Origin of the sequence: Vibrio sp. 779(2023) (assembly GCF_033344285.1) — a bacterium.
Lineage (GTDB): Bacteria > Pseudomonadota > Gammaproteobacteria > Enterobacterales > Vibrionaceae > Vibrio > Vibrio alginolyticus.
On the sequence record NZ_JAWPOM010000001.1, the window covers coordinates 173,014 to 288,356 of the forward strand.

113 protein-coding genes (1 of these 113 running past the window's edge) are annotated in these 115,343 nt (G+C 44.8%); 60 read left to right on the top strand and 53 right to left on the bottom strand.

Annotated features, from left to right (window positions below):
• Positions 1-44 precede the first annotated feature (44 nt).
• Positions 45-809, top strand: a complete 765-nt coding sequence (locus R8O70_RS00720; protein WP_005374935.1) for a ferredoxin--NADP reductase — start codon at positions 45-47, stop codon at positions 807-809.
• 180 nt (positions 810-989) lie between these two features.
• Complete coding sequence (locus R8O70_RS00725) at positions 990-1,436, top strand: RDD family protein (protein ID WP_005374936.1); 447 nt, start codon at positions 990-992, stop codon at positions 1,434-1,436.
• A 59-nt stretch (positions 1,437-1,495) separates the two neighbouring features.
• Here the strand turns inward: R8O70_RS00725 and R8O70_RS00730 are convergent, their stop codons facing one another.
• The 10 genes from R8O70_RS00730 to R8O70_RS00775 form a co-directional block, all read right to left on the bottom strand.
• Complete coding sequence (locus tag R8O70_RS00730; RefSeq protein WP_017634411.1) at positions 1,496-2,167, bottom strand: DUF2057 domain-containing protein; 672 nt, start codon at positions 2,165-2,167, stop codon at positions 1,496-1,498.
• Between the two features lie 216 nt (positions 2,168-2,383).
• On the bottom strand, positions 2,384-3,532 hold the full coding sequence (locus R8O70_RS00735; protein ID WP_005374940.1) for an AI-2E family transporter: 1,149 nt from the start codon (positions 3,530-3,532) through the stop codon (positions 2,384-2,386).
• Positions 3,525-4,211 (bottom strand): potassium channel family protein, encoded by a 687-nt coding sequence (locus R8O70_RS00740; protein ID WP_047102392.1) that lies wholly within the window; start codon positions 4,209-4,211, stop codon positions 3,525-3,527. Before R8O70_RS00740 ends, R8O70_RS00735 begins: the two co-directional genes overlap by 8 nt.
• Before the next feature lie 16 nt (positions 4,212-4,227).
• Positions 4,228-5,118 carry an HlyD family secretion protein gene (locus R8O70_RS00745; RefSeq protein ID WP_258625405.1) on the bottom strand — a complete coding sequence of 297 codons (891 nt, stop codon included), beginning with the start codon at positions 5,116-5,118 and terminating at the stop codon, positions 4,228-4,230.
• 12 nt (positions 5,119-5,130) lie between these two features.
• Positions 5,131-5,334 carry a DUF1656 domain-containing protein gene (locus R8O70_RS00750; RefSeq protein WP_005374946.1) on the bottom strand — a complete coding sequence of 68 codons (204 nt, stop codon included), beginning with the start codon at positions 5,332-5,334 and terminating at the stop codon, positions 5,131-5,133.
• Positions 5,334-6,977, bottom strand: coding sequence for a TolC family protein (locus R8O70_RS00755; RefSeq protein WP_031778877.1), 1,644 nt, complete (start codon positions 6,975-6,977; stop codon positions 5,334-5,336). The genes R8O70_RS00750 and R8O70_RS00755 overlap by 1 nt, the downstream gene beginning before the upstream one ends.
• Positions 6,978-6,987: 10 nt before the next feature.
• On the bottom strand, positions 6,988-9,165 hold the full coding sequence (locus tag R8O70_RS00760) for an FUSC family protein (RefSeq protein WP_005374950.1): 2,178 nt from the start codon (positions 9,163-9,165) through the stop codon (positions 6,988-6,990).
• 388 nt (positions 9,166-9,553) lie between these two features.
• The gene (locus R8O70_RS00765; RefSeq protein ID WP_005374954.1) at positions 9,554-10,423 is read right to left on the bottom strand and encodes a DMT family transporter; all 870 of its coding nucleotides are present in this window, start codon (positions 10,421-10,423) and stop codon (positions 9,554-9,556) included.
• A gap of 141 nt (positions 10,424-10,564) precedes the next feature.
• A complete protein-coding gene (yidZ, locus tag R8O70_RS00770) occupies positions 10,565-11,503 on the bottom strand; it encodes an HTH-type transcriptional regulator YidZ (protein ID WP_318183989.1) in 939 nt (312 codons plus the stop codon).
• Complete coding sequence (locus R8O70_RS00775; RefSeq protein WP_005374959.1) at positions 11,478-12,668, bottom strand: MFS transporter; 1,191 nt, start codon at positions 12,666-12,668, stop codon at positions 11,478-11,480. The genes yidZ and R8O70_RS00775 overlap by 26 nt, the downstream gene beginning before the upstream one ends.
• A gap of 132 nt (positions 12,669-12,800) precedes the next feature.
• On the opposite strand from R8O70_RS00775, the gene R8O70_RS00780 reads away from it, so the two are divergent.
• Positions 12,801-13,271 carry a GNAT family N-acetyltransferase gene (locus tag R8O70_RS00780; protein ID WP_005374960.1) on the top strand — a complete coding sequence of 157 codons (471 nt, stop codon included), beginning with the start codon at positions 12,801-12,803 and terminating at the stop codon, positions 13,269-13,271.
• Between the two features lie 24 nt (positions 13,272-13,295).
• The gene (locus R8O70_RS00785) at positions 13,296-13,754 is read left to right on the top strand and encodes a GNAT family N-acetyltransferase (protein WP_005374968.1); all 459 of its coding nucleotides are present in this window, start codon (positions 13,296-13,298) and stop codon (positions 13,752-13,754) included.
• Positions 13,755-13,788: 34 nt separating this feature from the next.
• Here the strand turns inward: R8O70_RS00785 and R8O70_RS00790 are convergent, their stop codons facing one another.
• Positions 13,789-14,301: a DUF2799 domain-containing protein gene (locus tag R8O70_RS00790; protein ID WP_005374970.1), complete on the bottom strand. Its 513-nt coding sequence runs from the start codon at positions 14,299-14,301 to the stop codon at positions 13,789-13,791.
• A 259-nt stretch (positions 14,302-14,560) separates the two neighbouring features.
• Between R8O70_RS00790 and R8O70_RS00795 the strand changes: the two genes are divergently transcribed.
• The 4 genes from R8O70_RS00795 (at position 14,561) to R8O70_RS00810 (ending at position 18,544) form a co-directional block, all read left to right on the top strand.
• A complete protein-coding gene (locus R8O70_RS00795) occupies positions 14,561-15,271 on the top strand; it encodes a response regulator (RefSeq protein WP_258625408.1) in 711 nt (236 codons plus the stop codon).
• The gene (creC, locus tag R8O70_RS00800) at positions 15,271-16,713 is read left to right on the top strand and encodes a two-component system sensor histidine kinase CreC (protein ID WP_005374977.1); all 1,443 of its coding nucleotides are present in this window, start codon (positions 15,271-15,273) and stop codon (positions 16,711-16,713) included. Before R8O70_RS00795 ends, creC begins: the two co-directional genes overlap by 1 nt.
• Before the next feature lie 75 nt (positions 16,714-16,788).
• On the top strand, positions 16,789-18,129 hold the full coding sequence (gene creD / locus R8O70_RS00805; protein ID WP_258625410.1) for a cell envelope integrity protein CreD: 1,341 nt from the start codon (positions 16,789-16,791) through the stop codon (positions 18,127-18,129).
• A complete protein-coding gene (locus R8O70_RS00810) occupies positions 18,116-18,544 on the top strand; it encodes a DUF2809 domain-containing protein (RefSeq protein ID WP_258625412.1) in 429 nt (142 codons plus the stop codon). Before creD ends, R8O70_RS00810 begins: the two co-directional genes overlap by 14 nt.
• Positions 18,545-19,051: 507 nt before the next feature.
• On the opposite strand, the gene R8O70_RS00815 is transcribed toward R8O70_RS00810, so the two are convergent.
• Positions 19,052-19,726, bottom strand: coding sequence for a fructose-6-phosphate aldolase (locus R8O70_RS00815; RefSeq protein WP_258625414.1), 675 nt, complete (start codon positions 19,724-19,726; stop codon positions 19,052-19,054).
• Between the two features lie 254 nt (positions 19,727-19,980).
• Here R8O70_RS00815 and R8O70_RS00820 point away from each other — a divergent pair, with 254 nt between their 5' ends.
• The gene (locus tag R8O70_RS00820; protein WP_031778879.1) at positions 19,981-20,922 is read left to right on the top strand and encodes a glycyl-radical enzyme activating protein; all 942 of its coding nucleotides are present in this window, start codon (positions 19,981-19,983) and stop codon (positions 20,920-20,922) included.
• Between the two features lie 2 nt (positions 20,923-20,924).
• Positions 20,925-23,363, top strand: a complete 2,439-nt coding sequence (locus R8O70_RS00825) for a formate C-acetyltransferase/glycerol dehydratase family glycyl radical enzyme (RefSeq protein ID WP_318183990.1) — start codon at positions 20,925-20,927, stop codon at positions 23,361-23,363.
• An 84-nt stretch (positions 23,364-23,447) separates the two neighbouring features.
• On the opposite strand, the gene R8O70_RS00830 is transcribed toward R8O70_RS00825, so the two are convergent.
• Positions 23,448-23,993, bottom strand: a complete 546-nt coding sequence (locus tag R8O70_RS00830) for a TetR/AcrR family transcriptional regulator (protein WP_005374997.1) — start codon at positions 23,991-23,993, stop codon at positions 23,448-23,450.
• A 98-nt stretch (positions 23,994-24,091) separates the two neighbouring features.
• Here R8O70_RS00830 and R8O70_RS00835 point away from each other — a divergent pair, with 98 nt between their 5' ends.
• The 4 genes from R8O70_RS00835 to R8O70_RS00850 all read left to right on the top strand — a co-directional run bounded on the left by R8O70_RS00835 (position 24,092) and on the right by R8O70_RS00850 (position 25,638).
• Positions 24,092-24,565: an HPP family protein gene (locus R8O70_RS00835; protein ID WP_005374998.1), complete on the top strand. Its 474-nt coding sequence runs from the start codon at positions 24,092-24,094 to the stop codon at positions 24,563-24,565.
• 138 nt (positions 24,566-24,703) lie between these two features.
• Positions 24,704-24,919, top strand: coding sequence for a TIGR02450 family Trp-rich protein (locus tag R8O70_RS00840; RefSeq protein WP_005374999.1), 216 nt, complete (start codon positions 24,704-24,706; stop codon positions 24,917-24,919).
• Positions 24,920-25,031: 112 nt separating this feature from the next.
• Positions 25,032-25,409, top strand: coding sequence for a PH domain-containing protein (locus R8O70_RS00845; protein ID WP_005375000.1), 378 nt, complete (start codon positions 25,032-25,034; stop codon positions 25,407-25,409).
• Positions 25,410-25,419: 10 nt separating this feature from the next.
• On the top strand, positions 25,420-25,638 hold the full coding sequence (locus R8O70_RS00850; RefSeq protein WP_005375001.1) for a DUF6500 family protein: 219 nt from the start codon (positions 25,420-25,422) through the stop codon (positions 25,636-25,638).
• Here the strand turns inward: R8O70_RS00850 and R8O70_RS00855 are convergent.
• The 9 genes from R8O70_RS00855 to fliD all read right to left on the bottom strand — a co-directional run bounded on the left by R8O70_RS00855 (position 25,635) and on the right by fliD (position 32,266).
• Entirely contained in the window at positions 25,635-25,922 is a 288-nt protein-coding gene (locus R8O70_RS00855; RefSeq protein ID WP_005375002.1) for a hypothetical protein, read from the bottom strand. The genes R8O70_RS00850 and R8O70_RS00855 overlap by 4 nt on opposite strands.
• Positions 25,923-25,999: 77 nt before the next feature.
• Positions 26,000-26,995 carry a flagellar motor protein MotB gene (locus R8O70_RS00860; RefSeq protein WP_005375003.1) on the bottom strand — a complete coding sequence of 332 codons (996 nt, stop codon included), beginning with the start codon at positions 26,993-26,995 and terminating at the stop codon, positions 26,000-26,002.
• The gene (motA, locus tag R8O70_RS00865; protein WP_005375006.1) at positions 26,995-27,852 is read right to left on the bottom strand and encodes a flagellar motor stator protein MotA; all 858 of its coding nucleotides are present in this window, start codon (positions 27,850-27,852) and stop codon (positions 26,995-26,997) included. The genes R8O70_RS00860 and motA overlap by 1 nt, the downstream gene beginning before the upstream one ends.
• Positions 27,853-27,862: 10 nt before the next feature.
• Positions 27,863-28,591 carry a FliA/WhiG family RNA polymerase sigma factor gene (locus R8O70_RS00870; RefSeq protein WP_005375008.1) on the bottom strand — a complete coding sequence of 243 codons (729 nt, stop codon included), beginning with the start codon at positions 28,589-28,591 and terminating at the stop codon, positions 27,863-27,865.
• A 12-nt stretch (positions 28,592-28,603) separates the two neighbouring features.
• Positions 28,604-29,104 carry a flagellar basal body-associated protein FliL gene (gene fliL, locus R8O70_RS00875; protein WP_005375011.1) on the bottom strand — a complete coding sequence of 167 codons (501 nt, stop codon included), beginning with the start codon at positions 29,102-29,104 and terminating at the stop codon, positions 28,604-28,606.
• 22 nt (positions 29,105-29,126) lie between these two features.
• Positions 29,127-30,200 (bottom strand): flagellar hook-length control protein FliK, encoded by a 1,074-nt coding sequence (locus R8O70_RS00880; RefSeq protein WP_005375012.1) that lies wholly within the window; start codon positions 30,198-30,200, stop codon positions 29,127-29,129.
• The gene (locus R8O70_RS00885) at positions 30,197-30,517 is read right to left on the bottom strand and encodes a hypothetical protein (RefSeq protein ID WP_005375013.1); all 321 of its coding nucleotides are present in this window, start codon (positions 30,515-30,517) and stop codon (positions 30,197-30,199) included. Before R8O70_RS00885 ends, R8O70_RS00880 begins: the two co-directional genes overlap by 4 nt.
• Positions 30,501-30,887: a flagellar export chaperone FliS gene (gene fliS / locus R8O70_RS00890; RefSeq protein WP_005375014.1), complete on the bottom strand. Its 387-nt coding sequence runs from the start codon at positions 30,885-30,887 to the stop codon at positions 30,501-30,503. Before fliS ends, R8O70_RS00885 begins: the two co-directional genes overlap by 17 nt.
• A gap of 32 nt (positions 30,888-30,919) precedes the next feature.
• Positions 30,920-32,266 carry a flagellar filament capping protein FliD gene (gene fliD, locus R8O70_RS00895; RefSeq protein ID WP_258625419.1) on the bottom strand — a complete coding sequence of 449 codons (1,347 nt, stop codon included), beginning with the start codon at positions 32,264-32,266 and terminating at the stop codon, positions 30,920-30,922.
• Between the two features lie 416 nt (positions 32,267-32,682).
• Between fliD and R8O70_RS00900 the strand changes: the two genes are divergently transcribed.
• Positions 32,683-32,970, top strand: a complete 288-nt coding sequence (locus R8O70_RS00900) for a hypothetical protein (RefSeq protein WP_005375016.1) — start codon at positions 32,683-32,685, stop codon at positions 32,968-32,970.
• A 70-nt stretch (positions 32,971-33,040) separates the two neighbouring features.
• Here R8O70_RS00900 and lafA read toward each other — a convergent pair whose 3' ends face one another.
• The 9 genes from lafA to R8O70_RS00945 form a co-directional block, all read right to left on the bottom strand.
• Positions 33,041-33,892 (bottom strand): lateral flagellin LafA, encoded by an 852-nt coding sequence (gene lafA, locus R8O70_RS00905; protein WP_005375019.1) that lies wholly within the window; start codon positions 33,890-33,892, stop codon positions 33,041-33,043.
• A gap of 301 nt (positions 33,893-34,193) precedes the next feature.
• Positions 34,194-34,964 carry an EAL domain-containing protein gene (locus tag R8O70_RS00910; RefSeq protein ID WP_005375023.1) on the bottom strand — a complete coding sequence of 257 codons (771 nt, stop codon included), beginning with the start codon at positions 34,962-34,964 and terminating at the stop codon, positions 34,194-34,196.
• Between the two features lie 19 nt (positions 34,965-34,983).
• The gene (gene flhA, locus R8O70_RS00915) at positions 34,984-37,074 is read right to left on the bottom strand and encodes a flagellar biosynthesis protein FlhA (protein ID WP_005386867.1); all 2,091 of its coding nucleotides are present in this window, start codon (positions 37,072-37,074) and stop codon (positions 34,984-34,986) included.
• A 31-nt stretch (positions 37,075-37,105) separates the two neighbouring features.
• Positions 37,106-38,233, bottom strand: a complete 1,128-nt coding sequence (gene flhB, locus R8O70_RS00920; protein ID WP_005375025.1) for a flagellar biosynthesis protein FlhB — start codon at positions 38,231-38,233, stop codon at positions 37,106-37,108.
• Complete coding sequence (fliR, locus tag R8O70_RS00925) at positions 38,230-39,006, bottom strand: flagellar biosynthetic protein FliR (RefSeq protein WP_005375027.1); 777 nt, start codon at positions 39,004-39,006, stop codon at positions 38,230-38,232. Before fliR ends, flhB begins: the two co-directional genes overlap by 4 nt.
• A complete protein-coding gene (gene fliQ, locus R8O70_RS00930) occupies positions 39,006-39,275 on the bottom strand; it encodes a flagellar biosynthesis protein FliQ (protein WP_005375036.1) in 270 nt (89 codons plus the stop codon). The genes fliR and fliQ overlap by 1 nt, the downstream gene beginning before the upstream one ends.
• 12 nt (positions 39,276-39,287) lie before the next feature.
• Positions 39,288-40,046 carry a flagellar type III secretion system pore protein FliP gene (fliP, locus tag R8O70_RS00935; RefSeq protein ID WP_005375037.1) on the bottom strand — a complete coding sequence of 253 codons (759 nt, stop codon included), beginning with the start codon at positions 40,044-40,046 and terminating at the stop codon, positions 39,288-39,290.
• Between the two features lie 18 nt (positions 40,047-40,064).
• Positions 40,065-40,436 carry a flagellar motor switch protein FliN gene (fliN, locus tag R8O70_RS00940; protein ID WP_005375038.1) on the bottom strand — a complete coding sequence of 124 codons (372 nt, stop codon included), beginning with the start codon at positions 40,434-40,436 and terminating at the stop codon, positions 40,065-40,067.
• Entirely contained in the window at positions 40,433-41,251 is an 819-nt protein-coding gene (locus R8O70_RS00945; RefSeq protein ID WP_005375039.1) for a FliM/FliN family flagellar motor switch protein, read from the bottom strand. The genes fliN and R8O70_RS00945 overlap by 4 nt, the downstream gene beginning before the upstream one ends.
• A gap of 379 nt (positions 41,252-41,630) precedes the next feature.
• Here R8O70_RS00945 and R8O70_RS00950 point away from each other — a divergent pair, with 379 nt between their 5' ends.
• The 8 genes from R8O70_RS00950 to fliJ are packed head-to-tail and all read left to right on the top strand — an operon-like array spanning position 41,631 to position 49,654.
• A complete protein-coding gene (locus tag R8O70_RS00950; RefSeq protein WP_021707593.1) occupies positions 41,631-42,650 on the top strand; it encodes an OmpA family protein in 1,020 nt (339 codons plus the stop codon).
• On the top strand, positions 42,650-43,981 hold the full coding sequence (locus tag R8O70_RS00955) for a sigma-54 interaction domain-containing protein (protein WP_017820535.1): 1,332 nt from the start codon (positions 42,650-42,652) through the stop codon (positions 43,979-43,981). The genes R8O70_RS00950 and R8O70_RS00955 overlap by 1 nt, the downstream gene beginning before the upstream one ends.
• A 15-nt stretch (positions 43,982-43,996) precedes the next feature.
• Positions 43,997-44,353 carry a flagellar hook-basal body complex protein FliE gene (gene fliE / locus R8O70_RS00960; RefSeq protein ID WP_005375045.1) on the top strand — a complete coding sequence of 119 codons (357 nt, stop codon included), beginning with the start codon at positions 43,997-43,999 and terminating at the stop codon, positions 44,351-44,353.
• 3 nt (positions 44,354-44,356) lie between these two features.
• Positions 44,357-46,108, top strand: coding sequence for a flagellar basal-body MS-ring/collar protein FliF (gene fliF / locus R8O70_RS00965; RefSeq protein WP_005384024.1), 1,752 nt, complete (start codon positions 44,357-44,359; stop codon positions 46,106-46,108).
• Positions 46,077-47,090 (top strand): flagellar motor switch protein FliG, encoded by a 1,014-nt coding sequence (locus R8O70_RS00970; RefSeq protein ID WP_005375048.1) that lies wholly within the window; start codon positions 46,077-46,079, stop codon positions 47,088-47,090. The genes fliF and R8O70_RS00970 overlap by 32 nt, the downstream gene beginning before the upstream one ends.
• Positions 47,091-47,094: 4 nt before the next feature.
• Positions 47,095-47,850, top strand: coding sequence for a flagellar assembly protein FliH (fliH, locus tag R8O70_RS00975; protein WP_258644607.1), 756 nt, complete (start codon positions 47,095-47,097; stop codon positions 47,848-47,850).
• Positions 47,843-49,189, top strand: coding sequence for a flagellar protein export ATPase FliI (gene fliI, locus R8O70_RS00980; RefSeq protein ID WP_053350026.1), 1,347 nt, complete (start codon positions 47,843-47,845; stop codon positions 49,187-49,189). Before fliH ends, fliI begins: the two co-directional genes overlap by 8 nt.
• Positions 49,190-49,213: 24 nt before the next feature.
• Positions 49,214-49,654, top strand: coding sequence for a flagellar export protein FliJ (fliJ, locus tag R8O70_RS00985; RefSeq protein ID WP_017820533.1), 441 nt, complete (start codon positions 49,214-49,216; stop codon positions 49,652-49,654).
• A 16-nt stretch (positions 49,655-49,670) separates the two neighbouring features.
• On the opposite strand, the gene R8O70_RS00990 is transcribed toward fliJ, so the two are convergent.
• Together R8O70_RS00990 and R8O70_RS00995 are read right to left on the bottom strand one after the other, a co-directional pair.
• A complete protein-coding gene (locus R8O70_RS00990; RefSeq protein WP_258644605.1) occupies positions 49,671-50,729 on the bottom strand; it encodes a S1 family peptidase in 1,059 nt (352 codons plus the stop codon).
• A 73-nt stretch (positions 50,730-50,802) separates the two neighbouring features.
• Complete coding sequence (locus R8O70_RS00995; RefSeq protein ID WP_033906699.1) at positions 50,803-51,696, bottom strand: LysR substrate-binding domain-containing protein; 894 nt, start codon at positions 51,694-51,696, stop codon at positions 50,803-50,805.
• A 128-nt stretch (positions 51,697-51,824) separates the two neighbouring features.
• Between R8O70_RS00995 and R8O70_RS01000 the strand changes: the two genes are divergently transcribed.
• The 6 genes from R8O70_RS01000 (at position 51,825) to R8O70_RS01025 (ending at position 56,845) form a co-directional block, all read left to right on the top strand.
• Positions 51,825-52,748 carry a DMT family transporter gene (locus R8O70_RS01000; RefSeq protein WP_258644603.1) on the top strand — a complete coding sequence of 308 codons (924 nt, stop codon included), beginning with the start codon at positions 51,825-51,827 and terminating at the stop codon, positions 52,746-52,748.
• 99 nt (positions 52,749-52,847) lie between these two features.
• Positions 52,848-53,294: an SRPBCC family protein gene (locus tag R8O70_RS01005; RefSeq protein ID WP_213973106.1), complete on the top strand. Its 447-nt coding sequence runs from the start codon at positions 52,848-52,850 to the stop codon at positions 53,292-53,294.
• Positions 53,295-53,377: 83 nt separating this feature from the next.
• Positions 53,378-54,130, top strand: coding sequence for a phosphatase (locus R8O70_RS01010; protein ID WP_033906857.1), 753 nt, complete (start codon positions 53,378-53,380; stop codon positions 54,128-54,130).
• A gap of 156 nt (positions 54,131-54,286) precedes the next feature.
• Complete coding sequence (locus R8O70_RS01015; RefSeq protein WP_021035869.1) at positions 54,287-54,676, top strand: cytochrome b562; 390 nt, start codon at positions 54,287-54,289, stop codon at positions 54,674-54,676.
• Between the two features lie 218 nt (positions 54,677-54,894).
• Positions 54,895-55,254, top strand: coding sequence for a hypothetical protein (locus tag R8O70_RS01020; protein ID WP_250155488.1), 360 nt, complete (start codon positions 54,895-54,897; stop codon positions 55,252-55,254).
• A gap of 151 nt (positions 55,255-55,405) precedes the next feature.
• Positions 55,406-56,845, top strand: a complete 1,440-nt coding sequence (locus R8O70_RS01025) for a PepSY domain-containing protein (protein WP_318183991.1) — start codon at positions 55,406-55,408, stop codon at positions 56,843-56,845.
• A gap of 51 nt (positions 56,846-56,896) precedes the next feature.
• Here the strand turns inward: R8O70_RS01025 and R8O70_RS01030 are convergent, their stop codons facing one another.
• The 3 genes from R8O70_RS01030 to R8O70_RS01040 all read right to left on the bottom strand — a co-directional run bounded on the left by R8O70_RS01030 (position 56,897) and on the right by R8O70_RS01040 (position 58,753).
• Positions 56,897-57,280: a VOC family protein gene (locus tag R8O70_RS01030; protein WP_318183992.1), complete on the bottom strand. Its 384-nt coding sequence runs from the start codon at positions 57,278-57,280 to the stop codon at positions 56,897-56,899.
• The gene (locus tag R8O70_RS01035) at positions 57,273-58,202 is read right to left on the bottom strand and encodes a LysR family transcriptional regulator (RefSeq protein ID WP_124008081.1); all 930 of its coding nucleotides are present in this window, start codon (positions 58,200-58,202) and stop codon (positions 57,273-57,275) included. Before R8O70_RS01035 ends, R8O70_RS01030 begins: the two co-directional genes overlap by 8 nt.
• A 77-nt stretch (positions 58,203-58,279) precedes the next feature.
• On the bottom strand, positions 58,280-58,753 hold the full coding sequence (locus tag R8O70_RS01040) for a hypothetical protein (protein WP_318183993.1): 474 nt from the start codon (positions 58,751-58,753) through the stop codon (positions 58,280-58,282).
• A 288-nt stretch (positions 58,754-59,041) separates the two neighbouring features.
• On the opposite strand from R8O70_RS01040, the gene R8O70_RS01045 reads away from it, so the two are divergent.
• From R8O70_RS01045 to R8O70_RS01060, 4 genes are all read left to right on the top strand, one after another.
• Positions 59,042-59,725: a spondin domain-containing protein gene (locus tag R8O70_RS01045; RefSeq protein WP_005384002.1), complete on the top strand. Its 684-nt coding sequence runs from the start codon at positions 59,042-59,044 to the stop codon at positions 59,723-59,725.
• 9 nt (positions 59,726-59,734) lie between these two features.
• Positions 59,735-60,430: a spondin domain-containing protein gene (locus R8O70_RS01050; protein ID WP_005383999.1), complete on the top strand. Its 696-nt coding sequence runs from the start codon at positions 59,735-59,737 to the stop codon at positions 60,428-60,430.
• A gap of 146 nt (positions 60,431-60,576) precedes the next feature.
• Complete coding sequence (locus R8O70_RS01055) at positions 60,577-61,308, top strand: response regulator transcription factor (RefSeq protein WP_318183994.1); 732 nt, start codon at positions 60,577-60,579, stop codon at positions 61,306-61,308.
• Between the two features lie 116 nt (positions 61,309-61,424).
• The gene (locus R8O70_RS01060) at positions 61,425-62,798 is read left to right on the top strand and encodes a HAMP domain-containing sensor histidine kinase (RefSeq protein ID WP_318183995.1); all 1,374 of its coding nucleotides are present in this window, start codon (positions 61,425-61,427) and stop codon (positions 62,796-62,798) included.
• 27 nt (positions 62,799-62,825) lie between these two features.
• On the opposite strand, the gene sodC is transcribed toward R8O70_RS01060, so the two are convergent.
• Positions 62,826-63,341 (bottom strand): superoxide dismutase family protein, encoded by a 516-nt coding sequence (sodC, locus tag R8O70_RS01065; RefSeq protein ID WP_206953169.1) that lies wholly within the window; start codon positions 63,339-63,341, stop codon positions 62,826-62,828.
• Between the two features lie 541 nt (positions 63,342-63,882).
• Between sodC and R8O70_RS01070 the strand changes: the two genes are divergently transcribed.
• The 11 genes from R8O70_RS01070 (at position 63,883) to R8O70_RS01120 (ending at position 77,596) form a co-directional block, all read left to right on the top strand.
• Positions 63,883-65,292 carry an aminotransferase class V-fold PLP-dependent enzyme gene (locus tag R8O70_RS01070; protein ID WP_318183996.1) on the top strand — a complete coding sequence of 470 codons (1,410 nt, stop codon included), beginning with the start codon at positions 63,883-63,885 and terminating at the stop codon, positions 65,290-65,292.
• A gap of 62 nt (positions 65,293-65,354) precedes the next feature.
• Positions 65,355-66,287 carry a transporter substrate-binding domain-containing protein gene (locus R8O70_RS01075; protein ID WP_005375093.1) on the top strand — a complete coding sequence of 311 codons (933 nt, stop codon included), beginning with the start codon at positions 65,355-65,357 and terminating at the stop codon, positions 66,285-66,287.
• Positions 66,284-68,614, top strand: a complete 2,331-nt coding sequence (locus tag R8O70_RS01080) for a putative bifunctional diguanylate cyclase/phosphodiesterase (RefSeq protein WP_005375094.1) — start codon at positions 66,284-66,286, stop codon at positions 68,612-68,614. Before R8O70_RS01075 ends, R8O70_RS01080 begins: the two co-directional genes overlap by 4 nt.
• Positions 68,615-68,826: 212 nt before the next feature.
• Positions 68,827-70,020 carry a glycine C-acetyltransferase gene (locus tag R8O70_RS01085; RefSeq protein ID WP_005375095.1) on the top strand — a complete coding sequence of 398 codons (1,194 nt, stop codon included), beginning with the start codon at positions 68,827-68,829 and terminating at the stop codon, positions 70,018-70,020.
• Positions 70,021-70,064: 44 nt separating this feature from the next.
• Positions 70,065-71,096: an L-threonine 3-dehydrogenase gene (gene tdh / locus R8O70_RS01090; RefSeq protein ID WP_005383983.1), complete on the top strand. Its 1,032-nt coding sequence runs from the start codon at positions 70,065-70,067 to the stop codon at positions 71,094-71,096.
• Positions 71,097-71,485: 389 nt separating this feature from the next.
• On the top strand, positions 71,486-72,031 hold the full coding sequence (locus tag R8O70_RS01095) for a spore coat U domain-containing protein (RefSeq protein WP_021035866.1): 546 nt from the start codon (positions 71,486-71,488) through the stop codon (positions 72,029-72,031).
• A gap of 39 nt (positions 72,032-72,070) precedes the next feature.
• Entirely contained in the window at positions 72,071-72,568 is a 498-nt protein-coding gene (locus R8O70_RS01100; protein WP_309475453.1) for a spore coat U domain-containing protein, read from the top strand.
• A gap of 20 nt (positions 72,569-72,588) precedes the next feature.
• Positions 72,589-73,344, top strand: a complete 756-nt coding sequence (locus tag R8O70_RS01105) for a molecular chaperone (protein WP_025768578.1) — start codon at positions 72,589-72,591, stop codon at positions 73,342-73,344.
• On the top strand, positions 73,344-75,770 hold the full coding sequence (locus tag R8O70_RS01110; RefSeq protein WP_374041080.1) for a fimbria/pilus outer membrane usher protein: 2,427 nt from the start codon (positions 73,344-73,346) through the stop codon (positions 75,768-75,770). Before R8O70_RS01105 ends, R8O70_RS01110 begins: the two co-directional genes overlap by 1 nt.
• On the top strand, positions 75,767-76,735 hold the full coding sequence (locus R8O70_RS01115) for a spore coat U domain-containing protein (RefSeq protein ID WP_047102359.1): 969 nt from the start codon (positions 75,767-75,769) through the stop codon (positions 76,733-76,735). The genes R8O70_RS01110 and R8O70_RS01115 overlap by 4 nt, the downstream gene beginning before the upstream one ends.
• 141 nt (positions 76,736-76,876) lie before the next feature.
• Positions 76,877-77,596, top strand: coding sequence for a carbonic anhydrase (locus R8O70_RS01120; RefSeq protein ID WP_158156056.1), 720 nt, complete (start codon positions 76,877-76,879; stop codon positions 77,594-77,596).
• A 72-nt stretch (positions 77,597-77,668) separates the two neighbouring features.
• On the opposite strand, the gene R8O70_RS01125 is transcribed toward R8O70_RS01120, so the two are convergent.
• Complete coding sequence (locus R8O70_RS01125) at positions 77,669-78,772, bottom strand: mechanosensitive ion channel family protein (protein WP_005375107.1); 1,104 nt, start codon at positions 78,770-78,772, stop codon at positions 77,669-77,671.
• Positions 78,773-79,073: 301 nt separating this feature from the next.
• Between R8O70_RS01125 and R8O70_RS01130 the strand changes: the two genes are divergently transcribed.
• Positions 79,074-79,421 carry a helix-turn-helix domain-containing protein gene (locus tag R8O70_RS01130; protein ID WP_005375109.1) on the top strand — a complete coding sequence of 116 codons (348 nt, stop codon included), beginning with the start codon at positions 79,074-79,076 and terminating at the stop codon, positions 79,419-79,421.
• Positions 79,422-79,511: 90 nt separating this feature from the next.
• Here R8O70_RS01130 and lldD read toward each other — a convergent pair whose 3' ends face one another.
• Positions 79,512-80,651 carry an FMN-dependent L-lactate dehydrogenase LldD gene (gene lldD / locus R8O70_RS01135; protein WP_005383962.1) on the bottom strand — a complete coding sequence of 380 codons (1,140 nt, stop codon included), beginning with the start codon at positions 80,649-80,651 and terminating at the stop codon, positions 79,512-79,514.
• A 315-nt stretch (positions 80,652-80,966) separates the two neighbouring features.
• A complete protein-coding gene (locus R8O70_RS01140) occupies positions 80,967-82,658 on the bottom strand; it encodes an L-lactate permease (RefSeq protein ID WP_258477709.1) in 1,692 nt (563 codons plus the stop codon).
• Between the two features lie 162 nt (positions 82,659-82,820).
• Here R8O70_RS01140 and R8O70_RS01145 point away from each other — a divergent pair, with 162 nt between their 5' ends.
• Both R8O70_RS01145 and R8O70_RS01150 read left to right on the top strand, forming a co-directional pair.
• On the top strand, positions 82,821-83,720 hold the full coding sequence (locus R8O70_RS01145; protein WP_005375112.1) for a LysR family transcriptional regulator: 900 nt from the start codon (positions 82,821-82,823) through the stop codon (positions 83,718-83,720).
• Positions 83,721-83,840: 120 nt separating this feature from the next.
• Positions 83,841-85,874 carry a prolyl oligopeptidase family serine peptidase gene (locus R8O70_RS01150; RefSeq protein WP_258623834.1) on the top strand — a complete coding sequence of 678 codons (2,034 nt, stop codon included), beginning with the start codon at positions 83,841-83,843 and terminating at the stop codon, positions 85,872-85,874.
• Between the two features lie 242 nt (positions 85,875-86,116).
• Here R8O70_RS01150 and R8O70_RS01155 read toward each other — a convergent pair whose 3' ends face one another.
• Complete coding sequence (locus R8O70_RS01155; RefSeq protein WP_017820516.1) at positions 86,117-87,748, bottom strand: ABC transporter ATP-binding protein; 1,632 nt, start codon at positions 87,746-87,748, stop codon at positions 86,117-86,119.
• Between the two features lie 85 nt (positions 87,749-87,833).
• Entirely contained in the window at positions 87,834-88,331 is a 498-nt protein-coding gene (locus tag R8O70_RS01160) for a hypothetical protein (protein WP_017820515.1), read from the bottom strand.
• 187 nt (positions 88,332-88,518) lie between these two features.
• Between R8O70_RS01160 and R8O70_RS01165 the strand changes: the two genes are divergently transcribed.
• From R8O70_RS01165 to R8O70_RS01175, 3 genes are all read left to right on the top strand, one after another.
• Positions 88,519-90,879, top strand: coding sequence for a Lon protease family protein (locus R8O70_RS01165; RefSeq protein ID WP_005375118.1), 2,361 nt, complete (start codon positions 88,519-88,521; stop codon positions 90,877-90,879).
• 293 nt (positions 90,880-91,172) lie between these two features.
• A complete protein-coding gene (locus R8O70_RS01170) occupies positions 91,173-92,801 on the top strand; it encodes a methyl-accepting chemotaxis protein (RefSeq protein WP_005375120.1) in 1,629 nt (542 codons plus the stop codon).
• Between the two features lie 395 nt (positions 92,802-93,196).
• Positions 93,197-94,156: a porin gene (locus R8O70_RS01175; RefSeq protein ID WP_064354918.1), complete on the top strand. Its 960-nt coding sequence runs from the start codon at positions 93,197-93,199 to the stop codon at positions 94,154-94,156.
• A gap of 123 nt (positions 94,157-94,279) precedes the next feature.
• Here R8O70_RS01175 and R8O70_RS01180 read toward each other — a convergent pair whose 3' ends face one another.
• On the bottom strand, positions 94,280-95,026 hold the full coding sequence (locus R8O70_RS01180; protein WP_042521645.1) for a flagellar brake protein: 747 nt from the start codon (positions 95,024-95,026) through the stop codon (positions 94,280-94,282).
• Positions 95,027-95,153: 127 nt separating this feature from the next.
• Here R8O70_RS01180 and R8O70_RS01185 point away from each other — a divergent pair, with 127 nt between their 5' ends.
• The gene (locus R8O70_RS01185; RefSeq protein ID WP_064369632.1) at positions 95,154-95,429 is read left to right on the top strand and encodes a GNAT family N-acetyltransferase; all 276 of its coding nucleotides are present in this window, start codon (positions 95,154-95,156) and stop codon (positions 95,427-95,429) included.
• Positions 95,426-96,403 (top strand): ecdysteroid 22-kinase family protein, encoded by a 978-nt coding sequence (locus R8O70_RS01190; RefSeq protein ID WP_258623853.1) that lies wholly within the window; start codon positions 95,426-95,428, stop codon positions 96,401-96,403. The genes R8O70_RS01185 and R8O70_RS01190 overlap by 4 nt, the downstream gene beginning before the upstream one ends.
• A gap of 46 nt (positions 96,404-96,449) precedes the next feature.
• On the opposite strand, the gene R8O70_RS01195 is transcribed toward R8O70_RS01190, so the two are convergent.
• Positions 96,450-96,950 carry a GNAT family N-acetyltransferase gene (locus tag R8O70_RS01195; protein WP_017820512.1) on the bottom strand — a complete coding sequence of 167 codons (501 nt, stop codon included), beginning with the start codon at positions 96,948-96,950 and terminating at the stop codon, positions 96,450-96,452.
• A gap of 395 nt (positions 96,951-97,345) precedes the next feature.
• Between R8O70_RS01195 and napG the strand changes: the two genes are divergently transcribed.
• From napG to R8O70_RS01215, 4 genes are all read left to right on the top strand, one after another.
• Positions 97,346-98,116: a ferredoxin-type protein NapG gene (gene napG / locus R8O70_RS01200; protein WP_064376387.1), complete on the top strand. Its 771-nt coding sequence runs from the start codon at positions 97,346-97,348 to the stop codon at positions 98,114-98,116.
• The gene (napH, locus tag R8O70_RS01205; protein WP_258623827.1) at positions 98,116-98,970 is read left to right on the top strand and encodes a quinol dehydrogenase ferredoxin subunit NapH; all 855 of its coding nucleotides are present in this window, start codon (positions 98,116-98,118) and stop codon (positions 98,968-98,970) included. Before napG ends, napH begins: the two co-directional genes overlap by 1 nt.
• Positions 98,971-99,168: 198 nt before the next feature.
• Complete coding sequence (locus tag R8O70_RS01210; protein ID WP_005375129.1) at positions 99,169-100,350, top strand: MFS transporter; 1,182 nt, start codon at positions 99,169-99,171, stop codon at positions 100,348-100,350.
• A gap of 206 nt (positions 100,351-100,556) precedes the next feature.
• Positions 100,557-100,838, top strand: coding sequence for a YrhK family protein (locus tag R8O70_RS01215; RefSeq protein ID WP_025768568.1), 282 nt, complete (start codon positions 100,557-100,559; stop codon positions 100,836-100,838).
• 122 nt (positions 100,839-100,960) lie between these two features.
• On the opposite strand, the gene R8O70_RS01220 is transcribed toward R8O70_RS01215, so the two are convergent.
• The 9 genes from R8O70_RS01220 to deoD all read right to left on the bottom strand — a co-directional run bounded on the left by R8O70_RS01220 (position 100,961) and on the right by deoD (position 111,650).
• Positions 100,961-101,800 carry an energy-coupling factor transporter transmembrane component T family protein gene (locus R8O70_RS01220; RefSeq protein ID WP_005383942.1) on the bottom strand — a complete coding sequence of 280 codons (840 nt, stop codon included), beginning with the start codon at positions 101,798-101,800 and terminating at the stop codon, positions 100,961-100,963.
• Entirely contained in the window at positions 101,797-103,536 is a 1,740-nt protein-coding gene (locus R8O70_RS01225) for an ABC transporter ATP-binding protein (protein ID WP_186585108.1), read from the bottom strand. The genes R8O70_RS01220 and R8O70_RS01225 overlap by 4 nt, the downstream gene beginning before the upstream one ends.
• A 6-nt stretch (positions 103,537-103,542) precedes the next feature.
• On the bottom strand, positions 103,543-104,091 hold the full coding sequence (locus tag R8O70_RS01230; protein ID WP_005375133.1) for an ECF-type riboflavin transporter substrate-binding protein: 549 nt from the start codon (positions 104,089-104,091) through the stop codon (positions 103,543-103,545).
• Positions 104,092-104,426: 335 nt separating this feature from the next.
• Positions 104,427-105,557 carry an HlyD family secretion protein gene (locus R8O70_RS01235; protein ID WP_005375134.1) on the bottom strand — a complete coding sequence of 377 codons (1,131 nt, stop codon included), beginning with the start codon at positions 105,555-105,557 and terminating at the stop codon, positions 104,427-104,429.
• Complete coding sequence (locus R8O70_RS01240; protein ID WP_064376388.1) at positions 105,557-105,937, bottom strand: DUF3302 domain-containing protein; 381 nt, start codon at positions 105,935-105,937, stop codon at positions 105,557-105,559. Before R8O70_RS01240 ends, R8O70_RS01235 begins: the two co-directional genes overlap by 1 nt.
• 244 nt (positions 105,938-106,181) lie before the next feature.
• Positions 106,182-107,765, bottom strand: coding sequence for a GGDEF domain-containing protein (locus tag R8O70_RS01245; protein ID WP_017820511.1), 1,584 nt, complete (start codon positions 107,763-107,765; stop codon positions 106,182-106,184).
• On the bottom strand, positions 107,749-109,233 hold the full coding sequence (locus R8O70_RS01250; RefSeq protein WP_005375137.1) for a hypothetical protein: 1,485 nt from the start codon (positions 109,231-109,233) through the stop codon (positions 107,749-107,751). The genes R8O70_RS01245 and R8O70_RS01250 overlap by 17 nt, the downstream gene beginning before the upstream one ends.
• A 166-nt stretch (positions 109,234-109,399) precedes the next feature.
• The gene (locus tag R8O70_RS01255) at positions 109,400-110,869 is read right to left on the bottom strand and encodes a lactate dehydrogenase (RefSeq protein WP_017635476.1); all 1,470 of its coding nucleotides are present in this window, start codon (positions 110,867-110,869) and stop codon (positions 109,400-109,402) included.
• A gap of 70 nt (positions 110,870-110,939) precedes the next feature.
• Positions 110,940-111,650: a purine-nucleoside phosphorylase gene (deoD, locus tag R8O70_RS01260; protein WP_005375140.1), complete on the bottom strand. Its 711-nt coding sequence runs from the start codon at positions 111,648-111,650 to the stop codon at positions 110,940-110,942.
• A 398-nt stretch (positions 111,651-112,048) separates the two neighbouring features.
• On the opposite strand from deoD, the gene R8O70_RS01265 reads away from it, so the two are divergent.
• The 4 genes in view from R8O70_RS01265 to R8O70_RS01280 are tightly spaced (at most 22 nt apart) and all read left to right on the top strand, a layout consistent with a single transcriptional unit that may run on beyond the window.
• Complete coding sequence (locus R8O70_RS01265) at positions 112,049-112,999, top strand: YbgA family protein (protein WP_017635475.1); 951 nt, start codon at positions 112,049-112,051, stop codon at positions 112,997-112,999.
• Positions 112,989-113,789, top strand: coding sequence for a MerR family transcriptional regulator (locus R8O70_RS01270; protein WP_033906723.1), 801 nt, complete (start codon positions 112,989-112,991; stop codon positions 113,787-113,789). Before R8O70_RS01265 ends, R8O70_RS01270 begins: the two co-directional genes overlap by 11 nt.
• A gap of 22 nt (positions 113,790-113,811) precedes the next feature.
• Positions 113,812-115,227 (top strand): deoxyribodipyrimidine photo-lyase, encoded by a 1,416-nt coding sequence (phrB, locus tag R8O70_RS01275; protein ID WP_318184001.1) that lies wholly within the window; start codon positions 113,812-113,814, stop codon positions 115,225-115,227.
• A gap of 6 nt (positions 115,228-115,233) precedes the next feature.
• A protein-coding gene (locus R8O70_RS01280; RefSeq protein WP_017820509.1) for a L,D-transpeptidase family protein crosses the window boundary here: on the top strand, positions 115,234-115,343 show its beginning. Its footprint extends 817 nt past the window's final position; the window shows 110 of its 927 coding nt (coding positions 1-110); the start codon lies at positions 115,234-115,236; the stop codon falls past the right edge of the window.

Below are 115,343 nucleotides of genomic sequence, written 5' to 3' on the forward strand. Positions count from 1 at the left end.
GAAGGCGTAAGTTTAACTAAGAGTAACCAGATAGGAGGTGTCTCATGATTGAACTCAAAGGTTTCAACCTCGCAAGAGTTGAGAAACGCATTGATTGGACAGGTGAGCTGTTCAGTTTGAGAATATCTGGCGCGCCTCTTTCATTTAAAGCTGGCCAATTCACCAAGCTTGCTTTGCTTGATGATGAAGGTAAGCCGATCAGCCGTGCTTACTCTGTGGTTAATGCGCCAAGCGAGCAATTCGATTGGTTGGAATTTCTAATAGTAGCCGACCCTCAAGGACAACTTTCTCCACGGCTCCAAAAGCTTAAATCTGGTGATAGCATTTATGTCGGTGCCACCGCACATGGCGATTTAATCCATGATTCTATTCCTAAACAGGCTCATGACCTGTGGCTGCTATCTACAGGTACGGGGATTGGACCGTTTTTATCGCTGCTGGATGATATAAACTTACCGCCTCACAATGAGCGCATTGTGCTGGTTCATGCCGTTCGTTTCGAAAAAGATCTGGTTTATAAATACCTAATTGAACAGCTTCAGCAACGATATGAAGGCAGATTAAAGTATATACCGATAGTCAGCAGGGAAGTGGTTGATGGTAAATTACAAGGCCGAATTCCTGAACTCATCGAATCGGGTTTACTGTCCAACGCCGCTGATGCGCCATTCTCAGCTCAGCGTAGCTTTGTCATGATGTGTGGGAATCCACAAATGATCAAAGATACCGTGCCCGTCTTACAAGAGCTAGGCTTGGAAAAGTATCGCCATCAAACCGGGGGAAATATCATTTACGAACGTTACTGGTAGCGTTTTGTTAAATTGATACGGTTATGCTCAAGATGTAATGATTACTTTTGAGATACGACCGCGATTTAGTATGTTCTTAGTTGAATATTATGTTGGCAATACCTAAACTGCGCTCACCATTGCGCGTCTGTACACTCAGTCATTCTCGCTTAACCAATTACATTGAGGTGACTGAAGTCCATGTATGCTTTTATCGCGAGCAAGCAACAGAGAATCATTGCTGGTTTTATCGACCTGCTCTTTGCGATGGTGGTCGTGTTAATCATCGCATTGAGTATTAACTCTTTTCTTAACGACTTTCAGCTCTCTTTAGCAGATAACCTCACGCTTGTTCGTGAAACTCAGGCGTTTTACTTGCTTTCTTTACCAACGGTTTTAATGATCAACTGGAATGCATTGAGTCATGGGCAAACCATTGGTATGCGCATGATTGGTATTAAAGTTGTAATGAAAAATGATAGTAAGGCAACGAAAGTTACAGCAGGGTTAAGGCTTGTTATTAGCTACTTGCTGGAGATGCTCATTCCGGGGATCCCGTTGGTAAATTTGGCATTGTTGTTCTTTCATCCGGAGCGACGATTGTTGCATGACTTGATCGCCAATACTAAAGTTGTCCAAGCTTCCTAATTTTTGATCAAAAAAGCCACGTGAAGTGGCTTTTTTAATATCGATAAAGTTAACCAGATTTACTGTTGATTAACATATTTCTTAAAGCGAGCTTTGGTTTCTGCGTCTGCTTTTTGGTACCAGAAGTGCAGCATCTCTTCAGCTGTCGAATCCGCTTTAACCGCAGTTGCTCTCACTTGCTTCATATCCGCAGGAACCTTTGCAGGAAGCGTGACTGGCTGCATGGTTGCTGCGCCAGCAAAAGCCACGGCTGCTGCACCGCCAGCTTGGTTATAATCTTCGATTTCACGCACGTAATCACGACCGATTTGCATACCCGGTTTGAGCAACTTGTCCTGGTCAACCGCGATTGCGTTGCCAGAATCATCAACCAGTTTCCAATCTAAGTCTTTGATCTTCTCTTCCGCATCACGTAGGTTGCGGTATTCTGGCATTTGTAGAGTGAGTTCGGCATTGGTCGCGTCAAATCGTGTAACGATAACATCGCTTTCAACACTTAAACGGTCATTACCTTGGTTGAAGTAAGGGGCGAAACGAAATACGACTTGGTTAAGGCCATCAGGTAACGTCAGTGTTCTTTCAGAGGCGAAAAAACCACCCGAAAGATCTGCTTTTTCACCGTTAGCCGCTAATACTGAAACGTTGTCAGGAACACTCACGGTTACATCTGCGAATGCCATGCCACTCATTGCGAGAGCAAGCGCACAAGTTAAAGGCTTGATCAATTTCATTGTTTTTATCCTAAGCAAATTAGTGGTCATCGAGAGTGCATCGTTCATTGCCCGATTGCAACTCCCAAGTGTAATAAGTATGAAAATTTAACAAGAACGTCATTTTTATCGCATTTATTACGACGAAACTGTGATCCAAATAGAATCAAACCGCTGAAATGCAGCGGTTTGATATCATAAGTTATAGATTAAATTTCTTTCTAACTTATTGATTTATTAAATACCAGCACCGTGTCCAGGTTCTGATTGGTCATCAGAAGCGTCTTGTTGTTCTGCCATTTCTTCTTGCTGTTGTGCTTTCTCAATGCTCAACCACCAAACAAATAACTCATACCAAATTGCTAGGATAACGGCACCTAAGAACAGACCAACGATGCCGTAGAAAAGCATACCACCGATGGCACCGAGCAGAATCACAGGCATTGGCACGTCGACGCCACGTCCCATTAACATTGGTTTGAACAGGTTTTCAGAAAGAGCCGCAACTACGACCCAAACAGTAAACATGGTTGCTGTTGAGGTGTCTTGGGTCATGTACATGAAGCCAATCACAGGTAGCACTGCGAGCAACGCCGGGAGCTGAGCGATACATAAAATCATTAGAAGCAGTGTGAGTAAACCTGCTGCCGGAACGCCAAATACGAAGAAACCAGCACCGATCAACAGTGCTTGAATCGCCGCTACACCGACTACGCCAAGCAGTACGCTTTTAATTGTCGCAGCGATAAGCGTGGTCCAGCTTTTTGCGTTTTCACCAGCGGTTCGAATCGCGATGGTTCTTAAGCCTGATGCTGCAGATTCAGAGTACGTCATGAAACCTGCTGCAATCGCAAGTGACAAGATTGAAAGCAGTAAACTTCCCAATACGCCCCCCAGTGTACCCAGTAAAGATGTGAGTCCTGCCTTTATTTGTGGCATAAAGGTTTGAATAGCTTGTTCAAGATTAGTAGCGAATAGGGTCCACACTTCGTAGAGCTTATCACCCACGATAGGCCAATCCGCTACGGAAGGTTTTGGCCCTGGTATTTTCACTTGTCCATTTTGTAGTACTTCAAGCGCGTGCGTTGCACCATCCACAATGGAGCCTGATACCATAACAAGTGGCGTGACAAGGAGGACAATACCAAGTAAAGCAATGGTTGTGGCTGCCAAGCCTCTACGACCACCATATACACGCTGCAATTTTTGGGTAAGCGGCATTAAAGCGACGGCTATAATAGCGCCCCAAATAACCGGAAGGATGAAGGGTTTGATGATGTCGTACGTAAACATCAGCAAGACAAAGATCAAGCCAATGCGTATTGCCGATTCCACCATATTACTGATGAAAAGCTTACTGTCGATTTTTACCGATTGTTTATCCATTTTTGTTTACCTGATGATCAATGTTAGAACTGACGAGACTTGAAACAACAATCGCCATATAAAAAACACCTGTGATGGCCTCTAAATACACCACGACTTGAGCCAGTGGTGTTAGAGGACTAATGTCGCCATAACCGAGCGTGGTTAAGGTAACGAAACTGAAATACGCTGCATTGGAGAAGTTCTGCCCCCAAGAAATCGCTTCCATACCGGTAAAGGCTTCAGGCGAAAACTCAAGCAGAATGAGGTAGGCAATCGCCCACATCAGACCAAGTAGCAAGAAAAGCGCTACCGAGCCAATGACTTTGTTGCTGTTGACATGGCCGGTGAAAAGAATCTGTCTTGCGATGGATTTAAAAGTGCCGAAAAAGAACGCAAAGGTGAGGGCAAGCATCACCACATTCATCTCTCTGATGTTGAAAACGGTCTTGATCACAATCACAAGAACCCAAACACCAAACAGGCTATAGAGGAAACGAGACCAGGTTTTGTCAAAGCGAAGGCTCGCAAAACAGACGATAAACGTCAGAACCGTGAAAGCCTGAAGTATGTGTTCAATCGTCCCTTCACCTACGACTTGTGCCATCGCACTCCCTAGCAACAAAATCACTAGCGCTAAGGTTAGATAGAAGAAGTTGTTTTCTTCATTAATGTTTTTGAGGTTTTTACCAATGACCATGGCTCTTCTCACTTAGTTATTGTTCACTTTCTGCGGATGACTCTTTCATCACCATGATGGACGCAGAAAGCCCGAATCGAAGATCAACATCTTCAGGAAGTTCTTGTAGGGAGATTCGCACCGGAATACGTTGTGCTAAGCGAATCCACTGAAAAACAGGGTTTACGTTTGGAAGAAGGTTGTAGCCGACCGTGCCGTCTTTGGGCGCAATACCCCAACCAATCGAGTCAACCGTCGCGTCAATTGGCGTGTCTGGGTGTGACATCAAAGTGACACGCGCTTGGCTGCCAGGTTCGATTTGCGCAAGTTGATTTTCACGGAAGAAACCAAATACCCAAAAGCTGTTTTTGTCGATCAGTGCGAGCAGTGGTTGGTTTGCGACCGCTTGCGTACCGTTTCTAATATCGAGGTTAGATACAAAACCATCGACGGTCGCATAAACTTTGGTAAAGCTGAGATTAAGGCGTGCTGATCTTAGTTGCTCTTCTGCAGATTTGATTTGCAGTAGCGATTCTTCGTAAGCGATTTCACGACGAATCAGATCCTTGTGAGAAACCGCGCCACGGTCTTTGGCACGAATGTCTTTTAAGCGGTCATATTCGATTTTTTTACCGCGAGAGCTAACAATGGAGCGCTCCAGTGCTACTTCGGCTTGAGATAACGCAACCTGGTAAGTCGCAGGGTCGATTTCAAACAGTAAATCCCCCGTTTTTACTTCTTGGTTGTCTTGCACCGCGACATTTACAATTGGGCCTGATACGCGAGGAGCCACTTTGATGACGTTAGCACGCACTTGCCCATCTCGTGTCCATGGGTTATTAAAGTATTCCTCAAACTTTTGATAGCCGAGCCAAGCTGCGCCACCAAGAATGACAAGATTGAGTGCGATTACTAATAGTTTTTTCATCTTGTTTGGCACCTAAAATTGAATATAAAAGCTGTCGATGGCCACCACATAACCGACCATGATGGCAATAAACGTCAGAGACGGAAAAGCGATGAAGCGAGACAAACGTGTCTTGTTCAATATCATCACCGTTATCCACGTGGCCGTGACGGCGAGAAAGAGCACGAGTAGCGTAGGAGAAAAGTAAACGTCTCCCCAAGAGAGTTCATGAGGCATTACCGATCCTCCGTTTTGTTTTCATCACTGGTCTCAGCCGGAGTTTCGAGTCGCAAAGGCGGCAATACGCGGTTTTCTTCATTTAAATAACCATCCCAGTCAGTTCGTTCTGTCATTTGCTTGGCAATAGATTCACTGATGAAAGGCTTGCCTGTTTGGGTTTGCCAGCCTCCACCGAGGGCTTTGTAGAGCGCGACAACTTGGTTCGCAACATTACCTTTGATCGTTGCGTAGCTGTCTTCTGCGCGGGTCATTTTTTCTACCGAGTTAAGCAGACGTTCGAATGAAATTTGTCCGTTTTCGTACTGTGTCATGGATATGTTGAACGCACGAATGGAAGAGTTGACCGATTGCAAGCGTAAATCTTTTTGCTGCAAATACAGGTCATATGCTTCGATTGCATTGGTGACTTCATTAACGGCTTGCAGTACCTTTTTGTTGTAGTTCGTCAGCGTTTCTTGGAAGCGAGCATCTTCGAAACGAATGTTATTTTTCACGCGTCCGTATTGGAAAATGTTCCAACTGAACGTTGGGCCAACCACCATGGTGAGCGAATCGCTAAAACTGAAACTGCTGCCATCGGGAACCGTACTGTCGATACCGATGGAACCGAACAACGAAAAGCTTGGGTACAGAGCGGTTTCTGCCACGCCAATCTGCGCACTTTGCGCGCGAGCTTGCATCTCAGAGACTTGCAAATCCGGACGTCGCATCACTAAGTTAGCATCCACTTGCGTATCCAAAAGCGGTGGACGTGGCACAATGGAGCGCTCGTCGGTGCCCGATAGCGCCGATTTTCTGCCCGTTGATTTGAACTGGGCTTCGTACTCAGCGATTTGCTTGTGCATCCCATCCGACTGTAGCAGTCCATCTACTTCTTCTGGTAACAGACCCAGTAGCAAAGCCAACACAGTACGTGATTGCTTCATTGCCACTTCGAGGCTCGGTAGCGCTGCTTTGGTGGTGTAGAGTTGGTTTTTAGCTTGTTGAACGTCCAATTCTGTAACGTTGCCAGAGTCGAACTGCACCTGTGTAATGCGGACGACACGCTCTTGAATCTCGATATTGCGGCGAGACAGCAAAATACGTTCTTGGAATGTGCGATAGTTGATGTAATTGCGTGCCACTTCGGCGGTTATGGTGACCATGATGTCGTGATACGATGCGATGGATGCGTAGTAACCCGCTTCTGCCGACTCAATACCGCGAGCATACTTGCCCCAAACATCCATTTCCCAAGCAGCATCAAACGACAAAGTGGCGTTATTCACGCCCTGATCATTTACGTAGGCACGCGCTAGGTTTCCTGACACGGTTTGAACTTGTGGGTATTGCAAGCCAGTCGAAATACCAAGCAATGAACGTGCTTGGACAATTCGTAGCCCTGCGGCTTCTAAATCGAGGTTTTGTTTGCTCGCCAACTCAACCAGCTGATTAAGAGTCGAGTCATTAAATTGCTGCCACCATTGTTGTAGCTGTTGCTCTGATTGCTGCGTATCTTTGGCTGCTTTTTGCACCGACCAGTCACTTGGCAGTGGCGCCTGCTTTGGATGAACATAATCTGGTCCTACCGTGGTACACGCACTGAGTCCGAGCAAAGAAAGTATGGCGAGGCTTGGTTTGGTTAGTTTTGGAAGCATCATATCCCCACCTTTAAAAACGCTTCTGTTGTAAGTTCACCCAATCGATATCCTCGTAGGTTTGCTTGCAATGCTTGATTGCTTCGAACACGTTCCGTTTTAAATTCAGCAAGATATAAAAACCGGCTATCTCTGAATAAGCGTAGTCAGATAAATCCAACTCACTAAAAAAATCTTCCAGTTTATCTTCGAATGTTTGGTAATCTTGACTGTATTGGTCGAATACGGAGTCGAGTTCTTGTGTTGCTTGATGGCTGGCTAAAGCGCCCGCCATCAAAGGAATGATGGAATCGCGGTGCTGTTGGCGAAGCTGAGTAATTAGTGGATTGGTCATCAACTTTTTCTCGGCGGCCATTAAGATGTTGATGTGATTACTGAGTACATCACACGCTTTGCTAAACGCGCCAATCGCTTCTGGCGTGGTTTTATCAAAGTGTTTGTGGTTGATTTTCGAACCCCAGACTTTGAGCTTTTTCGATGAGACATTGAGCGTCACCAAGTGTAAGGCCCGTTTGAGCGGCGTAATAACCGAGCTAGACTGCTGTTGATAGGTAGTGAACAGCTCTCGGGTATGTCGGAAGTAGCGTTCTTTTATGGTCAAAAAGAGGTGTTCTGGTCGTGAGCTAAACGGGAAGTAGTGCGCGAAAATAATCATGAACACCACCATGTAGAACAACAGCATGATCGTCATGAGGATCCCGAAGTGATAAAACATGTTGTTGTCTAAACCGAGAACAAACAAGCCAATCATATAGAAAATCGTCACTGGCCCGTTAAACAGATAAAAACCGATAAAGGTGTAGATAAAGATAAACAGGCCAAGTTCTAATCCGAGATCCAATTGCGGAAGGATGAAGACGTAAGAAGGTACCGCGAACAAGAAGCCGAAAGTGAACAGCACAAGCAACAAAATTGGGTGCACAGGCACGAACGACAGCAAAGACATAAACATGGTCGAGAAGACCACGAACGAGTAGCCGCCTGGTGGATTGAAATAAATCCAAATCAGTCCTGCAACCCAATAGGTAACAAAGGTTTTGACCGCAGTTTTAAAGTTTTCTGCGTCCCACCATAGAAACTTGCCTTTCGGTTTCGGCAGTGGCACGTCAAAGGAGACATTGTTCGTCACAGAGTCAATGCAGCTAATGCTCTCCGCTAAACGCGACAAGTTTTGATGCATCAGTTCCAATAGGTGACCAAGCGTAAGCGCAGAGCCTTTCTCTAGGTGAGCTGCATCTTCAAGCAACGCTTGGTTGTATTCGACTTTGAACTCCTGAGCACGATAAGCGGGCTCTTTTTCGTCCCAGACTTGTTGGCAGGTATCAAATAGCGCGTCAATTTCCGCCACGGCTTGATCAAAGTTGCTGATGCTTTCACGGTCTTGCTGGTGGCTAAAGTGGCTGTGCGCCGCGACGGTCAATTGTTGCGTTACTTGCTTGTTCAAATGAACCGCCAAGCGCCACTCTTTCATGTAGGCCGACACGTCACTGCATTCCACACTGACCGTGGCAAAACGCTGTTCGAGCGCATTTTGAGCGGCAAACATCTGTTCGATGAGAGTGTCCACGCTAGGAGGTTGTGGCTCTTCCGCTTCTGGATTTTCTTCTCCGCCTTCTTGAGGAGAGATTTGCCCTGCCGATTTTTGCTCGAAATTTTGCAAGATAGCGGTGAACAACGCGCGTTGTGCTTGGTTGAGTTGTTCGATGAGCTGTCTTAGGTTTTGTTCTGTTTTGGTCGGGAATAAGAAAGTCCCCACGAGTGTGTAAACCACCACCCCAAACACCGTCATATAGGCGCGGTCAACGCCATAAAGAAACGCACCTTCTGCGTCACCGCCATTGGACATCATCAACGTCATCACGCCGGTCAGCATGAGTAGCGTTGGATCTTTTTGATAGGCATTACGGAAGTAAAAAATGAATGAGACCACAACCGACACGCTCAACATGTACAGCAAGCGGTCTTGAGCAAACAATCCCACCAGTAACAAGCCAACGACGGCGCCAACCAACGTACCGAACACGCGTAAGGTACCTTTGGCGAGGGATTCACGACGACTGCCTGTGGATGCAATCAGCATCACTGTGGTTGCGGCCGTCGATGCTTGCGGCCAACCCATGGCAAACGGGATCAGATAAGCCAGAGTCAGGCTAAGCGATACTTTAATAGCGAATTTTATTTTGTCGTTCATAGTGTCAAAGTTTGCTCAGGCTTATCGTTATAAGTTGATGAATTTCTTATATGAATAATCAGAATCTTGTTCTGAATAAATTCGGGGGGCGGAATATAGCGGGTGAAAAAGTGTGCTTTGTAAACCCTTTGTCAAAACAAAAAGTGCGTATTTGGCTTGATCTCGTGTTAGCCCTTGGCGTTATTGGTGAAACGCCTAAAACGAGCAAATTCGCGATCTGTGATGATTCTCACTTTTGAAACAAAATCGCTGCATTGTGTGAGCCAATTCTCACCTTATATTCTTCGCCTGGTACCAAAGCAGACCACTTGTACCATCTGCAATGAGCTTTACTGCTTTAAAAAGCATAGATGATGAATGGGTACTTGAGAGGGAAAGTTATTACTTTTTATCGGCTTGCCGATTGTTCGTTTGTTTTTTTGGATCGAGATAAAAAAACCAAAGCGATGCCACCAAGAATGATGCCGCTGGTTAAAAGAATATGCAGTGAAAGAGGCTCGTGGAGTACGACGGTGCCGAGTAGCAAAGCAATGGCTGGCACGGAAAGTTGGCTGACGGCGGCTTGAAGCAAAGAGAGCTTACGCATTACTTGATACCAAAGCGTATAACCAAGGCCAGAGGCAATGGCACCAGATGCGATAGCGAGCAACACTCCGCTCCAAGAAAGGTGGATTGAGGACAAGATTAATGGCGAAAGGAGCACGCCAATTATTGATGCAGCGATGAATCCCCACGTGATGCCACTACTTGGAGAAGGCGCTTGTTTACCGAGCGCAGTAAACGCAGCCCAACAAACGCCAGAAATCAACATAAGAAGTGCAGAGCTAATATCAGGGCGAGTGGCAGATGGCAACATCAACCAAACAAATCCAACAATTGAAACACCGATACCGATGATTTCGAGAAACTGAAAGCGCTCACCTTGCAACCAATAGATCGCCAGTAATGTAAGTTGCACGGCACCAAACAAAAGCAAAGCACCGGTTCCTGTCGCCAGTTGTAAGTACGCGAAAGAGAAAAGGGCAGCGTAACCAAATAACGCCACGCCAGCAAAAAAGCGAAAGCGAGAAGTTGGCCGATCGGTTTTCCACTGACCTCTCACGACAAGCATTGCGATTAAGATAACAGCGCCGGATATCAATCGAACGAGCGTGAAGCTTCCTGCATCAATTAACCCTTCTGCCAAGGCAATTCGACACACTAATGAATTGGCAGCGAACGCCAGCATTGCAATAGCAGTGAGTAAAAAGGTCGACATCCTTGATCCTTAGCGTGTAAATGAACAGCTAGTGTAGATCCAAAAGAACATTTTTATTAGTTGATAAAGTGATTAGTTATAGCTATCAGAGCAAGAAAGTCATTAAAAATAACCAGATAAAACCTGACCTTAGCCTGAGTCTTACTGTGGTTGGGAAGGTTGTTTGTACAATGACTTAATGGTGTTTTTCAACCATAGCAATTTGGGATTGTACGCATTGCGTTTATGCCAAATCATGGTAAATGGAATCAGTAACTTGTCTTGTTGAGCTTGGTCTAATGGAATTGGCAAGCACACCAAATCGAGATGCAGCTTTTCTGTATAACTTTTGCAATAGTGCGGCGCGGTGGTGATCATGTCATGCGTCGGCTGCGCTGCCATAAAAAGGGATTGCTCAAAGTTGGACATCGTCAGCCCGATAGAGCGCTGTAGCCCTAGTTCCGTTAATACTTCATCCAACGCCCAAGTTTCACTTTTTTCCCAAACAATATTGATGTGTTGGTAGCTCAGAAAGGTCTCGAGATTCCACTCTTGCTGTAATGCCGGATGATCTTTATGCAAATACACCATCGGCAGGTCATAAAATAGAATCTCAAAATCCAAGAAATACGGCAGAAGATCCAACGACTCTTTCGATCTCGGGTGACTTTCTCGGCCGGTAAAACCGATATCCGCCTCGCCTCGAATGATGGCGTCGAGTGAATCGTAATCCCAGTTACTGGTTTTTACTTTCGCTTCAGGGTATCGCTGGTGGATAGCGACGATGAGTCTGTCCAACACCGTGAGCACTAATGGCGACTCAATCGTGATATCAAAACGCACTCCTTTAGGCGTAATATCGCTGCGTTTTTCTGCAAGATCTTGCTCCATGCTTTGCGCCAAAGGCGTTGGCGCAAGACCTTTAGGTGTTTTGACAAACAAAGGATCATCGAACCAATGACGAAGTTTGTTGAGCGACTTACTTACGGTAGAGGGCGTAACGTTCAGCTTTTTTGAGGCTTTCGAGACGCTTTGTTCTTGCAGCAATAATTGCAGAGTGAACAGTAAGTTTAAGTCAAGTCGCGCTAGGGATTTCTTCATAATGGGTATCGTGAACAGGCTTTGGAATCAATAGTATTAGAGCAAGGCTGATTACGCTACCTAACACTAAGATAAACACCAACATATTCAGAGCACTAACGCCGATGAAACCCATAAACCAAATATAGAACGCTGAACTACAAACTTGAGCAATGCCCAGTAACGAGCTCGCCACGCCAGCTTGTTGAGAGAATGGGCTGAGCGCTTGGCTCATGGCCACGCCAAAGCCACAAGCGAAGCCAGCGCAAATCAGCCCAAGTCCGAATACATAGTAAAGAGATTGTCCATCATGGAAATGGGCAGCACTGAGCACGATGGCTGCGCAAGCGAGCAATACTTGAGAGGTGATCATTAAGGTTCGCTGCTTAAAAATCCCCAATGCCAATGGCGCCGAGAACGAAATCAACATACTGATCGTCGCAGTCCCTGCCATGATGGAAGAATAGCCGCCGCGATCAAAACCAAGCATGCTCATCACGACAATTGGTGAAGCGTTAACAAAGGTCAGAATGGTGGTCACTCCAAGCGCAGTAATGATCAGCCTACTGATAAAAAATCGCTCGAAGAAAGTCTCTTGATGGCTCTCTGGCGCTGTCTGTTCTTCACGTTGTTGGCTGGGTAGTGATTCCTTGAGAACAAAAATGGCCAATACACTGACGAGAATGCCCATTCCTGCCATCGTGGTAAACAAACTCGGCCAAGGAAATTTCAGCATAATCAAGTGACCAATCACGGGGGCGATCACTGGAATGATACAGGTGATGCCATTGAGCATCGACAATACTTTCGCGCGGCGTTCATCGTCTAACGTGTCGCGTAAAATCGCGAATGCGACGACATAGCAAGATCCAGCCCCGATGCCTTGGCAAAAGCGAGCAATCAAAAAAGTGTTTGGGTGCTCAGCCATCCCGCCGAGAAAGGATGCGAGCACGAAGATCATCGCGCCGACGACGGCAACAGGTTTTCGTCCCACAGAGTCTGCAATTTTCCCCGCGAATAACATGGTGGTAGCCATGCCAGCTAAATAGATCGAAAACGCAATATGCAACTGAGATTCACTGGCATTGAGATCTGACGCAATTTGAGGCAAACCAACAAGATACAAATCAATGGCAGTAGGGTAGAGTAAAACGAGTGCAAAACTACAAAGTAAAAAACGGGACATGGAAACCTCTCTATCGAATGGTGAGGATAATAGAGTGCTAAACGTTTGCCTGCGAGTGGGAAATACGACACTAGGTATTTCTATTTACGACATACCCTGTATGAATTGAGTATAAAAACAACAAGGAAGATTATGATTACTATTGAAAAGTATTCGCCTGAGCGACATAAACAAACTTGCGAACTTAGCGTGCTAGAAGAGCAATCGCAGTTTACGGTCGCGGATGTGGGTGAAATGCTTACATGTCTTGAACCTACAGAACTTCCGCATCTGATTTTGGCAGACGATGACGTGGTTGGCTTTTTTCTATTTGATGCAGCTTACAGCGAGAAATACGATTTTTGCCCGAAAAACAGTTTAGGCGTGCGTGCTTTGCTGGTGGATCACCGTCATCAAGGCAAAGGCATCGCCAAGCAAGCCATTCAACAGTTTGCCGATTTCGCCAAACGCCATTATCCCGAGTTTGATGCGCTTTATCTCACCGTGAATTGCCGCAACATACCCGCTTATCAGTGCTATTTAAAATCAGGGTTTGAAGATACCAATGAGCTTTACCACGGCGGCCCCGTTGGACCGCAGCACATTATGAGACAGCCGCTTTAGCTAGGAAAAACCAAGGATGGAAAGATGAGGATTGAAATCGACAATTTAGAACGGCCGCAAGTGATAGCGCTGTTGGAAGGACATTTACAAGACATGTACGCCACGTCGCCACCAGAGAGCGTGCATGCGTTAGATTTAGATAAGCTCAAAGCACCGGAAGTGACATTTTGGACCGGATGGAAGGGTGAACAACTGCTTGGGTGTGCTGCGATTAAAGAGTTGGATGGCCAACACGCGGAGCTGAAATCCATGCGCACCACGCCAGCGGCAAGAAACCAAGGTGTGGCATCTCAATTATTGATTCATGTGATTGAGCAAGCGAAGCAAAAAGGTTTGCAGCGCTTGAGTTTAGAAACGGGCTCGATGGAGTTTTTTAAACCAGCGCGCCTGTTGTATGAAAAGCATGGCTTTGTGTACTGCGAGCCGTTCGGGGATTACGAACTCGATCCGAACAGTCAATTCATGACCCTAGAACTGAGCTAGGGCCATGAATTTTTAGAAGCTAAATCCAATCGATTTAGAAATTCAGATTCAAGTTGATGGTTGGCGACAAGAGGCTTGAACGCTCGTCAGCCAATCGCTTTCTCTTCTCTTTCAGTCTCTTGGCATTATCTTTGTCTGGATTGCCATCAAGCTGATTATCGATGACCGAGATTTCAGTATCGATTTGTTGGATGCGTTGCTGGCGTTGATATTCTTGATGACCTAACTGGTAGTTCTCAATAAACTCTTTGCTGCTGCATACACCGTAATATTCTTTGCCTTCGATACCGACAGTGTACCCATTGTCTGGTGAGCAATATTGGATAGTGCCTTTATCAAAGCCTTCTTTCCATTTCGCTCGGTCGGGTGTCACACCCGCTTCACCACAGTCTTCGGTATAGCTATTGATAATGTTTGGATCGTTGCCATCTCGGCCATCTTGATAACCTACGTTGTACCAGTTTGCCGTTTTGCACTCATCCGGAGACATGCTGGCGCAACCTGAGAGCAAAGTCAGTAAAGCCAGGGGGATTAGCGCTCTTTTCATCAGTGACTGTCCTTTAAATAAAATCGAATTGATAACTTGAGTTTAAAATGAACACTGTTCATATCAATGGTTGAAATCATTGTATTCACAATTGTGGTGACTCATTAATCTAAGTGATAAATTTATTATGCTGAATAGAAGTGTGTTTGATTAGTATTATCCACGAACTGCGCCTTTGCTGCATCAATCCACTAGCCTTGGCCCCAAATTAAGTGATAATACCAACATAAAGATAAACACCGTCAATGAGGCTAAGACATTGAGCGAACAACCCACCGTCCTTATTATCGAGGATGAATCTGCTATCGCAGAGAACCTGATTCATGTATTAGAGATGGATGGCTACCACGCAGAGTGGTTTGCAACAGCAGGAGAGGGCTTAGCTTTTTTGCAGTACAACTCCGCAGCGTTACTTGTCTTAGACGTAGGCTTACCGGATGGCAATGGTTTTGAATTATGCAAAACCATCCGTGAGTTTTCTGATATTCCCATAATCTTTCTCACCGCAAGAAGCGATGAAATTGACCGCGTAGTCGGTTTGGAAATTGGCGCGGATGATTACGTGACTAAGCCATTTAGCCCGCGCGAAATGTTGGCTCGCATTAAACTTCGAATCAAAGCTAAAGCGCCAATGATGGAGCACAAACCAGAGCCTGTAGCTGTTCCAGAACAACCTCAATTTAGTCAAGATTTGGTTGCGCAGAACTTCGACTACGGTGTCGGTGGACAAATGCTTGGGTTAACTGCGGTGGAATTTAAGATCCTCGATAGGCTGATTTCCGTCTCTTCCAATGTATTGAGCCGAGAGCAGCTCATGGTCGCGGCAGACATGGCGCCAGAGGCTGCATACGAGCGCAATATCGATACCCACATCAAAGCCATTCGCCATAAGTTGAAGCCGTTTGAGATGTCTGAACGCATCTGTACCAAACGTGGCTTTGGTTACTTTTACTGCACTAAAGGTGAATGATGAATCGCTGGCCGAAGATCCCGCTTGGACTCAGACTGTTTTTTCTCTACTTCATCTTAGTCGGAATGACGGCTTACATGGTGAGCAAAACCGTTGTCCAAGAACTGAAGCCAACCGTGCGTCAAACCACCGAAGAGACGCTGGTGGATATGGCGAACTTGCTTGCGGTATTGGCGGAAGAAGACGTTGCAAACGGAAAGTTGTCTGAGAGTCGCTTCTCCAAACTACTAGCGGCTTATGGGCAGCGAGAACCCCAAGCGCGCATTTGGGAAATTGGCAAAAAAGCGATTAACCATCGAATTTACATCACCGATAAACAAGGCATTGTGATTGCGGATTCTTGGCAGCAAGACGTAGGCAAAGACTACTCGCAATGGAACGATGTGTATCTCACGTTGCGTGGTCAATACGGCGCGCGCAGTACCATCGAAGACCCGAAAGATCCACTCTCAACCGTTATGCACGTTGCTGCGCCCGTTTACCACAAAGGCGAAATCATTGGTAGCGTGACGGTGGCAAAATCCAATCGCTCAGTACAACCCTTCATCGATCTTTCTAAACGCAATGTGCTGTTTTGGATGGTGTGGATGAGTGGTTTAGTGCTATTGGCAGGGGCATTGTTTGCTTGGCGAATTCACTCGGCACTGAACAAGCTGGAAGATTACGCAACCAAAATGGGTGAAGGTGAAAAGGTCTCTAAGCCGACATTTCGTATCTTTTATGAGTACGGCACGCTAAGTGATGCATTAGAGAAAATGCGCAATCAGCTCGATGGTAAACAGTATGTGGAAGAGTACGTACAGACGCTGACTCATGAGCTGAAAAGTCCGTTATCAGCAATTAAAGGTGCGAGTGAAATATTGCAAATGCCATTGCCTGAAGAAAAGGTCACGCGCTTTGCTGGCAACATTGAGCGAGAAAGCGATCGCATGCAGTCATTGATTGATAAGTTGCTAGAACTTGCTCGTCTTGAAAAGCGCCCTGAACTAGAACAAGTCGAAGCTATCTCGCTAAAACAAATGGTCAATGAAGTGGTTGAATCGGCGGATGCGCGTTTGAGTGCAAAGTCGGTGATTGCCAACATCCAAATTGATGACCACCAAGCCGTGCTTGGTGATGCCTTCTTACTGAAACAAGCCGTTTTTAACCTGATGGACAATGCGCTGGATTTTGTTCATTCAGAGGGACGCATTGAGTGGAAAACTGAGGTCACGAAAGAAAAGGTGTGCCTGTCGATTTTCAATTCAGGTCCTCATATTCCCGACTATGCAATGCCTCGTTTAACCGAGCGCTTCTACTCCCTCGCTCGGAAAAATGGTGTTAAGAGCACTGGGCTCGGGCTGAATTTTGTTGAGCAAGTGATCAAACTGCACAAGGGTAAGTTGCAAGTCGAAAACGTCGATTCTGGCGTGAAAGTGACGCTGGTTTTACCAACTCCATAGAAACTCCACATTAGCTCCATTCGTTCTCCAAATTGCTGATTTAGATTACTCCCATCAGCAAATGGAGAATGAAACATGAAAAAGATCCTCAATAACCAACTCGGCACGAAGTTCGCCTTCGTGCTGTTTTTGTTTGTCTTACTGCAAATCCCGCTTTCAATGGTCACTGGGCTGATCTCAGAACGCTCATATCGCCAAGATGAAGTCAGAAACGACATCGCACGCAGTAGCAGCGGCGAACAGCGCATCATTGGTCCATTCATCATGGTTAACTACACCGAAACCAGTTACCGAGATGACAAAGTACAGATTAAAGAGCGTCGTAAATTTCTTTTACCTAGCACTTTTGATATGAGCGCGAATCTGGACAGTTTTGAAAAGTACCGAGGTATTTACCGTGCGCGTTTATACAAGGCACAAGTGGCACTGAAAGGCACTTTTGATGCAGACGATCTCGCGGCGTTGCAGGGGCTTGATATTGACAACATGAGCCTAGTGGTTGGCATTGAAGACAGCCGCGGATTAATTCGTTTGGATGACATGACCATAGCGAGTGCTGACATCGAAGTCGCACCGGGAACAGGGCTAGACCAGTTACCACAAGGCTTCCACAGTGCTCTGACACTCGCAGACCTAAACCCAGAACAACCTTTGGCATTCGATCTTAACTTCTTGTTGCAAGGGATGGGGCAGCTTCAAGTCACACCAATCGGCAGTCAAACAACGGTTGAACTTTCTTCAACTTGGGCACATCCAAGCTTTATCGGTGATTACTTACCGGTGTCATCAGAAGTCTCTGAAGATGGATTTAATGCACAATGGGCGAGCAACAACTTCTCAACCAATATCGCGCAGCTGTTCCAAAGTTGTTTGTCATCGAATCACGCTTGTCACGAGCTTGAACAGCGACAAATGGGCGTAGATTTGATTGATCCCGTGGACCATTATTTGAAATCCCACCGAGCTGTGAACTATTCACTGTTGGTTATCACATTAGTATTTGCGAGTTTCTTCTTGCTGGAGCTGTTCCAAGCGCGTCCGGTTCACCCAGTGCAATACGGCTTTATTGGTCTGGCTTTAGCGCTTTTTTATCTATTGCTGATTTCGATGAGTGAACATCTGGGCTTTAACTGGGCGTATGTGGTGTCAGCAGTCGCATCGACGGGGCTTTTAAGTGTGTACGTGAGCGGTATGTTGAGCAACACCAAACACGGCGCGATCTTCGGAGCGTGTTTGCTCACTCTCTACGGATTACTGTTTGGCTTGCTACAAGCAGAAAGCTACGCATTGGTTATGGGGACATTACTGTGTTTTGCGATTTTGAGTTTCACTATGGTTATTACACGCAACATCGACTGGTACGCACGAAATAAGAAAGCAGAAGAAAGTGCAAAGGCGAATCATGAAGACGTTTAAGCGAGCAACTCTCACTGGTCAACCAAGTGATATGGTGGAAGAGACGTCCGCTATCCACCTGCGATTTTCTGCAAAAAATGGACTGAAAAGCTTGGCGTGTTTTATCGCATTGGTCGTTATTGCGCTCTATGTTAGAGACAGCTTTATTCGTCCGACATTTGGCGATGTTCTGGTTGTGGTTTGGCTCTACTACTTTCTTGCAAGCTTGTTCTCCATGCCCGTTAACTGGCTGGTTTCATTGGTGGTGTTGATTGCGTTCGCTGTTGAGTTAGGGCAATTGCTTCAGGTCGCAGCTTGGCTTGGTATCGAATCTTCATCGCCTCTGGCTGTAATTTTGGGCGCCACATTTGATTGGAAAGATCTGCAGGCTTACTGCATCGGAGGTCTACTGTGTTGGTGGATGGAAAAGAAATGAAAACCGAAGTGAAAGCCATTGCTTTACCAAACCGACTCCGCCATTCCAAACGAGGTATTCGTAAGAGGCTCAAAATCAGTTTACTCAAGCGAGTGTACCTTTGGTCACTGACTAATAGAGAACTGCTGTAAACCTCACCTCTTTATATGAGATACAAAAGGGAATCTTAAACTCACCGGCGCACAGGGTGAGTTAAGACTCCCTTTATTAATAGGGTCTATTGAGCTTTCAAGCTGATTTTTGCAGCTATTTGTGGGTAATTTATATGAGGCAGAGACATTTGAAATGTAGTTGGTGTAACTGATAAGCCGGTAATGAAGTAGAAATGAACCACAAACGCTGCCCGAAGGGTTCGGCTAAAAGCGTTTTACTCTTTGTTGAGAGGTAATTGCTTAGAATGACTAGGCGGCAAACCTCTCGCCGCGATTAAAACGCTTTTATCTCGAACAAAATCTCACCATGAAAGTTCAATAGACCCTAACTAAGACATCTAGCTGCTACTTTTAATTAGCTTTCAAATGAAAGTTTATCGCCGAACGTCTCTTTCCAGTCTTTATCGAACTGCTCAACCGCCGGTTTTACTGCTGGGTGAGTGAACATTTGTGCTGCCACATCGGTCGGTAATGTGATGGCTTCTATACCCAGTTTCATCACTTCCATCGCTTGTTGAGTGTTCTTGAAACTGGCTGCCAAAATCTTCGCTGGTAGTTGGTTTTGATCGAGCAACAATTGAAGATCCGCGACCACTTCAACACCGTTGCCGTTCATCGCATCAATGCGGTTTACGTAAGGTGCTAGGTAGTCTGCACCGCACAGTGCCGTAAGGAAACCCTGTTGAGCTGAATAGATAGCGGTAGCAAGAACCTGAATTCCCTCTTTTTTCATTAGCTTAATTGCCGCTAAGCCGGTTTCTGTTGCTGGCACTTTTACCACCATATCGTAAGGCAATTCATTCAATTGGCGTGCTTCTGCCACCATGCCTTCGACGGTTGAACTCACGACTTGAGCGTGAAAGCGAGGTGTACCGCCAAGTGCTTCTTGCATGCCTGCTAGGGTTTCATTCAGTCCCTGTTTTGACTTCGCCAAAATGCTTGGGTTTGTCGTCACGCCTTTTAGCGGTAGGCACTGGTTAAAGCGTTTTACTTCTGCCACATCAGCAGTATCTAAATAAAGTTCGATCATGGTTTCTACCTTAAACAAAATCTTCGTTTTGATGATGGGATCACTATAGATCTGACAATCGAACGAGATCTTGATTCTGATCAATTGAAATTTCATTTGAAACTATAATAATTTCATTAAATGAAAGTTAAGTGAAACTTGTAAACGCTCAAATGAAGCTTTCAGTTCGAACAAAGAAAAGCTGTTCATAAGACTTAACCAGCAAGAAACGAATTAGGTACACAGCGGTAGCACAGACCAAGAGGCAAGCAGAGATGTATTTCAATATTCAACGATTCTCTACCCATGATGGTGATGGCATTCGTTCCATTCTTTTTCTTAAAGGATGCAGCTTGTCTTGCCCTTGGTGTCAAAACCCAGAAAGTCGCAGCGAAAAGCATTCACTCTTATTTGATCAGCGAAGCTGCATGGAAGATTGCCAACTGTGCGTTTCTGCTTATCAAGCCACAACTCAATCCACAACGGGTAGTGAAAAGGTAAGTAATGGTATTCAACGCATCGACAACCAGATCATCATCAATCGCAAAGCCATCAAAGAAGACCAACTTATCGCGCTTCGAAACGTCTGTCCTACGCAAGCACTGACTGTCTGCGGTGAAGAGGCAAAATCAGACATGCTGTTCGATACCTTGATGAAAGACAAACCTTTCTATGACCAAAGCCAAGGTGGCGTGACCTTCTCCGGTGGTGAGCCACTCATGCAAGCCGATTTAGTGGCGGAACTCGCGCAGCGTCTGCATGACAACCAAGTCTCGACTGCGATTGAATCGTGCATGCATGTGCCGTGGAAGAACGTCGAAAAAGCCGCGCCGCATATTGATTGCTGGTTGGCGGATTTAAAACACACCGATGAAGAAAAGTTTCTTAGGTGGGCGAAAGGTTCACTAAAACGCATCAAAGACAATTTCCGAAAACTGGCACCTATCGCGAAACGCATTGTGATTCGCGTTCCAGTGGTGCCGGGATTCAATGACACCATCGAAGAGTTGAAAGACATCATCGATTTTGCGGCTTCACTAGAAAGCTGCCAAGAACTTCACTTGCTGCCGTACCACACGCTCGGCATCAATAAATACCGTTTGCTCGATATGCCTTACGAGTGTTCTGACAAGCCATTAAACAAACCAGAACTGCTAGAAAGCGCCATGCAATACGCAAGCGAAAACACCCAACTTAACGTGATTGTAAGAGGTTAACTATGGACCTGAATTACCTTCCTGAGCGTATCAAAGCGCACAAATCGGCACTGGTAAATATCGTAACGCCACCTGTCTGTACCGAGCGTGCAGAGGCATACACTCGTGCTTATCAAGCAAACGAAGACAAACCTGTGATTGTCCAACGTGCGTTAGCACTGCAAGAGCACTTACGCACTCGTACGATTTGGATTAAACACGATGAGCTAATCGTCGGTAACCAAGCGAGCAAAGTACGTGCTGCGCCTATTTTCCCAGAATACACTGTACGTTGGATTGAAGCGGAAATTGATGAGCTAGCCGACCGCCCTGGTGCAGGCTTTGCGGTCACTGAAGAAGATAAGCAAAGCATTCACAGCATCACACCGTACTGGCGCGGTAAAACTGTTCAAGACCGTTGTTATGGCTTGTTTACTGATGAGCAGCAAGAAATCTTAGCCAGCACCATCATTAAAGCCGAAGGCAACATGACTTCGGGTGACGCACACCTAGCGGTGGATAACGAGAAAATCCTTAAGCTAGGCATGAACGGTTTGCTAGAGGATGTTCGTCAGCACCGTGCTAACAATGATGTTTCGACCTTTGAAGGCTTGAAGAAAGAGCAGTTCTACAAATCGGTCGAAATTGTACTGCTTGCCATTCAAGACCACATGGTGAGCTATGCTGAATTGGCGGCAAAAATGGCGCTAGAAGAGACGCGTCCGCTGCGCAAAGCTGAGTTAGAAAGCATTGCGGCAAACTGTCGTCATGTAGCAAACCACGCACCAGAAAACTTCTGGCAAGCACTGCAATTGAGCTACTTCGTTCAGTTGATGTTACAAATCGAATCGAACGGTCACTCGGTTTCTTTTGGTCGTATGGACCAGTTCCTAAACGAATTTTATGTTCGCGATATCGAAAACGGCGCGATCGAAAAAGACTTTGCACTAGAGCTTTTACAAAGCTGCTGGTTGAAGCTGCTTGAAGTAAACAAGATTCGCTCTGGCGCGCACTCGAAAGCATCCGCAGGTTCTCCGCTGTACCAAAACGTGTGTATTGGCGGTCAGAAGTTGAATGAAAAGGGTGAGCCAGAAGACGCAGTGAATCCACTTTCTTGGGCGATTCTGGAATCTTGTGGCCAGTTACGTTCGACGCAACCTAACTTAAGTGTGCGTTACCACGAAGGTTTGAACCAAGAGTTCTTAATGGGTTGTATCGAAGTGATTAAGTGCGGCTTCGGTATGCCTGCGTTCAACAACGATGAGATTGTCATTCCTGAATTCATCAAGCTTGGCGTAGAGAAAGAAGACGCTTACAACTACGCATCTATCGGCTGTATCGAGACGGCGGTTCCGGGCAAATGGGGGTACCGTTGTACGGGCATGAGCTTCATTAACTTCGCTCGTATCTTGCTTGCTTCATTGAACGAAGGTGTGGATGCAACAACGGGTAAAGCTTTCTTGCCGCACGATAAGTCATTAGCAAAAGGCAACTTTGAGAACTTTGAGCAAGTGACAGCTTCTTGGGCAGAGCAAATCCGCTATTACACCCGTAAATCGATTGAGATTGATACAGTCGTCGACAGCGTGCTTGAACAGCAAGCGCAAGACATATTCTGTTCAACGCTGGTGGATGACTGTTTAGCTCGCGGTAAAACCGTGAAAGAAGGTGGCGCGAAATACGATTGGGTATCTGGCTTGCAAGTCGGTATCGCAAACTTGGGTAACAGCCTAGCCGCCATCAAGCACCTTGTTTTCGATGATGCGCAAATCACCCAACCCCTTATCTCACAACAACAGCTAGCAAAAGCATTGGCTGAAGATTTCGACGGCATGGAGAACGAGCAGCTTCGCCAACGTCTTATCAACTTTGCACCAAAATACGGTAACGATGATGACGCAGTAGACCAACTACTGGCAGACGCGTACCAAGTGTACATTGATGAGCTAGAGCAGTTCGTTAATACACGTCATGGGCGTGGTCCAATTGGCGGCGGTTACTACGCAGGTACATCAAGTATCTCGGCAAACGTCCCATTCGGTGCTTCAACCATGGCAACGCCAGACGGTCGTAAAGCGAAAACGCCATTGGCAGAAGGTGCAAGCCCGTCATCTGGCTCAGACCGTTTAGGTCCAACGGCAGTGTACAACTCGGTTGGTAAGATTCAAGCGAATAAGATCCTTGGTGGCGTGCTGCTTAACCAGAAGTTAAGCCCTGCAGCGGTTGAGTCTGAAGGGGATAAGCTCAAGCTTTCTATGTTGATTCGTACCTTCTTCAACCACCACAAAGGTTGGCACGTGCAGTACAACATCGTCTCTCGTGAGACCTTGCTAGCTGCGAAGAAGAACCCTGAACAATATCGTGATCTTGTTGTGCGAGTTGCAGGCTACTCAGCGTTTTTCACCGCGCTATCACCAGACGCGCAAGACGACATCATCGCACGCACCGAGCACGAGCTGTAAGTAGACTCACTAAGTAAAACAAAAGGCACCGATTGGTGCCTTTGGTTTGAATACTTAATCCGCAAATGACTATACCTGAATGCATTACAGCTTGTGCAAAATGGTCACGCATTTTTTCGTGACGTTGTCGTACTCTTTCGTCATGTAAGCGGTAGTGATCGCGCCCTCTTTCATGATGCAAATGGCATCGAGTAATGCAGCGTTGTCTGATTTGAGATAGCGTTGAATTAGCTCTCTGACTTGCTGCTTATGGTAGCGGCAATACGTTGCGATCTCGCCACTGTCGTCACTGAATTCCGCGGACGTATTGATGAAAAAGCAACCGCGAAACTCGCCCAACTTTTCTTCAGAGCCATGAAACCAGCCGTTGAGTGCTGTAAATAACTGATCGATCACCTCCGCGCTCGTTTGTGCTGAAGAAAGCTTTTCCTCCAACCATTCCATAAATATTTGGTGGCGTTGTTCTAATGCGGCGATGATAAGCGCTTCTTTGCTCTCAAAATGGTTATATAGCGTGCGTTTAGCCACGCCGGAAACATTGAGAACTTCATTGATGCCAATAGAGTTTATGCCTTGTTTGTAAAACAGTGACAAAGCTGTGTCGATCAATAACTGTTTCTTTTTGTTCATAACTATGTCCTCAAAAAGTTCCATAAACACATATTGACAAAGGTAGACAGATTTGTCTATTTTATTTTGTAGACAATTCGGTCTACTTTGAGGTGTTTATGAATAATTTAATTTTATCGTTGGTTGCCGGGCTTGGCGCTACGTTGGCTATTGGCGTATTGTCCTACGCTGAGGTATCACTGACGGAGGTTGTACTCCTGATGGCACCATTTGGTGCTACCGCAGTACTGGTGTTTGGGGTGCCTAGCAGCCCTCTCGCTCAACCAAAAAACGTGATCATTGGTCACTTCATCACGGCATCTATCGGTATTGCGTTTAGCCAGTATGTTGACGTCACGCCGGTCACGCTCGCGATTGCGACGGGGCTAGGTGTTTCTGCGATGCTGATTACGAAGACCACTCATCCACCTGCGGGTGCAAATCCAATTTTGATCATGGCGTCTGGGCAGGGATGGAGTTTTCTCTTCACGCCTGTCCTGATTGGCGCGGTAGTGATTGTTCTGGTCGGTAAAGGGCTACAGTTGCTCCAAAGTCAGTACTTAAACCCTCGATTGAATGGTCAGAAGACCTAGTCGGGTTGTAGTTAGGGCCGCGAAAGGGAGTGATCTCTTTTGCGGTTTTATCTTTTGTAGGTTTGCAAAAACAAAATCTGATTCTCTCTTGGTATTCAGTCGTATACATCAACATGGTAGTTAAATTGGTACAATGCGATGAACAGAATCCACCCTAAGAAACTATTGCACAGTAAATGGACGGCAATTTCACCTAAAAACAAAGAGAAGCATTTTGTTGTGACGGAAATGGAACTAGATGAAGATGGTAACGTTGTGAGATGTGTCATCGAGGCAGTCATGAGTAAACGCGACCGAGAGATGAACTGGCAAGACCTAAAAGACTCTGAGCAATGGATGCAAGGGTGGAAGTGAGTGACGCTTCGTTGTTGGGCGAATCAAGCAGAAACGTGCGTTGCGAGTAGGCAAAAGTGGTGCTATCTGATACGTTGATAATTCGTTCTAACGCCCACTCAAAGGATTAATTATGATTGATTTCGACAATTCCTCTGTATTTAAGCTTAAGCCGATTGACGTTTCTAATGCCAGAGAAGACTTCCTTAAGTTCTTGATTGATGGTGAGACTATTTTCGCTGTTTTTAAAACAGTTCGTGACCAAGTGGTGTTTACGAACAAGCGAGTGATAGCGGCAAATGTGCAAGGGATTACCGGCTCAAAAGTGGATTACACTTCTTTGCCTTACAGTAAGATCAATGCATTTTCTATCGAGACCTCTGGTACTTTTGATTTGGATTGTGAAATCGAGTTCTTCATGAGTGAGGTGGGAAGAGTGCGTTTTGAAATTAAAGGCTCGTTTGATTTGATTTCTTTCAACCGTATGGTTAGTGAGTATGTACTAGGTTAAGGGATTAGAAATGAGAGCTTCGCTGAGAGACAAAATTATAGAGGTCTGTGACAAAAAGATCGCGAGTAAAGGTGAATTGGTTGGTCTCTCATTTTATGCGTTTTTCGCTAATAAAAATGACGACCCAGAGCTGTTGATGGAAGCGGCTACGTGGTGGATTCAGACTCATCAGCTCGACCACTTCGAAAAAGCAGTAAAAGTAAAATCAATGGTCGAGTCGGGGAGCTAAATTAAAAAAAAGAAGTAAAGAAAGCAGACAAATGCTAATAACGTTGCGGACAAAACAGGGTAGATAATGTAAGAGTCCTGCTTGTTGGTTCGTTGAAAACATAGCGAAACAAGTAAGACGTTATAAACTACAAGTAACAAGCTGATCATGGTTCCGCTGTTTAATGTCATACTTGATAGCTGAGTTAAGAAAAACGCCAATAAAAGGTAATCGAAGACAATGAGCCATAAAAAGGCTTTCTTCAGTAAGTCGCTTTTTCTTTTTTCGGATGATGTTATGTGCATATAGAACTCAACTAAAAAGTCACAGTAACAGAGGCTTTGGTTAGAGAGGTCACCATCAGAGTGGTGACCTTTTAAGATTATAATTCTTGAATTTTTACTTCGCTGGTGGCGGTATCGCCGGAGTAATTGATGACTTCTTGACGAATGACTGGTTGGTTGAATTCAGCCTTATCTTTCGCTTTTTGCAGTTCGCTTTCTTGGTGGTTGCCAAAAAGGGTCTCAAGCACTTTAGCGGCAGGAGTCGTTAAAACAAACAGCTCAATACGACGGTTTTCGCTAGAATCTGGCTCATCAGGATTAAGCAGCGCTCTATCTGACATACCCGTTACCTGCATTACTCTATCATCCGGCATACCGCCTTCAACTAACGTATTTCTTGCTACGTCTGCTCGAGAGGCTGATAACGCCCAGTTAGATTGACGACCAAAACGCTTTTTAAATGGAATTGCATCTGTGTGTCCGCTGATGATCAGAGGGTTGTTAACACGATGAAATACAGGTGCTAGTGCGAGCAGTAAATCTTCAAAAAAAGGAGTAAGTTCTGCACCACCACGGCTGAACATATGCTGTTTGTAATCATCTTGAAGGACGATACGCAAACCTTGTGGTGTCACCGTGACGTTTACATTTCCCTGCGCATTAATTTGGGCAGTCATTTGCTCAATTACTTTCGCTAGTGCGGCAAGTTGCTCTTGAGTATCGAAGTTACCAGGAATCAAAGAATCAATTTCTGGTCCATCCCCATCACCTTTAAAGTAAGAGCTTACTACATGGTTGGAGTTGTGTTTACTTGGCACAGAAGAGTCCTGTGCCAAGTCGATAGGAGAAATACTTTGTGACGTATCAAATGGGTTGCCGTAACTCTTGTCGAATACGCTTGAACTATGCAAGTGGGCAACAATCGCTTTACGCTCTTCTTTGTCTACCACCTGCATAACCCAAAGTACAAGAAACAGCGCCATTAGGGCGATCATGAAGTCAGCAAACGCGACTTTCCACGCGCCGCCATGAGACGACTCATCATGGCTGTATACTTTGGCACGTTTGAACACTACATGCTCTTGTTTTTGCATTATCCCTCCTGTTCAGCTAACCACTTCTCCATTTGGTTGAATGTTGGTTTGATGTCTAGCTGAATATGTTTACGACCAGCGTCAATGGCGAGCAATGTCGGCTTTTTCGCTACGTAGGCAACCAAGGTTGCACGAACGCACTCAAAAGCAGTCATATTACGTTTTACTCGCTGAGCCATGGCGTTACTTAGTGGATCTAAGCCACAGTAACAACCGAAAATACCAATGAATGTACCAACGAGAGCTGCCGCAACGTGATACCCAATCATAGCGATTGAGCCATCAATAGCTTGCATGGTGATAATGATGCCACCAACTGCTGCAAGAATACCGAAGCCAGGTAGTGCTTCTGCTGTACGCTGTAGTGAGCGTGAAGGTAAAAGCATTTCGTTCTGTATTGCTTCGATTTCTTGCTCTAGCAGTCCCTCTAATTCATGAGGCGACATCTGTCCCATTGCCATTAAACGTAAATTGTCAGTAATGAAAGAAATTAGGCGATGATCTTCTGCGATCGTCGGGTAAGCGAGGAACATAGAGCTTTGCTCCGGAGCCTCAATATGAGAATCCAGAAACTTGTATCCGCGGTTTCTCGCTGTCTCTAGCAAGTTGTTGAGTAGTGCCATTAATTCCATGTAGTACTCATGCTCTTCTGTTGGACCTTTAATGGTCGCTGGCACTTGGCGACGCATTTCTTTCAGTACATGAGGCGGATTACCGATGATCAAAGAACCAGCAGCGGCGCCAATAATGATAAGGAATTCGGCTGGCTGCCAGATAGCACCTAAGCTACCACCGGCCCACATATATCCACCGAAGACGCACACCAGGATAGTGAGCACTCCAAAAAACTTTTGCATCTTGTGACTCCTAAGAGGACATTAATTGGTTGAGTTGTTTCAGCGCTTGTTTGTGAAGCTGACATATACGAGGTGGTGTCAGATCCAATACCAGAGCTATTTCGTGTAAGTTGAGTTCATGTTGATAGAACAGAGTCAGGAGCAGTTGATCGCGCTTAGGTAATTTACCCAAAGCACTGTCTAAACTACGACGAATATGTTCATGTTCCATGCCATCGTATTGCCCGCCAATGTAGCTATCACCGCTGCTCTCCATCAGTTGGTCAAGGCTTTGCATCTCGCCTGCGAGAGCGGCATTTTGGCGGTTGTAATAATCTTGCTCATTCGTCCCTAAAGCCTGGATGATTTCGGCATCCGTTGGCATTCGACCTAACGTTCGAGTGAGATCTCGAGTCACGTCGTTGAGCTCGTGGGCTTGTTGACGAGTCTTACGTGAACGCCAATCTAGTCGGCGTAATTCGTCTAAAATAGCTCCCCGAACTCGACAAACGGCGAAAGCAGGAAAGTGAGGATCGTCAACATCGCCATATCGGCGTCCAGCCTCGACTAGAGCGATAAGGCCTATCTGCTGCATATCTTCAATACTACAGTGAGAAGTGGCATGAACGCGCAGCTGGTTAACTACGCGTTTTACCATGACCTGATGACGTTGTAGCAATGCGTTTTCATCAATTGGTCGTGACGGTGTTGTCACTTCCTCTTCTGTGGTGTAAGTGTCTTGTACATTCATGTCTAACATGGTTGTGCTCCGTTATTGCACAACATATTTAGTCAACAAAACATCGTCGATTTCTCGGACGATGTCTGTTTTAGCAAAAGCGAGTAGAAGCGTTTGCTTCACTTCGTCTTGCAGAATATCGATGGCACCCGCTTGCTGTAACTGATCAAACGTTTTGTCGCTAAACAGTTTTAATAGAGAGTTTTGTACCATAGGCATGTATTCATCGATCTCTTTGATACGCTCTGGACGGCGTGTCTCAATTGCCAGTTCTAGCATCACAAAGTGAGTCTGTTTCTTGCCTTTAACGGTCAAAACGACTTTGTCCAAAGGATGGAAGCTAGGACCTTTACTTGTCGGTTGTTCTGTGACCAAAAAAGACAGTGGAGAGTCTTCGATCAGTGAACCAGAGTCAGGTGACTCTTGAGCGTGTTTGTTTAAGTACCAGATTCCGCCCATAATTGTGACGGCCGAAACGAGGGCACTGGTGATGATCATGGCGATAAACAGGGCGATCATTTGTTGTTTGGTCATAACCTTTTTCCTCGAAGATTCACTAAGCTTGAGTGCTTAGCCAGTGTTCTGAATAGTTAGTTGTTGTCGTGGTTTGGAATGCACCAGATTCTCGTGCGGCGAAAATATTGGCGTCTTCTTCGTTTGCATGTGGGTCATTTCGACCTTGGTTTTGATCAGAGCCAACATTGACATCGACATGAACGAAGTTTTGCTCTTGTAACTCAGTACGCAATCGTTCCGAAACTTGCATTAAAGCTTCTCGTGTTGCTGCGGCATTGGCGTTGATGTGGACACTCAATCGGTCACCTTCAACACGTACAAGTAAATCCAATTTCCCTAAGTCTGGTGGGTCTAGGCGGATTTTTGCTTCTTGTACATTTTGTTGAGCTTGGAGCGTCACGCGATCATGTAATACTTGCATCATTTGCTCCCCCCACTTTCCGGCAGTGGTATCAACACGCACCGCTGCCCACTCAGAGCCTTGAGCTTGAACATGACTCGTCGCAACCGGTGAATGTGCAGGTTGTGTTGTAGGAGCTTGTGCTTGAAGTAGAGAGGCGGTTGGTTGCCCTTGAACAGGTTGATTCAAAAGAGTTTGAAACTCAGCACCGGAGATAGGCAAACGCGAACTCGATGAAGTCGGCAGACTTTGCTTCACATCTTGTTTTGATGATGTGTTTAACATAGCGTTAGACGAATCTTGAGTAACAGACTTAACTTCGCTCGCAGTCATTAAAGATGACGCTTTTCCTAGTTTCTCAGCCTGCTTCTCTGCCATGGTAATCATACCCTGGGTTAAAGCTTGAGCTTGCGCTGCAAGATCAGTCGATTCTGTTAACCCTAGTGTACTGGTCAAGTTGGCATCCGGATCTGAAGCTGAGCGGTCATCAGTATCAAAACCATGACTTTGTACTTTGTTTGCGCTGTTCAAAGTAGAGGCCGTAAGGTGAAAACTCGGTACCGCTGACGCAGAGTTAAAGTCTTGCTCACCATTCTGCTTGTTCCCTGATTTAAAACCATGAGAAAAGCCGTGTACCGAGTTCGCTTGCTTGATGTGACCCTCATTGTTAGCTGGCGAATTACCCGAGTGCTGAGTTGAAGAAGGTATGATCATTGAGTTAGCTCCATGGTCATTGCTAATTGATAGGCCATAGCGCGTTCTTGATGGTCATTGACCATGTTCATCTCTTTTTTCAACTCGTTGGTCGACTTCTCTAATACTGCGAAGGCATTAGCGTGCACTGTTTTCGCTCGCTGGATTTCAGGTGCAAGCTTAGGATCTTTCAAAAAAGGCTTGTGACTGATCAAAAGCTCTCGCAACTGCAAGTCGTACCGCTTGAGCGCATGCCAATCGGCCGTTTTTGCGGCGAACTGGATGAGCTGAGATAAATGACGGAATCGCTCTGGCGATACTTTATGCTTGTTGTCCAAAATTCATCCAACCTTCACGAATGTTACCCATTACACGCTCAACGTTAACCAAGCGATTTGCATCGTTTTGCACGCTAGCGTAATAAAGTTCGACTTGGCAGAAGTCATACAGCTGGCGTAGGTTTTCCGCAATTTCACCGCCGTTTTCATCATCTAAAGCACTTGTTAGTCCAATCAAGATGTTCATGCATTTGTTGATTCCATTCCCTTTCTCGGCCAAACGATTTGCGGCTAGGTGGCCGCGAATACGTTCAACTTCATCGAGTAGGCCATCGATTAACATGATGACCAATTGGTGTGGATTTGCTGCTGCCGCTTGAGCGTCGAGATCGACTTGTTGGTACGAATCGTAACCAGAATCCATAAGCATGAATATTTCTCCTAAATTTGGAACCAAATGTCTTATTTTTGAGCATTAAACATGGACATGGTTTGGTTCATTTGGGTCATAATTGAATTCATTTGAGTGAATTGTTTGAGATAGCGGTTGTACGACATTTCGTACTTACGCTCTAAATTGGTTTGTTTATCTTTGATTCGGTCTAAGCTTGACTGTATTGCGTCTTTACGCGTGCTGAAGGTACCTGATGAGAACTTCAAGAAAGGCTCTACCATCGCGTCAAGAGAATCTAGCAAAGCGTCATCCCCATTAAACAACGCCTCTAAGCCTGCGCTGTTTGTTTGTTGAGCTTCTTTGAACTTTTCTTGATCAACTTTCATTTTACCGTTGCGGTCTAGGCTCACGCCGATTTCGCTTAGGCGCATACCATTGTGTTCACCTCGGATTAACCCCGTTAACTGACTCTCAATAGAACGCAATGTCGAGTCGCTAGCGAGCACGCCGCGTTTCTGATCTTCACCGCCAATTTGGGTGTACTGATCGATAGTCGAAACAAGGGCATTGTAGGTTTCCACAAACTTATCTAGTTGTTCTTTAGTGCCTTCGCTATCAGCTCCAATTTTTAAACCGATTGGCGAATCTCCCGCGGCTTGCGGTTTAGATACGGTAATGTCAACACCGTCGATGACACCTTCAAAAGTATTACTTGCGTTGGTTAGTTTCAGGCCTGAGTCTTTTGCACCTAGCCACATAACCGCATCTTGCGGAGCGTTGATTTGCTTGAGGTTGGTGAAGGCGTCTTCAAACCACGCTTGGCCAGTACCCGATGCAGATACGTTGATCTTATTTTCGACACCAGTCTCAGTGCTCGATAGCATAAAGTGTGTTTGACCATTCGAGCGAACTAGAGTGGCGTTAACGCCAGGGTTATCCGTGTGATTGTTAATCGCACTGGCTAAATCGCTGATCGTTGCAGTGCCGTCACCATTAACATCAACGGAGGACAAGTCTAGACTCATTGTTTCACCGTTGATGGTGAATTCTAAAGATCCAGTTGTTGGTACTTCTGTCGTTGCCTCAAGGTCTGCAGGCATACCTGTAGATACTTGATGCGCCGTTGCCACTTTTTCTACAAAAATCTGATAGTTACCCGTTAGCGCTTTAGCATCCGCGTTTGCAGTAAAGTTACCTTCTTGAGAGAGTGTCGCACTGTTTTTGATGATGCTGTTTGTGCTGTTATTCATCTCTTTCATTGCAGTACGAAAATCACGTAGTGCGCTTTCAACTTTATTAAAAGCTGACAGTTGTGACTGGTACACATTAGCTTGCGCTTGGTAACGGTTTTTGAATGGGTTTGTGTCCAATTGTGCGAATTGGGTTGCCATTTTTACTGGGTCTAAAGAACTCATGAGGTGTGCTCCTCTCATCTCTTATTGGCTTGAATACTTTGAATGCTACGCCTTAGTTTAATTATCAGTGGCAAGATGCGTGCCGTATATTAAGTTCAATTAAAACAAAGGTTTAAAGCTATTTTGTTTTCTTGGGAGGAAGTGGTGTTTCCACCTTGTTTGTTCCGCCTTCCTCCATGGAAAAAGTAATTTCCTTATAAGAAAAGGCGACCTAAACAAAGAAAATATTTAATTGTATTGACGGTTCTAATTAGGAGAGATGTTTTAATTAGACGTTATATTCAGCCCTTACTTCAGCTTGATTCAGATAATTCTTACAGAGTACATTAATTACGTTCTGATATTATTTTTGATAGTGTGACGTGCAAGTGTTCTCACTAAAAATTAAATTTTTTACGTTTCAAAGAATGTCAGTTATGAATGAATTTGCGTTACGATTGATGAAGTGTGCTCGTGCATATGAAGAGTTCATTAACAAAAAACTATTAAGTAAACAGAGCATCAATTCTGATGAGATAGCTAGTATCTTAAAGGAAGCTAAGTTCAATTTTCCTGAACTTAGAGATAGTAAAATAGGAAGCAAATTAGAGACGATAGAATTAGAACTGTTTAATAAGGTTTTATTTAATATTATGTTGAAATTCGGATTCAGAGTGCCTGAATCTCACAAAGATAATACGAGCTCTATTTATATTCGTAGATAAAAATAAAGCCTTCCATAGGAAGGCTTTATAATTAAGACGATTTAAATTAAGCGCACTATTAACTAAGTAATTAGCGTAGTAGTGACATTGCCATGCTTGGAAGCTGGTTAGTTTGAGACAGAACAGTTGTACCTGCTTGCATCAACATTTGGTTCTTAGTCATGTTTGAAGACTCTACTGCAAAGTCTGTATCCATGATACGACCTTTAGATGCTGTAACGTTTTCTACCATGTTACCAAGGTTAGCCATAGTGTGCTCAAGACGGTTGATGTTCGCACCGAAGTCTGCACGAGAGCTACCAATTTTTTCTACTAGACCGTCAGCGCCGCTGATTTTGTCTAGTGCTGCTTTTGCTTTAGTCGCGTCATCGATACCATCTGTAATTGCTGCATCAGCAAGAATAGTAGTGATTTCACCGATACCTGCGCTTGCGCTTACAGTCAATGTTTCAGCAGAAGATGCACCGATTTGGAATGTTACGTCACCTGCACCGAAGCCGCCGCCTTTAAGAAGGTTTTGACCACCGAACTTAGTGTTGTCTACGATGTTGTTTAGTTCTGCAGTAAGCTGTGTGAACTCTTTGTTAAGAGACGCACGGTCTGTTGCACTGTTTGAACCGTTCAACGATTGTGTAGCAAGGTCGTTCATACGGTAAACGATGTTTGTCATTTCATCCATCGCACCTTCAGCAGTTTGCATCATAGAGATGCCGTCTTGTGCGTTACGCATTGCTACTGACATGCCGCGTGTTTGCGCTTCTAGACGGTTAGCAATTTGAAGACCAGCAGCGTCATCAGCAGCTGAGTTCACACGGTAGCCTGTGCTTAGACGTTCCATTGCTGTGTTTAGAAGTCCGCTTGTTGTGTTCATTGTGTTTTGAGTTACAAGCGAAGCGTAGTTAGTGTGCATTGATAAAGCCATCTTAGTCTCCTTAGTTAGTCACTATATCTTTCAGGCCTCGGGATATTCCCTTGTCACTAACTAGAGGCGGTCGGTCGGCTTTAATGATTAATTTGAAAATTAAAAAATTTCTAAAAAAGATAAAAATTGATGATTTTTAGTGATTTGTATTCCATGAAAACCGGGAAAATCATCATATAAGCCTAAATTTTTTAGTTAAGTTAAAGAAACTATTGCCCAATGATCTTGTGGTTATCCGTTATAAATAAAAAAACAGCACGAATAAATCGTGCTGTTTTAAATATAAATGGTTGAGTTTCAACTATTCCTCATCAAAAGACTGAAAGGAGAGAGAGGTTGGGATATCGCTGAAATAACCAAAATAATAACTGGCACCCAATAAACGATAGCGGTTAAGTTCCGTTTGACTCGCTACACGTCCGGCAACCCAAGTATATTTATGCTTTCTTAAGAACTTAGCAATAGGTAGGAAAGCGTGTCTTTCTTCTTTATCTTCTAGTGTGACTGACAATTTGATCATATCGGGACTAAAGTCTGCGACGCGCTCGAAGTTCACTTGCGATGTCGCGACTTCAAACCAAAGTGAATATGCATTCTCTTTTAACTTTTTGGTGAGTGTGGCGACTTTATCACGATCACATAACGTTTCATCAGCTTGAAGAGAAGGAATCACATGTTGAAAAGCAGAAGAGTGGAATTGAATCGTCTGTTCGAGAAAATAAACCCCAGGCTCCCACAGTAATGCATCCACGCGAATCGGCACGACAACATTACTAATCAAGTCGTGATGAAAGGCTTCTAACTGAAATTGTGTTTGTCTTAGTGCAAGGTAAAGACTGAACAAATCCAGGCAGTACTGCATTTGTTCAGAGAGTTTGAATTGATAGACACTTTGTTCTCCACGCATACCAAATCTCAACGTCAGGTGTTGGAATTCTACTTCTCCTGATTGAGCTTCCCTAATTGCTTGGCATGCGTGTTGGACATCATTGTGTTTTAAAGCATCAAAGACTAATTGATCGTCATCCGTGACGATATGTTGTACTGCGAGACCAACCAAATGTTCGTACATCGCATGTGTTGAAATAAGATTAACCAAGGTTTCCTACCACATTGATTTGTTTGTTTTCTGGGATTTCGTTGTAAGACAATACTGCCAGCCCTTGTGTAAATGTGCGAGCGTAACGCGCTAGAAGAGGGCGCAGCTGTGGCATAACGAGAAGGATCGGAGGTAGCCCCTGTTGTTTAAGCTGTTGTCTAATCAATGGCAAGTTTTGTTGGAACTGACCAAGAATGTTTGGCTCAATTGGGAAGCTATCTAGTGTTACCGTACCAGAAGATTGTGCTTGTTGCAGTGAAGTTAGTAGCATTTGTTCTAACTCATCAGACAGTGCGTAGACATTTAATTCGTTCTTTTGTCCTGCAATTAAGTTAACAAGCGTACGCTTTAGTGCACAGCGTACATCAGATGCAAGTAGGATCGGGTCCTTTGTATTTTCCGCGGATTCCAACATTGTGTTGGCAATCGTGCGAATATCTTTTAGTGGCACTTGGTCCAATAAAAGCTGGCGATATACTTTCAGCTGCTGTGCTGGATTAAGTGCTGCTGCTAATGCTTCTGCTAGTTTCGGGGCTTGTTGTGTCAAACGCTGGGTTATTGCTTCCACATCGTCGTGCGTAAACAATTCTGCAAGGTTTGTCTTCATGATTTTACTAATATGAGTGGCAATAACAGTGCCATCATCGACAACTTGGTAACCCATATTAAGTGCTTTTGCTTTATCTTGATGCTCAATCCACACAGCTGGCAACTGATAAGCAGGATCGCTACCCAAAATGCCATCTACCTCACCGTAAGTTTCGCCAACCGCTATCGCCATTAAACGCTCTGGTTCAATAAAACCTTGCTCAATGACTTCGCCATTTAGAGAAATTGTGTATTGGTTTGGCTTGAGGCTCAGATTGTCACGAATACGAACTTCAGGTAATAAAAAGCCAACTTGTTCAGAAAGGTTTCGACGCACACCGCGAATTCGTTGTGATAAAGGTGCCCCTTGTTCTTTGTTGACTAGATGGACGAGTCGGTAACCAAGCGCAAGTGATAATGTTTGGACGTGAGGAATATCATCCCATGTCAGCGGTGTATCATCGTCTTGCATCGCTTGTGAAAGTGCTTCGACCTCTTCAATCTGGGAGTCTTGCACTGGCTTCTTGGTTTGACGCCACCCTGCGAACGCTAATGCGCCAGAAAACGCAAAAAAGGCTAGGTGTGGCATACCCGGTACCATACCGATTACCGCCATAATACCTGCGACAGTAAATAGCGTTGCAGGAGTTGCCAGTAATTGCTTTTGCATGGTTTCCGACATGCCATTATCGCTATCATTAATTCGCGTAACGATAATCGCGGCAGCCGTTGCCAATAGTAGTGAAGGAATTTGAGCAACTAGACCATCACCGATTGTGAGTAGGGCATAAGTTTTAAAGGCGTCAGACGCAGCGAGTCCATGCTCGAAGACACCAATACTAATACCACCAATGATATTGATAAACAGAATCAACAGACCTGCGATGGCATCGCCACGCACAAACTTTGATGCACCATCCATCGAACCATGAAAATCGGCTTCGTTGGCGACTTCTTTACGGCGTAAGCGAGCCGTTTCCTGATCGATAAGGCCAGCGTTTAAGTCGGCATCAATTGCCATTTGTTTGCCTGGTAAAGCATCCAACGTAAAGCGGGCTGAAACCTCAGAAATACGTTCACCACCTTTGGTGATTACGACGAAGTTGATGATCATCAAGATGACGAACACCACCATACCAACGACGTAGTTACCGCCAATGACGACTTCACCGAATGCTTGAATGACCTTACCCGCTGCGTCACCACCATTATGTCCTTCTAGGAGTACAATTCGCGTAGAAGCCACGTTCAATGTGAGACGTAATAATGTTGCGACCAGCAAAATAGTTGGAAAAACAGAGAAATCTAATGGTCGCTTTGCGGTTGTGCTGACCAGCAATACTAGGATTGCTAAGACGATATTAAAGGTAAACAGCGCATCCAGTAGCAGAGGAGGCAAAGGAAGAATCACCATTGCTAATATCATTAGCAAGACGATTGGAATGCCAACGTAGCCTTTGGTTGATGTTTGAAGTTGTTTTAACCGGTTAAGCATACTTTCGTGTCCTTGGATAAACGCGGGTTAATCAGTGCTGCAAATGTTTTGGAATCGAAAAATGAGGTAAAGGAATTGGCTCTTTTCCCTCACCTTTACGAAAGGCTTTCAATTGCAAAACGTAAGTAAGAATATGTGCCACTGCGATGTACAGTTGGCTTGGGATTGCTTGTTCAATCGCCGTCGTGTGATAAATCGAACGGGTAAGTGGCGGGGAGTTAATGATTTCCACTTTGTTTTCTCGGGCGATACGTTGAATGTGCATAGCGGTTTCGTCTACACCTTTTGCGACGACAAAGGGCGCGTCAGAAAGTGAAGGCTCGTATTTCAGTGCGACTGCATAGTGCGTTGGGTTAGTGATGATCACGTCAGCCGTCGGCACCATTTTATCGATCTTACGGCGCGCAAACTGTTGCTGTATTTGACGAATACGTTGCTTTACTTCCGGACGACCTTCATTATTTTTAAATTCCTCTTTCAATTCTTGTTTCGTCATGCGGAGTTCTTTTAGGTGTTCCCAACGCTGATAAGGAATGTCGATAACCCCAAATAACAACAAGGCGAAGCCCATTAAGAGTAAGCCTTCAAACAGAATTGACATTACTAGAGAAAAACCTTGGCTGAGCGGGAGATTTTGCATGCCAAGTAATGGCTGTAAGTGGTTGTCTAAATAGCCATATAAGATGCCGAATATCACGGCTACTTTGAACGTTGACTTTAAGAGCTCAACCACTGAGCGGGTCGAAAAAATGCGCTTTATCCCGCTCAAAGGATTAATTTTGCTGAGCTTTGGCATTACGTTCGCGGGACGGAACATCCAGCCGCCTAGCACAAGGCTACTACCACAGGTCACGATAATAATGACGGTAAACAATGGTAATAGCATGTCTATGATGACCGCTAAACTTTGTCCCAATTGCTCGACAAGTTGTTTAGGATTTTCTAGGTCGGCTCGCGTCAGCATCATGTTGTAGCGAAAGATACCCGACATGCTTTCCCAAATACTATTAAGCTGAGAGTAAAAGTAGAGCGCCACCGCTAGAAATATCACCGCAGTAGTAAACTCTTTCGCGCGAGGAATTTGTCCTTCCTGGCGGGCTTTCTTTACCTTCTGCGGTGAGGCTTTTTCAGTTTTGTCTTGAGAAGATTGATCGCTCATGCTCCCCCCAACATAAAGTTACTCAAGTGTCTAATGGTGTCGTGAACGAGCGCCGTGTAGCGACCAGGAACACCAGAAACTGAGATTAATACGCTGAATAGACCCAGCAGCATCGTCATAGGAAAACCTAACGCATAGACATTAAGTGATGGTGCGGCTCGGTTCATTACACCAAAACTGATGTTGGCTAGAAGCATGGAAACAATAGCGGGCAAAGCCAAAGCTAGTGAAGAGGCAAACATCCAACCGAAAATATTGACAACACCTTGCAGAGAAAGCGATGTGATACCAGATCCGACTGGCCAAACAACAAAGCTTTGAATCACGATATCTATGACGAGTAAGTGTCCTTCTAGCGCGAGGAACAACAAGGTTGAGAAAATCAGAAATATGCGTCCCAAAATGGCGACAGAAAGCCCGTTAATAGGATCATTCATCATCGCCATACCTAAGCCCATTTGCAGAGAAATCACCTGGCCAAGCATGGTGAAAACGTTAAAGAGCATGTGCAAAATTAACCCAAACATTACTCCCCAAATAGCTTGCTCAAAAGCAAGGAACAGGGAAGTCATAGAGAATAACTCGACTTGTGGCATGGGTGGCATTAACGGTCCAGTAATGACAACGATCGAGAGGGCCAGTAAAGTACGAACCCAAACAGGAATAATCGCATCACCAAAGAAAGGCATTGAAATAAATACGGCTCCCACACGAAAAAACGGCCACCAGAGTTGACCGAGTATCGCCGAGAGCTCTGCAAATGTGATGGCCATTAGCCAATCATCCCTGGTATGTTGTGGAACAAGAAATCAAACAGTTCCATGATCTTACGTAGCATCCAGTGACCTGCAAAAATCACCATTAATAAGGTAACGAGCAAACGTGGCAAAAAGCTGAGTGTTTGCTCGTTGATTTGTGTGGCAGCCTGAAATACGGCGATACACAAACCGACAATTAAGCCTGGAACAACCAATACGGCAACCATCAAAATGATCAGCCATACTGCATCGGAAAATAACGTTACGGTTAGTTCTGGGGTCATAACTGCTCCTAGTTAACCGAAGCTGGCAGATAAGGTGCCAACTGTCATTGCCCAACCATCCACGAGTACAAATACCACCAACTTAAAGGGAAGTGAGACAATCAAAGGTGATAGCATCATCATACCCATTGCCATCAGGACACTGGCGACAACCAAGTCGATGACCAAAAACGGGATGAAAAGCATAAAACCAATTTGGAAGGCGGTTTTCAGTTCACTAATGACAAATGCAGGCAAGACAACGGCAAATGAAATATCCTCAACGTTTTGGTCGAGAGGCTCATTGGCAATACGTAACATTTGTTCAAGAGAGCTTTGGTGCGTCTGTGCCAACATGAACTCTCTCACTGGTTTCTCTGCAACAGAAAAAGCCTGTATTAGCGTGATTTCGCCGTTGTCGTATGGCTGAAACGCATTTTCATAAATATCGCTCCAGACAGGGCGCATAATCAGTAACGTCAATGCGAGAGCGATCCCGACCAACACTCTGTTAGGTGGGCTTTGTTGAAGACCAAGAGCTTGGCGCAAAATCGCAAGGACAACGACAATTCGAGTAAAGCTCGTCGCCATCAAAATAAATGCTGGAAGAAAACTGAGCGCCGTCATCAACAACAGAATTTGCAGTTTAACGCTGTATTCTTGTTGTGTGTCGCCATCAGAAACGGACAAGATAGTTAAGCCGTTGTCAGCCGCCATTGTTGGGAAAGCAAACAAAAGTGACACCAATACCAAAAGAGGTAACCAACGGTGCCAAGCGCTCAGATTTTTCATTGTGATGCCTACCTAAGATTATTGACCAACGCCACTCAATGCAGAGTCATGTACATCGATCAGACGAAGTCCATACTTATCATTGACAACGACAACTTCAGCGTGGCCCATAAGAGAACCGTTTACTTTCACGTCTAAAGGCTCGCCATTGAGCTTTTCCAACTCGATAACCGTGCCTTCACCCGCTTTCATTAAGTCCCCAAGTGGGATCTCCTTACTCGCAACTTCCAGCGTGACTGTGACAGGAATGCTTTTGAAAAAGCTAAGGTCACGTTCCGCAGTGGCTGGTTCTTGTTGGAGCGTATCTTCGGCTTCAAAGTCTTCTAATTGAAAATCATCAAAGTTCAGTTCTTCTGCGTCGAATGCATTAGTTTCTAGCGCTTCGCTCATCGCTGCGGTTCCTTATCAGGGTTAAAGATCAAAACAAGTTGGCCGTCTTGCTCGGCAATACGACCTGTAAATAGAGATTGGTTGCCAATGCTTACTGGAACCGTGTTAAGAAGCTCAATAGGTAAAATATCGTTGGGTTGTAAGCCAACCACATCACTTAAAGGCATCTTCTTTTTACTTAGAACAACGTTCAGTCGAACGGGGGTCGTCTCTAAAGAACGACAGAAAGGTTGAAACAAATCGGTATCAGGCTGCAGTTCAAGCTGCTCGATTAGCGTTTGAATAAGATGACCATCTAGCTTGAGATGAATTGAGCCTTGATGATCGTCAAACGCAATGTTTAATTGAACGTTAATGCCAATACCTCTAGGGGTCTCATACTCACCCGTGTCCCACATTTCACCAGGAGCAAGCCAACCGATGATGATTCGACTGATGCGCTCTTGTAAACGTAAGTCACTGGCCGTCAGAGTAGCGGCTGAGCGCTCTGCACTTGCACCATAAAATCTATCAGCCAACTTTATTAGCGTGTGGGGGTTACCATGGATGAATACCATGCCGCCTTCCTGATGTTGATAGGTCGACGTTTGCTCTTTGTCCATCTCAACCGATGTAAAGCGGTGCAAGTCTACTGAGGTTAAGCTAGCTTCCACTTTTCCTGTGCTGAGCCAATTTTGTAATTCAGTCGTAAGATTTGAGCAAGATTCTGAAATTAAATTATCGAGCTTCTCACGAATGATATGAATAGGTTTGCCTAATAATTCTACATCAAGTAGTTGACTATCAGAAATAGGCTCGCTAACTCTATTTTCCATTTATATTTTACCGTGCGTTAACAATCGAAAGTGTTTTAACTTAATGGCGTGTAGTCTACACAGAAATTTTAATGATCTTTTAGCTCCAAACTCTAAGATTGTGACTTTAGTTCACATGTTGCTTTGTTCATATAGTCATAATCTTTTAATGAAATTTAAAAAGAGTTAGTTTTCTTTATAAATCGCTTAATAAATAAAATAACAATGTTGAGCGTTTTAGTTGTTATAGATTTTTTAAATTGCCTTTATGGCGTAACAACAACTTCAAATAAATAAATTATAAGATACTGTTTTTTATGCTTAAAGCTTCCGTTGGAGGCTAAGCGTGCTCTCTTGAGCGTTTTGTAACCAATTTTAATATTCAGAATAGGTAATTAAAATGATTAGCTATGCCAGTTCTCTCGGCTTGGTGGCATATTTAATTAAACGGTTTAAGTCATGGGAATGTAAGATATACATGAATCATGTCCGTTTGATAATTTGTAACACAATTATTGTTATCAGTTTTATTTTTTCAAAAGTGTCATATTCAGAAGAAGTCTTAACAATCCCTATGGACCTCTCTAAATGGACATATGAGGGAAATAAATTCAAATGCAACTTGTTGCAATCAAATAAAGACTATGGGAAGTTTTATTTCCTAGCGGAACCTAATAATAAATTCTATTTTATTTCCGATATAGAATATGAAAACAATAAATGGAAAACGATTGCTTTAACAACTCAAAATGCTCCTTGGGGTGATGAGCTTTATAGAAAAGAATTTGGTTCCCTTGAATTTACTAAGCCGTCTCAGCGTTTCATCTTTAATAAAGGCGCTGAAGAATTCATGGATTCAATTGCTTCGGGTAGTTGGGTGACGCTGTCACTTAAAGGAAGTAATGCTTCCTCTGTTTCAGAGATTGTGATTCCTACTCTTCAAATTCAAAACGCATTGAAATCATTTAATGCGTGTCGCGCGCGATTGCCTAAATTGTCTTTTTCAGAGGCAAGGGATATGGCGCTCTCATTTGAGTTTGGTCAGAAGACGTTAAGTCGTGGACAGAAAGCAACACTAGAAGCGCTGTATAGCTATGTATCTGTGGATGATCGAGTGACCAAAATCCTCATCGACGGTCACACCGATAACGTTGGTTCAAGTTTAACGAACCTTTCTGTGTCACGTACTCGAGCAGAGCAAGTCACCAATGCTTTGATTGAGCTTGGGGTCGACGAGTCGATGATCGAAACACGAGCTCATGGTTCACGTTACCCAATTGCCAGCAATAACTCGGTTAATGGCCAAGCAAAAAACCGACGTGTCACCCTGCGTTTAGTGAGGGACAACGAGTATACGGCTACGAAACACCACCCAGATCTACAATCACAAAATCAACAAACGAAAGTTAAGGTTCAATGATGACGAAAACGAAAATTTTGTTGGTTGAGCCAAATGAAGCTCTTGCTCAACCAGTATTGGATGTGTTGCAAAATGCAGGTTACACCGCGAAACACACTCGTACTGGTCGAGGCGCTTTGCTTGAAGAGCGAGCAGAAATCACTTTAGTGAGCTCTACGCTGCCGGATATGTGTGTTCGTGAGTTTGTCGCGTGTCACCAAAAGCAGCGAAATTCGGGTGTTGTTATTGCGATTGTCGACCAAGAACAAGGCATCTTGGCTGCTGAGACGATGAAAGCGGGCGCTACTGATTATCTATTACGCCCGTTTGAATCTAATCAGTTGGTTAATCTGCTTAAACGTGTTGAAGCGTTAGGTAAGCCAATGGCCAACATTGTTGCGGAGTCTTGGAGAAGCAAACAAGTTCTGCAATTGGCGCATCGTGCAGCATGTACTAACGCGAGTGTGCTTATTACAGGTGAATCGGGAACGGGTAAAGAAGTGCTGGCGCGATATGTGCATGAGCACTCTCCGCGTATCAATGGTCCATTTGTGGCGGTTAACTGTGCCGCCATTCCAGAGTCAATGTTAGAGGCTGTGCTATTCGGTCATGTAAAAGGCGCGTTCACCGGAGCGACAAATTCTCAAAGCGGTAAGTTTGAAGAAGCAAATGGCGGGACGATTCTGCTTGACGAGATTGGTGAAATGTCACCTGCGGTTCAAGCGAAATTGTTACGCGTCCTTCAAGAGCGTGAAGTAGAACGTGTTGGTAGCCATAAAGCCGTTCAGCTCGATATTCGTGTTATTGCGGCAACCAACAAAGACTTACGTGAGGAAGTTCAAAAAGGCACGTTCCGTGAAGATCTTTATTATCGATTAGATGTGCTGCCTCTGCACTGGCCGCCTTTGCGTGAAAGAAAAGAGGACATTCTACCAATTAGCCAATTCTTTATTGAAAAGTATCAAGATAGCAGCCGCTGTCACCTATCCCAAGATGCGATTAGTGCGCTGAGTCAGTATCACTGGCCGGGCAATATTCGTGAGTTGGAAAATGTCATTCAACGCGCTTTGGTCATGCGTCATGGTGATTACATTACAGCCCATGACCTGATGCTGCCTATTGAGCTTGTCGCGTCAGTTCCTACAGCAGAGCCAACTGCAAGTTTTGGTCATGTAGAAGCGAAGAAGCAAGCTGAATATCAGTTTATTTTGGAAAAGTTACGTCAGTTTGGTGGAAACCGAACGAAAACCGCAAACGCGCTTGGAGTCTCTACTCGAGCGCTACGCTACAAGCTCGCAGCAATGCGAGAACATGGTATTGATTTACAGTCGGCACTAGGCTCGGCTGCCTAATAGGAGAAAAAATAGATGGCAAGTCAACCTACTCATGCGGTCTCGGCAGAGCAACTTATGTTGTCAAAAATGCAGGCGATGCAGGCACAAGTGCAGCCGCCAGAGTTTATCGTGAGTGCAAATCCTTTAGATCAACAATCACTAAACGCACCTTTATCGTTCTCACAAGCGATGACAAATGTGTTGGATACAGTGAATCAACATCAATCAGTGGCTAGTCAAAAAATGACGGCCGTAGAAACAGGAAAAAGTGATGACCTAGTTGGTGCAATGGTCGCGAGCCAAAAAGCCAGCTTGTCCTTTAATGCTTTGATGCAAGTGCGCAACAAAGTCGTGACCTCATTTGAAGATATTATGAAGATGCCGGTGTAATTCATGTCAGAACTAACCCCCCAAGTCGCCGGAAACACAGCTATGGCTACCGGCACAGCACAGACATTTTCTACTGCCAACGGCATGGACGATGTGACAACGAAGCTGAAGCAAATCTGGTCTAGCAGTCAGAGAAACTTAGTGCTATCTGCGGTGTTAGCTGCGATTGTTGCAGCGATTATTGTGGTTGCACTATGGAGTTCCTCGCAGAGCTTTCGTCCGCTATATAGTCAACAAGAGCGTTTTGATATCGGCGAAATTGTGTCGGTATTAGAAAGCGAAGGCGTAAGCTACCGCATGCAAGAGCAAAATGGACAAGTTCTTGTACCAGAAGGTGAGGTTGCGAAGGTACGCATGTTGCTTGCATCAAAAGGTGTTAAAGCTAAGCTGCCGACAGGTTTGGATTCGCTCAAGGAAGATAGCTCTCTTGGTACGAGCCAATTTATGGAAACAGCGCGTTATCGTCATGGTTTAGAAGGTGAGTTAGTACGTACTATCATGTCTTTGAACTCAGTAGCGAACGCGCGTGTTCATTTAGCAATACCTCGTCAAACTCTATTCGTCCGCCAAAACAGTGAGAATCCTTCAGCATCTGTCATGCTTGAGCTCAAACCTGGTGAAGACTTAAAGCCTGAACAAGTTGAAGCGATCATTAACCTAGTGGTCGGCAGTGTCACGGCAATGAAGCCAGAATTTGTTTCTGTCATTGACCAGTATGGCCGTCTTCTTAGTGCGGATGTCGCTTCTGCGGAAGCCGGTAAAGTAAACGCGAAATATCTTGAATACCAGAAGAGTGTTGAAAAACAGATCATCCAACGCGCAGCAGATATGCTTACGCCGATTGTGGGGCCGAGTAACTTCCGAGTACAAGTCGCTGCCGATCTGGACTTTAGCCAAGTTGAAGAAACACAAGAAATTTTGGATAACGCACCGGTTGTGCGTAATGAGCACACCATTCATAACAACTCGGTTGATCAAATTGCGTTGGGTGTTCCTGGTTCTCTAAGTAACCAACCGCCAGTGACAGGATCTGGTGAAGTGGAAACGAACGATAGCCAAAACACGAATGCGCGATCTGAAGTGAATCGTCAATATGCTGTAGGGAGCAGTGTTCGTCGTACTCAATACCAACAAGGCCAAATAGAAAAGCTTAGTGTCTCGGTTCTGTTGAACTCCAAAGCTTCGCCAGATGGTGTGGCGTGGAGTGAAGCCGATAAAGAGCAAATCTCAAACATGATCATGGATGCTGTTGGTATCTCTGCCACACGAGGTGACAGCTTAAGTTTAATGAGTTTCAACTTCACCCCAATCGAAATTGATGCTCCTCCTGCACTGCCGTGGTGGCAAGACCCTACAGTACAGCAGCCAATACGCTACGTTATTGGTGGCTTGTTAGGCTTGGCGATGATCTTCTTCGTACTGCGTCCATTAATCATGCACCTAACTGGCGTTGATAAACCTGTGCCTGAGCTAAATTTTGCTGAGCCTCAGGAAGAACCTGACTACGAAAACTTGCAAACGCGTGAAGAACGCGAGCATGAAGAAGTACTTGATCGCCGCCTATCTGAAAAAGGCATCTCAGCCTCTTCAGGTTTAGATGTAAACAGCGACATGCTACCACCAGCAGGTTCGCCATTAGAAATTCAATTGAAACACCTACAGCTTATTGCTAATGAAGAGCCAGAGCGCGTAGCCGAAATACTGAAACAATGGGTAAACATCAATGAACACAGTTCTATCAAAGCAGACGCTTAGTTATGTTGAACAAACCGCGCTCGTGCTATTAGGCATGGGCGAGGATGCCGCAGCGAAGGTTTTGCAACACTTTAGCCGTGATGAAACCCAGCGTGTGACTCGTGCAATGGCGAAGTTAAATGGCATTAAGAGCGATTCTGCTCGTGGTGTTATTCAAACTTTCTTTGAAGATTTTCGTGAGCACAGCGGTATTCGAGGAGCCTCTAAGGAATACCTATCTAATACATTGCGTAAAGCATTGGGTAACGATTTGGCAAAAGGGTTATTGAATACCTTATATGGCGATGAAATTCGCAACAATATGCAGCGCTTACAGTGGGTGGAAGCAGAAACTCTCGCTCGTTTCATTGTGAACGAGCACCCACAAATGCAAGCAATTTTTCTAGCGTATTTGCCAGCAGACAGCTCTTCAGCGGTATTGAAGCACTTGCCACAAGATTACCATGACGAAATCTTGTTCCGTATTGCTCAATTGCAAGATATCGATCATCAAGTTGCTGTTGATTTGCATGAACTCGTTGAGCGTTGCATCGAAAAAGTATCCGCAAGTCAAAGCACGCCGTTATCAGGTGTTAAGCAAGCTGCAGATATCATTAACCGCTTTGAAGGTGACCGTGGTTCATTGATGGAAATGCTGAAGTTGCATGATGAAGATGTTGTTAATGCAATCGAAGAAAACATGTTCGACTTTATGGTTCTTGGCCGACAACGCGAAGAAACCATGGACATGTTGGTGCAGCAAATCCCGCTAGAGTTGTGGGCAGTCGCGCTAAAAGGTTCCGATATTACCTTACAGCAAGCTATTAAGCGTTCAATGCCGCAACGTATGGTGAAAGCGCTAGAAGATGACATGGACGCACGCGGCGCTGTTGCGTTAAGTCGAGTTCAAAAAGCACGTCAAGACATCATGCAAATGGTACGTGAGCTAGATGAATCTGGTGAAGTTCAGCTGCTTCTCTATGAAGAGCCAACGGTGGAGTAAGGTCATGCTAGAGACAAAATCAAGTACTATGCGATTGCCTCCGAGCGGGTATCGTTTACACCGTTTTCCTCCTTTAGCGCAACCTAAGACTATCGAAGACGAATTCGGGCTAGATAACCAAGGCTGGCAAGAACCTCAAATAGATATCCAACAGCAACTTGAAGAAGGTTTTCAACAAGGTTTGCAACAAGGACATGAGGAAGGCTTACGCCAAGGTATCGAACAGGGCAAGCAACAAGGTCTGTTGGAAGGCCAAAAAGAAGGTTTCCAAAAAGGCTTTGTTTCCGGTGAGCAGTCTGGAAAGCAAGGCTTTTTGGAGGCGGCGAAGCCTGTCAATGAACTTTTTTACGCCCTTTCTCGTTGGCAAGATGAAAAAGAACAGCAACAACGCCATATGATTTGTGAACTGGTACAAAAGGTAGCTCAGCAAGTGATTCGTGCCGAGCTCACTTTAATGCCTCAGCAGATCCTAGCTTTGGTGGACGAGACATTGTCTGCCATGCCTGGTAAAGCGGAAACAGTAACTGTGCATTTAAATCCGCAAGATTTAGAGCGCATTACTCACATCAATGCTGATTTGCCGCAATCTTGGAAACTGGTCCCTAATACGGAGCTTCCTATTGGTGGCTGTCAGTTAGTGACTGATGACGCAGAAGCGGATGCGAGCTGCGACTCTCGTTTGGAAGCCTGTATGGACAATGTAAAGCAACACCTTTTGGATGAAGTCAGTATTCCACAGGTAGAGTCTGAGCATGAGTAATACCCTAAGCCATGAACTATTAAGTGAGCGTTTGAGCGAAGCCTTGGCTTCGCTTGATTCAATCCCTGTTGCTCGCGTAACAGGGCGATTGATAAAAGTAAACGGTTTAATGTTACAAGCCGTAGGGTGTCGGTTTAAGCTTGAGCAGCGTTGTCTCGTAGAAACCGCGGAAGGCGATATGATCGAAGCGCAAGTTGTGGGCTTTGAACACACTATTGCTTACCTCATGCCTATCCGCCGTTTAGGCGGTCTGTTTGCAGGTGCAAAAGTCATCCCTCTTGATGGTGACAGTACCGTGCAGCTAAGCTCTCAGTGGTTAGGACGCGTACTGAATGGTTTAGGTGAGCCGTTAGATGACGGGGCACCGCTTAAGGGGGGAGAGCGAGTTTCACTTGAACCAAAACCGATTAACCCACTGAAGCGACGCCCAGTTGATACACCACTCAACGTAGGCGTGCGTGCGATTAATGGACTATTAACGGTAGGCAAAGGCCAACGTATTGGTTTGATGGCTGGCAGTGGCGTCGGTAAAAGTGTGTTAATGGGGATGATCACCAAAAACACGGAGGCCGATGTAATTGTGGTCGGGCTTATCGGTGAGCGAGGCAGAGAAGTACGTGAGTTTATCGAGAGAAACTTAACCCCAGAAGCGCGCAAGAAAGCGATCATTATCGCGGCTCCTGCTGATGAATCCCCGCTAATGAGGTTAAGAGCGACACTACTTTGTCATCGCGTTTCAGAGTATTTCCGAGACCAAGGCAAAGACGTTCTACTTCTGATGGACTCTCTAACCCGATACGCCATGGCACAGCGCGAAATCGCTCTTTCGCTCGGAGAGCCTCCAGCTTCTCGTGGTTATCCGCCCTCAGTCTTCAGCGTGTTACCTCAACTCCTAGAGCGAGCGGGTAACAGTGAAAATCAACATGGTAGCTTAACGGCAATTTATACCGTATTGGCAGAAGGGGACGACCAACAAGATCCTGTCGTGGATTCCGCGCGCGCCATCTTAGATGGGCATGTCGTTTTATCGCGTCAACTGGCTGAGCAAGGGCATTATCCCGCGATAGATATCAACGCGTCTATTAGCCGTTGTATGAATACTTGTACGCAGGACGCACACAGCACGATTGCGAATAACTTCCGTCAAATGTACTCCAACTACCTTCAGGTTAAAGAGTTACTGCCATTAGGGGGTTATCAACCAGGACAAGATCCTGAGTTAGATCAATCTGTTGCTATGTATCCAAATTTGCGTGCATATCTACAACAAGCTGCCAACGAGTCTGTAGATTACCCAACCAGTTTGACCGAGCTCGCGCAGCTTTTTCAAAGTGCTTAATCAAATGGGAGTGACAAGGCTGAAATGAAATCCAAGTTAAAAGCCGTAGGCAAGTTACAGCAAATGGAAGAAAAACAGCGTGACCGTGTGGGTCAACAACTTGATGCCATGCGTCAGCGTCACTCCCATCTTTCAATGCAATTGGAACAGTTGTCGGCGTTGAAAGGCCACGCTGGACAATCAACCCGAACCGGCCCGACGCTGACGAGCGCGGCTTTGATGAACTTTAATCGTGTTGACCAAATGCTACAAAGAATGCTTCGTCACCACGAGCAAGAGCAAGCCGTTATGCAAGCGGAATGTGCATCTGTACAGAAAACGCTAGAACACAAGCACGCACGCGTTCAAGGGTTAGAAAAAGTGCTTGATCGTTGGCGTACTAAGCAGAACTATGAAAAAGCGAAAAAAGAGCAAAAGATGATTGAAGACATCATTAACTCTCGCGTTAAGCGTAAGATATTATGATGTCTTGTTGACGCTACTAGGAGCGCGAATAATTTCTGCGGTGTCTTAGCCAACCAAACCAGCCTCCAAGCATGATCAACCCTGCTCCGAGAGCACCGCCGCCACTGCTGCCGTTGTTACCAAAGCCAGATGTGTTGGTATCGACAGGCTCAAAGCCAGAGTCCCCTTCGCTATGATAATCTTCCGAACTTGCTAAGAGGGCGTTATAACTGGTTTTTACACCTGAGCTGGTTTGGGTCTCAATCCATGTTGCATAGTTCAAAATCTCGGTAAACACACTTGGAATCGCAGCGGATTCGCAAACTGAAGAACCGTAGCTCACAATGCCAATTTGCTGATACATGCCATTATTGTCTTGATAGGTGAGAGGACCGCCTGAGTCACCACGACAGATACCAGTGTAGCTTCGTTCAGGAAATCCATTCGCACATAAACTTTCCTGAGCGTTAAACCCTGTTACCAACGAAGCGCATTGGGTGTCGGTAAGGGGTTTTACTTCTGCCCAGCGTAAATAGTTAGGGGGGCTTTCATCATTGGTTGAGGTCTGACCTAAACCGAATATCTGATAAACTGACTTGCTGCTGTAGTCTCCAAAGTCTTGCGGTAAAGTGATGGATTGGACGTTATCGGTGATAGGTCTAGTCAATTCAAGGACAGCGATGTCATTAATCCATAAATCGCTAGGCACATAATCAGGATGAATCGTGATAGAGCGAACATCTTTGAATTCTTCAACAAACACGTCATTCATCGTAGGGTTTTTGACTAACACTCGTAGGTCGTTGATTGTCCAGCCGTCAGTAAAAACGCTTGGTTCTACGCAGTGAGCCGCAGTTAAAATGAAGCGGTCGTTTACAATGGTTCCCCCACAAATATTGGCAAACTGATTAGCGCCAGTTTTATGTAGAATAAGACGTGCAAAAAAAGGAAGTTGGTTTTGGGTAGCCTGCTGACCCCCAATAATTGCCGTGGAGATCCCTTGTTCTGAAAGGCGGTTATCATTTTCTACTTCAGCGGTCGTACTCAAAGATACTGCAAAACAGAGTGCGCTTAGCCATATTTGATACTGCTTCATAAACCATCCTTGGATGAAAAGTGCTCTTCTAACTTTATACTAGTTTTTCAGTGAATGTGCTTAACAAAAGTTTCTAATAGTTGAATGATTGTTGTAGCCAAGATCGCAACAGATGAAACGATTCAAGCTTTAGCTTGTGTGGCGGGCATACAAAGTAAAGCTGTTGATGAGGATTAATGACGGGTTCACCCAGCTCGATTAGCTGACCATATTTGATGTCATCCTTCACAAACAAGCGATGAGTGACCAATAACCCCAAACGACGAGTTGTGGCCTGGACGGCTTGTATCGACATGTTAAAAGTGATTGGTTTTTTATTTTTAGGTCGCTGGATACCCGTCGCGTCCAGCCACACGTTCCAGTCATTTTTTCTTCGTTCGTTAGTAACTTCAATGATGGGATACTGCTTTAAGAGTTGAGTGATGTTTGAGTCCTTTGTCTTCGCTATCAATTCAGGACTGCACACCAAAACCAGTTCATCTTCACTGAGCTTTTCGCAGTAGTAATCCTGCCATTCTTCGGGATTTCCATGCACCAAAGCCGCGTCGATACCTTCTTGTTCTAAATTGAATCTGCCAGACAGGTTTGATAAACGAACGTCTAATTGAGGAGCAAACCCTTGTAAATCTGACATTCGAGGAATCCACCAGTGAAGAGCCAATGAATTCACCATATTGAGCGTAACACGTTGCAAATTCTGATCTTGGATGAGTGCTTCCGTTGCATCGACAATTTGCTCTAAAGCGGGTGCCACCTTTCTGTAATACTTTTTACCGTCCGCATTGAGTTGAACTTGTCTGCCTATGCGATCAAACAGAGGCTTGTTGACTTGACTCTCCAGCGATTTAATTGCCTGACTTACGGCTGAGTGGCTCACACTTAATATCTGTGCTGCTTCTGTCATGCTGCCAGACTCAGCTACTGCAACAAATGCGTAGATGGACTTTAAGGGGACTAGTTTCCGCATAATTTAAAAACCGTAGCTGGTGATAGATAAGTTAAACTGTAAGTTTTTCTTACATCAATGGTTAATATTACTCGCTATTTACGATAAGTGATGTCTTTTAAAATGCTCCATATATTAAGGAGTATTGAATGAATGCTGTAAATAAATCTATCCTTTTCATGTTGATGTCTACGTTAAGCTTATCTGTTACTGGACTGTTAGCAAAGCAGTTGTCAGGCGAACTTTCCGTCACACTATTTAGCTTCTTACGTTTTTTGGTGCCTGCGTTTATCTTGCTTATCTTACTTCGTGTGAAAAACCTTACCTTTCCTAAAGCGGGCACGCTAAAGCCTATTTTATTGCGTGCTCTTTGTATCGGTTTGTCACAACTTTGCTTTATCGCGTCATTACAAACGTTAACGCTCGTTGAGGGGGTCGTTTTGTTTGCTACTGGCCCATTATTTATTCCCTTGGTCGAAAAGCTGTTCATGAGGGGGCGCATTCGTGTTTCAACATTGGCGGCTTTAGCAATGGCGTTCACTGGTGTGGTTATGTTGGCGGGCGGTGGAAGTGGGATTACATGGCGAGCGGATTTATTGCTCGGCTTGGCTGGTGGACTCTTCAATTCTGGTTCTCAGCTTACGTTATATAAAGTGAGTAAAACAAATATGTCGCCGCTAGAAATCAACTTTTGGGCGTTTGGTTTTGCTGCCGTATTTCTGTTGCCGCTAACTTTGTTTAATGACTTCGACGCGTTACTTAATATGAGTGTTATGGCGCCTGAGATTTCTTCAAATACGCTGTGGATCGGTATGATGTCTCTGATGATCATTAACACCCAAGTTTTTCGCTCCAAAGCATATAAACTGGCAAGCAGTGGCTCTCAACTTGCGCCACTCATTTTTACTAACTTATTGTTCACTGCGGTTTGGCAGAGCCTGTTTTTTGAAGACCGAATGAGTCAAAGTCAAATTGTTGGGATGAGTTTAATAGTGCTCGCAATCATACTGAACACATGTTGGGTTCGCTTTACGGCGCATCGCAGTGGCGGTTTACAAGCGAGAACTTCTTAGTCTGTCGGAAAATGAAGGGGGCAGGTAGATAAATTGGTCGTGTGGTTTGATTTTTCTTGAGTATGGGCTAGCGTCAAGAAAGGTTCAGGGAGAGAAATCATGCTTACGCTAAATTATTACGTCGAAATTTCGGCGACACCGCAACGAGTGTGGGAAGTGCTAACCGATGTTGAGTTGTATAAACGTTGGGCACAAGTCTTTTCACCGCAGTCTCAATTTGAAGGAGCTTGGGAAGAAGGAGGTGGCATCACTTTTTTTGATCCAGATATGGGCGGGACAAGGGCAATCATAGATACGGTGCTACCCCTTCAAAAACTTGAATTTCATCATGTTGCCATTTTTAATCCGGATAATCGTCAACAACTAGATGCTGACCTAGCATCTAGGTGGATCGGATCGCGAGAGATCTACCAGATCGATACCAACAACGATCGTTTACTACTCAATGTTACCATTCATACTCACAATGACTTTGTTTCCATGTTTAATCACGGATGGGAAAAAGCCTTACCCTTGATAAAAGCCATTAGTGAAGAGCAAGCTTAGGGTTCTTGCTTATCTTGGGCTGACGATGCGTTGCCGGAAGGTATACAATAGCACGCAAGATAGCGCACCTAAGAGAGTGGATGATGGAATTTAAAGTTGATACCCATACACATACGTACGCCAGTGGTCACGCGTACAGTACCTTGATTGAAAATGCAAAGTTGGCAAAAGAGAACGGGCTGGATATGTTCTGCACGACCGATCACGCAGAATCAATGCCGGGTGCGCCTCATTACTGGTTCTTCTCTAACCAGAAAATTCTGCCTCGCTTTCTTGAAGGCGTTGCGATTATTCGCGGCGTTGAATCTAACATTATGAATACCGAAGGCGACATTGATATTCCACTGAGTGTGGACCGCAACTTAGATTGGGTGATCGCGAGTTTTCATGAACCCGTTTTTCGTCCAGCAAACAAGCAAACTCACACGGAAGCACTTGTTAATGTCATTCAGAGTGGCCGTATTGATGCGCTTGGTCATCTTGGTAATCCAAATTTCGACTTTGATTTTCAGACCGTTTTAGCGTGCGCGAAAGAGCACAATGTCGCGATTGAAATTAATAACACCACGCTGAAAGGCAACAGCCGAGTAGGCAGCGTAGACCGTTGCCACGAGATTGCACAAATCGGGAAAGATCTCGGTGTTTTCTTCACCACGGGCAGTGACGCGCATTTCTGTCACGATGTTGGTAATCTGGAGTTGGTTGGAGAGTTAATGGACAAAGTGGGTATTGATAGCAAGAAAGTGATTACTCACACCGCTCAGCAGTTTTTGTCTTTCTTAGCTTTGAGAGGCCGTAAACCAATTGCAGAATATGACAGCATTCTCAACGCATAAACTTGATTACATTTAAGGTATGCACCCGACGCCAGATTGCTTTACACTGCGACCCGGAAATACTCAACTAAGCTAGTTTTTCGCCTTTTATGGCGTAGGTTATTTGGGTGAATAAAGCCGACACAGAATTCGGCACTATAAATGGAGAAGTGAAAAATGTTACGTCCTTTAGTCCTAGGGTGTGCGATTGCGTTTGGCTCAACATACGCAATGGCAGAAGCGGTTGATTTAAAACAAAACATGAAACAGATGAAGATGGAATTCAAACAGGCGGCAGAAGCATCTGATGTCGAAACCATGAAATCTGCGATTGATAGCTTGCAAGCGATTGTTGAACAATCTAAGCGTGGTAATTACCCACCAGAGAAGTTTGATACTTACTTAGAAGGCTTTAACAAGCTGACGGTAACGCTAGATAAGATTGAAGCGGATCTTGATGCGGGCAAGCTACAAGAAGCAAAAGCTCAACTGCGTGAAATCGATAGTCTTCGTGAAGAGTACCACGACAAGCGCAATCCAAGCATTTGGAGCAAGTTGTTCGGCTAATTATCTACTGAGCGGAGCATTTGCTCGTGGCAGTGGGTTACGCGTTATCTCTAAGTAATGAATGAACACATTATCAGCCTGCCATTTCGGCGGGCTTTTTGGGGCCTGTCAATCGAGGTATTCAAGAAAACCTGTGAGGTAGCAGCCACTTATTGATCCTGTTTTTGAGCTACCACTCAGAATTGGTTACGCTGTGTGAAATTTGTTAAGTCACCGTTATGCGTAGATTAATTCCTTTTTACCGCTCAATGTTATTTGCTAGTGCTCTCAGTTGGGTGCTAGTGACGCTGATGCCTGTTATCAATGCTCATGGTAACAGCATGGGCGTGTGGGCGACGTTATGTACGCTTAACGGTTTTGAGTTGGTTCAAATAGAAGAGGGCGACAATTCTGTCAGCCACAAAGGTAAGCCTTGTCCTTTTAGCCACTTCTCGACTTTTCATCACGATACACTTCCAACGACACCAATACTCTCAAGACTGAGCTTGGTGATTTCTGACAGCTATGCTTATTTGGCTCTAAGTGTGCGATTTGAAACACCAGTTCCTCGAGCGCCGCCAGTTTCCTTTTTCTCATAACAAAAACAATAACAAGTAAAGTCACATAGCACTGCCACTTCGAGCAGTGGTACTCCCAAATCTAAGTCAAATAGCGCCGCATACGAATGCGTATGTGCAGGATGTGTTTGGCTGAATTTGGGTGTTCAACAATGAAAAAAGGAAAATACACATGTTGAGAAACTCGGCAAAGCCTCAACTCAAGGAAGCCTCACGCGCAAAATCCATCTACTTTATGACGTGGCGATGGCACTTCTACGCAGGTTTGTTCGTCATTCCATTTATGCTGATGCTTTCCCTCACGGGATTGGTGATGTTGTTTGATGACGAAATCGAACTGGCTCGATACGAAGCGACATTACAAGTTTCACCACAAGAGCAAATGGTTCCTGTCTCTGCACAATTAGAAACCGTAAAGCAGGCGTATCCCGATTTTAATGTCACTCAATTTGTACCTGCTAAAACGGCAGATATTGCCAACCGATTCTCGATTCAAAACCAAGAAGGCAGCTCGCTGATTGTTGCAGTAAATCCTTACACAGGAGACGTACAAGGCACCATTAATCGTGGTGATAGCATCTATGAACTGATGAACAGTATTCACGGTACGCTGCTCATTGGCGACTTAGGCGACCGTTTAATTGAAATCGCCGCAAGTCTGGGGATTTTGCTGTTGGTGTCTGGTTTGTACCTTTGGTTACCGAGAGACAACGCCAGCCGCGCCGGCTTTTTGAAAATTCGCCTTAACAATGGCCCTCGAATTTTGATGCGTGACCTGCATGCGAATTTAGGTGGCGTGCTGTCGATTGTATTGTTGTTCTTTTTGATTTCAGGTTTGTCGTGGGCAGGGATCTGGGGGGCGAAAATGGTACAAGCTTGGAATACCTTCCCAACCTATTACACATGGGGTGAGAAACCGGAATCTACACTGACACACAAAGATCTTAACCATGGCGCTTCAGAAGAGATGCCATGGAACTTAGAGCTTGCTGCTGTGCCAGAGTCGAAAGACAAACCCGCTCATGATCATGCCAATATGAAGGAAGAGATGGCATACGCAGGCAATAATGATGTGCTCTCTATTGATGATATCATCCTCAAGGCTGAAATGATGGGCTTCACTGGTTATAAGCTGTTTTTGCCGCGCTCTGAGACGGGCGTTTACACCGTTGCAGCTAACTCTATGGGTGGCGATATTTCCGACCCAAGACAAGATCGCACCAGCCACTTTGACCAATATTCCGGTCGCTTGTTGGTGGATGTCACATGGCAAGATTACAGTTTGTTTGCCAAGTTCATGGCGGCAGGTGTGTCATTGCATCAAGGTGATGTCAGTGTGCTTAACAAAGTGCTCAACGTAGTGTTCTGTTTGGCGTTCATCTTAATCTCAATCACAGGTGTGGTGATGTGGTGGATTCGTAGACCAAGTCGCAGTGCCGCATTGGGCGCACCACCTAAGTTTCAGCAAGACGGTATTTGGAAGCTTGGTTTAGTAACGTTGGTAGTATTGTGTCTGGCGTTCCCGATGGGCGGTTTGGCGATTGTTACGGTTCTCGCACTGGATTGGTTGTTGTTTAACCGCGTCGAGAAGCTGAAAACGGCGTTGAATTAGTAACAGACAAAGAATGGAATAGTTAAAGAGCCAGCGACGTGCTGGCTCTTTTTATTTCTGGTAAATCTCCAGTGGCAAGCCATCTGGGTCTTGGAAGAAGGTAAAGGCTTTGCCTGTGAATTCATCAATACGAATTGGCTCAACTTCAACGTCATTCGATTCTAGGTAGGCTTTCACCTGTTCAACATCATCGACCAAAAAAGCGAGATGCCGTAGCCCTTGCGCTTCAGGAAAGCTCGGTCTCTCTGGTGCGCCCGGAAAGCTAAACAGTTCAACTTGACTGCCGTCAGGTAAAGCGAGGTCAAGCTTGTATGAGTCTCTGGCTTCGCGATAGTTCTCAGCAATGACTTTCAATCCCAACACTTCAGTGTAAAAGCGTTTTGACCTTGAGTAATCGTTGCAAATGATCGCGACGTGATGAATGGCATTAAACATGGTTAGTGTCCTCGGAGACTAAATGTTCCTTAACGAAGTCGATAAATACGCGCAGGCGAGCAGGCATGTATTTGGTTTGCGCATACTGCATCGCGATAGCGCCGTGGTAGTTACTCTTGATCATCCAATCCGGCAGAACCTCCACCACTTCCCCTTGCTCTAACGCGTCTTTGATCACGAAATCATGGAAGATCCCAATTCCCAAGCCAGACTTAACCCCGTTCAAGCGCATTTGAGAATGGTTGACGGCGTAGCGCCCACTCACGGCAATCGAATGAAAGGCTTCCTCTTTAAAGAATGACCAGATGTTGTCTTTGTCGTTCTCGGCAAGGTAAATGCAGTCGTGTTGCTCAAGCTCGGTTGGGTGCTCAGGCATACCGTGTTTGGTGAGGTAATCTGGAGAGGCACATAAAACGAGATTGGTCTTGCTGATCTCTTTAAGTACCAGATTCTCATCGGGTTTGTCGGTGAGCTTAAACGCGACATCAATACCTTGGCGGAAAAGATCGATCTCACCATCTGCTGCACGCAGCTTAAGCTGAATATTTGGATAACGTTCTAGGAATGGCAACACAAACGGTTGAAGCACCGAATTAAGAAATGCTTCAGGGGCTGCTACTGTGAGTGCGCCTGTTGGCTCGGCATGATCTTCCGCAGATAGCTCAACGGCTTGCTGCGCGGCATTCACCATTGCGATGCTTTGGTCGTAAACCTTTTGCCCAGCTTGAGTGATGATCAACTTACGAGTCGTGCGCTCAAACAGTTTGACCGAGAGGGCTTGTTCCAACCGTGTGATCAACTTACTTAAAGCCGATGGCGTTACGCCGAGTTGTTTAGCAGCAGCGGTAAAACTGCCTTCGTTTACCACCAAGATAAACGAAGCAAGATCAGGAAGTAGGGCAATGAGTTTTGGATTAACCATAATTGTTCAGTTCTGCGCAGCGGAATAACGATATTGTCTGGTACGGTTTCACGAGGTTCAAGTGTCACCGTCTCGCTTTAACGATATTTTGCCAAAAATGCATTGAGTGCAGGCAAGCCAGATTCACCTGTATGGTATTGCTGCCAACAGTGATAAATGGCCGTTTCGTGGTCTGCAATTAACTCGATAGCTTCTCGCTCAGCGATTGAATACTGCTGTAAAGCTTTTACTTCTTCATGCCACTCTCGATACTTGATTTCATAAGGCTCCACCCATTTTAGAAGAGTCGCCACCAACTCTTGCCATGGTAAACCAATCCACTTAGTTGCATCTGCCAAGCCTTTATCCAGCATCTCTTGGTGTCGACTTTCGATATCCATGCCATTTGTTAGCAGTACAGGTTTGAGCTTTTCTGCGGTTAGCTCTTCCACTTCAATCAAGGTTTGCCACAGCGTTTGTTGCTCACTTTGGGCGTAATGGCTCAAGTAGTGGTTGAAAAAAGCGATGCCGTAGATTTCGCCATAGTAGGCAGACAGAACGTTATGAATCATGGTGAGAATCGTGATTTAAACAGAGAATACCGCATTGTAGGAGGGGAAAGCGTGAAGTGTAAACACCTGATTAAGAGTAAAAAAGTGCTGCTGACAGAATTCGAACAGAACTTGTGAGAATTTTATGAGAATTCGATGAAGTTGCTGATAGATTTGCTCGTCATTCTTAGAGGCAAGAACGCAAAACGTTCGAAACGTAATGCTTAACCTACTCAAGTCACGAACAAAGAAGTAAAGCCGTACACATGGGCTTGGGTAGTTCAACCCTCATTAAAGGATGGAATCACAATGAAAAAACGTACCCAACTCGGACTCGTCATGACTTCAGTCGCTATGGCACTAGGCTCTGCATCAGTGAATGCAGCGGAATTGGAAATCACCGTGACAAACGCAACCAAAGGCATCTACTTTACGCCACTTATTGTTGCGGCGCATGGCTCTGATCTTCAAATGTTTAGAACGGGTCAAGCAGCGACGCCAGAACTAGAAGCAATGGCAGAAGGTGGTGATATCTCTGGGCTTGCTAGTGTGATTGGTAACGCTGGTGGTGCGGTGGTTGAGAACCCTGCCGGTGGTATTTTGAATCCGGGTGTTGCAACCACCTTCACCTTGGACAGTGGCGACCACGGATATCTTTCTCTGAGTGCGATGTTGCTGCCAACCAATGACGGTTTCGTCGGTCTGGATAGTTGGAAGATCCCAACGGAAGCGGGTACATACCGAGCAACGCTAAGAAGTTACGATGCCGGTACAGAAGCGAACGATGAACTTGCGTCTAGCATGCCAAACCCACCTTTCATTACCTTTGGCACTGGCGGCACAGGCGTTGAAGCAACGGTAACTAACGACAAAGTTCACGTGCATCCGGGTAACCTTGGTGATAGCGACCCAACTGGCGGCATCAGTGACCTAGACAGCAGCAGCCATCGTTGGTTAAACCCAGTTGCAACCATCACAATCGTTGTGAAGTAAGGGGGATGTATGAAATACAGAATCTTACTAGTAGCAGCTTCAGTCGGCTTGCTCGCCGGTTGCCCAAGCGATGATGATAATGACGTAGTGAAATCGTACCGCTACACCGTCAACGTGGCGAACTTGACTGCGAATCAACCTATGTCTCCGCTCGCGGTACTCACTCACAATGGTGACTACCAACTGTTTGAAATTGGACAAGCGGCATCTGTTGAACTTGAGCACCTTGCCGAAGGCGGCAGTAACGCTGAGCTGATTGAGTTGATGAACAGCAATGACAGTGTTTACCAAGGTATTTCGGGCAATGGATTGGTGTTGCCGGGTGCATCGGACGAAGTCACCATCACGGTTGACCCTAGTCGTTACGGTTACTTGTCTGTGGCGTCTATGTTTGTGAATACCAATGATGCCTTTGTTGGCGAAACGGGGCTATCGCTCAAATCGCTCGCAGTAGGTGAAAGCTACGAAATGAGCATGAACGTTTGGGATTCCGGTACAGAGCTAAACGATGAGCTTGCCGCAACCATCCCAGGCCCAGCAGGTGGCGGTGAGGGTTTCAATGCCGCTCGTAATGACAGCAATGACGTTGTTGCTTTTCATGCGGGAGTAGTTAGCCAAGATGATGGATTAGCAAACTCAGCACTTTCTGCGAACCATCGTTTCCTGAACCCAGGTGCGAAAGTCACCATCACTCGAGTCGAGTAACACAGGCTCCGATGACGTCTCCTTTCCAAAGCGCTTGTAGTCGAGCGCTTTATCCCTCATGGCGTCATCGGAACCTTTTTTGAAAGAATTTCTAATTTGTTCCGGTCATGTGCAAAGTGAGGATACTCGAAGGCAAGGAAAGGACCATGGAACAACAGGCAATCAATTTAGTCGCGAACATCTTGTTGGTGGAAGATGACGATGATTTGGCAGAACTGGTTCAGATGCATCTCAAGTTTCAAGGACACCAAGTATCGCGGGCCACAAATGTCGCCGATGCTAAAGCGCAATATCAGCAACAACCCTTTGATTTATTGATCCTTGACCGAGGTTTACCAGATGGTGATGGTCTAGACATCTGCCATTATTTGCGTCAGCAACAAGATTGGAGCCCAGTGCTCATGTTGACTGCCAGAGACGGTGAAATGGACAAGGTTGACGGTTTAGAAGCGGGTGTTGATGACTACATCACTAAGCCATTTAGCGTATTAGAATTCCAAGCACGAGTGCGAAACGTGTTACGCAGAGTCAGCCAAACCGCAGAAGCCAAATTAGTAGATGAAGTCCTCGAAGATGCGATGGATTTTGGTCCGCTGAGAATTATTCCGGAGTTGCACCAAGTATCCCTAAACGACAAAGATGTCACTCTTACCGCGACAGAGTTTACTTTGCTGCAGTTTCTCGCGACTCGTCCGGGCAGAGTCTACAGTAAAGATGAATTGCTCGATCACGTTTGGAATACCAGTCATTCTGGTTATCACCATACGGTGTGTAGCACCATTAACCGTTTACGCAGCAAGTTGTCGTTGTCTGATTCTGATCATCACTTCATTCAAACCGTGTGGGGTGTTGGATATAAGTTTCAGCCAAGACACTAATGCAAGAAAGTAAGTCAAAACATCAAGCCAAGACAGTAAGTCGGCAGTTGTTTTCACCGTCACTTTTCAATCATCACGGGTGTTTCTAAAACATCGCTGTTTAAGGAGGCGATAGGATGAGCTTCAAATCTCGCTTAGTGGTATTTACAAGCTTGTGGTTTTGCCTCGCGGCGGTGGTGATTGCACTGACTTACAATTGGCAAAAAGAAACCATTGAGTTGCGCACTAAGCAAAGCCTGCATAAAGAGCTAGCCAGCCACATGCGTGATGATAATCCGCTGATGATCGGGACGGATTACAATCCGAAAGCGCTCAAGTCGATTTTTCACACGCTCATGCTGATCGGCCCTGATTTTGAAATCTACTTCCTCGATAGCCAAGGCAATATCACCACGCATGCAGCACCGGAAGGTGCGGAGATCATGGGAGCGGTGGATCTCAATCCCATTAAGCAATTCTTAAATGACCAACCCTTTCCTATTTTGGGGGAAGACCCACGTAATCGTGGTGAGCACAAAGTCTTTTCTGTTGCGGCGATAGAGGAATTAGGCTCTACGGTCGGTTATCTCTACGTGGTGATTGGCAGTACCCGACATGACGCCATTGCCAATGCTCAAGTCGATACTCCTTATATCGCGCTGGCAGGATTGGTCTTAGTCTCCATCTTAGGCTTTGCTCTTGGGGCTTATGTGCTGGTGAAACGTAGCCTATTGAACCCGATTGAGCGTGTGACCAAGCAACTTCAACAGCAAGCCGAACATGATTTCCGCCTGCAACCTGATTTTACTCACCAAGTGCCGGAGCTCGTGCCGATTGCGCACTCTTATCAGATGATGGCGAAGCACATTCAGCAGCAGTTTTTACAGTTGGAGTATCAATCGTCTCATCGTCGTCAAAGCTTGTTGCAGCTTAGTCATGATTTAAAAACGCCGTTATCGAGTGTGCTTGGCTATTTGGAAACGTGGCGTTTGCAACATCCGGAATCCGATCCTTTGATTGACGTTGCTTTCCGAAATTGTGAGAAGCTCTCAACTCAACTGCATTCTTTATTAGACGCCGCACGCAAAGAAGCTCCAATGCCAAATTACGAGTACCGCCCCGTAGATCTGGGCGCTTTGATGGCAGAATGTGCTGAAACGATGCAGAGCCAGTTTTCTCGTAAAGAAGTGGTATTGAAAGTGGATATCGATAGCGAAATCCAAACCGTGGGTGACAAGGGGCTATTGGAGCGATTGGTATTGAACCTGCTTGAAAATGCATTGCGCCACAGCCCAATCGGTTCAGAAGTGCATTGCCAAGCGCATTTGAGTGAGGATAAGTCGCGTATCCACTTTACCTTCGTCAATCACATCGAGAAAGAAGCGGAGGGCGGTTCTTTGGGGATCGGGACGAAGATTGTCCAATCGATCTTAATGCTTCACCACAGCTACCTTGAGACCAATGCAACCTCCTCTCAGTATCAACAGAAGTTCACACTTCTCGCAATCTAAAGAGAAGTGTGAGACATAAGTTAATGTTTATTCAATAACACCACATACGACGCGAGCGCCGCCACCACCTAGCTTACTTGGGTGATCGGAGTGATTGTCACCACCTGCATGGATCATTAACGCTCGACCTTTTAAATCCGATAATTTTAGGCGAGGAGCGACAACGGGCTGATTGGCATTGCCGTCCATGTCCACATAGAGTGGAGGCAAGTCGCCTAAATGATTGTCATCGGTCCAAGGATAGCCATGCTTCCCTGTGTTGTTAGGATCATAATGGCCACCTGCTGCGCCGCCTAATACGGTTTTGTCATCCTTTTCTATGCTATCGCAAGATGGATTAGTGTGAATATGGAAACCGTGCACACCTGCTGACAAACCTGATAATTGAGGCGTAAAAACAACGCCATAATCACTTTGTGAAATCTCAATGGTACCCGCACTCTCATTGGTGTTGAGAGCAGTCATTTCTACCGTTTTTGCTAGCGCGTTAGGGGCGGCGACAAGAGCGGATGCAACTGAAATGCATAGCAATCCTTTTAACATGGGACCTCCTTCTTTTAGGGTGTACGCTCAAGCACATATTGGTGAAAACCTGTTTTACTTATGTCTGTTGAGCGGTGAGTTTATGTCATAGAGTGATGTGTATCACTTTATGGTCTTAAACTGATATCTCGATCCGAAATCAGCTTTCTTTTATTTAGTCTTAACATGTTGAGATCGTTAAGATATAAAAAGAATAGACGCCAATCTTGAAATAGCCTGAATATTTTTAAATTAACGCAAAGTTAAATTTTTAATGACTTTATAACAAAGCTCATAATTGTTTTATAAAGAATTTGGTGGAATTGTCCGCAATAAAGAATAGTCAAATTAACGAATATATTAATGTGAACATTGTTGTTTATAGATTTGTGGTCAAACTGTTGCTTATATCATCAAATAAGATAAAAAATTGGAACTAAAGTCACTTAATGGCAGAGGAAAAAATTAAACTCTGATTGTAATGGGTAATAATGTTTTAGTAACAGATAGTTACGCACTTAAAATTAATAATATGGCTAATTTCCGACAAGGATTGAAAAAGATGAAAGACAAGGAATCTATTCAGACTAATAGCAGCCGCCGTAATTTTCTGAAAGGCGCAACAGGAGCTGTTGTTGCTGGTGTGAGTGCTTCCGCTTTCTCAGGCGTAGCTCAAGCACGAGAACAGAAAATTGATTGGAGCAGCCGCGGGCTAGGTAGAAAACACGATAAGCGCTTCTGGCGTAAAGTGCGAAGACAGTTCGTTTTGGACAAACGAACCACTTACATGAACATTGGTACAACAGGTTCAATGCCAAAACACGTTCTTGAAGATTACGAGCATAACAACAAGCTAGTGGCTAAATATCCTTGGGATATGAAAGGCAAATTTGGCTCTTGGCCGTATGTTTCTGAGATGGTTAAAGACGTCGCACCAGGTTTTGGTGCTAACCCAGAAGAGATCATTCTCAGCCGCAACACTACTGATGGCTTATGCTCGATCATTAATGGCTTACACTTTGAACCAGGTGATGTGATTCTAACGACACACCATGAACATATTGCTGCAACATCACCTATGAACGTAGCGAAACATCGTTTTGGTGTGGATGTGGTAGAAATTCAACTACCAGTATTTACTGGTACTGAAAACGTTTCTGAGCAAGATTACATTCAAGCGTTCCGAGACGCGCTTGATACGAATCAAAACGTTCGCCTAATTGTTTTCTCTCATATCACATATAAAACAGGAACCGCGCTACCAGCAAAAGCCATTTGTGCTTTAGCAAAAGAGTATGGTGTGCCTACTCTTGTTGATGGCGCGCATACGGTCGGTATGTTTGACCTTGATTTCCACGATATGGATTGTGATTTCTATGCAGGATCTGGTCATAAGTGGCAGTGTGGTCCGGGCGCGACAGGTATTCTGTATGTTCGTGATAACGGTAACCGTTTGAATGATTATTGGAGCGACCGAGAGAACCCGTTATGGTTGATCAACTCCTCACTTTCTCATGCTGATTACCTGGGTAAACAGCTGCAAATGCAATACATTGGTAACGATAACTATCCTGCGAAACAAGCACTAGTTGATAGTTGCAAAATGTGGGATGAGATTGGTCGAGACCGTATCGAAGAGCGAGTTGTAAGCCTTGGTAGTTTATGTAAAACCTTGCTTCAAGAGTACTTACCACAAGCCAAAATGTATTCACCAAACGTGGAAGGCTTAACCAGTGGCTTAACGACGGTTAACCCGTTCTCCGATGTAACTAATGAAGAGATATTGACGGAATTCCGAGATCGTTTACGTGAAGAGTATGGTTACATCATCCGTACGACTAGCTTTAAGCTGCATAAGGATGATGACTTTGATACTTACGCGCTGCGTATCTCTACGCATTTGTTCCATGACGAACAAGATGTGGAAGGGCTCGTAGTGGCGATGACGAATTTGTATTACTCGTCGTTCTAACATCGTTGTTTATCACTCAAGCGCCCATTATTGGGCGCTTTGTGAAAGGTAAGGATATTATTATGTCAGTCATAACATTCAAAAGAACTTTAGCGACGGTGGCGCTCATGGTTACCTCTGTTGCGTCGTCTGCCGCTTGGTCAGACGATTTACAACAAATCCGTGAACGTGGTGTACTGCGTCACATTGGTGTCCCGTACGCTAACTTTGTCTCCTATATTGAACAAGGTGAAGTGGAAACTTTGACTGGCTTGGATGTAGAGATAATAAAAGGTTTTGCCAAGTCGTTAGGTGTTCAGTACCAGTATGTTCCAGCACAGTGGAGCGACGTGGTTGGTAAGTTGACAGGGCAAAATGTGCAATATCACAACAAGCAGGCTGTTGTCGGAGAAAGTGTTCCAATTGAAGGCGATTTGATCGCAAATGGCGTTACTATTCTTGATTGGCGTTCTGAGGTTGTCGATTTTTCACAAGATTATTTTCCTTCAGGTGTATGGTTGGTTTCCAGATCCGACTCTAGTCTGAGCCCGATTAAACCAAGTGGGTCGGTCGATGAAGATGTTAAAAACGTCAAGCAGCTGATCGATGGTCGCGAAGTGTTAGCTTTAGAACATTCTTGCTTGGATCCTAACCTTTATGACTTATATGACACAGGTGCAAAAGTTATATTACCTGATGGGGCGCGTCTCCTTAATGAGATGGTTCCAGCGATAATGAAAAATGATGCGGAAAGCACATTATTAGATGTTGCGGATACGCTAATTGCCCTCGAAAAATGGCCGGGTGAAATAAAAGTCATTGGCCCTATATCTGAAAATCAAAAAATGGCTGTTGCATTCCGTAAAAATTCCCCTGAATTACGCAAAGCATTTGATCGTTATTTAGACTCGATAAAAAAAGACGGTTCATACGAAAAACTAGTAAAAAAATACTATCCATCTATTTACTACTTTTATAACGATTACTTTATAGAAGATAAAAAGAAAGTCCGATGAATAAGGCCGTTAAAAAATTTTCCAGTAAAAGATTTATTACAATAAGCGCAATATTAGTTTCAATTTACTTAGCTATGCTTATTACTGTGACTAGCGTAGGTCAAAATAAATTAAAAGAATCTCAATACAGAGAACTAGATTTAAAAGTAAAAAGTTATGCAAGCACACTCGATAATTTATTTACCATAGCGAGTGAAGATGTTGATAATCTAGCTACAGATAAAACAATACAAACATTCTTTGGTAATTTAGCTTCTGGAATGTCAATGGAGTATGGGTTAGGTGCCAGTTTAATTAATTTAAAGCGTCGCTTCGATGAGAAGATAGACAGTAAGCTAATTAATAGCAGCCAAATCTATAAAAAGCTCACGCTGGTCGGCAGTGATGGAGTCACCATTGTCACCACAGGCTCCGAAAACCTTGCCGAGCATAAGATGGACATACAAACCTTAATGACTCAACACGGGCATCCCGAAGAGGTTTGTGCGACGCGATACAATGATGACGTTCGCATTCAAGTCATTAAGCAAGTTAAGTTCTCCGGAAAGCCTGTTGCCTTTTTAATTGCCGATCTTAATAAGAATATTGTTATTGACCAACTTACTAACCAAGAACACGAAGATAGTTATAGCCGAATGGTGCTAAAAATAAAAGACGTGGAAATGGTTGTATGGGATACCATAAATAAAACACCTTCTCACAATAAGGATGAGAACTATTTCGTTTCTGAGGCTGTAGACGGAAAAATTTACTTTGAAGTTCCTGTGGATAAACATCACTTCAAATTGATGGCGTGGTTCGAGCCTTTGAGTGAACGAGATATATTTACATCACGGCTCTTTATTATTGGTTTGAGTATTCTGGCCGTTATGATCGTCATTGCTTTATGTTATGCATTCATCACGAACAATAATAGGATTGAATTGAAAATTAAGCTTGAGGAAGAAAAAAAGCGTAAAGATATTCTTTCTCAACAGAATAAAAAATTAACGAACGAAATTGAACGTCGAAAAGCGTCTGAAAAAGAACTCGCCTTCCAAGCTAAATATGACACATTAACCAATTTACCTAATCGTAGTTATGGTTCCGAGCGATTGGCTTTGGAGTTAATTAGGGCATCGCGTAGTGGGTCTAAAGTGTTGGTGATGTTCATCGACTTAGACCACTTTAAGCAGATTAACGATTCAATGGGACACTTTGTTGGGGATGAAATCCTTAAACTCAGTGCTCAGCGACTGTATCAAGTCGCAAGAAAAACAGACTTATTGGCGAGAATTGGTGGGGATGAGTTTTTACTCGTCATCCCTGATTTGCCTGATAATGATACTGCAAAGCGAGTTGCTTCAAGTGTACTTTCGGCGTTTAACGATCCGTTTGTTTGGAACAACCATGAATTCTTCTTGAGTAGCAGCGTCGGAATGTCTGTGTTCCCGGATGACGGAGACAACGCTGAGCAGCTCCTTGCATGTGCTGATATGGCAATGTATCGGGCGAAACAAGATGGGCGTGATGGCTTTTGTTTTTATAACCATAATATGAACCAAGACTTGCAACGCTACTTAGATCTGGAAAATCGTCTGAGAAGTGCGATCTCCAATCAGTTGTTAGAGCTGTATTATCAGCCAATTATTGAGCTGAGTAGTGGTAAAATCGTAGGGGCAGAAGCGCTAATGCGTTGGAATGATGACAAGTACGGATTCGTAAACCCTGAAGAGTTTATCTCTATTGCAGAGAAAAATGGTTTAATTCATCAAATTGGTGAGTTTGCTATTCAACAAGCGTGTCGACAAGCGGCACAATGGCAGAGTCTGACTCCGTTGTTTGTTTCTGTAAACTTTTCTAGTGTTCAATTTAGGTACTGCGAGCGCTTACTTACGTTTATTAAACACAGCCTTGAGGAGTCTGGTCTTCCGTCAGATAAGTTCGATATTGAAGTGACAGAAAGTCTCCTCTTCAATCACGATTCTGAGCTATTAGACATGCTTAATAACTTACGAGCGTTAGGCACCAAACTTACTATTGATGATTTTGGTACTGGTTATTCTGCGCTGAGTTACTTGCAGAAGTTTCCGTTCGACCGCTTAAAGATTGATCGTAGCTTTATGCAAAATATGTTCGAGAACGACTCAGACCGCGAGCTTGTGAACGTAATCATAGCAATGGCGAAAGCGCTGGATCTTAAGATCGTCGCAGAAGGCATCGAAGAACAGCGTCATGTGGATTACCTGAAAAACCTAAACTGTGAGTTCGGACAAGGTTTCCACTATAGCCGACCATTACCTGCTAAGGACTTTGAAGCACTTTTGGCTAAGCCTACCTGGCTATAATTCCTTTTATAACAACCTCATAGAAAAGCATTAATTGAATTTATGCCTAGGATTCATTAATGCTTTTCCACCTTAAGGTATAATCCTTCCTCCTTCCTTGAATTACACTACAATTAATTGATGAGTGATAGCCCGTGACGCCCGTCACATAAAGGCTAAGCCTAATTCTAAACGAGTAAATACTCGCCAAAATAACTAGGAAGGAATTTCAAATGTCTTCTGCATTCTACCAACAGATTCAGCAGCAAATCGAAGAAGTAAAGGCGGAAGGCCTTTACAAATCAGAGCGTGTCATTACGTCTCAACAGCAAGCGGCTGTTAAAATCTCTACTGGTGAAGAAGTACTAAACTTCTGTGCGAACAACTACCTTGGTCTTGCTAACCACCCGGCACTTATCGAAGCGGGTAAAGCAGGCATGGACGAGCACGGCTTTGGTATGGCTTCAGTACGTTTTATCTGTGGTACGCAAGACATCCACAAAGAGCTTGAGCAGAAGCTTTCTAAGTTCCTAGGTAAAGAAGATACGATTCTTTACACATCATGTTTCGACGCAAACGCGGGCCTATTTGAAACTATTCTAGGCAAAGAAGACGCAATCATCTCTGACGCTTTAAACCACGCGTCAATCATCGATGGTGTTCGTCTATGTAAAGCGATGCGTTTCCGCTACTCAAACAACAACATGGAAGAGCTAGAGCAACAACTGATCGCTGCGAAAGAAGCAGGTGCTCGCCACATTCTTATCGTAACGGACGGTGTGTTCTCAATGGACGGCGTAGTAGCAAACCTTCCGGCTATCTGTGACCTAGCAGAGAAGTACGGCGCATTGACTATGGTTGATGACTCTCACGCTGTTGGCTTCATGGGCAAAACAGGTGCAGGTACGCACGAGCACCACAACGTGGTTGACCGTATCGACATCATCACTGGTACGCTAGGCAAAGCAATGGGCGGCGCTTCAGGCGGTTACACATCTGGTAAAGCGGAAGTGATTGACTGGCTACGTCAGCGTTCTCGTCCATACCTATTCTCTAACTCTGTTGCACCAGCAATCGTAAGCGCTTCTATCCGCGTTCTAGATCTACTAGAAGAGAGCGGTGACCTACGTGATCGTCTATGGGAAAACGCAGCACACTTCCGTACTCGTATGGAGGACGCTGGTTTCACAATGGGTGGTGCTGACCACGCAATCATCCCAATCATGCTTGGCGACGCAAAAGTAGCAGCAGAATTTGCAGAGCGTGCGCTGGAGAAAGGCATCTACGTAATCGGCTTCTCATTCCCTGTAGTACCAAAAGGTCAAGCACGTATCCGTACTCAAATGTCTGCGGCGCACTCTCGCGAGCAACTAGACCGTGCAATCGACGCGTTCATCCAAGTTGGTAAGGACATGGGTCTTATTTAAGATTCTAGGCCTTAGACAATAGGGCCTTTAATTAAGGTTACATTATGAAAATTAAAGCATTATCAAAGCTAAAGCCTGAAGAAGGCATCTGGATGACTGAGGTTGATAAACCTGAAGTTGGCCATAACGACATTCTGATCAAAATTAAGAAAACCGCTATCTGTGGTACAGACGTACACATCTACAACTGGGACGAATGGTCACAAAAGACAATTCCAGTGCCTATGGTTGTTGGTCACGAATACGTGGGTGAAGTGGTTGCGATTGGTCAGGAAGTTCGTGGCTTTGAAATCGGTGACCGCGTATCTGGCGAAGGTCACATCACGTGTGGTCATTGTCGTAACTGTCGTGGCGGCCGTACTCACCTATGCCGTAACACGATTGGTGTGGGCGTTAACCGCGAAGGTGCATTCGCAGAATACCTAGTTATCCCAGCGTTCAACGCGTTCAAGATCCCTGAAGGCATCTCTGACGATCTAGCGTCTATCTTTGACCCGTTTGGTAACGCAGTACACACAGCACTTTCTTTCGACCTAGTAGGTGAAGACGTGCTTATCACAGGTGCTGGCCCAATCGGTATCATGGCAGCTGCGGTTGCTAAACACGTTGGTGCTCGCCACGTAGTGATCACAGACGTGAACGAATACCGTCTAGAACTTGCTCGTAAGATGGGTGTAACACGCGCAGTAAACGTGGCTGAAGAGAAGCTAGAAGACGTAATGGCTGAGCTAGGCATGACAGAAGGCTTCGACGTTGGTCTAGAAATGTCTGGTAACCCAGCAGCATTCAACTCAATGCTAACCACAATGAACCACGGTGGTCGCATTGCACTACTAGGTATTCCACCGTCAGACATGGGTATCGACTGGAACCAAGTTATCTTCAAAGGCTTGGTGATCAAAGGTATCTACGGTCGCGAAATGTTCGAAACTTGGTACAAGATGGCTTCACTGATCCAATCTGGTCTGGATCTATCGCCAATCATCACGCACCACTACAAGATTGATGACTTCCAAGAAGGCTTCGATGTAATGCGCAGCGGTATGTCAGGCAAAGTTATTCTTGATTGGGAATAACTTATTCAAGTAAGAAATGCGCTCCTTTTTGGGGCGCATTTTTGTTTCATGAAGATTTTTGTTTCGGGAAGAAATGGTCGCCAATCTTTTCTAAACTTCTCGTATCGTTCTGCTACTTTTTTTAGATTTTTTCCACTCAACTTCACCCTACCTTCTAACTAATTGTCAATTCTGTATTTGGAATAAGATAATAACCATTTGTTTTTAGTGGTTATTTTTTAGCATTACATGCTTAAAAATCGTCATTTTTAAGTTTAATGTTTTTATTTTCCGTTCGTCTTTATCCTTATCCTGCTTCTTTTTATTGTTTTACATTTTATATGCATTTGGTTTGTCATAATTGAGCTATAACTAATAAAAAGGTTACCGATATACAGTGGAATGTAAAAATGGAGCTTTATATGAAAAGATTTTATCTGATGATGCCTCTGCTCTTAACCTCATTTAGTTGGCAAGCGAATGGAGCGTCAGTGAGCGGTACGATTGATGTTTCAATTAACCTTGTACAAGGTTGTGTGATTAATGGAAATAATGCGGTAGATGCAGCTTCTGGCGTTGGCTTTGGCTCACTCGCCTTTGGAGACGTGCCTGCAATCTTCAGTGAACAAGATGGTGTGGTAAATGGTGGTAGTGCGACGGGTATTGAAGTGCTTTGTAGTAATGGTGTGACACCGACGTTTACATTGGGCACCGGATTGTATGATGCAAGTGCGACCGTTGGTACCTACGCGATGTCAAATGGCGCGCAATTTATTGATTATACGTTGTTTACCGACTCAGACCGAAGCACACAAATTATACAAGGTGGGACGGTAGCTCTGTCTGAATTTACTAGTGCAACATCGCAAACTATTGAGCTTTTTGCGAAAGCTTACGGTACGAGCAGCATTGCCGGTACATACTCCGATACCATCAGTGTGACGCTAAGCTGGTAAAACGTGACGCTGGTTGTTAGGGGCTTTTCACTTGTCGCGATGAGTTTGTGTTCTTTAACTGTGCTGGCTGATGCGACACAAACTTTTCAGGTGTCTGCCACCGTAGATACAGGTTGTTTGATTAACGGCGCAGTACAAGAAGAAAGCGCAACCCAAGCCGGGCAAATAGGCACGTTAGATTTTGGTGAGCATTCTTCAGTTTACGTGACGGAAGTACAAGGCAGCATCACTTACAGTTCATCACTCACATTAAGTTGTACTCCGGGTATTACGATGAATGTTTCCGTAAATGGCGGGATGAATGCATCGGATGGTGTACGTAAGCTAAAGCACAGTGAAGAAGCGACAACGGTAGATTACTTTTTGTTCCAGGATCTAAATTACACGCAGGTGCTTGATATTGACACGCAATATTCCGTCGATACTGAGCAAGACCCAGATAATATTCAGTTTCCTATCTGGGCAAAGGCGACAATAAATGGGAATGAAATGGCTGGAATTTATATGGATACGCTTACGCTGACATTAGAGTGGTAAGTGAACTTTGGAGGGGTGAAATGGAATTCATACTCAAAAAACTATTATTAATAACCTTCCTTTTTGTTTTTTTCTCAAATGCCAACGCTAACTCATTATTAATTTGGCCGATTTACCCCAAAATATCAGAGGAGAGTAATGCAACATCACTTTGGATGGTAAATAAAGGCAGTGTTGATTCTTATTTACAGGTGAGAATTTTTAAGTGGGAACAAAACGAAGGAGAAGATAGTTATTCAAGTCAAAGCCAGTTAATTGCAACTCCTCCGTTTGTCAAAATTGAACCAGGTGAAAAGCAGTTAATCCGCATCATCAACCAAGATGAGGCCTCTGCGGGTAAGGAGTATGCATACCGAGTGATCATAGATGAATTACCGCCAACTCAAAACCCTCAAACAGAATTGACGGAAAATGAACTCGCTGTCAAAGTCCGAATGCGTTACTCGATACCTTTGTTTATTTACGGGAAAGGGCTGACTGATACTCAAAAACCAAACCGTGACAGTGAATTATGGGGTGATTTACAGGCACAGTTTATTAAGAAAAATAATCAGCGTTTTGTTCACATTAAAAATTCAGGAAAACACCATGTTCGCTTAGTGAATTTACAGTTGAATCTACCAAATAAAGATCCTGTCGTTATTTCCGATGGACTAGCTGGCTATATTCTTCCTGAACAGTATAAGGTTTGGTCTATTCCCCATAGTAATGTCAGACCCTTGAGTTTGAGCGCGAATATTGGAGGTAAACGTTACCAAATACCATTGAAGCAATAATGAATAGATTTAATACAATGAATGCTTTCTTTTGGTTGGTATTACTTAGCGTAACGTGGAGCAGTATTGGTCTTTGTGCAAATTCAGCAAACCACTTCTCTGAGCTACCGAGTCCTGAAAATTTCTCTTTAGAAAAGTTTGAGAATATCAGCCTCAATCTGGAGTTGGTGATCAATCAAAGAGCAACAGGGCTTGTTGCGAAAGTTGAGCGAGTTGGCGATCAGTTCTTTTTGCTCCGGGAGGACCTCATTTCAGTTGGGGTTACCGCCAAGTCGTTGCCTGGAACCGAAGAGAGACTTGAGGTTACGTCTATCCCAGGTGTTAACGTGCGTTACTTGCAATCGTCATTGCAACTTGCAATTGACGTACCGCCTAATTGGTTACCGATGCAGAACTTATCAGCGCAGGATATGGGGCGATTTTCCCCGGCTCAGTTTGGGCGTGGTGGCCTGCTTAACTACAACGTATTTGGTGTGTACGAGAACGAAAGCCGACAAAAGGAGGTTTCTATCAATCATGAAGTCAGAGCCTTTTCTGAGTTTGGCGTTTTTTCTACTACCGGGATATTTAAATCTAACTTTCATCGCGATGTTCAGTCCCAGCAAAGCAGCCAGTACACTCGTTTTGATACGAGTTACGAGTACGTCAATCAAGAGAAGCGAATTCGTATGGAGGTAGGGGACTATATTGTTCGCCCTTTATCTTGGAGCCAACCAGTAAGACTGGCGGGTATTCAGTTGTCGCATGATTTCTCTATGCGTCCGGATGTCGTGACGACGCCGTTACCTGCATTTTACGGTGAGGTCACAGCGCCCACTACGTTAGATTTGTTTATCAATGGCTTTAAAACTGACTCAATGAATGTTGGGCCCGGTCCTTTCATTATTAACGATATTCCAATGCTCTCTGGTGCTGGGGAAGCAACGGTAATTGCAACGGATGCTCAAGGTAAGCAAACGGTCATGACCAGCCCATTTTTTCTCTCTTCCGATCTACTCAAGACCGGATTTACATCTTACAGTGCGAGTATTGGTGCGATCAGAGAAAATTTCGGTAATGCATCTAACGACTATGGAGACGGTGGCGTGGTTACCGCTCTGCGTCATGGCATGACTGATTGGTTAACACTAGAAGCTCAAGCTGAAGCAAAAGACGACCTGATCGTTGCGGGGCTGGGCTTTGTCACCAATGCTTTCAACTTGGGTACGGTGGATGCCTCGTTTCGTGTGAGTAATTTTCAGGATCAATCTACCTCATATGCGCTAGGTTATAGTTATCAGTCTCGGCTGTTTAGCTTCGCTGCTCGAACTCAAGTAGAACAAGTCGACTTTTATACCTTATCTCATTTACCAAATTACGAAATGCTCGATGAAGGCAAGGACGCTTCACTCGCGTCGCGTCATCTATCACAAATCAATATGGGAGTCCGTTTGGGAGATTGGGGCTCACTTTCTGGTGGATACTTTGATATTCAACAATCCGACTCAGATTCACGTACCCTAAACCTTACTTATAGCTACGCTCTGCCTTTTAATATCAATATGTCCCTTTCTTACAACCATAGTATTGGTGGTCAGAGTGTTACGTTGGCGCAATTCTCTCTACCTTTCAGTTCTTTGGGGGGAAGTTCGGGGCTAACGCTGAAAAGAGAGGACGATGGCGATGTTAGAGGGCGAGTGGGTTACAGCCGCCTTGCGCCAATACGAGGTGGGTGGGGCGTCAATTTAGCGCATGATATTAACGAAGACCCAGAAAACCGTAAACAGGCCGATTTGACCTACCGTGCGTCATGGGCGCAGTTCAGAGCGGGGTTAAATGGCACCAGTGGCGACTATGATTATTTTGCGGAAATGGCAGGTTCGGTCTCTACGTTGGATGGAGAAATATTCCCGGCGAATGAAGTGTATGACAGCTTCGCTGTGGTGAGCACCAGTGGTTTTGAAGGTATTCCGGTTAAATATGAAAATCAAATTGTCGGAGTGACAGACGATGAAGGTTACTTACTTGTTCCTTGGGCTACGGCGTATTACACCGCCAAATATGAAATCGATCCACTTAATTTACCTGCCAATGCTGCGTTTTCTGCAACAGAGCAGTTTGCTTCGATACATTCGGGCTACGGCTACCTGTTAGAGTTCCCAATAGAGCTACAAATTGCACTGAGCATGACGGTGGTAGACGAAAATCATTTGTTCCTTCCGATTGGTACATATGGCCGCTCAGAAACGGGCTTAACAAGCCAAATTGGTTGGGATGGTTTTACGTACTTTGAAGGCGTTGACCCAGGCCGCTATATTCAGTTTTATCCTCAAGGACAGTCGCCATGTAAAGTGTTTATTGAGGGGTTGTATCAGCGTGAGAGTCAAAAAATACAAACATTGCCTGAGCAGGTTTGTATCAAAGCCGAAGAAGAGACCGCACTATGATTTTGCGCCGCTGGCTTGCTAGCCTACTTCTCTTTTTCTCGTTCTCGACAATGGCTTGTCAGCTCACGGCGGCAACACCTTTAATCTTGTTTGGCAATGTTTCTTCGTTTACTGTTTCAAGCTCTCAGCAGCAAAGCTCAGCTCAGCCTCATGCGGGGATTACGTGTGACTTTTCTACACTTGTGTCTTTGTTAAGTGGCGACTACGTATCAGCAACGTTTAACAGTATAAATAATGGTTTGCTATTAAATGAGGATGATCCGAGTTCGGAGCTCAGCTATCAGATTTTTGGCGATCCAGGTCTTTCACAAGAGTATGTATTCGGCCAAACTTACAATTTTTTTGAAATTGGGTTACTCGATTTACTCGGGTTGTTTGGCACTCAAGCTGAGTTTCCGCTTTATGCTCGGACGGGAGTGGGCAGTAATCTTTCCGCTGGGACTTATAAAGACCAAATCACCGTATCCTGGATTTGGGATTACTGTAAGGGTATCGGGGTTCTAGGAGTATGCATTGGCCGCGCCAATGGCAGCGCTCAAAGCGTGATTACGGTTGAGTTGGAAGTGACCCCTGATTGTATGATCACGGCGCCAGATATTGATTTTGGTTCGTCCCCATTAGTGGCCGGTTTTGAGCCAGTCAGTCAGGTTATATCGTTAACTTGTACCAAGAATAGTTCCTTCTCCATTGGCTTGAATGACGGCCTAAATGCGTCCGGCGGTCAGCGGCGAATGATTTCTAGTGGTCACTATTTGGAGTATGAAATCTATAAGTCATCATCGATGGATCGCTGGGGAGGAACCAGTTCTGAACGTCGTGAACACAGTGACGTCGATACTGGCGGCTCTATTCCTGATGGTATCACTCCACAGAATTATAATTATCGCGCGCAGATACTAACCAGCCAAACGACCCCTCCTGCAGGTACTTACACCGACTCAATAATCGTTGACGTTCAATTTTGAGCATCATGTCAATTACATCATTAGAGGCTTCTATTCCAAAAATCTTTTGTAATCATAGTTTTCACTCTGTCACTGCTTAATTTTGTGAGATTAGTATGGCTTTATTCTCACGGAATTTAACTTTCAGAAATAAGGAAAATGATGAAGAAGTCACTAACAACATTAGGTTTGGCACTGGTATTTACAGGAACAGCTTATGCAGCAAGCTGGGGCTACGAGGGAAACCATGGGCCAGCTCATTGGGGTGAGTTTGCATCTGAGTGCGCAAAAGGTCAAAACCAGAGCCCAATCAACATTGAATCGGCGACCGAAGCGAAGCTAGAAAAATTGAATTTCGACTACGAAGGTAAGGCAATTTCACTGCTGAACAACGGTCACACTTTACAGACTGGTTTAGAAGGTAAAAACACACTCACCATTGATGGTAAAGAGTTTACGTTGAAACAATTCCACTTCCATACGCCATCTGAAAACCATGTGGACGGTAAAGAATACCCTCTAGAAGCACACTTTGTGCATGCCGACAAAGTAGGTCATCTAGCTGTTGTCGCGGTGTTCTTTAAACTGGGTGACGCGAACCCAGATCTAGCTAAGATGCTAGCTAACATTCCAACTAAAGATCAAGATGTTACCATCAAGGTTCCATTTGATGCTGATGCCCTTATCCCAAGTGATAAAGACTACTACCGCTTTAACGGCTCACTAACGACACCACCATGCTCTGAAGGTGTGCGTTGGTTGGTGATGAAAGAAGCACAAACTATTTCTCCTGAGCAGATAAAATCTTTTTCGGAAGTAATGGGGAAAAACAATCGCCCAATCCAACCGCTGAATGCACGTATAGTGTTAACGCAACAATAACCACTTCATGCGAAGAAAAATAAAAAGCCCGCTTAAACACAGCGGGCTTGATTATTTGGGTATTGGTGAGAACTAGAAGCCGTGATCTTCTTGCTCTTCCGCTTTTACCATTTGTATAGGATCAAGCTTAAGCGTCTGAGTAGGGAACGCGATATCTGCATCGTGTTCTTTAATGATGTTGATTACCTTAAGCAGTATGTCCTGCTTAACCTCATGGTATCTCACCCAATTCACGGTTTTAGTAAAGGTATAGATAAAGAAGTGCAATGATGATGGACCGAATGTATCGAAGTTGACGATAAGTGTTTGGCGTGCATCAATGTCTTTGTGATTTTTCAGCATTTCTTTTACCGCGGTGATAATTTGCGGCATTTTTTCAGCATCGTCGTAACGAAGTCCAATTTTTTCGTAGATACGTCGGTTCAGCATGCGAGATGGGTTTTCTACGACAATGCTGCTAAACACTGAGTTTGGCACATACAGTGGACGCTTATCGAAAGTTCGGATAATGGTCATACGCCAGCCAATGCGTTCTACCGTCCCCTCTATTTGTCGGTCTGGAGAACGGATCCAATCGCCAACTTTAAATGGACGATCGAAGTAGATCATAAGACCTCCAAAAAAGTTAGACAGCAAATCCTTCGCCGCTAAACCGACGATCAAACCACCAACACCACCGAAGGTAAGTAGGCCCGATAGTGACAGACCAAATGCCTGCATTACGGTTAGAATTCCGACGGTAATAAAGAACAGGCGCGCGACCTTAGCTATCGCTTGTACTGTTGTTTCATCTCGGTTCTTTTGTTCGAGAACATGCTCTTCAACATTGGTAATGAGCCGCATAACGGTCCATACGAAGATGCTGATGATTAAAATCAGTTTCAGCGTACTTAACCAGTTTATTTTATCGTTGAGCTCGCTCTCTAATATGATGCCGATAGAGACGGTTGCTGGCCAACACCAAATGAGTGTACTGACTGGCGCTTTTAGCGCATCAAGCAACATGTCATCCCAGTGGAAGGGCGTTTTCTCTACGAGCGCAGCGAGGCGAGAGCGGATCAGCCGCCAAGCTATCCAAGCTATAAAGCTAGCGAGCGTAATGAAAAGGACGCTCCCACTCCAATTTTGATGAGACGTTTCAATGTAGCTTTGTAATTCGGTAAACCACTGTGGCATATGTAACTTATTTCTAGTGAACCATGGAAGGAAAGGTAGCAGATATTACTCCTTCACCCCAGTGATTTCCTTTAAATCATTTACTTATGTCTAAACCGTCCGAGATGGACTTTTCCTTCCGATGACAAGAGAGTCACCTCAATGTTCTGTTGAGCGACCGCCTCATGCATGTTCAGAGGTACGCTACCAATGATTGAGGGTTGATATTTGGACGATCAATTATAACTTCTCTGACTTATCGCTAACATTTATCTTAAGTAAGTGTGAGAGTGTATTGGCTCTTGAATTAGCGGAGGCAGATATGGAATTTACAGAGCTGGATCGAAACGCGCTCTACGACATCTGGATGTCACAAAAAGCCAAAATGCACATCACTCAAATGGAAATGGCTAAGCGCCTTGGTTTGAGTCTACACGAGTTTTCTGGCTTGTTACGTGGTAATTCTCCACTGACGCTAGGTTTTGTAAAACAGCTATGCGAGCAGCTACATGTACGTCCTGGTCAGGTGATTCCGTCTTTGACGGAGCGTGATCTATCTGCATCTGGTACCGTTTATTTACAAAATCGTGTGACGGTGGATGGTGATATCAGTAACGTGTTTATCGACGGAAACCAAGTCGTGATCGAGTACGTTCACCAAGTTAGCTAGCTTGCTCGTCAAATTATCGGGTTGAAGAGCAATAAAAAACGAGCCACTGTTGGCTCGTTTTTTCGTTTCTGTTTTGCTCGCTCGCAAAGATTATGGGATTTTCACTAGCGAATCGCGTGAAAGATCCGCGATAGACTTAGCTCCAGTCAGCGTCATTGCTACACGCATTTCTTTATCGTACAGATCCAGTAGATTTTCAACGCCTGCTCCGCCTTGTGCTGCCAATGCGTACACAAATGAACGACCAAGAAGCGTACAGTCTGCACCAAGTGCGAGCATACGAACGACATCAAGACCAGTACGAATACCAGAGTCTACGAAGATCTTAAGATCACCTTTTACTGCATCAGCAATGCTTGGTAGTGCTTTAGCACTTGAAAGTACGCCATCTAACTGACGGCCACCATGGTTAGATACCACAATGCCATCCGCGCCGAAACGTACCGCATCTTTCGCGTCTTCTTCATCTAGAATGCCTTTGATAACCATTGGGCCATCCCAAAAATCACGAATCCACTCAAGATCTTTCCAGGAGATAGAAGGGTCGAAGTTTGCGCCTAACCAGCCGATGTAATCTTCTAGCTTTGTTGGTTCACCACGATAAGTTGAGATATTACCTAAGTCGTGCGGTTTACCAAGTAGACCCACATCCAGCGCCCAGCTTGGGTGGCGCATCGCCTGGAATACACGACGCATGGCCGCGTTAGGGCCACTCATACCTGAGTGCATGTCACGGTAACGTGCGCCAGGAACTGGCATATCAACGGTAAACACCAGCGTTGTTACGCCTGCTGCTTTTGCACGCTCAAGTACGTTTTTCATAAAGCCACGATCTTTCAGCACGTAAAGCTGGAACCACATTGGACGTTCAATTGCAGGTGCGACTTCTTCAATCGGACAAACCGAAACAGTCGACATAGTAAATGGGATGCCTTTTTTCTCGGCTGCTTTTGCTGCTTGTACCTCGCCTCGGCGCGCGTACATACCAGTTAGACCAACAGGAGCTAGCGCGATTGGCATTGCCAGTTTCTCACCGAAGATCTCGGTTTCGAGGCTCAAATCTGTCATATCGCGTAGGACGCGTTGGCGAAGAGCGACATCACCTAAATCGTCAGTATTACGCTTCAGCGTGCGTTCGTCGTAAGAGCCGCCATCAATATAATGGAATAGAAACGGGGGAAGCTTGGCTTTCGCGGCAGCGCGGTAGTCAGTAGAAGCTGAGATAATCATAATGGTGTCCTAGCGGTTATTCTAAGCAAAGTTGTGGAGCAATTTGCTCTTTCGTTGAGCCTTCATCGCAAAGCAGTGAAGACATCAAAATGAGTATAGTTACCTATGGTTCACTTACGTTTGAATCGGTGATGTTGGTAACCCATTTACATAATTGGTTGAAAAATTTTGTTAAATCACTCAATCAGTTATGCAAACTGGAAAGGGTGACACAGCTGTCGGGGGAATTGATGTAGCAAGCTAAATCAACATGTCGGGGTAGTAGTGCAGACAGCTGTGTCAAATTAGGCAGGGCTGTAAACCCTGCATTTCGCGCTACTTCATCAAGACATCTGTCATTTGGAAGCCATAAATCAGCACCAATCCAATAATGCCTGTCATTACAATGTAGTAGAACGTAGGGATAATCGTTTTACGCAATGTTGCGCCTTCTCGACCAAGCAAACCTACCGTGGCTGATGCGGCAACAACGTTGTGAATCGCAATCATGTTACCTGCGGCAGCACCGACGGCCTGGAGTGATACAACAATCACACTCGAAATAGACAACGTTTGTGCCACTTCGAATTGGAACTGGCTGAACATCATATTTGATACCGTGTTTGAGCCAGCGATGAACGCACCCAGTGCACCAACGGTGGCACTCAGCGCTGGGAACGCAGAACCAACAAGGTCAGAGGCGAAGTTTGCGGTTGTGACGGGCATACTTGCTAGGTCAGCACCGTTGATGCCTGAGTTGATAAAGATACGAACCATCGGAATGGTAAATACCAAGACAAAACCCGCCCCAATCAGTGTTTTGCTTGACTCGCCAAACGCTTCACGCAATGGCTTTACACTACCGCTTTGTAACATTGCAGCAAATAGTGCGACAAACACCAGAATGCCACCAGGAAGGTATAACGGCTGAATCGCAGCGCTAACGCCAGTCTCACCAAGAATGTTGCTGAACGACAAACTTACGCTTTGTACAAAGCCTTTCAGCTCAGGGCTTACGCGGCTTGCGACGAGAATAACTGCCAGCATTACATATGGAACCCAAGCTTTTACGATGCTCATTGGCTTGCCCGGATTGTCGTTTAGATCGACTTTTAGCGAACCTAACCACTCTGCAGGCCATTTGTCTTCGCTTTCGAAATCCCACTTAGTCTTTGGTACTAAGAAGCCTTTTTTCGCTGCGGTAACAACGATAGACAGACCAACCAAACCACCGATAAGTGAAGGGAACTCTGCGCCCAAGAATACGCCGGTTAACGCGTATGGAGCGGTGAAAGAGACACCAGCGAATAACGCAAATGGTAGAATATCCAGGCCTTCACTCCAGCTTCTGTTCTTGCCGAAGAAACGTGTTAACATCATCGCCATTAATACCGGGATCATCGTACCTACGACTGCGTGAATGACAGCAACGTGTGCTGTGATATCTTGCAGGTACATTTCCCACGTTGCACCTTGCGCGGCCAACGACTCACTGATGTTATGCGTGTCTAAACCTTTGTTTACACCTACGATGATAGGCGTGCCTACCGCGCCGAATGAAACAGGCGTAGACTGAATCATCATGCCCATTAGGACAGCGGCTAGCGCAGGGAAGCCGATTGCAACCAGCAGTGGTGCAGCGATTGCTGCCGGGGTACCGAACCCAGATGCGCCTTCAATGAACGAGCCAAAGCACCAAGCAATGATGATGGCTTGTACACGGCGGTCAGCCGAAATATCGGTAAATCCATTACGGATTGTGGTGATCGCTCCAGTGTGTTTTAAAGTGTTGAGCAAGAAGATGGCACCAAACACGATCCATAGAACAGAGACAGTAATGCCGAGTCCTTGGAATACGGAGGCCAGTACGCGATTGGCTGACATATCCCAAAACATAAGTGCGATAGCGACGGTTAGACCGAACGCAACAGGCATGGCTTTTTTAGCAGGCCAGTTGAGACCAACCAATAAGATGGCGGCAACAACAATTGGCGAAAATGCCACTAGGGCAAGTAGGGTTTCACTCATTTGTACATCCTTCGTACGCTGACTTCTCGAACGGTGTCAATCCGCTGTAGAGGTGACTTTTTGTTGTAATGGTTTTGTTAATTTGGCGTGAATTTACTCCTTTATTTTTTGTTGATATAGGGAAATAATGAAAATGATTAATTCCAAAAGTGACATAATGGTATGAGAGCAGACGACTTAATCCTATTTTCTCAAGTAATCGAACTTGGCAGCTTTAGTAAGGTTGCAGAGGCAAATAACCTTACAAATTCGGTAGTTAGCAAAAGAATGGCGAGGTTGGAGGAAGAAATAGGGGCTCAGCTATTATATCGAACAACGCGCAAATTAACCTTGACCGAGGCAGGTAAGGTGTTACTCCACAGTGCTAAAAATGTGAAGCAGGCCACTCAGGAGGCTATGGATGCTGTTGCAGGCTTTGGAGAGAATGTGAGTGGTCATATAAAAATGTCCGTGCCGTGTATCTCTGGAGATTTGATACTTGCTGATGCTGTTGCCGAGTTTTGTAACCTTCATCCGGGTCTGACCGTGGACATGTCATTGGATAACCGCTTTGTCGATTTAGTGGCTGATGGTTACGACTTAGTCATTCGAACTGGCTACCTAGCCGACTCCAGTTTGATCGCACGACATATTCTCGATTCCCAATGGGTGGTATGCGCGTCACCTTCTTATATTGCGAAAAATGGGAAACCGATCGAGCCGATTGATCTCACCACGCACAATTGTCTGCAATACGCTTACCAAACCACAGGTGCAACGGATTGGGAGTTTAAAGGAGAAGATGGCAATTACATCGTCAAAGTATCGGGCTGCTTTTCTACTGATAACGCGACCGCATTACGTAAAGCCGCTCTGGGCGGCCATGGTATTGCTTACGTCCCGCGCTGCTTGGTGTATCACGATATTCGTAATGGTCAACTGGTGGATATTTTTCCTGAATTAGTAGGTAAAAAGTTGGGTATCTACGCGGTGTACCCGTTTACTCGTCAACCACCGAACAAAGTGAAGCTGCTTATTGAGCACATTCGTGACCGGTACTTAACGATATCTCATTATTTCTAGGTTCTTCATAGATTTAAAACAATGTCGTTGAAATCAAAATTGGGTGCTCTAAGGTAATCACCGCAATAAAACGATTGAAGATAAACAACTTAATAAAAACAACGGAGTAACACGGACGTTATGCATTACCCAAAAACACGTAAAGATTCTGTCGTGGACACTTATTTTGGTCACGACATTGCCGACCCTTATCGCTGGTTAGAAGATGATCGCAGTGAAGAAACCGCACAATGGGTTTCGGGTCAAAATTCGGTCACCTTCGATTTCCTTGGTCAGATACCGTACCGCCAACAAATCCGTGACTTAGTGGCGAACAGTCAAAACTACGAAAAATATTCCCAGCCATTTGTACGTGGTGACTACACCTACTTCTACAAAAACGACGGTTTGCAAAACCAAAGCGTATTGTATCGACGTAAAGGCGAGGGAGAAGCCGAGGTTTTCCTTGATCCAAATGCTTTCTCCGAAGAGGGCACGACCTCTCTTGGCGAAGTCAGCTTCTCTAAAGACTACCGTTTGGTCGCGTATTCCATCTCAGAAGGGGGTAGTGATTGGCGTAAGATCTTTGTCATTGATACGGAAACCAAAGAACAGTTAGAGCCTGAGATTGTTGATGCGAAGTTTACGTCGATTTCTTGGCTGGGCAGCAAAGGCTTCTATTACTCAAGCTACGATAAGCCGCAAGGCAGCGAGTTGTCTGCTCGAACTGAGCATCACAAGCTTTATTATCATGAACTTGGTACCCCTCAATCTGAAGATAAAGTGATTTTTGGTGAGTTGGATACGCAAGTTCATCGTTATGTGTCTGGTACGACGACGACAGATGATCGCTTCCTTATTATCTCTGGCGCAGAATCTACATCGGGTAATCGTCTGTTTTATATCGATTTACAGTCTGACTCCCAAGCAATTGTGACGCTGCGCGATACAACGCAAGGCGACACCTACTTGATTGATAGTCAAGACGAGACCTTGCTGCTTTACACCAACCTAGATGCGCCGAACGGCAAAGTTGTCAGCTACAACACTCAGACAGAACAATGGGCTGACGTGATTGCTGAACAAGAACAGCCGTTAGAAATCAGCAAAGGTGGCGGTTATCTGTTTGCGACTTATATGGTAGATGTGCTTTCTAAAGTGCAGCAGTTTAACTACCAAGGTGAGTGGATTCGAGATGTACAATTGCTGGGAGAAGGCACGGCTTATGGTCTGGCGGGTAAAAAAGAAGAAACCACACTTTATTACACATTCACTAACTACGTGACGCCTCCGACGATCTTCTCATTTGATGTCGAATCTGGTGAATCGACACTGTTTCAGGAATCAAAGGCACCGTTCGATCGTAATGAGTATGAATCAAAACAGGTGTTTTACACCTCAAAAGACGGCACGCAAGTTCCGATGATCATTTCATACAAGAAGGGCATTGCACTTGATGGTAGAGCACCAACCATGTTGTATGGTTACGGCGGTTTTAACATCAGCCTTACTCCAATGTTTTCTGGCAATGTAGCCAACTGGCTAGAGTTGGGTGGTATATACGCTGTCGCCAACATGCGAGGCGGCGGTGAATACGGTAAAGCCTGGCACAACGCAGGCACTCAGCAGCAAAAGCAAAACGTGTTTGATGACTTTATTGCGGCGGCGGAATACCTGATTGAAAACGACTACACTAGCTCGGATCGCCTAGCGATTCGCGGTGGTTCTAATGGTGGTTTGTTAGTTGGAGCGTGTATGACGCAACGCCCTGAACTATTCAAAGTCGCGCTGCCTGCGGTTGGCGTGCTTGATATGCTGCGTTATCACACGTTTACTTCTGGAGAAGGCTGGAAGTATGACTATGGCACGTCGGAGCAAAGTGAAGCGATGTTCCAATACTTGCTTGGTTACTCTCCTGTTCACAATGTAAAAGAAGGCGTGCAATATCCTGCTACCTTGGTGACAACTGCTGATCACGACGACCGAGTTGTGCCAGCACATTCGTACAAATTTATTGCGAAGCTGCAAGACAAACAGCAAGGCGCTAATCCAGTATTGATACGCATTGATGTTAATGCCGGTCATGGTGCAGGAATGCCGCTGAGTAAGCAAATTGACCTCACCACAGACGTGTATGCATTTACGTTACATAATATGGGTATTGAGTCAATTTAATGCCCTAGTTGTTAGAAACTTCTGAGAATAAAAAAATGCCGCGACAGTGTCGCGGCATTTTTCATGGTTGGGGGAACTCAATTCATACTGTTTGCCAGTATTTGAGCCAGGTTGACTAAGTCTGACTCTTGAACCAACCAGTCTCGGCGGCCAAACCGAAAGGCAGCTACGCCATTCTTAAGACAAGATGAATTTATCACCTTTTCTTAATCCTAGTTTATGAATATGAAACTGTGATGAACCTAAGCCGCATTGTGCTGATTTTCACTGTTTTCAAGATCAAATGAGGCATCTATCAGTTTTTTCGTGTAGTCATTTTTAGGGTTTTGGAAAATCTTTTCGGCCGTACCTTGTTCCATGACCTCGCCCTTTTGCATGACTAGAACACGATCAGAGAGTGCTTTGACGACTGATAGATCGTGGCTAATAAACAAGTAGCCAATATTGTGTTTTTTCTGCAAGTCTTTCAGGAGATCAATCACAGTCAGTTGAACCGAGCGGTCCAATGCAGAGGTTGGCTCATCAAGCAAAATAAACGAAGGCTCAAGAATTAGTGCTCGCGCGATAGCAATACGCTGACGCTGGCCTCCCGAAAACTCGTGTGGATAACGGTTGATGGACGCGGGATCTAAGCGAACCTCTCGAAGCACGTCGCGTGCTTTCTGCATACGTTCTTTTTTACTCAACATTGGCTGGTGGACAGTTAATCCTTCAGTGATGATCTCGCCGATAGTCATACGAGGAGAAAGCGAACCATAAGGGTCTTGGAATACCATCTGAACGTCTTTTTTCAGCTCAAAACGTTCTTTGTTTGTCAGCAAGGCCATATCTTGGCCTTTATATTCTATTTTGCCAGTTGAGGGCAGTAGACCTATCAAAGCTCGGCCGAGTGTAGACTTACCTGAACCGGACTCCCCAACGATCCCGAGGGTCTCTCCTTGTTTAAGCTCAAGAGAAATGCCTTTTACCGCTTCGAAGTACTCATTCTTGCTCGCAATAAAATGCGACTTTACCAAGAATTTGACTCGTATATCGTCAGCCTTTAACAGCTGCGTAGCACTTTCGCTAATAGGCTCCTTACTGCCTTTAGGAATCGAATTGATTAGCATACGTGTGTATTCGTGCTTTGGGTCCTTGAAGAGTGTTTGTGTTTCGCCTTCTTCGACGACTTCTCCTTTACACATCACAATGACACGATCTGCAAAGTGTTTTACGACGCCTAAGTCATGAGTAATAAATAGGATTGCCATGCCCATCTGAGCCTGAATTTCTTTAATCAGGTGCAACACTTCTGCTTGAACCGTGACATCCAACGCTGTTGTAGGTTCGTCGGCGATCAAAATATCGGGCTCGTTAATCAGTGCCATCGCAATCATGATGCGTTGCAATTGACCACCAGAAAATTCGTGTGGGTACTTGTTGTACGCTTTTTCTGGGTTTGGCATATGAACTAATTCAAACAGCTCTAACACCTTTGCTTTTGCTGTTCGTCTGTCGACCGGGCGGTGACACATGATGGCCTCAGCGACTTGGATACCCACCCGCATGTACGGGTTTAGTGAGGTCATCGGCTCTTGAAAAATCATGCCAATGCGATCACCGCGAATACTTTGCATTTCACGCTCTGTTTTATCCAAGATGGAGCTACCCTCAAACATGATGGATGAGTTTTCATGCAAAATAGCGTTGTCTGGCAGTAGTTTCATCAGTGCATTGGTTGATACTGACTTGCCAGAGCCAGATTCGCCAACGATGGACAGCGTCTCGCCTGCTTTTAAATCGAAGCTAACATTCTTTACTGCATCGACGATCCCATCGTTTGTCGTAAAGCTGACTGATAGGTTGTTCACCGAAAGAATGGTTTTAGAAGACATCACAGATCCTTGTGGTTGATAAAGCAAATGATACTCAAGCAATGGACAGTACAAACCTAGCTGGCCTCAATGCTTGAGCTTTAGATTAATTATACAGGTGAGAAGGCGAAGCTTTTGCCGAACTCATTACTTGCAAATGTAAGAACTGCTCATGCGCGCGCGTTACGTGCTCGAGTTCTATCATCCATTGAGCATTACGTTGGGCAGCGCAAAATGCCGCCATGTGAGCTAACAAGTCTTCGCTCTGTTGACCAAGTAGGTGACCTACGCGCTCAATCAGTTCATGGCTCTCTAGCTGCAAAAATTGAAATAGCGCGTAAGTTTGATTGAGTATTGAGAACGCATCATGTTGTAAGCCGAGTTTGTTGAGAATCTCTGATTGCGTCACGCTGGCATCTCTTAGCCCCGTAATGAGACATACAAACTGGCAAGGTTTAGTTTGTGCATTTTCTAGCGCTAAATGAATGTGGTTGGGTAGATTGTTGAGCACGTCGTCATATAAACGATGAGCTTCTGGCCAATGGCCTTGTTCCATCAGTTGCTCCGCTTTTAAGTAGCGCATCCAGCATTGCTCAATATTCATATCCATCTCCACAACATTTGATTTGTTTAGATATTAAATGAAATTGATTATCAATTGCAAGTGCGTGTTAATATCACTTATGTGTTCATAAAATGTCCAATCAATCTAGGGTGGAAGGTAAATCACTTAAAATTAAGCAAATAATCTCTACACTCAAATGACGAAAATAAGAAAAAAGGAAGTGGATATGGCAATACTAAGATTGGAAGCTAAGCAGCTATATTCTGTAGCAGATCTAGAGAATATGCCATGTAAGTCGACCAAGGAGTTACCTCCAATTGATGAAATCGTGGGCCAAGAGCGCGCGCAAAAAGCGGTCGAGTTTGCGATGTCCATCAAAGAGAAAGGGTATAACATCTACGCCATTGGTCAGAATGGGCTAGGTAAACGCACCATGATCTTGCGCTATCTGAATCGTCACCAACACGATGCAGCAGCCCTGTTTGATTGGTGTTACGTTGCGAACTTTGAGGATACCCGTACACCAAAGGTATTAAAGCTGCCTTGTGGTATCGGAAATAAGCTACGTGTTGATATTGAAGCTTTAATGGGCAAATTATTGAATGCTTTACCCCTAGCATTCGACAATGAAATGTACTTTAGCCGCGCTGAGCGATTAAAAAATCAATTGGCAGCTAAGCAACAAAACGAGCTGGATCGTATTAGTCGAGAGGCAAAAGAAAAAGGCATCAGCCTAACACTGACTACACAGGGGGATTATCAGTTTGTCGCCATGAACGGTGATGAGCTTCATACGGAAGAGTCTTTTGATGTACTAAGCAAAAAAGAACAAGAGCAATTCAGCGATGCTATTGATGAACTCGAAGTGCGATTGCGCTCGATGGTTCGTGAGCTTACGGAGTGGGAAGAGACATACAGCGATAAAATCAAAAAGCTCAATGATGAAGTGACGCTTGATGTGATTACTCACTTCATCAAAAAACTCAAAGTGGATTACGCGCAATATTCCGAAATCAAAACCTACTTAACTGAGCTGCAAAAAGATATTGTTGAAAACGCAGATATCTTCCTTGACCAAAGTGGCGAGCAAGGCGAAATTGCGACGGCATCCTTGGATAAAAAATTGCCACGTCGTTATAAAGTGAACGTCTTGGTAAGCCGTAAAAGCAGCGAATTTCCTATCGTTGTTGAAGAAAACCCCAACTATCATTCACTCTTCGGGTCGATTGAGACTGCCACTTTCAAGGGAACGGTGTTTACCGACTTCTCGCTGATTCGCGCAGGGAGCTTGCATAAGGCGAATGGCGGCGTTCTATTAATGGATGCTCAGAAAGTACTTGAACAGCCTTACGTTTGGGATGGTTTGAAGCGCGCATTGCGTGCTCGTCAATTGAGTTTTACGTCTCTAGAAAAAGAAGTCACATTGACGGGGGCGGTATCACTCGATCCTGAACCGATTCCGCTTGATATCAAAATCATCTTATTTGGTGATTACCGAACTTACCAATTACTCCAACATTACGATCCAGAGTTCAGCGAGTTGTTCCGCGTGACGGCAGATTTCGAAGACGAAATGAAACGTACGCCGGAGTCTGAGCTGCATTACGCGCGCTTTATCTCTAGCGTGGTGCATGACAACAATATGCTGCATTGCGATCGCAAAGCCATTGCTCGAATCATCGAATACAGCTCACGTTTGTCTGGCGACCAATCCAAGCTATCTCTACATTCGGCTAATATCGCCAACTTGCTTCGAGAGTCGAACTACGTAGCTCGTCAAGCCAACTCCAACATGATTCGTATTGGGCATGTTGAAGAGGCGCTCAATAACCAAGAAATGCGAGTAAGCCGATTACGCGATAACGTAATGGAAACCTTTATTAACGGCACAACGCTGATTCGCACCGAAGGAGAAGCCGTAGGCCAAGTGAACGCACTTTCGGTATTGAGCACTAGTGACTACATGTTTGGTGCACCGAATCGCATCACAGCGACGACGTGTTACGGTGATGGGGATGTTATCGATATCGAGCGCAGCGTGGATTTGGGTGGCAGTATTCACTCTAAGGGCGTGATGATTTTGTCTGCCTACTTATCTTCCGTATTTGGTAAAACGGCACGAGTGCCATTAACGACAACCATTACCTTTGAGCAATCTTATGGTGGTGTTGATGGTGATAGTGCCAGCATGGCTGAGTTATGTGCGGTTGTGTCTGCTTTTTCAAAGCAACCAAACCGACAAGACATTGCGATAACAGGGTCGATGAATCAATTTGGTCAAGCTCAGCCTATTGGTGGCGTAAACGAAAAGATCGAAGGCTTTTATGATGTGTGTGTAATTAAAGGTCGTCATGACGGGCAGGGGGTCATTATTCCGCGCTCTAATGTTCACAATCTAATGCTTCGTTCCGACATCGTGAAAGCAGTCGAAAAAGGCGAGTTTAATATTTGGGCGATTGACCATGTTACTGAAGCTATCGAATTGTTTACGGGGAAAGTTGCTGGTGAGCCAACTGATGAAGGTTCTTATCCAATCGATACCATTTTTGGCCTTGCTCAAGCTAAGCTCAATTCGTTGAGAAAATAGGCTGAAACCGTCCTAAATGTGAATGTATCTCATCATAAGTGATCATAATTTATCATAACGACAATATCCCGACGCCACTGTCGGGATATTGTCAATAACAGATTGAAAATGGAGAGTTTTTGTACTAGACAAAAGTGTGATCGACCTCTAATATTCGCCACTTGTTTATTCGTCTGGGATTTATCCCGTCGCAAGGAAGCATAGATATTCAAACTGCCGAAAAGTAACGTTGTTATAGGCACTGCTCGAGTTTGTTTGGATATAGACATCACGCATACAACTGAGGCCCTGTCATGCAGTTATCACTGAAAAATTTGTCAGTACGAACGCAAATTTTGGTTCCGGTATTATTTACCGCGATTGTTTTGTTTATTGCTCTTTGGATTACTAAAAACAATCTTCAAGCAGAGCAAGATGTTATTGCTTCCAACCAAGAATCTTTGGTTTTTCACAAAGACACATTGGCGAGTATTGACGACCAAATTTACCCTCTGCGCATAAGCGCGGTTTACGCTATTTACGATGCTTCTCGTCGTGAGAATTTTCTAACCGAATTGAAAGAAGGCTTAAAGCAAGTTGATGCCGATTTAAGCGCAATTGAAGCCCGAAACCTATTCCGTGACGATGCCGTTAAAGTTCGCCAAGCAATTGAATCCTATGTGCGATATTCAGAGCGCTCAGTTGCTTTCTTCAACCAATACGATCAAGGTTTGAAATCGGATAGCGAGTACCGTGCATTTGTCAAAGAGTATCGCAATGTTGGCCGAGAAATGGTCCAACAAATTAACACGCTATCAAAGCATGTAAACGAGCAAGCTGAACAATCTACTATCAGAAGTCATCAGCAAAATGAACGTGTGCAAAATAACGCTATGTTGACGGTTTTAGCGGTATTTGCTTTCTCATTGATAGGCGCTTGGTTCCTATCTGGCATGATTGTTACACCAATCCAAAAGCTGCAAGAAGTGATGCGTCAGTTAGCAATGGGTAATCTATCAGTACGTGCAGATGTCGATGGGGACAATGAGATCTCTAAGCTGAGCAAAGATGTAAACCAAACCGCAGAGCAGTTATACAACACTGTGGACCAGTTAACCCGTATTAGTGAGGAAGTTGCATCTGCATCGACCGAATTAGCTGCGGTAATGACGCAAGCGGAAGCGAACGCTCAACAAGAGTTGGCGGAGATCGAGCAAGTTGCATCTGCGGTTAACGAGCTTGCAAGCACTGCGAATAATGTGAGTGATAACGCGACCTCTGCTGACGCAACCGCGCGTGAAGCTGATGGACTTGCTCAATCAGGTTTGGCTATCTTCCAAGAAAGTGCGGAAGCAAGTGCGCAAATGTCTCAAGCATTGAACGATGCAGCGCAAGTTGTTTTGCGTCTAAAAGAGCAATCTGTACAGATCAACGATGTTATTGAAGTGATTCGCGGCGTATCTGAGCAGACCAACTTGCTAGCATTGAATGCTGCGATTGAAGCGGCGCGAGCTGGTGAGTCTGGTCGTGGTTTTGCGGTAGTAGCTGATGAAGTACGCATGCTAGCAGCGCGTACTCAAGACTCGACACAAGAGATCCAAACGATCATTGAAGAGCTTCAAGCGCAGTCTGGGCTGGCGAATGACAGTATGCAAGTCAGCCTTGATATGCTTAGCCGCAACAACGAGCTGACGCAACAAGCGAATGAGGCGTTGGTTGGAATTACCGAGTCGGTCGCCAACATCAACGATTCAAACACGCAAGTCGCAACCGCAGCCGAAGAGCAGTCTCAAGTTACTCAAGATATCAATCGCAACGTGGTTAACATGTCGGAGCTTGTAAACCAAAACGTAGCGGGCATCAGCCAGAGTGCAAGTGCGAGTACTGAGCTTTCATTACTTGCAGAGAAGCAGAAAGAGCAATTAAGTTTCTTTAAGCTTTAATTCATCATCTACTTATCAAATCTCTAAATCCCTGAGTGAATGCTCAGGGATTTTTTGTTTGTAATAATCGGATTTATTATCAATAAGTCTATCTAAAACAGTCAGTTAACAAGATTTTTTGCGGGCAATGTCACGTTTTGTGATATTGTTTTTACATTTTTTTCGTCAATTTTTTTTTGACGCGAACATTTTTTTTAACTCAACCGATAACTTGATGGTTGAGAGGTATTCATATCGTCATTTTAAGTGGTGTTTTCTTCTATAAGTGCTGTTTATTCAACACGTTGCGTGAAAAATAACAGCTGCTACTATGCCGCCAGTTTTCTCGTTGGTACAGAAAAGTCCTGTTTTTCTGGTGAGAAAACACATATAAAACAATGATATGGAAAATAACAATGAAATTAAAAACTTTAGCTGTAGCAGTGGCGCTAATGGCATCAGGATCTCAAGTTGTCGCTTCAGAACTATACAACCAAGATGGCACTTCTCTTGAGATGGGCGGCCGCGCTGAAGCGCGTCTTTCTATGATGGATGGTAAGGCAGAAGACCGTACTCGCATCCGTCTTAACTTCCTAGGCAAACAGGAAATCAATGAAAACCTATACGGCGTTGGTTTTTGGGAAGGTGAGTTCAAAACAAAAGAAGAAGGTGCCGTAGATAACAATAGTGATCTTGAAACTCGTTACGCTTATGCGGGTCTGGGTGGCAAATACGGTGAAGTAACTTACGGTAAAAACGACGGCGCACTAGTGGTTCTTACTGACTTTACTGACATTATGGCTTACCACGGTAACACAGCAGCACTTAAACTGCCTGTTTCTGACCGTACAGATAACATGCTGTCTTACAAAGGCCAATTCGAGCAACTAGCTGTACGCGCAAGCTACCGTTTTGCTGATCGCACAACAGATGCACAAGGCTTTACAGACAACGAGGAAGATGGCTTCTCTCTATCTGGTGTTTACGCGTTTGCTAACACTGGTTTTGAACTAGGTGCTGGTTACGCAGATCAAAACGACAGCGATGAGTTCATGCTGGTAGCTGCATACTCTGTAGGTGACTTCTACTTCGCTGGTAACTACACTGGCGCGGATATGGATGTTGCAGGTAAGACTTTTGATTACAAAGGCTACGAACTAGCCGCTGCTTACACTATGGGTCAAACTGTATTCACTTCTACGTTCAACAAAGGTGAACTAGAAGACGCAGATACTGTAGAAAACCTAGCTGTTGATGTAACTTACTACTTCAAGCCTAACTTCCGTGGCTACGCATCATACAACTTCGATCTAATGGATAACGAAGGCGCGGCTGAAAAAGATGAGCTAGCGCTAGGTCTACGTTACGACTTCTAAGTCATGACTCTTATCTAAGATACTGCCTTATTCTTAGTAAATAAAACCCCTTACTGAAAAGTAAGGGGTTTCTTGTTTTCTAGCACTTCAAAGCTTCTTGATAAGCGATAGGGGTTATCAAATCTATCTTTTTAGTGTGAGCTTAGTCCCATCAAATTTGAGGTGACTGAGGAGGTTTTTAGCGTTGTTTTTACCAACCTCATCAAACTCCATTCCGTAGCGAGCATAGTGCGTTGATTTTTGTAAATTACAAATACGACCTCGCAACGGCGCTAGCATACGACTTTCTCCGGGCATCGTTAGATCCAATGAAACGTGGTCACCAACCTGAAGTGGTCGGCTCATCGGTGATGTTACAAAACGACAGCCACTACGAGATAAATCTCTTATTTCGCATTCAGTTCGATAGGCTTCTAAACAAACACGCGCTCTCAAATTTACTTCGTAACGCACTTCTTTGCGAAGCTGAAAGACCTGCATAGTGTTGGGTAGGTCTAGCACCAAAATTGGGTACGGATCGCCTAGTCGATGCTGTAATTGGGCCCGAAATGGGATAACGGCCCCTTCACCTCGATGAGAGTAGGCTTTTACATTGATCCAAAAGCCTTCCTGAAAATAGAACTTCAAGTCTTCATCAGAGATGTTCGGAACCTCTATCAATGCAGTATTATTTGAGTGACAGCCAACAAATGTGCTGGTTGTAATAAACTTTGTACCAACGGGGGTGGTGACGTTTAAGCTCACTTCACTGCCGTGTTCGACCATTGCCATTGCATCGGTGCTATTTAATGTACTTGCCTGACGTTCTGGTGCCTTCTTGCTTTGCAGAGGTAGCTTGCCGTCTCTGGCAATTGGGCTCATATTTCTCATTATAATTGTCGTACCTGATGTAAGAAGGTAATCGCGTGAGGCGAAGCAGCACTCCCGCATAGTATCGATTTTATTCAGTGATATAGTTTGATTCAATCAATCTGTAACAAAAATTAGAGAGCAAGATATGCATAAAGTAACTCATGAAGCCACGAATAGTACATTCTGGGTTGATTTAGAGCAGGGCTATAAAGCCAAGTTGATTTACCAGCTTGAGGGTAATGTCATGCACATTACATCAACGGTTGTTCCTGAAGCACTGCGAGGTAAGGGATACGGAAAAGTGATGATGGAAGCGGTGTTGCCAGAAATTGAGTCACTCGGTTATCAAATCAAACCAGTTTGCCCATATGTTATTCACTACATGGAGAAGAACCAAACGTGGTCACATCTGCTCGCATGATGAGTAACAACCACCAACGCTACCAAAATATTGGCCAGGAACTCAATCTAGGTAATTACCGCTCTGTAGAAGTCATACAATCGCTATGGGGAGGCTATGGAGAGTTAGTCCGAGTTACTTATTCTACTCGTTCGGTGATCATTAAGCATGTAAAACTCCCTAAGCCTTCAGAGCATCCTAGAGGCTGGAATACGGACCGTTCTCATCAAAGAAAGTTGCATTCTTATCAGGTGGAAGTGAATTGGTATGAGCATTTTTCCGGAGGGGTGGATACTCGCTGCCGAGTACCACAAGGTCTAAAAACGTTCCAATCGGAGAATGAATGGCTCATTGTGATGGAAGATCTCGCCGAGGTGGGCTTTCCAAAAGTCATCACAGATGCACAGCTAGAGCATCTACAAGCCTGCCTCACTTGGTTGGCGAACTTTCATGCGCGATACATCGATGTTCGTTCGGATAAGTTGTGGCATACCGGAACATACTGGCACTTAGCAACCAGACCCGACGAGCTTGAAGCATTGCAAGACACTGAGCTACAAAATGCGGCTCAATTGATTGATCAAACGCTTTCGCAAGCTAAGTTTAAAACACTAGTACATGGTGATGCCAAATTGGCGAACTTCTGTTTTGATGAAGAAGAATCAAGCGTTGCTGCGGTTGACTTTCAATACGTTGGATGTGGGGGTGTAATGAAAGATGTGGCACTGTTTATGAGTAGCGCCGTTAAGCCAGAACGTTGTGCAGAGATGGAAGTTTGGGTTTTGGATACGTATTTTGCTCAGTTGCAACACGCGCTAATGGGCTATCAACCGAATCTTGACCCTAATGAAGTCGAGCGTGAATGGCGTCCTTTGTTTGCTGTGGCTTGGGCAGACTTTCAGCGATTTGTGAAAGGTTGGAGTCCCGACCACTGGAAGATCAATCCATACACAGAAGCATTGACTCGCAGAGCGTTGGCTTACTTACGAAAGTGAGTCGAAGTTTAAAAAGAAAAGCCTCCAATTAGTAGGAGGCTTTGTTTTATCTTTGGCCTGGTCTGATGCGCGCCATGTAATAGGTATTGATGAATTCACCATCACGGAAGGAACCGTCAATCGCTTCACCCTCAATTTGAAATCCATGCTTTTTATAAAGCCCAATGGCGGCGTCGTTATCGGCATTGACCTCTATCTGAATTCTTCTCACATTTAACCAGTTATCTGCTAGTTCAGTGACTGTTTCTATCAACTTGCTACCAATACCGAGTCCGTGGAAACTATCATGTACTCCGATGCCAAACGATGCCGTGTGCATCGTTCTTGGACGTAGAGAGTGGTGAAAGCCAATATTACCGACGACTTTACCATCAATTTCAGCGACATAGCTATAAACACCATCAGGTATGTTTGACAATCTTTCCACCCACATCGCGAGCGAAGGCTTTGGGAGTTGCAGGGTTTCACGTTGTGCTTTTGGTTGTGAATAGATTTCTACGAGTGCCGCTGCGTCTTCGACGGTCGTTGGACGTACGATAATTTCCATGCCTCTCTCCTTCGCTTTTTAGTTTTAATTTTTAATCTAACCACAGTTTTCTTATTTGGATAGTGTTTTTTTATGTTTAATGGATAAATGCCTTTTAAATTAGCTTGTTATGATGTGTTTTTTTGAATTTTTAGTAGTGATTTGTCATCGAATTGAACGAGTAGATTGCAAAGGTGTTGAATTATTGTACTGAGAATGGCGCGTACTGCAGAGTATCGTGGTGAATTTCATGTCGCAGTAAATAAACGCATTTAGTCAAACTGTGACGACGGCACTGTGCGTCAGTTGACTTGAATCAATAGAGGATGGAGTTACCTCCTATGAGGTATAGGGAAACGACACGTTTAGGGCTATTTATGCTTAACTTGATAAGGGAGTTTTGTTGAGGAAATAGCATGAAATCCTCTCAGTCTAAAATATCGCAAAGTCGGCGCCGATTTTTGCGTGATACAGCTCGAACTGCGGCTGGTGTTGGCGCAGCTGCGTGTGTATTGGGCTTACAATCGCTACAAAGCCAAGCTCGAGAAACCAAAGGTGTGCCTATTCGTCCGCCTGGTGCATTGCCGGAAGGCGATTTCGAATCAGCTTGTATTCGATGTGGCTTGTGTGTTCAGGCATGTCCTTACGATACCCTGAAACTTGCGACATTACTTTCACCCGTCGCGACTGGCTCACCTTACTTTACTGCACGTGATATTCCCTGCGAAATGTGCGAAGACATTCCTTGTGTTGTCGCTTGTCCGAGTGGGGCGCTGGATCCGAAACTAACCGATATTGATGATGCTCGAATGGGTACAGCGGTTCTTATTGACCATGAAACTTGCCTTAACTGGCAAGGGTTACGATGCGACGTTTGTTATCGCGTTTGTCCGCTGATTGATGAAGCCATCACGTTAGAGATGGTTCACAACGATCGAACTGGCTATCACGCCAAACTTATCCCTACAGTGAATTCCGAAGTGTGTACCGGATGTGGTAAGTGTGAACAAGCGTGCGTGTTGGATGTCGCTGCTATTAAAGTCGTCCCGACGGATTTGGCGAAAGGTAAAGTGGGCAGCCACTACAATTTTGGTTGGAAAGAGCTCGACAAACCACTCGAAAATATCCTCCCTAGTGAGACGCCTGTGCCGGAAGGTGCGCTTGAATCGCTAAAAGGAGGTAAGTAATGGCAAAGAATTTAGCTCAAAATGCTGGCAAAGAAGCGCTTGAAAAGCTTGGTTGGTGGCGCGCGCATCGGTTTTTGATTTTACGTCGGCTATGTCAGTTCACCATCATTGCGCTGTTTATGGCTGGGCCGACGCTGGGAATTCTAACTGGTAATCTGTCATCAAGTATGTTGCTCGATAACGTGCCGTTAAGTGACCCGTTAATTGTGCTTCAAGCTTTGGCGACAGGGCATGTTCCGGAGTTTAATGCGTTGTTAGGCGTAGTGATTGTCGTGGTGTTTTACGCGATTTTGGCGCCGCGCGCATTTTGTGCTTGGGTGTGCCCGTTGAACATCGTGACAGACTTGGCGGCGTGGTTGCGTCGAAAGTTCAACATTAAAGTGAGCTATCGTTGGTCTCCCATGATTCGTTATTGGCTGATCCCTGTTTTGATGTTGGGCAGTGCGCTATCTGGCGCGATTCTTTGGACATGGTTAGATCCAGTTGCGGCACTGCATCGCGGGTTGGTGTTTGGTATGGGCGCAGGTTGGGTGCTAATCGCCCTAGTGTTTGTGTTGGATTTACTCTTGGTTGAGCATGGGTGGTGTGGGCACTTATGTCCACTGGGGGCTACCTATGGCGTGATAGGCCGAAAAAGCCTGTTGCGCGTTACTGCTGTTCGGCGCGAAGATTGCACCAAATGCATGGATTGCTTTTACGTTTGCCCAGAACCAGAAGTGCTTCGGCAGCCTTTGAAAGAGGGAGATCGTCGAGTTATGGATCAAAACTGCATTAGCTGTGGCCGTTGTTTGGATGTGTGTCCAGAACATGTGTTTGAATTTAAAAATCGCCTATCAGTAAAAGTCATTGATTAAGCCACTGAGCACATTTACTCATGCTTTAGTTCTCTTGATACTTGAACATCGCGCTTAGCCAGGAGTTAAGCGCGATGTTTATCTTCATAACAATATTCCTCAGCCATATCTGCTTGCTCTGGGCTTAAAATAATAATGATATTGCGAATTTGTTACATTTAAAGCTATGATGATGCCTTCATATTTAAAGGAAACATCATGACTACCTCATCGCACGGCTGGAGAACGCCGCAAAATTTCCTCCTGTTAATTTCCATTATCGTGCCCATTGCTTTTTCTACCTGGATGGCGTTGTTGAACAACTTTGTTATCGAGAAAGCAAACTTTGATGGTGCAGACATAGGCCTATTGCAAAGTGTGCGCGAAATTCCGGGTTTTTTGGCCTTTACCGCCGTGTTTGTATTGCTGTTTATCCGAGAGCAACGCTTTATGCTCGTCTCTTTGGCGATGCTTACGCTTGGTACGGCATTAACAGGTTATTTTCCCACTTTGTACGGTCTACTTTTTACAACCTTGTTAATGTCCACCGGCTTCCATTACTTTGAAACACTCAAGCAGTCTTTGTCTTTACAATGGCTATCTAAAGAAGAAGCGCCAGAAATGCTGGGTAAGTTTATTTCTGTTGGAGCTTTGGCTTCTCTGTTTACCTACGGCGCCATTTGGGTTTCGCTCGAACAGCTCAAACTTGATTTTAAAACGGTCTATTTAATGGCTGGTGGTTTAGGTTTTGTGCTCATTTTGGTGATGGCATTTGCCTTCCCACAATTTAAGACAAAAGTGCCTCAGAACAAGAAGCTCATCCTGCGTAAACGTTACTGGTTATACTATGCGCTTACGTTTATGAGTGGAGCACGCCGTCAAATTTTTACGGTGTTCGCTGGTTTCTTGATGGTAGAAAAGTTTGGTTACTCCGCCGCAGATATTACGTTGCTGTTCCTGATTAACTATGTCTTTAACTTCTTGTTTGCGAAGCGAATAGGCCGTTTTATCGGCGTTGTTGGTGAGCGCAAAGCGTTGATGTTTGAATACGTCGGTTTGATCTTCGTGTTCGTCGGGTACGGTTTGGTGCAAACGGCAGAGTGGGCGGCAGCATTGTATGTTGTCGATCATTTATTTTTCGCGTTAGCGCTTGCGATTAAAACCTACTTCCAGAAAATTGCCGATCCTGCCGATATGGCGTCGACCGCAGGCGTTGCGTTTACGATTAACCATATTGCGGCGGTTGTAATACCTGTTACGTTTGGTGTGATTTGGCTGGTTTCACCTGCTAGCGTATTTTACATCGGCGCTGGTATGGCAGCAGTGAGCTTGCTGTTGTCACTCAATATTCCAGCGAAGCCGGAAGAAGGCAACGAAACTCGCTTGTTGAAGTGGAGTTAAGTTGGTACTCACTATCTAATCATTAAAGCGAATACCTGTAATTAGACTCGCTAAAAAGGGTGCTTATGCGCCCTTTTCTTTTTATTGCAAATAGATAATCCCTCCAATGGTTGTCAATGCATGCCACGTCCGTTAGGGTTTAGAACTAAGTATTTCGAAATAACTTGGGCATAACTGACGCGAAACAATAAGAGGGGAGCTATACAGTGCAGATACATGGCAGAGAGTTGGATTTAGATCTAGGAAGCCGTCACATCGTTATTCAGCGCCGCTATGAGGCGTTAGGTGCTGCAAACGACCTACTCATTGCTATTTGGTTTTTAATTGGTAGCTTTTTCTTTTTGAATGATTCGTTGATTGAAAGTGGTACTTGGCTTTTCATTGTAGGCAGTGCGCAGTTGATCATTAAGCCCCTGATAAAACTGATGAGTTTAGTTCATGTTGGTCGTTTAAATAAGCAACTTTCTGGCACATCAGCGAGCCGCTGAAATTACCGCTTCTTTTGAACACTCGCAAGCAAGAAGCCAACAGGTGAGTTATCGAGGGGAAAGACGGAAGATAACGTGGTCACAACACTAACCACGTTATGTTCAGTTTGAAGCTTCAGAATTTAAAACGGATACCAGAACAGTTGTGTGTCCATCACACGCTTGCTGATCGCAGCAATCACTATCACCGCAATCCCAGCCATGCAGATCATATCGGCTTTGGTCAGTGGTTTTAAGCTGTACCAAGTGCGAGAGGAGTGGCGGCCAAAACCACGTAGCGTCATCGCGTTTGAGATTTGATCGGCTCTGTCTAAACTAGAGAAAATCAGAGGTCCAAGAATCTTCGCGACGTTCTTCATACGATTGAACAACGGAGCCTTCTTGCTCAGTTCTACTCCGCGTGCTTGTTGCGCGTGCATGATGTTAACAAAGTCCTTTTTCACTTCCGGCAAGTAGCGCAGCGTTAAGCTTACGGCATAGGCGATTTTGTAAGGCACACCTAAACGGTTCAAGCTGGCTGAAAACTCTGTCGGATGAGTGGTAAATACAAACACCAATGCGATTGGGAACATGCTGAAGTACTTCAACGTCACTGTTACTAGGTAAAACAATGTCTCTTGAGTGAGCGAGTAATTACCGGGTAACGAGAGTAAAACCGTTGATGAACCCATGAACTCAGTACCTTGTTGCGGTGCTAACGCGAACATAAACAGGGCATTGATCAGTAATACCGTACCTGTACCGAATAACAGCGGTTTGTAGACATGAAAGGGCACTTTGGTCATTTTCAATAAGCCCAAACCCAGCACGATCAACAGCGCGATGATTCGCAAGTCAAATGTGGTCAATACCACCGTTACCCAAGCAATGAAAAGCAAGAACTTAGTAATGCCATTCAACTTATGAAGTGGCGATTGGGTATCGATGTAGTTGATACCAAACTTCATCTTATTGTCTTTCATGCCACCGCTTTCTCTAGTTGGTTTACGTCGTCGCTTTTTTGTTGGCGGTGCGCTTTTTCTACATTGATAAAGTGCTGCATAAAGCCATTGGTGTCCTCGATACCAACTTTCGTAGCCAACTCAAACAAACTTGTGGTAGTGAGGTTTGCTTGGTCTAGTAGCTCTGGACTGCTGAATACCTGCGTCATTGGTGCATCCGCGACTAATTTACTGTCTGCAATCACGATAGAGCGCGAGGTGTATTCCAACACTAAATGCATGTCATGAGAGATGATCATTACGGTTACGCCCAACTCGCGATTGAGCTTTTCGATGAAACTCAGCATAGACGTGTAGTTTCGATAGTCCTGACCTGCCGTCGGTTCATCAAGGATCAGAAGCTCTGGTTCCAAGACCAAAATTGACGCAATGGTTACGCGCTTTTTCTGGCCGTAGCTCAATGCTTCGATTGGCCAGTGACGGTATTTGCTCAAACCGCACAGCTCTAGGACTTCAAGTACTTTAGCGTCGATTTGTTTCTCTTCAACGCCACGATTACGGAGGCCGAAGGCCACTTCGTCGAAAATCATGTGATGGGAAATCATGTGATTCGGGTTTTGCATCACCACACCCACTTTCTGGCTACGCTCGAAGATGGTCAGTTCGTTAAGATCTTGACCATTCATGCTCATTGAGCCGCTATCCGCTTCAATAACGCCCATAATCAGTTTGGTGATGGTCGATTTACCCGAGCCATTTTTGCCAAGTACAGAGACAAACTCGCCACACTTGATGTCAAAACTCACGTCTTCTAACGCGTTTTTCTCACCGTCGTAAGAATAGGTGAGGCCACGGACTTCAAGCAAAGTCTCGGCTGGCGTTTTAGGTGGTTGTGCTGTTGAACCATCAAACCATGCTTGTACCGCTGGTTTATATTGCTCCAACGGTAAGGTAGTTAAGCTAGAAGGTTTTGCATCGCCCTCAATCGCGCAGCCTGCTTCTTTCAGTGCTGAAATATAAAGCGGTTCGCGGATGCCGTAATCTTCTAGTAGAGGCGACGCTAAAATTTCATCTGGCGTTGTATCGGTAATGATTTCGCCGCTTTCCATCAAGATAATACGGTCAACTGAGCAATGCAGAACGTCTTCAAGACGATGCTCAATGATTACTATGGTTTTGTCCGTTTCGCGGTGTAGATCATCGATGATCTCGATGGTTTTTTTACCCGTTTTAGGGTCAAGCGCAGCTAGTGGTTCATCAAACAAAAGGATATCGACGTCATCGACGAGAATGCCCGCCAAAGAAACACGCTGTTTCTGCCCGCCAGATAAATCGTGGGGAGAGCGATCTAACATCTGTTCCAAGTCGACCATTTTGGCCGTGGCTTTGACCAATGGGTACATGTCGATATTTGAAGTTAGCTGGTTTTCCAGCGCAAATGCAATGTCTTCGCCAATGCTCAAACCGACAAATTGGCTGTCCGTATCTTGGAGTACGGTGCCAACTTGCTCAGTGTATTGGTGCATGTCGAAAGGGGCGGTGTCTTGACCATTGATGGTCAATGTTCCACTGGTTTCCCCTTTGATTGCGTGTGGGATCAGTCCGTTAAGACATTGCCCAAGAGTAGATTTACCACTACCACTTGGACCGATAATGACGATTTTCTCTCCTTTCTCTATCCTTAGATTGATATTTTTTAGCGTCGGTTTGTCCAGCGACTCATATCTAAAAGAGAAGTTAGAAAATTCGATTGTCATTCGACATTAAGCCTCTGTTAAGTTACGGCTTTGCTTGTTACGTTTAGCGACAGACTTAAGAATGAAGAAGCCAACAATAGCAATAAGAATGGTGTTACCGATCGCGATAATAGAAAGCTGGGTAAACACTTTAGTGAACGGTTCTGCGTATAAAATCGTGTCGAGGAATGCAGAGCAACCGTAACCAAATACGTTGCCTAATAGCGCAAGTACTACGAATAACGCGAAGTCTTTCATATTGAAATCACCTTTCTCCAAACGGTAGCGCGTTAGAGAAGGGAATAGACCGATAATCAAACCAACAATACCTGAACCAAGTACCCAAGTGAGCCATACGCCCCAACCTGCAAATAGGTCAGTAACCCAGTGACCAATAAAACCAACCAAGAAGCCAACAAGTGGTCCAAATAGTACTGAGAACAATGCTAATACTGCCATTGCTGGTTTTAGCGTTGTGTTTGCAAACACAGGGATGCCAAACATAGGTAAGCCGCCGATACCGTAAAGAGCAGCACCGATTGCAATAACCACAACAGTTTTAGCGGAAAGATTCATAGATAACCTCAGTTCAATAGTCGATTTTAAAGAACGTTCATTTATATTGTTGGAAAGCGTTAGTTATTTGATTGTGTAACATATATTCAAAACAACCAAGCTGCTTATTGTTTGCTCTATTTTTCTTCAGGAAATGTGTGATTTGATTCACGCACCCCTTTGACTGGCTTTGGTTTTAGCAAGCATTAAAAATAAGGCGCGCATTATACAGAATATTAATAAAAGTGGGAATGCTATCTATCTGGATGGCTAGAATGAATCAGGGGCTGATCGTCAGCCCCTGATTACACGGTTTGATGTTATTTTTACCAATAAATGAATGCGCTATATGTTCATTAATGGTCGAGGTATAAATAGTTCTGCCAGCTCTTCATACGAATAAGCACTTTGCGCATCACTGATACGTGAGTAAAGCTGTCTGAATAAACTGCAACTTCAACCGCAGTACCCATTGGTAGGTGGTATCCACTCAAGTCGTCGGTAATTTTCAGCTTCGCAAAAACACGTCCGCTCGTGCGCAAGGCATCAGTCCCAAGCAGAGCGCCTCGCGCTTGAATTTGGCTTTCACCAATGGCTGGAATCACGTCAATGACTTCGCCACGGAACACTTTGCCCGGAATTGCGCGGAACATAAATTCTGCTTCAAAGCCTGGCTTCAAGCGTTGTAATGAGTTCTGTCTGAATGCCGCGGTGTACGTAATGTCTTCGGTATGTACGAAGGTCATTGCCGGGGCAAGTGGCAACGGCACAGCCATAACACCAGGACGCAAAGCCAATTGCGTAACGTAACCATCGGTTGGCGCACGAACGACGGTTTGCTCTAGGTTAAACTCTGCTTTACGCAGCTCGGCAAGAAGTTGCGCGACTTGGGTATTTTCGCCTCCGATTTCAGAGTCCAGAGCGATTTGCGCTTGTTCTTGTTGCAAAATCGCAACGTCTAACATGGCTTCTGCCGCTTTATACGCTTGGCGTCGAGTATCTAAATCTTGTTCAGTAAACGCGCCACGATCAAAGCCCCTTTGATATCGGCTAAACTCCCTTTGTGCTTTATCTCTGTCCGCTTGCGCTTTCAATACAGCAGCTTCTGCTTCTCTTAGATCAGACTCTAAACCCAACGCACCTTGGCTTGCTTCTTTGACTTTCGCTTCAAGGCGAGCAACTTCTGCTTCAAAAGGCACAGGATCGATTTTGAAAAGAATATCGCCCGTTTTGAGCGGTTGGTTGGCTTGGACTGGCACTTCCACCACGCGGCCACGCACGCCAGAGACGATAGGCGTAGTCGGGAACACTTGGTTACCCAATTGAGTAAATGGGTGGTTGTAGTTCATAAGCAGCACGAGTGTGCCCACTAACACTACGCCGCCAAGTACGGCGGTTGGAACGGTCCATTTGTTTAGAGGAATATTGAAAATTTTAAAAATGGCAATACAAAGAGCGGCGTAAGTCAGAATCAGCAATAAGTCCATTATTCGTCCTCTTTACTTTGTTCAGGCAAAGGCTTTTGCTGAATCTTTTGTTGTTTCAACATCGATACTTGGTTTTTGAGTTCGTTGACTTCATCGATGAGTTCTTCAAGGCGGTGATGAATGTCGTGTGTTTCTTGTTCTAGTTGTTTAAAACCCCAGCCGCGTTCCTTGCGCCATAATGTTGCCCAGATCCATAAAAATGGCCACAGCGCATGCAAAGTGAAAAGGCTGACCCAGCCAGCGTAGTGAATTGCGTCTTGGTGCGGGTGCTCTCTCTCTTTGGCGATTTCATATGGAATATCATGGATGACAATGATTCCGTAAAAGATCACTAAAGCAACGAAGATGAGTAACCCAAGTGCAAAATAGTCTAGAAACATCTTACCTACCTGTGCGTATTGCGAAATGGAAAATCTACGTAAATTAACAATTTAAGTATTTGTCTTAACTACAGATGAATCAAGCGGTTTTTATGTAGGAATTATGTTTATGCGATGTAAGTATCCACTGATGTTTATTGGCAGTTAAGGTGTTGCTGAGTACTTATTTAAACAAGCAGTGAAGTGATATAGGAAGGATAAGTAAAAAGTATACTAAAGCCCCAGGTGTCAACCGGGGCATGGTTTAAAGTTCGGTACAGACTTGGTTTCTGCCATTGGCTTTGGCGCGATAAAGAGCTTTGTCTGCACGATAAAAAGTTCGCTGAGTATTCTCGCCTTCTCGATGCAAGGTAATCCCTATGGATACGGTCAGCCCCCGTTCACCAAGAATATCGTCCCAACCATATTGATAAATCCGTTCACGATAATTCTCGGCATGCATTTCTGCGCGTTCCAGTTGGGTATTCTCAAGGATCACGAGGAACTCTTCACCACCAAATCGTACGCACGATGCGCCTTTAAATCTGAAGTAGGACGCCAGTTCCTGTGACACACTTTTGATCGCTTTGTCGCCAACCAAGTGGCTTAGTTCGTCATTGATGGATTTGAAGTGATCGATATCGATGACCATCAATGCAAATGCAGTATCGTGCAGAAGTAGATCTTTTAGTTTAACTTCTAACCAGCGTCGGTTGTGTAAAGACGTAAGTGGATCGGTAAAGACGTCCTGCTGTAGCTGAGCAACAGTATTTTTATGCTGCTTGGTGGTTTCTTTTAGTTCTTTGTTTTCTAGCTCTGACAAAATGAGTTTGAGTTGTAACTCAAAGCGTGAAAGTCGGCGTAGTTGAGCAGACCCTAACTCACCGATCGGAATATGTTTTACAAGATCAGATTCGATTCTATGCGCTTTTTTTTCACAATTTAATGCTTCTTGATACAACCCTTGAGAGGCGTAAACTTGACTCATCGCGTTATAAAAATGCTGAGTAACGATAGGAGATAGTTGCTTTTGAATCCTTTTACTGATGGAGTCCAACGTTAAATTAGCTAAAGAAGTGTGCCCTACACCGTTTAGACAATACGCAGTCTCAATTTTGACCATCGTGGATAACCAGTATGTCGTGGCACTACCCGTTGTATACTGAACATTCGAAATAGCCAGCAACGCATTGGGGTAGTCTTCTTGCAGACGATGTAATTTGGCTCGGTAGAGGTGAATTTGTGCGGCGAGGTTTTTATCACTGACGAGAATGCTCAGTTCTTCACATTCACTCAATAGTTCTTTGGCGTCTGCGGTACGGTTCAAGCTGATATAACAGGCAAGCATGTACAGCTTGTAACGAAGGCGTAGGGATCGACTGCCAATAGCGTGATCGATAGCATCTATTTTTTGATAATAACGTAATGCACGTTGGTGATCCCCATGGGCATCGCACAAATTACCCATTCCAATAATGGCCAATACGTACTCATCAATATAGCCGTACTCGACGGCGATATTGGTTGAAGCAACATACTCGGTTAATGCCGCATTGTAGTCACCTACTTCAACCAAACGCTCACTCAAGCTTGCTTTCACAGAAAGAATATCTTCTACATCCTCTGGTAAAACAAGCAACTCAAGCGCTTGTTTCAATTCACTAATGCTGTCGTTGAGCTGTTTGATCTCTCTTCGATACTCGGCGCTAATGATATAGCAATGCGCTTTCTCTCGGTTTGTTGACGCAATATGTAACCCTATGTGTTCCCATAGCGTAATCGCTTCTTCACCTGAAACGGAAGAAGGATCGATACCTGCGTCAGTCACCTTGCTAAGCAGTTGTTCCATTCTTCATTACCTCAATATAACTTTCTTCGAGCTGTTCTAACGTGAATGGGAAGGTCAGGATATCTTGCAAATACAGTATCGGTTTCGGGCCTTTGATTCCGCGTCGCTTCCATGGATAGATGTCTAACATCGCTTGGACAGTGCGGTAGACCTCTTCTGCTGCTTGACCTTTTTCTGCAATTAACATTGCTAGCCTGTTACTGGAAATTCTCGAGATGAGGTCGCTGGAGGTTGTCAATGCATGAACGAGCTCGGTACAAACATCGAGAACTTCGGGGTTTGAATGCTGAATCATAATGATGGCGTGGTTAGAGCGTTTGAGCTCCGTTTTAAACAAAACTAACTGTTCCCACCAGTAGGTCTCAGAAACGACATTAGAGAACTGTTTTTCAGGGTCGTATTCGTGTTGAGAGCGAATATGATTGATCAGCTTACGTGCTCGCTGCTCTAGTTGGCGTTTAGAGCCTCTTGCTTTATCCATGCTGATTCGATGAGTTTGTTCTTTGAGCATTTTGAGTGCGTGCTTACGGTATTTCTTGAACGCGTTAAACGCAGACTCAAAGTCACCTTGTTCTTCAGCGACTCGTGATTGTTGGAAGCAAATTTGGCTGAGTAGCTCACCGTGGTCGAAACTGAGTGCAGACTCTTCTGCTGCAAGTAGCAACTTGGCAGCGCTGTCTGTATTTTGGCGCAAAAGCTCAAGTCTTGCTCGGCTAATAAAAGAGTGTGCTTTCATCCAAACGAGGTCATGCTCAATGGCGAGCTGGTGGGCTTTTTGGGTGGCTTCTTCGGCCGCATCAAGGCGTTCTAGTCCAAGCAGTGCTAACCCTTTAAAGTCCCAGATCTCGGCTTGCCACGTACTGTCATCATGATCTTTTAATACTTCGGTTGCTCCATCCAGTACCGTAAGCATCTCGACAAACTTATTTAGTAAGTAATAGTCCCAAGCTAATAGGATGCGCGCTTTGCCTTCTAACCAAGCAATACGAACATTGTTTGCCACTTTAACGGCTAACTCATGAGTTGAAGCGGCAAGTTGGTGTTCATTAGTGATGCGCCATACATTACCAAGCCCAATTAGAGATTCGATTTGAATTTCAACATCATCAACAAGAGCAGATTGTTCGAGCGCATTAATCCAATATTGTTGCGCGGAATAATACTTTGCTTGGCCCCAATATTGGAGTGCAAAAAGATGGAGAATTTCCGGGAGATGATCGTCGGTTTCAAGCTGTGTTTGTTTGCTGTAAGCGTCTTTGACGAGTTTTAAGCCTTGTCGGTAATCCATTAGGCACCAACAGCATTGCGCCATGATGAGTAAGGCTTTGATCTCTCCGTCCACAAATAAAATTTGTTCCGCGCGGATACGATATTGCTGCGCAATATTAAAGGTATGTTTAGGGGCCGATTTTATTTGGCCTTTAAGCTTAGTGAGATCATCTTCTAGCTGAATTTGGTTTTTATCCAACGTTCACATCCATGACTATCGAACTGGAAATCACACCTAATATTAAGTGGTTAGATGCATGTTTCTTTACCAAAGCGATGCGGATAACGTTTTGGTAAACGATCAGGGGCCGTAATGTATACCGTTACAACCCCTAATTACTACATCTAAATTACCAATAGAATAGCTACGATAGGAGCTGTTTGATTGTCAAAGGTGCATCAGAGACTTCCAACCTTTGTGCAGCGGTAAGACCTTGTTTATCCTGATAGCACAAATTATGCCAAGCTCTGAATATATCTAAAAGAGGTAAAATACCAGCAGGTCGTAATTTGCGACGTGGCTCGTTAATGAAGCTTTCGAAAAGAATCTGAAAGCGGTTTTGATAAAACTTCACATGACGAGTTGTCGCAACGTTAAACCATTTTTCAGGCTCATTTTGATCGCCAGCGAGGTAGCAAATGCCTTTGTGGTTTTCGTTTTGACTAGAGATTGCCCAACGATCGCGCCACCAACTCATATAGGCGATATCGACTTTGCCAAAGGGAGTGCTCATGTCCCAACTAGCGTCCTCTTCTACATACATCAAGTCGACACTTTTCTCTTTAATACGAGGTAAACAAACGCTCAATGCAGCTGAACGTAGTAGGGGATCTTGAGGCATGTATAGAGATACACGTTTGTTTGGGCAGCACATATCAAGTACGTGCAAATAGTGTGCATACGAGGTGTATGGCGGACGGACTAATGCCCCTTTTGAAGGGTAATGAAATACAGATAGATTACCAAGAGGGTCTTCTACGTTACCGCGAGCCAAAATTGTTTGGTATTTTTGGTCAATTCGCTCTCTGAGGTGATGAGAAGGTTCCGCAAGCGGCTCACTTGCTTCCGCTACGTACTCCTGGGAAACAAAACGAGACACCTCATCGTAAGGATTATGATCGAGAGTTGCGATTGGCTCTTCATCAGCGGAATAATTGACGTGCTGGCAAAGAATATAGCCAGAATGCGCTTCGCCAGAAACAATCCAATACACACCATTATTGCTGTTCGGTTGCAATGCAATATAGTTTGAGGCCAATTCATAATGCGTTGCGTGGTTTACCCAGCGCGCATCAATGGTTGCCAGCTTGCGGCGGCAGCGGCTAGCTATATGGTCAACATGATCGTAAAAGGTTTTTGGGTTAATACTAAGCTTGCGGCAGATTTCTCGTACGGAATATCCCGTAAACAATAAACCCATCAAGTTCTCTTGAAATTGAAGCTTCTTGTTGGCACCAGACCACTTGTCGACAAAGGTACATTGACACACTTTACAGCGGTAACGTTGGCGATCGCCACTGTAACCGAAAGCGTGATAGAGGTGTTTGTGAGTGTGGACAGAAAGTCCAAAGTTGTCGCAATCATCATTACGGCAAGCAGGCAACCCGTCACTGTGGACGTGCCGCAGGCGATGAAGTTCGTTCACGACATCGCGATTATTAAGTAAGGGGGGGAAAGCTCCACATTCACGGCATACCATCGCCGGACGCTTAGGGTTCGCATGTTGCAGAACGTAACGCTTTGCATCACTCAATCCAAAGTTGTCACACGCCAATGTTTTACAAAAGTTGAGTTGTAACCCATCTGCGTCTTTTGGCAGTTCGCCGTTAGACACAATCGCCCCCTCGGGATAATTCGGGCAGCCAGCATAACTCTGGCTGCAAATTATTACTTACTATTTGTTCTTAGATGTTGATTGCAGTTTCTAGTGCAACTTTCATCATGTCGTTGAACGACTTCTGACGCTCTTCTGAGCTTAGTTTTTCACCACGGATGATGTGGTCAGAAACTGTCAGGATAGTCAGTGCTTTCGCGCCTAGGTCAGCTGCTACGCCGTAGATACCAGCCGCTTCCATGTCTACACCTAGGATGCCTAGTTTTTCCATCTTCTCGAAGATGTCTGCTTCTGGTGTGTAGAACAGGTCAGCAGAGAATACGTTACCTACTTTTACAGGCACTTCCTGAGCGCGCGCTTGGTTAACTGCTTCTTCTAGAAGACCGTAATCAGCGATTGCTGCGAAATCGTGGTTGTTGAAACGGATACGGTTAACTTTAGAGTCTGTAGAAGCACCCATACCGATAACAACGTCCATTAGTTTCACGTCGTCACGTACTGCACCACAGCTACCCACACGGATAACGTTTTTCACGCCGTATTCAGCGATTAGCTCGTGTACGTAGATACAGCAAGACGGGATACCCATGCCGTGGCCCATTACAGAAACTTTTTTGCCTTTGTAAGTGCCAGTAAAGCCGAACATGTTGCGAACGTCACAAACTTGTTTCACATCTTCTAGGAACGTTTCAGCGATGTATTTAGCGCGCAACGGGTCGCCTGGCATCAGAACTGTTTCAGCGAAATCACCTGGTTGTGCGTTAATGTGTGGGGTTGCCATAAGTGCTCTCCAAAGTTTTGTTTTGATAAAACGCCTCTATTATAGAACGCTATTACCAATTCTGTTGAACTTGTTCGTTTTCGTTGAGGCAATAATATCGGGACGTACAGTAGCCCCTTGAGAGCTTAGTCACAAAAACCACGCATTTAGAAACTGCAACTACTATTGATAACCAAATCTGTTGAAATCAAAAGAGCAATCGATTTGCTTTTGAGCAGTTTGTCGATTGCGCGCACAAATTCTTTGTTTTTGGGCCAAACTTTTTTCTGACAGCTGGTTGATCGAAATACTTTCGAGTGAAGTAAAACGATTAAATTGTACAACTTATTTTCTTGTACAATCTGGAAAGGCTTGCTATAAGTTATACAACAAAACTTTTTGTATAGGGATGCGTCATCATGGAATCTTCGATCAAAGTAGGTATCAGTTCGTGTGTTTTGGGTGAACGAGTGCGTTTTGACTCTGGTCATAAGGTGAGCAACTTTGTGACTAAAGAGCTTAGCCCGTATTTTGACTTTATTTCGGTATGCCCTGAAGTCGGCGTAGGTATGCCAGTACCCCGTCCAACCATTCGTCTTGTTTCTAATGAAGAGCGTGTTGCATTGGTTGAAACCAAAAATCCAGAAAATGATCATACCGACAATATGCTCACTTACTCGGCCAATAAAGTAGATGAACTTCAAAGCGAGCAGCTTTGTGGTTACATCGTTTGTGCCAAGTCACCAACTTGTGGCATGGAGCGAGTCAAGGTTTACAGCAAGAACAGTGCTGCGAAAGAAGGTGTTGGCTTGTATACGCAAACATTGATGCAAAAAATGCCTTGGTTGCCTGTTGAAGAGGATGGCAGACTTAACGACCCTGTATTGAAAGAAAATTTTATCACTCGAGTATTTTGTCTAAATGACTTTTACGACTCGATGGATGGTGAGCCTACTCGTGGCAAAATCATCGACTTTCATTCGCGCTACAAACTGACGTTAATGGCACACCACCCAGAGTCATACCGCTCCCTTGGCCGCTTAGTCGCTGATGTCGCTAATTATGAAATTGAAGACTTTTACCAAGAGTATCGTTTAGGACTTATGAAGGCGTTAACGAATCGGGCTAGCCGCAAAAATAACACAAATGTGTTGATGCATTTACAAGGATACTTCAAACGCTCACTAACTAAAGAAGAAAAAGAAGAGTTAGCGACAGTGATTCACGACTACCGTATCGGAATGCTGCCTCTGTTAGCACCACTTACATTGATTAAGCATTACTTAAATACTTACCCAGACGAGTATTTAGCAAAACAGAAGTTTTTAGAACCGTATCCGCAGGAGATGAGATTACGCTATGGTTTGTAGTTCAGAAGAAAAACTATACGCGATCCGAGATGTCGCAGAAATCACGGGTGTAAAACCAGTTACGCTGAGAGCTTGGCAACGAAGATACAACTTGATCCAGCCTCAGCGAACAGAAAAAGGACACAGACTCTATCGCCAGCAAGATCTCGATACGATTCGCGAAGTCCAGAGTTGGCTCGCGAAGGGGATTTCGATTGGTAAAGTGAAGGGGCTGCTAGGAAAAAGCGCCGATGTCGAAGTCAAAAACGAGGTTCGCACACTCGAAGAAGTTGAAAACATGCTGCTTGCGCTGTCTACCCTGAATCGAGGAAAAGCAGAGAGTTTACTTGCCTCTGTTCTTAAAGAGTATCCACTAAAACTCGTTATTGATCAGTTTATTAGCCCAGTATTTGATGCGCTAGACATGGTGAAAGGATCGCTGCGATCTTTACAGGTCGGGTTATTTCAGACTTGTTTGATCACTCGACTTGCCCTTGTTATCGATTCTGAAAACAAAGCCGCTTCCAAAGGAAAGTGTCTGCTCATTAGCTTTGAACAAAACAGAGAGTCTGAGAGTTGGATTCAAGCAGCGAAGCTTTGCGAACAAGGGTATCACACGACTTTGATCGATAAGGTTGATGATGTTTCTGGTCTACTAGATCACGAGGTCGTTGAAAATGGTTCGTTTATCTACCTTTTCTCCAACAAAGCGCTAGCTGCTAAACAAGTAGCGTCCATCAAAATGCTTCACGCACAACTAGGTGATCGGATGGGGTGCTCTGAAGTGATAGAGAAATTACACCTAACTTAGTAGACAAAAGATAGGAGCTACCATGATTTTAGTATGGTTTCGACGTGACTTACGTACGTTAGACCACAAGGCACTCAAAGCGGCATTGGATTCAGGTCATCCTGTCGTCGCTTGCTTTATCGCGACGCCAGAGCAGTGGCGGGAGCATCACATGGCGCCGATGCAGGCAGACCTCATTGCTCGTCGCTTAGCTTGTCTTAACGAGGAGCTTGAAAGCCTTAATATTCCCTTTTTGTACAAAGAGGTGCCGTCGTTTTCCGATTGTACAGATGTGATTAGTGGGTGGGCGGAAACACTTGAAGCCACGTCTGTCATGGCAAACATTCACTATGAGGTGAACGAACGAGAGCTCGATACACAAGTAAGTGAAGCGTTAGCTTCTCACGATATCGAATTTGAACTGTTTCATGACAAATGTGTGCACGCGCCAACGACGGTTCTTAATAAGCAAGGCGAATATTTTAAGGTGTTTACGCCATTCAAGCGTGCTTGGTTAACGCAGTTCCATATGCCGACGGTAGTAAAACCTCACGAGCAAGCGCCACTCAATAAAAAGGTACTCGAACAATTAGAGTCGGCTCGATTTAATTCAAGCTTCACATTTAGCTATCCTCGAGAATCCAGTGAAGACTGGCTGGCTTCGACTAATGATATTTTGAAGCAGCTTAGGGAATTTGCACGGGAGCGCAGTGACGCGTATCAAAGCGAGCGAGACTTTCCAGCTATTGATGGCACTAGCCAACTGTCTCCATACCTTGCGATTGGCGCGCTATCACCAAGGCAGTGTATTGCTCGTTTGTATGCTGAAAATCAACAAAATGACCTTACAGAAGGGAAAGCAACTTGGTTAAGTGAGATCATTTGGCGTGAGTTTTATCAGCACCTATTGGTTTTCGAACCAAAACTCGTCAAAGGCAAAGGATTTATCGATTGGGAGGATAAAATCCAGTGGTCCTATGATGAGAAAGCCTTTGAGCGATGGAAGACAGGAACAACAGGATACCCAATCGTTGATGCAGCAATGCGTCAGCTCAATCAAACAGGCTGGATGCACAACCGATTACGTATGATTGTCGCGAGCTTTCTTACCAAGGACTTACATATTGATTGGCGATGGGGAGAAGCGTACTTCATGAGTAAGCTGGTGGACGGCGATTTTGCAGCGAACAATGGTGGCTGGCAATGGTCTGCTTCTACGGGTTGTGACGGGCAGCCATACTTTCGTATTTTCAACCCGATAAGCCAAGGCGAAAAGTTCGATGCTAATGGTGAATTTGTGCGCCACTGGGTACCAGAAATCAAAAGTGTACCGAACAAATACATCCATAAACCTTGGACTTGGGAGGGCTTTTCTTTACTGGAATATCACAAGCCGATGGTTGATCACAAGACAGAAAGAGAGATAACCTTACAGCTCTTTAAAAGTGCCAAGGAATAGAGTGAAATGCTTAGCAAAAAGCGATCAATGAGTTTCGCAAAACGTACCCTGCTATCTGTGTCGTTATCTTTAGTGAGTGGTCTATCATTCGCTAAGATGTACGAATTACCAGAGGA

Excerpts from the sequence above, each read along its gene's own strand:
- R8O70_RS00720 (WP_005374935.1), top strand. The coding sequence starts at position 45 with ATGATTGAACTCAAAGGTTTCAACCTCGCAAGAGTTGAGAAACGCATT.
- R8O70_RS00725 (WP_005374936.1), top strand. The coding sequence starts at position 990 with ATGTATGCTTTTATCGCGAGCAAGCAACAGAGAATCATTGCTGGTTTT.
- R8O70_RS00730 (WP_017634411.1), bottom strand. The coding sequence starts at position 2,167 with ATGAAATTGATCAAGCCTTTAACTTGTGCGCTTGCTCTCGCAATGAGT.
- R8O70_RS00735 (WP_005374940.1), bottom strand. The coding sequence starts at position 3,532 with ATGGATAAACAATCGGTAAAAATCGACAGTAAGCTTTTCATCAGTAAT.
- R8O70_RS00740 (WP_047102392.1), bottom strand. The coding sequence starts at position 4,211 with ATGGTCATTGGTAAAAACCTCAAAAACATTAATGAAGAAAACAACTTC.
- R8O70_RS00745 (WP_258625405.1), bottom strand. The coding sequence starts at position 5,118 with ATGAAAAAACTATTAGTAATCGCACTCAATCTTGTCATTCTTGGTGGC.
- R8O70_RS00750 (WP_005374946.1), bottom strand. The coding sequence starts at position 5,334 with ATGCCTCATGAACTCTCTTGGGGAGACGTTTACTTTTCTCCTACGCTA.
- R8O70_RS00755 (WP_031778877.1), bottom strand. The coding sequence starts at position 6,977 with ATGATGCTTCCAAAACTAACCAAACCAAGCCTCGCCATACTTTCTTTG.
- R8O70_RS00760 (WP_005374950.1), bottom strand. The coding sequence starts at position 9,165 with ATGAACGACAAAATAAAATTCGCTATTAAAGTATCGCTTAGCCTGACT.
- R8O70_RS00765 (WP_005374954.1), bottom strand. The coding sequence starts at position 10,423 with ATGTCGACCTTTTTACTCACTGCTATTGCAATGCTGGCGTTCGCTGCC.
- yidZ (WP_318183989.1), bottom strand. The coding sequence starts at position 11,503 with ATGAAGAAATCCCTAGCGCGACTTGACTTAAACTTACTGTTCACTCTG.
- R8O70_RS00775 (WP_005374959.1), bottom strand. The coding sequence starts at position 12,668 with ATGTCCCGTTTTTTACTTTGTAGTTTTGCACTCGTTTTACTCTACCCT.
- R8O70_RS00780 (WP_005374960.1), top strand. The coding sequence starts at position 12,801 with ATGATTACTATTGAAAAGTATTCGCCTGAGCGACATAAACAAACTTGC.
- R8O70_RS00785 (WP_005374968.1), top strand. The coding sequence starts at position 13,296 with ATGAGGATTGAAATCGACAATTTAGAACGGCCGCAAGTGATAGCGCTG.
- R8O70_RS00790 (WP_005374970.1), bottom strand. The coding sequence starts at position 14,301 with ATGAAAAGAGCGCTAATCCCCCTGGCTTTACTGACTTTGCTCTCAGGT.
- creC (WP_005374977.1), top strand. The coding sequence starts at position 15,271 with ATGAATCGCTGGCCGAAGATCCCGCTTGGACTCAGACTGTTTTTTCTC.
- creD (WP_258625410.1), top strand. The coding sequence starts at position 16,789 with ATGAAAAAGATCCTCAATAACCAACTCGGCACGAAGTTCGCCTTCGTG.
- R8O70_RS00810 (WP_258625412.1), top strand. The coding sequence starts at position 18,116 with ATGAAGACGTTTAAGCGAGCAACTCTCACTGGTCAACCAAGTGATATG.
- R8O70_RS00815 (WP_258625414.1), bottom strand. The coding sequence starts at position 19,726 with ATGATCGAACTTTATTTAGATACTGCTGATGTGGCAGAAGTAAAACGC.
- R8O70_RS00820 (WP_031778879.1), top strand. The coding sequence starts at position 19,981 with ATGTATTTCAATATTCAACGATTCTCTACCCATGATGGTGATGGCATT.
- R8O70_RS00825 (WP_318183990.1), top strand. The coding sequence starts at position 20,925 with ATGGACCTGAATTACCTTCCTGAGCGTATCAAAGCGCACAAATCGGCA.
- R8O70_RS00830 (WP_005374997.1), bottom strand. The coding sequence starts at position 23,993 with ATGAACAAAAAGAAACAGTTATTGATCGACACAGCTTTGTCACTGTTT.
- R8O70_RS00835 (WP_005374998.1), top strand. The coding sequence starts at position 24,092 with ATGAATAATTTAATTTTATCGTTGGTTGCCGGGCTTGGCGCTACGTTG.
- R8O70_RS00840 (WP_005374999.1), top strand. The coding sequence starts at position 24,704 with ATGAACAGAATCCACCCTAAGAAACTATTGCACAGTAAATGGACGGCA.
- R8O70_RS00845 (WP_005375000.1), top strand. The coding sequence starts at position 25,032 with ATGATTGATTTCGACAATTCCTCTGTATTTAAGCTTAAGCCGATTGAC.
- R8O70_RS00850 (WP_005375001.1), top strand. The coding sequence starts at position 25,420 with ATGAGAGCTTCGCTGAGAGACAAAATTATAGAGGTCTGTGACAAAAAG.
- R8O70_RS00855 (WP_005375002.1), bottom strand. The coding sequence starts at position 25,922 with ATGCACATAACATCATCCGAAAAAAGAAAAAGCGACTTACTGAAGAAA.
- R8O70_RS00860 (WP_005375003.1), bottom strand. The coding sequence starts at position 26,995 with ATGCAAAAACAAGAGCATGTAGTGTTCAAACGTGCCAAAGTATACAGC.
- motA (WP_005375006.1), bottom strand. The coding sequence starts at position 27,852 with ATGCAAAAGTTTTTTGGAGTGCTCACTATCCTGGTGTGCGTCTTCGGT.
- R8O70_RS00870 (WP_005375008.1), bottom strand. The coding sequence starts at position 28,591 with ATGTTAGACATGAATGTACAAGACACTTACACCACAGAAGAGGAAGTG.
- fliL (WP_005375011.1), bottom strand. The coding sequence starts at position 29,104 with ATGACCAAACAACAAATGATCGCCCTGTTTATCGCCATGATCATCACC.
- R8O70_RS00880 (WP_005375012.1), bottom strand. The coding sequence starts at position 30,200 with ATGATCATACCTTCTTCAACTCAGCACTCGGGTAATTCGCCAGCTAAC.
- fliS (WP_005375014.1), bottom strand. The coding sequence starts at position 30,887 with ATGCTTATGGATTCTGGTTACGATTCGTACCAACAAGTCGATCTCGAC.
- fliD (WP_258625419.1), bottom strand. The coding sequence starts at position 32,266 with ATGAGTTCTTTAGACCCAGTAAAAATGGCAACCCAATTCGCACAATTG.
- R8O70_RS00900 (WP_005375016.1), top strand. The coding sequence starts at position 32,683 with ATGAATGAATTTGCGTTACGATTGATGAAGTGTGCTCGTGCATATGAA.
- lafA (WP_005375019.1), bottom strand. The coding sequence starts at position 33,892 with ATGGCTTTATCAATGCACACTAACTACGCTTCGCTTGTAACTCAAAAC.
- R8O70_RS00910 (WP_005375023.1), bottom strand. The coding sequence starts at position 34,964 with ATGTACGAACATTTGGTTGGTCTCGCAGTACAACATATCGTCACGGAT.
- flhA (WP_005386867.1), bottom strand. The coding sequence starts at position 37,074 with ATGCTTAACCGGTTAAAACAACTTCAAACATCAACCAAAGGCTACGTT.
- flhB (WP_005375025.1), bottom strand. The coding sequence starts at position 38,233 with ATGAGCGATCAATCTTCTCAAGACAAAACTGAAAAAGCCTCACCGCAG.
- fliR (WP_005375027.1), bottom strand. The coding sequence starts at position 39,006 with ATGGCCATCACATTTGCAGAGCTCTCGGCGATACTCGGTCAACTCTGG.
- fliQ (WP_005375036.1), bottom strand. The coding sequence starts at position 39,275 with ATGACCCCAGAACTAACCGTAACGTTATTTTCCGATGCAGTATGGCTG.
- fliP (WP_005375037.1), bottom strand. The coding sequence starts at position 40,046 with ATGAAAAATCTGAGCGCTTGGCACCGTTGGTTACCTCTTTTGGTATTG.
- fliN (WP_005375038.1), bottom strand. The coding sequence starts at position 40,436 with ATGAGCGAAGCGCTAGAAACTAATGCATTCGACGCAGAAGAACTGAAC.
- R8O70_RS00945 (WP_005375039.1), bottom strand. The coding sequence starts at position 41,251 with ATGGAAAATAGAGTTAGCGAGCCTATTTCTGATAGTCAACTACTTGAT.
- R8O70_RS00950 (WP_021707593.1), top strand. The coding sequence starts at position 41,631 with ATGATTAGCTATGCCAGTTCTCTCGGCTTGGTGGCATATTTAATTAAA.
- R8O70_RS00955 (WP_017820535.1), top strand. The coding sequence starts at position 42,650 with ATGACGAAAACGAAAATTTTGTTGGTTGAGCCAAATGAAGCTCTTGCT.
- fliE (WP_005375045.1), top strand. The coding sequence starts at position 43,997 with ATGGCAAGTCAACCTACTCATGCGGTCTCGGCAGAGCAACTTATGTTG.
- fliF (WP_005384024.1), top strand. The coding sequence starts at position 44,357 with ATGTCAGAACTAACCCCCCAAGTCGCCGGAAACACAGCTATGGCTACC.
- R8O70_RS00970 (WP_005375048.1), top strand. The coding sequence starts at position 46,077 with ATGAACACAGTTCTATCAAAGCAGACGCTTAGTTATGTTGAACAAACC.
- fliH (WP_258644607.1), top strand. The coding sequence starts at position 47,095 with ATGCTAGAGACAAAATCAAGTACTATGCGATTGCCTCCGAGCGGGTAT.
- fliI (WP_053350026.1), top strand. The coding sequence starts at position 47,843 with ATGAGTAATACCCTAAGCCATGAACTATTAAGTGAGCGTTTGAGCGAA.
- fliJ (WP_017820533.1), top strand. The coding sequence starts at position 49,214 with ATGAAATCCAAGTTAAAAGCCGTAGGCAAGTTACAGCAAATGGAAGAA.
- R8O70_RS00990 (WP_258644605.1), bottom strand. The coding sequence starts at position 50,729 with ATGAAGCAGTATCAAATATGGCTAAGCGCACTCTGTTTTGCAGTATCT.
- R8O70_RS00995 (WP_033906699.1), bottom strand. The coding sequence starts at position 51,696 with ATGCGGAAACTAGTCCCCTTAAAGTCCATCTACGCATTTGTTGCAGTA.
- R8O70_RS01000 (WP_258644603.1), top strand. The coding sequence starts at position 51,825 with ATGAATGCTGTAAATAAATCTATCCTTTTCATGTTGATGTCTACGTTA.
- R8O70_RS01005 (WP_213973106.1), top strand. The coding sequence starts at position 52,848 with ATGCTTACGCTAAATTATTACGTCGAAATTTCGGCGACACCGCAACGA.
- R8O70_RS01010 (WP_033906857.1), top strand. The coding sequence starts at position 53,378 with ATGGAATTTAAAGTTGATACCCATACACATACGTACGCCAGTGGTCAC.
- R8O70_RS01015 (WP_021035869.1), top strand. The coding sequence starts at position 54,287 with ATGTTACGTCCTTTAGTCCTAGGGTGTGCGATTGCGTTTGGCTCAACA.
- R8O70_RS01020 (WP_250155488.1), top strand. The coding sequence starts at position 54,895 with ATGCGTAGATTAATTCCTTTTTACCGCTCAATGTTATTTGCTAGTGCT.
- R8O70_RS01025 (WP_318183991.1), top strand. The coding sequence starts at position 55,406 with ATGTTGAGAAACTCGGCAAAGCCTCAACTCAAGGAAGCCTCACGCGCA.
- R8O70_RS01030 (WP_318183992.1), bottom strand. The coding sequence starts at position 57,280 with ATGTTTAATGCCATTCATCACGTCGCGATCATTTGCAACGATTACTCA.
- R8O70_RS01035 (WP_124008081.1), bottom strand. The coding sequence starts at position 58,202 with ATGGTTAATCCAAAACTCATTGCCCTACTTCCTGATCTTGCTTCGTTT.
- R8O70_RS01040 (WP_318183993.1), bottom strand. The coding sequence starts at position 58,753 with ATGATTCATAACGTTCTGTCTGCCTACTATGGCGAAATCTACGGCATC.
- R8O70_RS01045 (WP_005384002.1), top strand. The coding sequence starts at position 59,042 with ATGAAAAAACGTACCCAACTCGGACTCGTCATGACTTCAGTCGCTATG.
- R8O70_RS01050 (WP_005383999.1), top strand. The coding sequence starts at position 59,735 with ATGAAATACAGAATCTTACTAGTAGCAGCTTCAGTCGGCTTGCTCGCC.
- R8O70_RS01055 (WP_318183994.1), top strand. The coding sequence starts at position 60,577 with ATGGAACAACAGGCAATCAATTTAGTCGCGAACATCTTGTTGGTGGAA.
- R8O70_RS01060 (WP_318183995.1), top strand. The coding sequence starts at position 61,425 with ATGAGCTTCAAATCTCGCTTAGTGGTATTTACAAGCTTGTGGTTTTGC.
- sodC (WP_206953169.1), bottom strand. The coding sequence starts at position 63,341 with ATGTTAAAAGGATTGCTATGCATTTCAGTTGCATCCGCTCTTGTCGCC.
- R8O70_RS01070 (WP_318183996.1), top strand. The coding sequence starts at position 63,883 with ATGAAAGACAAGGAATCTATTCAGACTAATAGCAGCCGCCGTAATTTT.
- R8O70_RS01075 (WP_005375093.1), top strand. The coding sequence starts at position 65,355 with ATGTCAGTCATAACATTCAAAAGAACTTTAGCGACGGTGGCGCTCATG.
- R8O70_RS01080 (WP_005375094.1), top strand. The coding sequence starts at position 66,284 with ATGAATAAGGCCGTTAAAAAATTTTCCAGTAAAAGATTTATTACAATA.
- R8O70_RS01085 (WP_005375095.1), top strand. The coding sequence starts at position 68,827 with ATGTCTTCTGCATTCTACCAACAGATTCAGCAGCAAATCGAAGAAGTA.
- tdh (WP_005383983.1), top strand. The coding sequence starts at position 70,065 with ATGAAAATTAAAGCATTATCAAAGCTAAAGCCTGAAGAAGGCATCTGG.
- R8O70_RS01095 (WP_021035866.1), top strand. The coding sequence starts at position 71,486 with ATGGAGCTTTATATGAAAAGATTTTATCTGATGATGCCTCTGCTCTTA.
- R8O70_RS01100 (WP_309475453.1), top strand. The coding sequence starts at position 72,071 with ATGAGTTTGTGTTCTTTAACTGTGCTGGCTGATGCGACACAAACTTTT.
- R8O70_RS01105 (WP_025768578.1), top strand. The coding sequence starts at position 72,589 with ATGGAATTCATACTCAAAAAACTATTATTAATAACCTTCCTTTTTGTT.
- R8O70_RS01110 (WP_374041080.1), top strand. The coding sequence starts at position 73,344 with ATGAATAGATTTAATACAATGAATGCTTTCTTTTGGTTGGTATTACTT.
- R8O70_RS01115 (WP_047102359.1), top strand. The coding sequence starts at position 75,767 with ATGATTTTGCGCCGCTGGCTTGCTAGCCTACTTCTCTTTTTCTCGTTC.
- R8O70_RS01120 (WP_158156056.1), top strand. The coding sequence starts at position 76,877 with ATGAAGAAGTCACTAACAACATTAGGTTTGGCACTGGTATTTACAGGA.
- R8O70_RS01125 (WP_005375107.1), bottom strand. The coding sequence starts at position 78,772 with ATGCCACAGTGGTTTACCGAATTACAAAGCTACATTGAAACGTCTCAT.
- R8O70_RS01130 (WP_005375109.1), top strand. The coding sequence starts at position 79,074 with ATGGAATTTACAGAGCTGGATCGAAACGCGCTCTACGACATCTGGATG.
- lldD (WP_005383962.1), bottom strand. The coding sequence starts at position 80,651 with ATGATTATCTCAGCTTCTACTGACTACCGCGCTGCCGCGAAAGCCAAG.
- R8O70_RS01140 (WP_258477709.1), bottom strand. The coding sequence starts at position 82,658 with ATGAGTGAAACCCTACTTGCCCTAGTGGCATTTTCGCCAATTGTTGTT.
- R8O70_RS01145 (WP_005375112.1), top strand. The coding sequence starts at position 82,821 with ATGAGAGCAGACGACTTAATCCTATTTTCTCAAGTAATCGAACTTGGC.
- R8O70_RS01150 (WP_258623834.1), top strand. The coding sequence starts at position 83,841 with ATGCATTACCCAAAAACACGTAAAGATTCTGTCGTGGACACTTATTTT.
- R8O70_RS01155 (WP_017820516.1), bottom strand. The coding sequence starts at position 87,748 with ATGTCTTCTAAAACCATTCTTTCGGTGAACAACCTATCAGTCAGCTTT.
- R8O70_RS01160 (WP_017820515.1), bottom strand. The coding sequence starts at position 88,331 with ATGAATATTGAGCAATGCTGGATGCGCTACTTAAAAGCGGAGCAACTG.
- R8O70_RS01165 (WP_005375118.1), top strand. The coding sequence starts at position 88,519 with ATGGCAATACTAAGATTGGAAGCTAAGCAGCTATATTCTGTAGCAGAT.
- R8O70_RS01170 (WP_005375120.1), top strand. The coding sequence starts at position 91,173 with ATGCAGTTATCACTGAAAAATTTGTCAGTACGAACGCAAATTTTGGTT.
- R8O70_RS01175 (WP_064354918.1), top strand. The coding sequence starts at position 93,197 with ATGAAATTAAAAACTTTAGCTGTAGCAGTGGCGCTAATGGCATCAGGA.
- R8O70_RS01180 (WP_042521645.1), bottom strand. The coding sequence starts at position 95,026 with ATGAGAAATATGAGCCCAATTGCCAGAGACGGCAAGCTACCTCTGCAA.
- R8O70_RS01185 (WP_064369632.1), top strand. The coding sequence starts at position 95,154 with ATGCATAAAGTAACTCATGAAGCCACGAATAGTACATTCTGGGTTGAT.
- R8O70_RS01190 (WP_258623853.1), top strand. The coding sequence starts at position 95,426 with ATGATGAGTAACAACCACCAACGCTACCAAAATATTGGCCAGGAACTC.
- R8O70_RS01195 (WP_017820512.1), bottom strand. The coding sequence starts at position 96,950 with ATGGAAATTATCGTACGTCCAACGACCGTCGAAGACGCAGCGGCACTC.
- napG (WP_064376387.1), top strand. The coding sequence starts at position 97,346 with ATGAAATCCTCTCAGTCTAAAATATCGCAAAGTCGGCGCCGATTTTTG.
- napH (WP_258623827.1), top strand. The coding sequence starts at position 98,116 with ATGGCAAAGAATTTAGCTCAAAATGCTGGCAAAGAAGCGCTTGAAAAG.
- R8O70_RS01210 (WP_005375129.1), top strand. The coding sequence starts at position 99,169 with ATGACTACCTCATCGCACGGCTGGAGAACGCCGCAAAATTTCCTCCTG.
- R8O70_RS01220 (WP_005383942.1), bottom strand. The coding sequence starts at position 101,800 with ATGAAAGACAATAAGATGAAGTTTGGTATCAACTACATCGATACCCAA.
- R8O70_RS01225 (WP_186585108.1), bottom strand. The coding sequence starts at position 103,536 with ATGACAATCGAATTTTCTAACTTCTCTTTTAGATATGAGTCGCTGGAC.
- R8O70_RS01230 (WP_005375133.1), bottom strand. The coding sequence starts at position 104,091 with ATGAATCTTTCCGCTAAAACTGTTGTGGTTATTGCAATCGGTGCTGCT.
- R8O70_RS01235 (WP_005375134.1), bottom strand. The coding sequence starts at position 105,557 with ATGGACTTATTGCTGATTCTGACTTACGCCGCTCTTTGTATTGCCATT.
- R8O70_RS01240 (WP_064376388.1), bottom strand. The coding sequence starts at position 105,937 with ATGTTTCTAGACTATTTTGCACTTGGGTTACTCATCTTCGTTGCTTTA.
- R8O70_RS01245 (WP_017820511.1), bottom strand. The coding sequence starts at position 107,765 with ATGGAACAACTGCTTAGCAAGGTGACTGACGCAGGTATCGATCCTTCT.
- deoD (WP_005375140.1), bottom strand. The coding sequence starts at position 111,650 with ATGGCAACCCCACACATTAACGCACAACCAGGTGATTTCGCTGAAACA.
- R8O70_RS01265 (WP_017635475.1), top strand. The coding sequence starts at position 112,049 with ATGGAATCTTCGATCAAAGTAGGTATCAGTTCGTGTGTTTTGGGTGAA.
- R8O70_RS01270 (WP_033906723.1), top strand. The coding sequence starts at position 112,989 with ATGGTTTGTAGTTCAGAAGAAAAACTATACGCGATCCGAGATGTCGCA.
- phrB (WP_318184001.1), top strand. The coding sequence starts at position 113,812 with ATGATTTTAGTATGGTTTCGACGTGACTTACGTACGTTAGACCACAAG.